Genomic DNA, 105,917 nt, shown 5'->3' on the forward strand with positions numbered 1-105,917 from the left:
TAATTTTACAATTAACCTATAATATTTTATTAAATCCGCTTTTGTAATGTTATCATCAGGCCACAGCTGTTTAGAAAGATTTGTGAGTTTGAGCTTTTCATCTTCTAATAATATTTGAGGCACACTACCACCTACATATCATTATATGATAATTTGATTATACGTTAAAGTATTAGTATTTGAAAAATGCAGTAAACTAAATTTGAATTGAAAAGGAAAAAGCTAAAAAGGTGATTTTTATGGTGAAACCCTTTGTTCCTTTTTTGCCCATGGAACCAATAATATGCCGCGAACCCTTTGATGATGCAAATACCGGCTTTCAAGTTAAATGGGACGGTGTAAGAATATTGGCACATCTAAAAGGCGGCCAGGTCCAGCTCTACAACCGCAAAAAAACGGTAAAGACTGCTCAATACCCTGAAATTGCCCACGCATTAAAATCCCTTATTAATCAGGATATTATTTTAGATGGAGAAATGGTTGCATTAAAAGACGGCAAACCGAATTTCCTCCAAATAATAAGGCGAGATTTTGCCACGGATTCAAGCACAATCAGGTATCTTGCTAAAATAATTCCGGTAACATACGTGGTATTTGACATTGTGTTTTATAAAGACAAAGACCTTACTTCATATACCTTTAAAGCTCGAGATGAACTTTTAAAATCCCTTATTCCTTCAAAAGACCCCATCGCTATAACTGACACCGTTTACGAATCCGGCACTGCATTTTTTTCAGTGGTCAAAGAAGCAGAACTTGAGGGTATTGTCGCAAAAAAGCTGGACAGCCCTTACCGAATCGGTAAAAAAAGCTCAGATTGGCTCAAAATCAAAAACTTTAAGCTTCTGACTGCCGTTATAGGCGGATTTGTCGCCGAAGGTAGAGAAGTCAGGTCTTTATTGTTGGGTGTATTTCAAGACCGTGATTTTGTATATGTGGGAAGAGCTGGCAGTGGTCTAAATTATAAAACGTCCTCTTTGCTGTTTGAAAAACTAAATCAAATAAAAACCAACTTTTGTCCCTTTAGCCGGCCCTTTCCAATCGACAAAAAGCAGCTAATATCGTGGGTAAAGCCAAGTATTGAAGTAGTTGTTGAGTACATGGATTTTACCGATGAAGGCTTAATTCGTCACCCGGTAATAAAGCAAGTCATATCCTAATCACTCGCCTCCGGCAACTTTCTTCTTAGCTTTACCCTTAGACGACCCCTTTGTCTTTTTGGCTTTTTCAGCAAGTTCCAGACTTGCCTTTAAGGCTTGCATTAAATCTACAACTTTTTCTTCTTTAGCTGGCGGTATGCTTATCTCTTCTCCCTCAACTTTTGCCTGTATTATGTCAATTAGAGCTTGCCTGTAGTCATCCGTGTATTTTTCCGGTTGAAACTTTGTAGACAAAGATTCTACAAGCTGTACGGCCATCTTTATTTCATTTTCATGCAGCTTCGCCTCCGGCTGTATTGGCACTTCTTCCACCTTTCTAATTTCATCTGGGTAAAACATAGTTTCCATTACCAGATGTCTCTCGCCATAAGGCCTAATGCACGCGAGGCTCTGTTTTGAGCGTATAACCACCTTGGCAATGGCTATCTTACCCCCTTCCTCCATGGCCTTTCTAAGCAAAATATAAGCCTTCTGTCCGGTTTCTTCCGGCCCTAAAAAATAGGTGTGGTCAAAATATATAGGGTCAATGTCAGTCAAATTCACAAAATCAATTATGTCAATTGTCCTTGTAGTTTCATCGGGTATGCTTTCTAAATCTTTATCCTCTATAATTACATATCGCCCTTTTTCAAACTCATAACCCCTTGCGATCTCATCATCTTCTACCTTCCTATTACAGGTTGGACACACTTTTTGGTAGTGAATAGGTGTCCCGCACTCTCGATGTATTTGGCGAAAACTTATCCTCTTATTTTCAGTCGCCGCATACATTTTTATGGGTACGTTTATCAATCCAAAGCTTATGGAACCACGCCACATTGCACGCATTATTTATTTTCACCTCTTGTTTGATTTATATAAAGCAGTGCTATTTAATATTATTGGTAAAACGTCCATCAAATTATAATCATAACTTTGTTTTTTGTGGGAAATATAGTACTACCTGTTGATAACTAGCGAGGTACTTTACTCTAATGGTATCGATAGTTAGTTATCAACAGGTTTTGCTTTTATTAAAAATTTGTCCTAAATTTGTGATATAATACTTTCATAACTAGTAGTTTCGGGAGGTCAATTCCATATGTCGTATTCAATGGATTTTAAAATCGGAATAATCGGAGGCGGTCAGCTTGGGAAAATGTTGGCACAGGCCGCAAAAAAATTAAATTTTCACGTAAGCGTATTAGACCCTACTCCCCAGTGCCCAGCTTATTCCCTTGTGGATAACCAAATAGTAGCTGGATTTTACGATGATGACAAAATTCGCGAGCTTGTAGAAAACAGCGATATTACAACTTTTGAAATTGAGCATATAAGCACTAAGGTGCTTAAACAGCTTCAGGATATGGGGCATAAAATATATCCTTCCCCTGAAGTTTTAGAAATTATACAGGATAAGGCAAAACAAAAACAGATGTTGGATAAGCACGGCATACCTACCGCCCGCTGGACTTTAGTAGAAGGCAATATAGCCGAAACAGCACGCAAATTTGGCATGCCCACAGTTCAAAAAGCGCGCAAAGGCGGCTATGACGGCCGCGGTGTTTTTGTAATTCGAAGTCCTAAAGACATAGAACATGCCCTTCAATGTGAATCTTTCCTTGAAGAATTGGTCCCTGTAGAAAAGGAACTGGCAGTAATGGTAGCAAGAAGCATTAATGGAGAAATAAAGTGCTATCCCGTGGTGGAAATGACTTTTGACAGCAGGGCAAATATCTGCGATGATACTGTAGCTCCTGCCCGTATTGAAGAAAACATCAAAAAAGAAGCTGAAGATTTGGCCATCAGATGTGTTAAGGCATTAGACGGTGTGGGTATTTTTGGTGTGGAAATGTTTTTGACAAAGGATAAGAGGGTTTTGGTTAACGAAATAGCTCCAAGGCCACACAATTCCGGACACTACACCATTGAAGCCTGTGTTACATCTCAATTTGAACAGCACTTAAGGGCTATCACCGGTTTGCCATTAGGTTCCACAGAACTCATAATGCCTGCAGTTATGGTAAACTTGCTTGGAGCGGAGGGCTATCAAGGTAAACCGTATTTTGAAGGGGTAAATGAAATCCTTAAAATTCCGGGAGTTAGTCTACATATCTATGGGAAAAAGGAAACCAAACCTTTCAGGAAAATGGGTCATGTAACCATCGTAGATAAAAGACTTGAAGATGCTTTGGATAAGGCAAAGATAGTAAAGCAAACAATAAAAGTAATTTCGGAGGGATAAAAATGAAGGATAAGGCTCTGGTAGGAATCATTATGGGAAGCGACTCGGACCTTCCCGTAATGCAGGAAGCCGCAAAGGTTTTAGAAGAATTTGGCGTAAATTATGAAATAACCATAGTATCAGCTCACAGAACTCCTGACAGGATGTTTGATTATGCGAAAAATGCCCAGTCAAGGGGAATTGAAGTAATTATAGCCGGAGCAGGCGGTGCCGCCCATCTTCCGGGCATGGTAGCAGCTATTTCCACCCTTCCTGTCATCGGAGTGCCCGTTAAAACATCGAGCTTAAACGGCCTTGATTCCCTACTTTCCATAGTTCAAATGCCAGCAGGAGTTCCGGTAGCTACAGTAGCAATAAACAACGCAAAAAATGCAGGCCTGCTGGCACTTCAAATCCTTGGAATCAAGTACCCTGAAATTCAGGAAAAAATACAAAAATACAGGGACAATATGAAAGACCAGGTATTACATAAAGCCGATAAACTCGAAAGCGTGGGATACCAAAATTATTCTAAGTAGCGAAAGTTTACATAATTAGAACCCCTCTCCACAACGCCATCGGAGATTCTTTCGGTTCCATGGAACCCTGCGTTACACTTAAGAACTCCACCCGACAGCGAGTCAAATTAATGTCGGGCCGAGAACCTTCTTGTTTTACAATAAAACAGCTGCTGCAAAGGCAAAAATATCGTTGCAGCAGCTGTTTTGGCTTTTAAAAGCATCAAACTATGCCACGGTGCTGTCTACTACCTTCCACTTGTTGCACCTATCCCCCCAACGGGCAATAACTTTGCCTTCCATTTTGATATTTACCACTTCACAATGATTGGGACATCCACTGCACTCAAAGCTGTCAGCTGTAAAGTTTATGTCAGAAATGCCAAAACCTTTAAAGCTGGTATTGGAAACTTTAGCATCTTTAGCCAGCAGTGCCGCACCAAGGGCACCCATTACATTATAATGCTTGGGGATATATATCTCTTGTCCAAGGGCATCTTCAAAGGCAGCCTTCATACCAGCATTAGCCGCAACTCCACCTTGGAAAACTATTCGAGGTCTGATTTCTTTGCCCTTGGCGATATTGTTCAGATAGTTTCTTACCAGAGCTTCACATAAACCGCGGATAATATCTTCAGGTCTGTGGCCTAACTGCTGTTTATGTACCATATCCGATTCCGCAAAAACCGCACAACGGCCTGCTATGCGGACGGGGTTCTTTGATCTTAATGCGTAATTTCCAAATTCTTCGATGGGAATATTTAATCTATTGGCCTGTTGATCCAGAAAGGAACCGGTTCCGGCTGCACACACAGTGTTCATGGCAAAGTCTGTGACCACACCATCTCTTAGAATGATAATCTTAGAATCCTGGCCCCCTATTTCAAGGACCGTCTGCACATCCGGCACTTCACGCAATGAAGCAACGGCATGGGCTGTTATCTCATTCTTAATTACATCAGCACCTACAATAACACCCGCCAGGTTTCGACCGCTGCCTGTAGCGCCCACTCCTTTTACCTCCCAGGCGCCTTTATTCCTTGATGCTAATATCTTCATGCCTTCCTGGACCGCTCTTATGGGATTGCCCTGGGTTCTTATATATATAGATTCTATCACATTTTCGTCTTCATCGATTAACACAAGATTGGTACTTACAGAACCTACATCAACACCTAAATAATGTGCCAATTAAGCCATCTCCTTTGCTATTTGTGGTTTTACCGTAAAAGACTTGGTTTGGTTGCGCTTGGCCATCAGCAAATCCACAAATGCTTCTAAGCGAGTTCTAAGGCCTTCTTTTCCCGTTTGCTCATCAAGACTAATCGTCAAAAAACCTATTCCATGTTCTTTACATACCTTAGGCAAAATGCTTTTTGCCACGATTTCAGGTATACACGTAAAAGGCGAAAGCTGAATTACTCCATCGAAACCTCTTTTGGCAAAAAGTATTGCATTGCCCACGGATTCTCTACCGTGACCGCCGCACATTTCCTTAAAGTAGGGTGCAGCTGTCTTTTTAACATTGCGCTCGCCGGCCATGTGAAATAGGTCCAGCACCGCATTGTATATGGTATACTGGGAGAGAAACATGGACCTTTCTACATAAACTCCCAGTTCTCCCAGCATCTCTTCGATTTCCAAATTTGAAGAAGGCTCAAGCAAAACGTAGATTTCCCCTACTATGCCAATTTTTATTGGGTCAGAATCCCTTTTTTGTATACCATCGTATAAAAGTTCACATTCCCTTTCTATTTCCGGTAAATCCCTGTACTTTTCTGCAGACGCTATAAGCTCCACACACTTTTTGTAAACTCTAGTAGCTTCACCTTTTTTAATTTCCAAAGGCCGTATTTTATGAGATAATCGCTCAACCTTATCAAGGAGCACTAACTGCTTCCAGACAAATCGAGTGATGCTAATATAATCTTTCAAAGTAAGGGGCGCATTTATCAACTTTTTTATGCTTTGGAGCAAATCTTTAAAGTGCCTTCCCGGTGGTTCTAATGTAATCATCTCAAATTCGTATCCCAAATCCTTCAATATCTTTTCCTGTAGAGTAGTGTAGAGGCCAGCCCTGCAAGGCCCCACACCGCCAGATGACACGAGAGTATTTGCCCCTGCTTCAAGACACTGAACATATGTCCCCAGGACAATTTTAAAGGGATAACAGGCAAACTCAGGTGCAAATTTAGTCCCCAGGCTTATAGTTTCTTCAGTTGGCTTTGGAGGAACTACTACTTCGTTTCCAAAGGCCTCAAGCAAATTTTTAAAGGGAATGTAGGACGTTCCCATATAAGGAAATGAAACCTTTCTCATGCCAATGCCGCCTCTTTCTTCGCTTTTTTAATTTTTATCATATCTACAAATGCTTCAAGTCTCGTATTTAGGCCTTCCTGACCTGTATGTTCATCAATGGTAACCGTAAGGAACGGCATCTTATATTTTTTTGCATCAATTTCCATTAACTTGTCTACTATAAAGTCCGGACCACAACCAAAGGCTGTGACGTGTATTATACCGTCAACACTTCCATTTTCAAACAAGCTATAAGCTGTCCTTATGACTTCATTGCTGAAAGTCCAGAATAGGTTCTTTCTGAGCTTGGAAGCCTGTTTTTGTTTTTCTTCTTTTGCAAGCATTTCCGGAGTCACTACATATACTCCCATGCTAATGAGCTTTTTTATAAGATCAAGGCTTAAATAGGGATCATATAATATATATGGATACCCCACCACTGCAAGAGATACATTACTGCTCTTTTTTTGACTTGCAATTCCTAAGGGCGGAATACCGCCTTGCAAGAATTGAGATGCATAATTCTTTAAGCTATTGCAAGCCTTTGAATATGCAATATAAGCCCTGAAGAATCCTTTTTTGAACTGCTTTGCCAACTTGATGCAGAGCTTAAAAAGTTCAAATCTGCTCTTTTTTAAATCGATCCTCACTTCCAGCATATTTTTAAATTTAGGTATGGAACAAATCACCATATCAGGTAAACCTAAAAACTTGGGACAAAATGTAGCTTCCCGATTTACACTTACAAGCCTTGGCACAAAAACATAATCTACGCGATTCATGAGATTTTTTACATGCCCGTGAAAGAGCTTTATAGGAACACAAGCATCGGTAATAGTATCCTGAATGCCCATGTCCATAATTTCCTTTGTGGTTTCATCAGAGACTACCACCTCTAAACCCAAATTTTCGAAAAAAGTCCTGAAAAAAGGGTAATATGCGTAGTATGACAGTGCTCTGGGAATACCAATTTTCATGCTATCTCTCCTCTAGGCTGCAATCGTCACAATATAATTTACTTGAAGGAACTTGATCTTAGCATCAATTTATAAAGGACGGAATATGTGGATACATGTTCCGCCCTTTTAAAGGATATAGTATCATTTATTTGTTCTGCAAATATTCGTGGATAGATTGAGCGGCCTTTTTGCCGGCACCCATAGCCAAAATAACCGTTGCGGCTCCAGTAACTATATCTCCTCCGGCCCAGACTCCTTCTTTTGATGTCTTACCGTTTTCATCCGTTTCTATATAACCGTACTTATTGAGCTTTATGCCTTCTGTTGCCTTGATTAGCAGCGGGTTGGGACCGGTGCCAATTGCAATGATAACCGTATCCATATCAAGGATAAATTCAGAGTCTTTTATGGGAACGGGTCTACGGCGCCCTGATGCATCGGGTTCTCCAAGTTCCATTTGAATACATTCAATACCTTTGACCCAGCCGTTTTCATCTCCAATTATGCGAACAGGATTTGTTAGGAATTTAAAAATGATACCTTCCTCTTTGGCATGCTCAACTTCCTCTTTTCTGGCAGGCATTTCCTCTTCTGAACGGCGATAAATGATGTAAACCTCTTCGGCACCCATTCTAAGGGCCGAACGAGCAGCATCCATTGCCACATTTCCTCCGCCTACTACAGCCACTCTCTTGCCAACTTTAACAGGAGTGTCGGTTTCTGGGAAGTTATATGCTTTCATCAGGTTTATTCTCGTCAAGAATTCGTTAGCTGAGTAAACTCCCAGATAATTTTCACCGGGGATATTTAAAAACTTTGGCAAACCCGCACCGGTACCTATAAACACAGCATCGTAGCCCTCTTTTTCTAAAAGATCATCTACCGTTAGGACCTGGCCCATAACCATATTGGTCTTAACTTCTACTCCCAACTTTTTTATAAATTCTACTTCTTGTTTCACGATAGCTTTAGGCAGCCTAAATTCAGGTATGCCGTAAATCAACACTCCGCCCGGTTCATGAAAGGCCTCAAACACCGTAACCTCATACCCCAGCTTTGCCAAGTCTCCTGCACAAGTAAGACCTGCTGGCCCAGAACCGATAATGGCAACTTTTTTATTCCGCGATGATGTTTTTTCAGGTGTTTTTATGCCCTGGTTTCGCTCCCAGTCCGCTGCAAACCTCTCTAAGCGTCCTATGCCTACCGGTTCGCCTCTTTTGGCAAGTACACATCTTTGTTCACATTGTTCTTCTTGCGGGCAGACTCGACCACATATGGCAGGAAGGCTATTAGTCTCTTTTATAACTTTAATGGCACCTTCAAAGTCCCCTTCTGCTATATGTTTGATAAAGTTTGGAATTTTAACATGAACGGGACAACCTTCCATACAGGACGGCTTTTTACAGTTTAAACAGCGCTGGGCTTCATTTATTGCATCTTCCGTAGTATATCCCAGTGCTACCTCATTGAAGTTCTTCCTTCGTTCTTTGGGATCTTGCGACGGCATTGGCGTCTTAGTTTTGCTGCGGTTTATTGATGGCATTTGCAACTACCTCCTTCATGTCTGGCTAATGCCATTTTTTCTTCCTCTCTGTACGTCTGAAGTCGCTTTATCAGTTCATCAAAATCCACTTTATGGCCATCAAAAGCCGGCCCATCAACGCATGCAAATTTGATCTCTCCTCCCACGGTTACCCGGCAGCATCCGCACATGCCAGTGCCGTCTACCATTATGGGATTGAGGCTCACCATAGTAGGAATGCCATAAGGTTTTGTTATTTCAGCTCCAATTTTCATTAATACGGGCGGTCCTATGATGATAATTTCGTCAAATTTCTCGCCTTGTTCCAGAAGTTCTTTAAGCACTACTGTGACAAAACCATGCCTGCCTTTTGAACCATCATCAGTGCACACAAACATCCTGTCACTTACGGCTCTTACCTCGTCTTCCATTATTAATAAATCAGCATTTCTAGCTCCGATGATGCTAGTAACTTCTATACCTTTTTGTTTAAGGAGTTTCAGTTTAGGGTAAAGTGGCGCAACTCCCAATCCTCCGCCTATTCCTAAGACCTTTTTGTGATTCGGAAAATCTACCGGTTCTCCCAGAGGCCCTACAAAGTCAGCCAAGTAATCCCCAGCCTTAAGGGTGCCCAATTCTTTAGTGGTTTTGCCGACTTCTTGAAATACTATGGTTATAGTGCCTTTCTCTCTATCAAAGTCTGCAATCGTTAGGGGAATTCTTTCACCACCTTCTTTGATGCGGAGAATGACAAATTGCCCAGGCTGCGCTTTTTTAGCTACTAGTGGTGCATCTATTACGAATTGTTTGATAGATGGTGCCAAATCTTTCCTCTCTAATATCTTAAACATGTCTAACCTCCTATACTTTTGAGTCTTTCATTAAAATATATGTTTTTGGCTATAATGTTTACTTTTAGAACATTCAGAGCGGTCATGTGTTCAATTACTTGAGCCACTTTTTCCTGAACCTGTTTTAGTACCGGCGGCAATGATATTCCATATAGCACTGTAAGCTCAAGCTTAAGTACCACACCGCTTTCATAGTTTTCAATATAAACTCTCCCACCGGGACCGATTCCTGGCACCTGGCGAGCGGTATATAATGCAATCTGACTTATGGTAGTATCGTTTATGGTATATTTTCCCATATAGCTATACGTAGGTCTAACGACGGATTTCTCCTCCAACAGCTCTAATGGTTTTCCTTTTATTTCTCGAAATATCCTCATGGGGTCTAAAAAATATCCGGAAAAATCCTTTTTAATTTCAAGTGTAGGAACCGGAATTACGTGTTTACCCTTGCTTTTACGCACCATCTTTGCCGTATTTATTTCATGTGGCGTAGAAACATCTTCTATCCTAATAATAAGTTCGGGGAGAGGTATATCAAGTGCCTTACATATGGCATTTATCATAGAATCCGATGTACCTAAAATTAAGAGGCTATCTACCTTCATCTCAGAAAGCTTGCTTTTAACCTCAGTAGCATGAGCAGGATCATAAAAAATAGCTCGCTTAATCGCGCCTAAGCGGGTTGATTCTCGTTTTGCTGAATAACCTGCCAGCACCCTATTTTCATGTATTAAAAGACCGTCATCAATAATAAATCTTGCACCGTTTTGCCTTGCAACCTGCTGCGCTTTATGGCTTTTGCCCGTACCGCTCTTGCCTACGAGAGCCAGGACCCTCACACCTGCACCTCCGGATGGGTATCTTGTATTTAATTTATTATAGCATTTTTTATAGGTTTTTGTATACTTTTGGTGTCCTATTATATTTAAATTGTTTAATTAGTTCATAAAATCAAAGATTCCTCTCTGGTGCCGGAAATCTTTGTTTCACAAATAAAGAAAAGACCCAAAAAGAATTGGGCCTTTTTATTCATTATTAAGTTTTACAGGACTAAAGTTGTTAAGTAAGGTATCCCAAAAGGAAGGAGTGGAATAGCCCAATCTCCACAGAGCTACGCCTTTTAACCCTTTTTGAATTACCATTTTTGCTTTTCTATCTACCGAATAGTTGCTTTCCATCCATATCTCATGGGTCGCTCCATTTTCATCAGTATACTTTCCGTAAAAGAGGCCTGACTTTTCATCAAGTTGAAGACTAAACCCGTACTGCTTGGCAAGCTCATCTGCAAATTTTAAATAAGTTGCGCCGTTGTTTTCTAAAATAACAGCACTCTTACCTGAAGGCCCCCAGTCATATCCGTAATAGCCAATGCCAAGGACCACCTTTTCTGCCGGAATTCGGGCAATAGCGTAATCGACTACTTCTTCCACCCAATCAATTCCTGACTGGGGCCCTGGTGTACTGGGATTTTTATCATAAGCCATGAGCACTACAAAATCAGAATTTCGGCCTAATGCAGCATAATCATATCCCGGCCACCAATCAATCCTCTCGGTTTTTACAGGCAAAGAAATGCTTAAGCTTTTACCTCTTGCCTTTAGTTCGTTATAAAGGACACTTGTAAAATTATTGTAATTATCCTTATCAGCTGCCTTTAAATATTCAAAATCTAAATTTACGCCATCATAGCCTTCCCTTTCAACAACAGTAAGTATTTGATTTACAAGGCGTCCTCGTGATTCTAAAGTGCCCAATACTTTTGAAAGTTTAACTGAATCACTTTCAAATAAAAGCATTTGAATCTCAATGCCACTTTCTTTGGAAAGGCTAATTACCTCATTATACCCTTCAGGTACGCTTATATAACGCTTATTATCCCTATCCGTCAAATTCCCGTTTTCATCTAAGGTATACCATTTCACTGCAGTAGATGACATTTTGTCAAGATTTGCAATAAAATCCTGATAAGACTGAGAATAGTAATAGCCCAGTATGTATTTAGAAGGGATGCCATTTGTGTTTATCAGCACAGTTCTTGCCGCATTATCCCAAGAAACTGCAGCCCCAAAGGCTTCGCTAAAAAACCTGATAGGCACTAAAGTTCTATCGTTTTTAATTATAGGAGGCGTGTCCAATTTTATAGGTACTTCATTCACATAGGCTGTTTTATCACCTATTTTGAGCAGTACCCTTATATCATTTTTATACGCTGTAACAGTCCGCGTTTCTTGATCCCACTGAATTTCTGCCCCTAGTGCCTCACTAATCTTTCTAAAAGGAGCAAGTGTCCGGTCGTTTTCAATAATTGGCGGTACATCAAAGTCCAAGTATTTGCCGTCAAGTAAAACCCTTACATTAGCCGCAGCAAAACAGGGCTTTGCAGGTATAAAAGCTGTTAATATGAACAAGACAGCAAAAATACTTACAAGTAAATTTTTCCCATTTGACCCAATTCTCATGTTTCTCCCCTTCCCAGTAAGTCTTGTTCCTTTTGCACTTCAAGTTTAATTATAAGTAATTTACAAGTACCCTTTCAACAAAAAGCGGCAAATTTAATACAAATGTAATACTTATGTAACAATCGTAATAATCACGCAAGCAAAATCAGACCTGTCCATACAACTTCTTGCGGTGAAAATACTATTTCAAGCCCAACCTTGTTACAGGTTGACAGCACATCTATTCCCATAGCTTCCATAGATGGCCTTGCCTTTTCTCGATTAACGCATCTTGCGCTAGTATCTTTTTCTGCAGGACATGCGGTACACAATTTGCAGGAACCTCCTATTAAGCCGGCAGCAAAGGGAAAGCCAAGGCCGAAGGCTTCTTTTTCTAATTTGTAAATAATATCATGAAGCTTTAATGCCCATTGATTGGTTTCCGGTTCCCAATTGACCTTGTCATTGACAGTACCCGTGAGCTGTACCAAAAGTGCCATATAATAACGGGCAAGGACCTTTTTAAATTCATCTACGCTAAGGGTATAGGGCGGACACATAAACCGTTTTCCATAATCTCTACATCCAGAATAGCTGCATTGATACCTTACTCTTTCGTCCACTACAATGTCCCTAGTGTGAATCAGCTTTGCTGAAGTTACATGATTATAAGATAGAGCTGAATTCTGAAGCTCTTTCGCCTTTTCAACTTCCACTAAAAAATCCATGGGACTTACTCCTTTCTTAACTTTTCAATTCTTCAGTCTAATTATACCTTCACCATGCGCTCCAGCGCAATGGCACAATTTATTATAACTCTTCATACTATGTATTAGCCTAAAGAAAGGAGTGATTTAATGAGCGATAAGCCGACTACCCAACAAGTTTTTAGAAGGCGCAGATTCAGCTTCCTGTTCATTTTCCGCATATCTCCAGGATTTTTCGTAGGTTTTGTCCCCAGGAGGTTTGCCATGTCTTCCTCCGGCTACGGTCCCGACTTTGATTTCGATAGCGACTACGATTTCGGCTACCAGGATGACGATTTTTGCATTCAGCGCATAAGTGAACAGGAATATATGTTTTTGAGAAGAATTGGCATCCCCGAAATGAACGTGATGATGTAAATATAAAGAGCATCGCAAAATTTTCATATTTTGCGATGCTCTAGTATTTTCAACATTATAAAAATGGTGCGCCTGGAGGGAATCGAACCCCCGCAAAACCCGGCTCCGGAGGCCGGTGCTCTATCCCCTGAGCTACAGGCGCAATAAAAAACTCTATTAAAATGATAACTCAATTTTAGCTCCAAGTCAATGTTTAGCCCTTATCACTCTTATACATATTATGAGTTTTTGCAGGAGCCGCTAATTTATCTCCGCCTGTAGTTTTATACATGTAATATGCAATACCTATCACTAAAGGCGTAAACCACTGAGTCAATGTGACTAAACCTAGACCCCAGCGAGGATTTACGTATTCAATTACAAATAATGGATTTTCTCGCACCGTTTCTTCTATTAATGCGCGGAGCAACTGATGATACCATATAAAAGACCAAAACTGATATCCTGTAGGTACGCCTTTTCTTTGAAGATAGAAGAATCTAATAAGCAGTATGACGCCGATAGATGACCCTATAAGCTGAGCTGGCCATCTACCGAAGGAAAACTGTGTCATCCGACCCAGCACTTCCTGATTGAAAATATTGCCAATGCGTACTATGATATATCCGAAAGACAAGCCCACCACAGCCCAATCAGCAAGAACATTAGGATTTACTCCATTCTTTCTGCAGTACATCCAGCCTGCCCAAAGCCCACCAAGAAGGCCGCCATGCCAGGCCAGGCCGCCTTCCCACACCTTTATTACATTAAATGGTTCTGTAATAAACCACTCCGGATAATTACTCAGCACAAATACAAGCCTAGCTCCCACTATGCCTGCAACAATAACAATCATAGCCAGATTTAATATGAAGTCCTCATCAAGGCCAATATTTTTTCCCATTTTTAACAGGTAGTAGGAACCTACCAAAAAAGCCATAGCCATAAATATACCGTACCAGTGTACGGAAAAAGGCCCCAATTTAAAAGCAATTGGATTTAAGTCAAGAACCATGCAAAAACCTCCACTTCATTCGTTTATGTCAACTTACACTTATTTATCAACTTTGTCCAAAATAGGTTCCGAGACTTTTTGCAACAAGTTTCTCTCCGCTGTAAACCTGACTTTCCGCAATTATAAGTGTTCTGCCTTCTTTTACAACTGCCCCTTTGGCAATCAACTTCTGGTCTATGCTACCCGGTGATAAGTAATTGAGTTTCATTTCAACTGTTACAGGTACTATTCCAAGGGTCATCACGGCAAAACCCATGGCAGAGTCACAAAGGCTAGCAGTAACTCCACCGTGTACGATCCCTAGACCATTTGCTAAATCTGGTTTTGGGTCTAGTTCTAATTCAATACTACCCTTTTTCGCTTTTATAATTTTTATGCCCAGTTTTTTATTAAAAGGAGCCTGAACAGCTCTTTCTAAAATTTCATTGAAAACTGTAGCATCTTCAGTTTTGTTGAATACCATAATTGCCTCCAATGAAAGACTTAAGTTTTTGCAAATAATTTCTTCATTTTTATATGGTATCAGAACAGTATTATAAAAACAAGTGAAAATCGGCATTGATTAAGAAAAAAACCGGCTTTGCCGGTTACTCATTTACAATTACACTGTATGACATATTTTGTTTTGGCTCAGTATTCTATCGATGCGCTCTTTTTCGGAAATTACTCGTTTTTCATTTTCATCGTAGGCATATAATGCTCCATCCACCAAACGTGTAACTAGTTTTCCACAAGCAGCTTCGTTTCCTCTAAGATGCGGTGCATCAAGGATTCCTGTTTTTACAGCTTTTGCGAGGACAGCAGGATCGGTTAGAGGATCATCTACATTGGCACCAAGTGATTTTATAGCATTTAACGTAATTTGTGCTTCCTCGATAAGCTGATTTTTCCTCTCCTGTACTTTTGGATCCTGGGTAATATCTACAGCCCCCAGCATCACATTTCGAATAACACCGCGCACTATCTTGCAGCTTTCTATGACATCTTGAGCGGTTGCTGCATGATGAGCTTCACAATAACCCACCACATGATAGATGTGTGGCTTTATAGCCATGGCTAGTTGACATGATGCCGCAAGCTGACCTTTGGCTTGATTAAGATCTGCAGGCAAACTTGCAATACCAGCTCTCGCCTGACGGTACACTGTGAAGTTTTCGTCCTGCAGACTTTCTATCAGTTCAATTTTGGCCAGCATCTTGGCCAAGTCCATTGCCGGGGATATTGATGGCGGAACATTAAACATATACTGGGCAACGTAATCTTTAACTCCCATTTTCTTAGCATTGTAAGCAGCTAAATATGCCGTAACAACACCTATAGTATCATGAGCGTCCCTTAAGCTCCAATGGTGGGATTCATTGACCTCTACCGGTATATTACGCTCACCATGCCATTTCATGACCTGCTGGTTTTCCCTGATGGCCTCCTCTACAGTACGAGGTCCTCGCCTGTCTAAAACGCTATACCAATACAGAGGAACAGCACACCAGGCGTTGTTAATTGTATCCTTTAGAAGCTGAGCAAAGGGAATAAGATTTTTCGTTCCGCTATAACAGCGAAGAATTGGATAATTACCTCTGCGTGAAGCCTCATAAAGGGCTTCAAAATCTTCCCGACTTCTAAGCGGAACTCCACCTGCCCCGTCCAATCTATGATCCATTTTATCCTGCTCGAAAAAGTGTTCCTGTGCATTTTGGTCAGGAGCCACGGATATTACATCCAGAACTTTAGATTCAGCCACTTCCTCGATGGCAGCTATGGTTTCCTCTATGCTAGGTAAACCTATATGATGGCGCAATACCGGGTAAGGATATTTTGACCATATCCTTGAAATCAAATCCTGCGGATAGTCATCACTTTTTGTAAAAGTCTTCCCTTTCAAAAATCCAATAACCTCATCCGGATCCTCGGTTCCATCAAAGGTAAATGAAAAAATACCGCTTTCTTTGGCTACTTGTGCAGTAGGCTCGGTGCCACCAAAAACCCACTTTATATCATTTAAGCCTAGCATATCAATCTTTTCTTTCAATTCAGCCAAGACTTTTTTAAGAGGCTCCGGTGTAAGTCGATAGCTTACACCAACATAATGGGGTTTTTCTTGCCTTACGGCCTCTAGCAATTTATCTATAGAAATGGCCGCACCTAAAAACTGTACAGCATATCCTTCCTTTTCGGCTAAAGACAAAAAATTCATTATCCCTGCAACGTGAACGCAATTACCTATCGAGGCGGCAATTACTTTTTTCATTATGCCACCACCTCCTCATTCGGTTCCAGTGTGGTAGTGTACTCTCCAGTTTCGGCAAACTCAATAATTTGATTAGCGGACATATCTTTTAGACCCAACTTTTCTACGGTTCTGCCTTCTTCAAAAAAGTTTCTGCCTGTCATTATATTCGCCAGTCGAATTATAGTGTCAATTGACGGAGTTTCGATTCCAAGACTCGAAGCAATGGATGAAATTGGTACTAAGCTGCAAGGAACATCCTCATATATATATCTGGTATCCAAACCTTTAGGAGCTGTAAGTCCTCTATAACCCGGATTGTTTTGAATAGCTTCATAAATGGAATTACCTTTGGCCCCGTAAGAATCTTCCAACCACTGTCTCGCTGAGACAGCTTTTACGCCTAAAGCAGTCGCAACCTTCATCCGTTCAGAGTCCAGCCTTTCTAGCATTTGACCAATAGATGGTGTTATGCCTTCTAGATAATATTCAAAAGTCTCTCCTCGTTCAATATGACCGCTGTTGAGTAAAGTAGGTGCTGGATGGAAAATGGCACCAAAGTTGTTTAGGCTGGTTTCCATTACGTTCATGGCCGGGGTAAATTGAGGATAAGCCCCTGATAAAAGTCGTATGACTTTATGTGTAAAGATGGCCGGAATTGCAGCAAGAGCAACTTCATGCTTTACACTAAATATCTTCGCACTTCTCGGTCCTGTGGCTCTACATGCATAAATAAAGGTTTGGGCTTCTGCAACAACTATATTCTTTTTACATCCACTGCTTCGCAATGTTTCATAAACCTCTAATGCTCCACCGGTGCGGCCGGGGTTTAAAACTATAATCTGACCTTCCTCTAAGTGAGGAGCCATCAATCGAGCTAGCTCATAATGACTAGTGGCAGGAGTAGTAACCATTATGATATCCGTATCGCGTATAGCTTCACCTATGTCGCTTGTGACTTTATTTAACCTACCTGAACCTTCTACGGCGCCAGTCAAGTCAATTGTAGGGTTGTCTATTAGGCTTTGGATTTTGGCCTGGGTTCTGTTATAAAGATTTACTAAAAAACCCTTATAGGCCAGGTAACCTGCCATAGCCAATCCCCCATTGCCTCCACCTATTACCGCAAAACGCACATCCATAGGACTTATCATCACAACACCCCTCCTTTAACGTATTTTGGGACAAAATTAAAGCTATGGAGATCCATAGCTTTGGTGCAAATTTGTACAGCACACATCGCTAATAACCTCCTCTTCTCACGCCTGCGGGGTTAGCTGACGGATTCGGGCCGAAGAGTAGCCCTACCCCTTGATAATAATATTCAAAGGGATTCACCCCAAAATCGGGTCCCCCGCTTCTTTCTTAATAGAAAGAATTAAGCGTTCTCAGGTTTTTTTGCAATTAATTTTAACATATTATCGATACAGCTGTCAATTGCGCAACAGCTTGTCTTGACAGTTTTTTAGCGACTTTTTTTCAGATATTTTTCGTCATTTGTTGACATCGAGGTAGCCCTGATTAGGCACCTTTTTTTAACTCATCAATTTGTTCCTCAATTTCCATAATTCGAACCAAAAGTTTTAATCTGTCACCCTCGTTACGGGTCCACTGATTCAAAAGTCCTTCTCTTTCCAGTTCGAGCATCGCTATCCGATCTCTTGTCATCTCTTCACCCCTCCTGTTACTGATAATGCAATTCAATATCATCGGCAAGTATATTTTATTTCTAAATTATCAAAAAGTCAATACATCATGCTGCATTTTGTTTGTGATGATACTTTTTTTATACTATAATGAATATAAATTAAAAGATAATGTGTTAATACTTCCCTTTTCAGTTTATGCGAATTCGAAAGGATGGTTATAGTGGAAAAAATCAAAGTTGGCGTTATTTTTGGCGGCCAATCAGGTGAACATGAAGTTTCATTAATGTCTTCTGTGTCGGTTATGAAAGTAATGGACAAAACAAAATACGACATTATTCCAATAGGTATAACCAAAGAAGGCAACTGGAAACTTTTTTTGGGAGACATTTCAAAAATTGAAAATGGCAGCTGGGAACAAGAAGCAGTACCTGCTTTAATTTCTCCTGACCCAGCTTCCAAATGTATAATAACACTTAAGGACGGCAAAGAGACTCGTTATTACCTTGATGTGGTTTTTCCCGTTTTACATGGGCCTCGCGGAGAAGACGGCACTGTGCAGAGTATTTTTGAGATGATGAATATTCCTTATGTAAGCTGTGGTGTCGCATCTTCAGCTATTTGTATGGATAAGGTGTTTTCAAAAAAAATTTTGCAGCAAAGCAACCTGCCTGTTGTGGATTATAAGGTATATTATAAAAAAGAATTACAAACTAATCTGACCGAAATCATTTCTGAAGTAGAGGTTTCCTTAGGTTACCCTTGTTTCGTTAAACCTGCCAATCTAGGTTCAAGTGTGGGTATTTCCAAGGCAAAAAGTAGAGAAGAATTAAAAGCTGCGCTTTTGCTAGCTGCAGAATATGATACAAAAATCCTTGTTGAAAAATTTATCGATGCACGAGAAATAGAATGTTCAGTTTTGGGAAATGACGCACCGCGTGCTTCCCTTCCTGGAGAGATCATTCCAAGTCGGGAATTTTATGACTATGCTGCTAAATACCTGGACGGTGACAAATCAAAGCTGTTACTTCCCGCTCCGCTTTCTCAAAAGGACATTGCCACAATTCAACAACTGGCAATTGAGGCCTTCAAAGCTTTAGGCTGCTCCGGTATGGCTAGGGTAGATTTTCTCATGAGCAAAGTCTCTGGCAAAATATATATAAACGAGCTAAATACAATCCCTGGTTTTACAAAAATAAGTATGTATCCTAAAATGTGGGAGATATCAGGTCTTTCATACGGTGCTCTGATCGACGAGCTAATTCAATTAGCCATTGAGCGCCACAAACAAAAAAATGAGTTGAAACTAGCATAGAGATAAGCTGTTTCACATTTGTCCAAAAATTGGCATGTTTTCTTCCGATTTTTGTTGAACATATCACATGCCAATTTTAGACTTTTTTTACTTTATTTATTTATCTTGACAGTTAATAGTAATTATCGTTATAATTAAAATGTAATTGACTTATTTAGGCAATACTCAATCAAAACCTATCGATTTCTACAATTATTATGTTTTATCATATTTATGAATCTTTTGTAAGGGTTTAGTATATTATAATAAAGGAGGTTATCTCTAATGTCAAAATGGCAATGTGGCGTATGTGGCTACATATTTGATGGAGATGAGGCACCCGAAAAATGCCCAAAATGCGGTGCGCCCAAAGAGGAATTTGCAAAGTTAGATGAAGAAACTGCCTCCAAGATTGAGAGATCGAGATTTACCAATAGCCTGCATATTGAATTATTTACCTTGCTTGAAAAAGTAAAGGAAATCAGCGAAAAAGGTATCAAAGACGAGCTTGATCCTCCATGTGTAAAATTATTTGAAGCAGCCAAAGCTTATGCTGTGGATATTCAACAGCGCATAAAAGCTGAACTTAAAGGTCATATGAGCAAAAATAAATGGGGGTAAGGAGGACAAACATGAAAAAATGGGTTTGCACTATATGCGGATACGTTTATGATCCAGAAGTGGGTGATCCAGACAACGGAATCGAACCAGGCACTCCTTTTGAAGATCTTCCTGATGACTGGGTTTGCCCCGAATGTGGTGTAGGTAAAGATATGTTTGAAGAAGAATAGTTCTAAGGCCCGATACATCGGGCCTTATTGTGTCTAATAGAAATATGGAGGATGAACAATGAATCCCATTGTTATTATTGGTAATGGCATTTCTTCGGTTGCTGCTGCTGAAGCCTTCCGCAAGCATGACAAGGATACCCCAATTGTCATATTCGGCGATGAACCCTATTACGCTTATTACCGCATTCGGCTATCAGGTTTAATTGGCGATACCCCTAATTTAGATAAACTATATATTCGAAAACCTGAATGGTACCGGGATCTCAATATAAAAGTGAATCTTAACCAGAAGGTGATTAGCATTGACCCGGCTAATAATGAGATAACTCTCGAAAACGGCAATACATTTTACTTTTCCAAATTGCTAATAGCCAGCGGAAGCAGCCCTTTTGTCCCTCCAATTCAAGGGAAAGAGCTTGCCGGGGTATTTTCAATACGATCTATGGATGATGTAATAACATTTAATGATTTCATCAGCGATAAAACGCAAGGCGCCGTAATCGGCGGAGGTCTTCTTGGCCTAGAAATTGCCTGGTCTTTAGCAAAAAAAGGTAAGAAAGTACATGTAATAGAAGGAGCCCCCCACATACTCTTTAAACAACTGGATGAAACTGCTGCTGAAATTTTAACGGATTTAGGCAAAAAGGCTAATATAAACTTTATTGTACAAGAACAGTTAAACAAAATATCGGGAAAGGAAAAAGTTACAGATATTCAGTTAGGTAATGGAGAAACTATTCCAGTTGAATTTGTGGTATTTGCTACGGGTGTAAGATCAAACATTGATTTTGTTAAAAATACTTCCATACAATCGGCACGGGGTATAGTAGTAGATGAATACATGCAAACCTCAGTCAAAGACATATATGCGGCCGGTGATGTTGCAGAATACAAAGGTCAGGTCTACGGCATCTGGCCTGTTGCTCAAGAACAGGGAAAAACAGCAGGTCTTAATATGGCAGGTCAAAAGATTTCATACAGCGAAGTTGTTCCCTCAAATTATTTAAAAGTATTTGACGTAGAAATATATTCCATTGGTGATTTATGTAAAGACGGCAAACCTCACGATACAATTAAAAGCTATAGCAACAACATCTACAGAGTAGTGTTTTTTAAAGATAATATTCCCGTAGGAGCGATTCTTTTCGGCGATGTAAAACCTGCCATTAAAATCTCAAAAGCTATTAAAGCTAGAACCAAGATTTCAGATAAAATCATAAAAAGTCAAGACTTTGAAGGCTTCCTTAAAGAATGCGATGGCAATTGATGCCGCCATTATATCTTTTTAAATGGATGAAATAAAGTGCTATTGTTGCGAGTTTTAAAGAAAGATGAAGAGTGTATTTATAGAATTATGTGTGGTAATATATGGAGGAGCAGCTAATGAAGACTAGGAAAAGAAAAATTGTGGTTTGGATTGTTTTTGCTATATATTTGGCATTACTGATAAAAGTTATACTTTTAAAATATCCAATGTCTATGATAAAACATATCTTAAATAGTTCTGAAATTTCATCATTAAGTTTTAGGATAGCCCATAGCAACTTTATACCATTTAAAACTATTCTAGAATATCTATCTAAAAGCCAAAACATGAGAATCTCAGTGAAAAATATATTAGGAAACATTGTTGCATTTGCACCATTCGGTTTTCTGTTATCATTACTTATCGGCAGGATTAATAAGTTTAAATCCATAATATTAAGTGCATTTGTTCTAAGTTTAATGTTTGAAATCATTCAACTATTAACCGCGATTGGCACATTTGATGTAGACGATATTCTTTTAAATTTGTTAGGTGCAGTATTGGGCTATTTATTTTATCAAATCTTTATGCGTTTTATTAAAGAAAATAAATATTATTATACCGTATAATTTATATTATATAATCAAAAGCTGTAGAACAAATTAATAAATGAGAGAACATATTATACATTTATAGTATGTTCTCTCATTTGTTTTTCAACTTTTTTAAATTAGGTCTTCATAAAGTTATCCTTAAGCTCTTTCTCTGGTTTAGCAGAAAGGATTTTGTTCTAAAAATTTTAGGGCTTTATCAATTTGCCGTTTAACTTCTTGTGGAGCCGTCCCACCTAAAGAGGTCCTCCTCTTTACGCAGGATAAGTTATCCAGTGGAGGGAGGGTTACTCCCGAAAGTCTTGAGTCCACTTTAGATAGATCGCTTTCCTCTAAATCCTCTAGCTTGATATTGCTCTCCTCACAGTATTTGACCATTTTCCCAACCAGCTCGTGAGCAGTCCTAAAGGGAATGCCGATGGATACCAGGTATTCCGCCAAATCCGTAGCGTTTAAAAATCCCTTTTCCAAATGGCTTGCAATTTTATTGTAGTTAAAACTGGTCTTTTTAATGAGGGCGGTAAAAATCTCGATGCTGCTTTTTACAGTTTTTACAGTGTCAAAGAGGGCTTCCTTGTCTTCCTGCATATCTTTATTGAAGGCCAAAGGTAGACCCTTTAACATGGTCAAGGTAGACATAAGATGGCCAAAAACCCTTCCGGTTTTTCCCCTCATGAGCTCAGGAATATCCGGGTTTTTCTTTTGAGGCATTATGCTGCTGCCTGTGCAAAAATCATCGTCAATGGAAATAAAGCCAAATTCTTGAGAATTCCAAAGTATGAATTCTTCCGCAAAACGGCTCAAATGAGTCATACAGAGGGCAGAAAAACTTATAAATTCTACTATAAAATCTCTGTCGCTGACGGCATCCATGGCATTGTCGCAGATATCGCCAAACCCGAGGAGTTCGGCGGTTTTTTGCCTGTCAATGGGAAGGGTAGTACCCGCCAGAGCACAGGCTCCTAAAGGACAACAGTCCACCCTTTTATAGCAGTCTAAGAGCCTCTCCATGTCCCTTCTTATCTGTTGAAAATAGGCCATGAAGTGAAAACCTATAGTAACAGGTTGGGCATGCTGCAAGTGGGTAAACCCCGGCATAATGTAATCTACGTTTTCCTTCGCTTTTCCCACAATGGCCATTCCAAGTTCCTGCAGCAATCCGTAGATTTGGCGGATTTCATCCTTTAAAAACATCCTAGTATCAACGGCTACTTGATCATTACGACTTCGGGCGGTATGAAGCTTTCGCCCTACGTCGCCGATCCTCTTAATAAGCTCTTTTTCCACTGCCATGTGGATATCTTCGTCTTCGATATTAAACTCTATCTTTCCTTTATCCATATCTTCTTTGATTTCCTCCAGGCCCTGAATAATCTGGCGGCTCTCTTCGTGAGTTACTATTCCCTGCTCAGCCAGCATGGTGACATGGGCAATACTTCCTTTGATGTCATAAGGATAAAGGATATGGTCAAAGGGAATCGAAGCATTGTATTCCTGTAACAGGCGATCCATCCCTTTAGAAAACCTTCCACTCCAAAGATTGCTCATGATAGCTTTCCTCTTTCTATTTCCTAAATATGTGTATTCTTAATTCGATGGCCATAAGCCTTTGAAAGAATTGGTAAAACCACTACCATAGCGGCTATGGCTAAAACCAACGCGATAGGGCTACCGGTAAACCCTGCAACTATATATGCTCCAAAGGAAATTATAGCATTAAGTACAGCATAGGACAACTGGGTCTTAACGTGATCTACGTGGTCACACCCGGCACCGGTAGAAGCCAAAATGGTGGTATCAGAAATGGGTGAACAGTGGTCGCCAAACATTCCTCCGGACAGCACAGCTCCAATACAAGCATGAACGGGAGATCCCAGGGCTACTGCCATGGGGATTATTATTGGCATCAATATGGCATAGGTTCCCCAAGAAGTACCAGTGGCAAAGGACATAATTGCTCCTATTATAAAGATGATGGCAGGGATCGCCCAGGAGGGCACAGTTCCCTTGGTCAATTGTGTAATATAATCGGCAGTGCCCAGTTGACCGCTTACTGAGCTGAGGGACCAGGATAATACCAAAATCACTGCAACGGACATCATGCTGCTCATGCCCTTGACATAAATGCTAAAAGTTTCTTCAAAGGTATTTACTTTATAGTAGAGCATGAGAGCCATTAAAGTAATGGCCGCAAAGAGATATGCAGTGCTTAAAGCAGCTCTAAATGTCCCGCCGGGTACCTGCTTAAGTGGAAAGCCTAGAGGTGCTAGGATGCCAAAAAGGGATACTAAAAGCACCAAAATGGGTAAAAAAATAAGCATAGGGTTACTATTGACATTATTAATTGTTTCTGGCATTCTCATGGGCTTAGAATTTTCCCAAAAGAGCTTACCGGTTTCTTGTACACGCTTTTCGGCTTTGGCCATGGCGCTAAACTCGTATCCTGTATATGCTACTAGAGGCACCATGATCACTGCCAGGATCGAATAAATATTGAAGGGAATTGACTGAATAAAAGCAGTCCAGTCGGATTCAGCTATGCTCAAGGCTTCGTATTCCTTTTGAATTAGGCCCATAATGTAGACCCCCCAGCCGATGAAGGGCACCAATACCGCTACCGGAGATGCTGTACTGTCAATGATCCATGCCAGCTTCTCCCTGGAAACCTTCAACTTATCAAAGAGAGGTTCAAATATAGGGCCTACGATGAGAGGAGTGCCAAGATCTGAAAAAAAGACGATTATGCCACCTATCCAGGCCGCAATCTGGACCTTTACCCTGGTATTTATAATGTGGCTAACCTTTTCGGCAAAGGCCGCTGCTCCACCTGATTTTTCCATCAGTTTTATAAATCCACCAATGAATACCAGCAACACCAATACACCTGCATTATAGCTATCGGTGAGCTGCACAAATAAATAGTCCTGCATCATGGTGGTGACCGCGGCGATAGGATGGCCTCCAATCAAAATCAAAATACCTAGAAGGACACTAGCAAAAAGTGCTAGTATGACGTTTTTGTAGGCTATCGATACCGTCACGGCTACGATTACCGGCAGTACTGATAGAAATCCATAATCCATAAACATACCCCCTAAAAATGAAAACTAATTAACATTATACTCTAAATGAATATTTATTCAATACTTCCGAATAAAAATTCAACAATATAAAAAATTCAGCCTTTCGATATTTGTCCTTCATAAAGAAAGAGCCAAATAAAAAAGACCCCGAAGGGTCTCTTTTAGTCCATAAGTCTTTTTTCGCCTTCTATTTCTTTTATTCTGGTTATATCCTGAGTAACTTCCAGTGTGCCTACAAATTCCCCATTTTCGTCTCTTACGGCAAAATAGCGGATGTAAATCAGCTTACCGCCCATGTTTATCCAAAATTCCTCTACATCTTTCTTGCCGTCTTTGAAATCCTTAACCAGTTTCTCCACTATATGCACGCTGGCAGGTGGATGACAGTTTTGCACACTTCTACCGATGACTGCTTTAGTTCGCGTAAAGATTCTCTCCGGACCTAAAGAAAAGTATTTTACTATGTCATCCTTGTCTACAAAAGTTATGTCTACAGGCAAATGATTAAAGATAAGCTCGATTTGTTTGGGAGTAAGGATGCCTGTGTCAAATTTTATAGAACCTTTAGTATGGGGATCTGCGACAACATCAGTCTTTTCTGTTAAGTTAATATTTTGTGGTTCCCATTTGGCAGCAGGCTCTACCAAGCAAAAACCTATTTCGTCACTCTCTTTGTAAATCTCATACCATTCATCCTGAGTTAGGTTTTGAACTGCCATTGGGAAGAGAATTTTTTCTTCTTTATAGATCATATCCTGTATTCGTTCAAGGTTCTTTTGTATTTTATTTATGATGTTTTGCCTGGCATCTGCATCGTAGTTTTTGAGGTCATTGATGACATCTTTTATTTCCCCTCGAATTTCATCATCCACTCCCCACATAACTTTCGGGGGTGCAGTGATGCCGTACTTTTCCAGATAGGGAAATATGAGGTTCTCCTTGCGGCTGTAGTGTTTATCAATATCCATGAGGAGATTGTACTTTTCCAGAAGTTCTAAGACAACTTTCTTTTGCTCTTGCCGGCTGTCTGCTGACTTTAGTACCTCAATTCTAGGTTTTATTTCGTTTTCAATCAAATCTTCCAGAGCCCGATTTTCCTGGGTGAATGTATGTATAGGATGACCCGGAATCATTTCAGGCTCAGGTTTTTTATCCAAAGTCTCTTTAAAAATTGAGGCGTGAACATCGCACATCTTTTGTATTTCTTCAACCGGCAGCCCCTCTTGAATAAGGGCCTGCTCCATTGCTGCCACTTCTTCATGAGTCACATCTTTCACAGCTTCTCTAAACTTTTCCTTTACTTCTTCTACTGACTTGCCCTGGTGAAGTTCCATAATGATTTGTTTTAGAAGATTTATCCTATACTGTCGATTGTTGATGAGTTCTGTCATTTTTGTATCACCCCGGTATTTTAGTAAAATCAAACTCTTTTACAAGTATACCTGTATTGCCCGGGAAATATGTAAAAATGACATTACACTACTTTATTCGTTAATCTTCCTATGCCTTCTATCTCTACCTCAATCACATCGCCCGGCACAATTTTCCCCTTTCCTGGAGGAGTCCCAGTGCTTATGATATCTCCTGGATTTAATGTCATAATATGTGAAACAAAGGAAATAATTTGCGAAACATTGAATACCATATCTGATGTGTTTCCATCCTGAGTTAGTTTTCCGTTGTGATACATCTTGATATTTAAATTGTCGCCATCAAGCCCATCTACAATGCATGGCCCTATAGGCATAAAGGTATCGTAACATTTGGCTTTAGCCCATGGTTTTCCCTTTATCATAAAGTCCGCTGCAGTAATGTCATTACCGCATGTATATCCAAAAATGTGATTTTTAGCATCTTCTACGCTTACATCCTTTATCTTGTCCTTTATGACAACTACTAACTCAGCTTCATAATTAAGGTCTTTTACACCTTTAGGCGAAATTATAGCATCGTCAGGACCAATAACCGAAGTGTCGGGTTTTAAAAAGATTATTGGTTCTTCCGGCATTGGATCTCCTTTTTTGAGCACGACTTCTTTGTAGTTTATTCCTACCCCTACTACTTTGCTGGGTTCACAAGGTGCTAGTAACTTTACATCTTTTAAATCATATTTTTCATCTGTTTTCTCCCATTTCCCAAAAATTGAGCCTTCAATCAAAACTACTTTATCTCCTTCAAGCAAACCGTAAGCTGTTTTCTGACCATTGTCAAATCTTACAAATTTATTCATTTTATCACCTCTTGTTAAAAGTATTTATCTGTATTTATTTTGATTTTACAAAGACTCTCTATAAATGCTTATTGCATCTTCCAGGGTCATTTCCCGAGGACTTGCTTTAAAATTGTGGATGGAATTTTCGTAAGCATTCCTTGCCAATTTTTCTATATCATTTTCTGTAATTCCAAAAGCGGATATTTTTGTTGGCAGATTAATATTTTTAAGAAAAGTTTCAAGGGCTTCTACAGCCTTTTCGGCAGCTTTAACACTAGACAATCCTCCCGTTTGAACTCCAAGTATTTTCGCAACTTCAGTTAGTTTTTCCGAAGCTTCCGAAATAGAAAATCTCAAAAACGCCAAGGAAACTGCCGCGAGGGTCTCACCGTGAGGAATGTCATAATATGCGCTGATCGGATGGCCCAGCCCATGTATTCCGCAATTGCCGGCAAGGTTTATGGCAATTCCTGCAATGGTGTTGGCCCAAGCCATCCGTTCCCGATACTCAATATTGTTTCCATCTTCATATGCACCCTGAAGATTTTCTACAACCAGGCGCATTCCTTCAAGAGACAATGGCTTGCTTACAGGATGGCTTTTTTTACTGAGATATGATTCCATGGAATGGAAAAATACGTCGATACCTGTAGAGGCAGTAACCTTTTGAGGGACAGTCAGCATAAGTTCAGGGTCTATAATGGAAATTTTGGCATAAGTACTTGGTGAAGAAAGGGCTCTTTTAACATGTGTTTCCGGATTTGTCATAACTGCAAAACTGTTAGCTTCACTGCCTGTTCCGGCAGTGGTAGTAATCAAAACTATGGGAAGGGCTTCTGATGCCGGCTGAGGCCCAAAATAATTGGCAATGGAGCCTTCCCTTTTTACTCCAAAGGCAATGGATTTGGCAGAGTCCATGGCACTTCCTCCGCCTAAGCCAATAACAACGTCAACTTTATTTTCTCGGGCGAAGCTTATTCCCCTATCGATAGTGGTAGTTAAGGGATTTGGCTCTATTTCATCAAATAAAACCCAATCAATCCCTTCCTTTTCCAGGCTTTTTGTTACCAGATCAAGATGACCAGCCCTTTTGGCACTGGACTTACCGGTAACTATTAAAGCTTTGTTACCTAATGATTTGACATACGTACCTGTTTCCTTCGCCTTCCCGCGGCCAAAAATTAATTGTGCGGGCATGAAAAAACTAAAGTCCAATTAAAGCACCTCCACAATTTAAAAGAACTTTTTATTTTAATTTAAGGCTTACCTTTCCAGCCCATCCTTTGCGAAATTTTTTTGGCGCAGTCCACAACACTTTCAGAGATTTCCTTTATTTTTTCTTGTGTCACTGTAACGGTAGGCCCAGATACGCTTATTGCACCAATTACCTTACCGGTATAATCGAATATGGGAGCAGCTACACAGCGAATACCTTCTTCATTTTCTTCATCATCCACTGCAAAACCCAATTCTCGGATCTTTTTTAAATGCTCCATTAATTTTTTTGGTTCAGTTATAGTTTTAGCAGAAAATCTTGTGAGGCCTTTTTCAATCACTTTGTGAATAAAACTTTCTTCTGAAAAAGCCAAAATCACTTTACCGACTGCTGAAGCATGAAGCGGGGCTATACGACCTATTTGCGAATACATGCGAATTGTCTTATTGCTGTCTAATTTATCTATATATATTGCCCTATATCCATCAGGCACTACTAAGTGCACTGTTTCATTAACTTTTTCAGAAAGCTCTTTTAGCAAATCATGGGCCTCCCGGCGAATGTCCATTCGTTCAAGGATAGCTCCACCTAAAAATAAAAGCTTCATTCCAAGCCGGTATTTATCCGATGACGCAGTTTGTTCTACATATCCCTGATTTAGCAAGGTAGTGAGCATGCGATGGACCGTACTTTTGTGTAAATTAATTCTTTTAGCAAGCTCTGTAACGCCCAATCCCTCTTTTTCCGTAGCAAGTTCTTCTAGAATCATCATTGCCCTTCTTACGGATTGGACAGTATTATCTTGAGCCATAATTTCACCTCAATATTTGCCTACTATCAGTAAAAATTGTATCGTTATTTGAAATGCTGTTTCAAGTTTTCTCATTGATATATTCTACATATTATTTAAAATATCCTTTTTTTTGGCTTATATATAAAAGTAACTTCTGCTATAATATATAATGATTTTACTTCATTATTCTGGAGGGCTACATGTGGGCGAAGCTAGAATCGGTAAAAACGCATTAATAATCTTAGTTTCCCTATGTATAGGTTGGACTTTACTTTACGCTGACAGGACTGCACTATATCCGCTCCTCTCTGTGATAGGAGAAGAGTTTAATCTTTCAAGTACTATGATAGGCTCCATAACAAGCAGCTATTTTTTAATATATGTAACTATGCAAATTCCATCAGGGATACTAGCGGACAAGCTCGGAAAAAAACGACTTTTAGTGCTCACTTTCATTATAGCAGGCATTGCTTTACTATGCTTTGGTTTATTTGCAAACACTTACATATTACTGCTATTTTTTACAGCTTTACACGGATTTGGTGCGGGATCATTTTATCCTTGTGCATATGGCATAATGCTAAAAACCGTAGATTCTAAACATTGGGGAATAGGAGCTGCTATAGTCAATTTAGGAATGTCTTTCGGGCTTATCATCGGACTTGCAGTCAGCGGTCCCTTGTACTTGCATTTTAAGAGTTATGCAGGAATATTTATCGCATTGGCACTTATAACCATATTATCCGCACTTGGTTTTTATATCATTCTGCCTAATGTAACAAATGACAGCGGCAAAAACAGCTCCAAAAAAGCTTTTCCTCTTATTAAAATACTTAAAAACAGCAATATATTGTTGATAAATTTAGCTCAGTTTTGTGCTCTTTATGGATACTGGACTGCAGTAACCTGGGGAGCAACCTTTTTCCAGGAAGAACGCGGTATAAGTATGGAACTCGCCGGTCTTTTTGTAGCTATAGTTGGGATTAGCGCTATAATTCCAAGTCTTGTAATGGGCCGAATATCTGATAAGTTGGGTCGAAAAAAGATCGCACTAATGTTATTTCCTCTCGGGGCAATCACTATCTTCCTCATGGCTTACGCCCGTTCAAATTTGGCCATAATACTTTCTCTGATAGCTTACGGTATATTTGGCAAATCATCCTGGGACCCAATTGCAATTGCCTGGACCGGCAGTCATGCAACAGCCATGGATAAAGATGCATTGGGCACGGCTATGGGCGTATTTAACTTTTCAGGTATGATGTCAGCAGTTGTTGCTCCCGTTGTAACTGGATTTATAAGAGATATAACTGGTTCACTTGTAGCGGCTTATTACGTAGCAGCACTGATATCAATACTTGGGGGCGTTTTAATAATGTTTGTTCGCGAAAAACCAATAGAATTTTTGCCCGATACTGCAATTAAAAGCGATGCTTAGGGCTTTAGCTTAATCCGGGGCTAGAGCCCTTTTAAATGATACTTAATTAAAAAATTGTAGGGTTCATTATTCTAAGATCCTAATTTTATTATAGCCTAATATATTTATCGTTTACATTTAGCTGTGGTATAATCTTAATTAACTTTGTAAATTAAGCTCTGGTTTAAGAAGGGGTTGAAATAAAACGTGATAAGTGTTGCAAAGTTTTTTTCGCCAAAGGACATGACTGTGGGAGCACCATGGAAGCGAATTATCGAATTTTCTATTCCCATGTTAATTGGCAACATTGCTCAACAGCTTTATAATACCGTAGACTCTATTGTCATCGGAAGATACGTAGGCGATAATGCCCTGGCAGCTGTTGGTACTTCCTTGCCCGTATTGCACCTTTTACTGGTCCTCTTTGTAGCTGTAGCTACAGGAGCAGGTATTATGGTCTCCCAGTATTTCGGCGCAAAAGACCGAGAAAAACTTTCCCGAGCCATCGGTATATGCATAACTATGACAGCAGTAGCTTCCGCAATAATAATGGTAATATCGCCCTTTGTCGTCCGGCCTATACTTGCTCTTATAAATACGCCGGAAACCATTATAGATTGGGCAGAAGACTATCTTTTGATATTATTATTAGGAAATTGGGGATTTTCATATTTTAATATCCTATCAGGAATATTGCGAGGCCTTGGAGATTCATTGTCCGCACTGGTTTATCTTCTTATTGCTACTTTTCTTAATACGATTTTAGATATATGGTTTGTTGTCGGTTTTAATATGGGTGTACCTGGAGTGGCGCTGGCAACAATAATTGCGCAAATTATTTCAGCAGTATTTTGTGCCATCAAACTAAAAAAAATGGATGATGTATTTGACCTCAACTTAAGCATGATGAAACCTTTAAGAAAATATGTGCTCGACCTCTTAAAATTAGGACTGCCGTCAGGCATGACTCAAGTCATATTTTCATTGGCAATGATTACAGTTCAATCCCTTACAAATACCTTTGGGGAACTGTTCATTGCATGCAATGTAATTGTAATGAGAGTAGACGGATTTGCTATGATGCCTAATTTTTCTTTCGGCATGGCTATGACCACATATGCAGGGCAGAATGTCGGTGCAAAAAGGCTTGACAGAGTAGAACTGGGAACACGTCAAGGTTTGGGAATAGCTGTTGGGATCTCAACATTTATAACAATAATAATTTTGATTTTTGGTAGATACCTAATGAACATTTTTACCGACACAGTAGAACTGGTAGATTTAAGTATGAAAATGATGCGCATCCTGGCAATTGGATACATTGCAATGGCGGTTACGCAAGTTCTCTCAGGTGTCATGCGCGGTGCAGGAGACACCTTAACTCCCATGTGGCTTTCATTGATAACAACATTCTTCTTGAGGGTTCCCATTGCCTACGGCCTAGTCTTTCTCACACGCAGTGCTCAATATCCAAACGGTAGGCCCGAGTCAGTGTTCATTTCCCTTGTAACAGCATGGGTATGCGGTGCTATGATAACTGCATATTTCTACAAAAAAGGCAGTTGGAGAAATAAAGCACTGATAAAAAATGTCGAATAATATCAAAGAGCCCAGGAGGCAAATAACCTCTTGGGCTCTTATTATGTAATAACGAGGTTCCGGGACCCAGGAAAATCGCCAATTGCGTTGTCGGGTGGAGTCTTGTTTTGTCGTACCAAGTTGAAAAAATATATATATTAACGTAAAATATAATGTGGTTATATTTTCCATTTAATAATTAGGGGGTATGGCATGAAGAAACTCGGCAAGAAGAGAGATTTATTGTTTATGCTACTCGTTTTGCAGATGTTTATACTGTGTTCCATGTTTTTTTTGGGCTCAAAGGAAGCAACTGTAAAAACTTACTCAATGTTTTGTATATCCTTTCTTTTGATAATGCTATCTTTTTATGTAAAACCAGCCATTGGTTTATCAGTGGCTTTTTTCGCGGACTTTTTATACTTGGTATTTGTACTTTTTTACTCCAAAGAAAATTTTACCTTACTAGAAAACGGCATATGGATTACCGCTTTTCCGATAATAGCTTTTACATCCGGTCAGCTGGGACAAACTACTCTTGAGCTGGACTTGGTCAATCAGAATATGATAGATAGTCTAACGGGTTTTAAAAATAAGCAAAAGTTCTATGAAGATTTACTTGAAATATCAACTCAGAGCAGCAAAACTGCAGTTGTTATTATAAGCCTTGTACACTATAAAGAAGTATTAGCTTTATTAGGAAGGCAAAAGACCGACAGAGCTATTCTCGTAGCTTCTAATATCTTAAATAACTTATTTCCAACGACAAACAAAAAATATCGCCTAGAAGAAGATACACTAGCAGTGATCTTAAACATTTCCGACAAAAAAGAAATTTTAATAACACAAGCGAAAATCAACAACAGCCTAAATAAGGTATTTCCTGCCTCATTCAATAATCAGATTGCCATAAAATTTGTCGTTAAAATAGATGTTGTTGAACATGACTTGGAAGAATCTAATAGTTCACTATCTAAACCTTCTGCCAGACTATAAAAATTTAAATACATACTAGGAGAAAGTTAAATGAAGAAAAACATCATATTATTTTCAGTGTTTTTGCTTGCTTTTTTTAATACGAGCAAAATCTTAGCAGAGAGCACTAAATATTACGTCGTGCAAGTCGGCTATTATAAAAATACAGTTATAATGGAAATAGACTTTAACTTTTTTGTAAAGCAGGGTCTTCCTGTATACAAAGTTGCTCATGAAGGTGGTTATCGCATTTATTTGGGAAATTATGAAAACAGAGAAGAAGCAGAAAAAGCTGCACAAATTGTAAATGAAATGGGATTTGAAACACTTATTAGGACAATTGAGAAAAAACCTACTCCAAATCCAACGCAGCCAAAAAAAATAGATGGTGGAGCAACTGATAAAGCCGCTGATAAAAAAACTGATATAAAAACTAACGATACAACTGATAAATCAACTATTAACACAGCTCAACATAATTCTGAAAATCAGACTAACAAAAATGTAGAAACAACATCATCTACATATAAAGTCCAATTGCCTCAAAAAAAGGACAACTTTTCAGATACCCACCGCCAATTTAGCCAACCTAATCAGTTAAATGAAAAATCAGATACAACTAATACGAGTCAGAACAAATCGATACATTATATGTTTTATGCAATGTTTATGATTATTCTTTCCAGCGGAACTATTGCTGCCAGCAAAAGAAACCGGGAAAAGTAAAAAAAGCAATTATTTTTATTTGCTCTTTTTTACTTTACCAAATATTTTTCGTACTTTTTCAGCATAGCCTGTTCGATGCTGCCTTTTACTTTTACCCCATTATCCTTATACTCCACCTCATAAACCAACCCATTTTGGTGTATTTCATCCAGTACCTGCCCCTGGCTGTAAGGAATAACAAGCTGGGCAAATTGACGGGTAGATGGCAATACATCACAGATAGTTTTTAAAAGTTTATCCAAATTTAAACCCTTTAATGCAGAGATTTCAATAGTTTTCTCCCTGTCATATCCCCTAATATACACACTCTGGCTGCTGATTTTATCAATCTTATTTATGGCAAGAATTGTGGGTTTTCTATCAGCTTCCAGCTCCTTCAAAACTGAACTTACAGTAGCAATTTCTTCATCCAAAACAGGACTTGATCCATCTGCCACCAAAATGAGTACATCCGCTTCTTTCACTTCTTCCAATGTAGCTTTAAAAGCCTCAACGAGATGATGAGGCAGTTTTCGAATAAAGCCTACGGTATCTGAAACAAGCACTTTTCGGCCATCGGGCAGCATAAGGCCGCGTGTGGTAGTATCCAATGTTTCAAAGAGCCTGTCCCCAGTAACTACTTTAGCATTAGTGAGTGCATTCATAAGAGTAGATTTTCCAGCATTTGTATATCCCACCAAACTGATAACCGGAAAGCGGCGAGATTTAATAATAAGCTGCCGGCTCTTTTGTATCTGTTTAAGTTCCTGCTTTAAGCGATGTATCCTGCGGCGAATATGACGGCGATCAGTTTCCAGCTTTGTTTCGCCTGGCCCCCGGGTACCTATTCCGCCGCCTTCCTGAGAAAGCTCAATTCCTTTACCTGTAAGTCGCGGCATCATGTATTGAAGCTGAGCAAGTTCCACCTGAATTTTACCTTCAGAAGTTTTTGCCCTTTGTGCAAATATATCCAGTATCAGCATAGTCCTATCTATAATTTGAACTTCAGTTAACTTTTCAAGGTTTCTAATTTGCACCGGCGAAAGTTCATCGTCACAAATTATGGCATTGGCATCCAATGTTTTTACTGCCGCAGCTATCTCTTCAGCCTTACCCCTTCCCACATAATATGTTGGATCTATCTTGCTTCTTCTCTGGACTGCTTCCCCCACTATTTCCACTCCTGCTGTCTTTGAAAGAAGTTTTAGTTCTTCAAAAGTCGTGTCATCTTCAAGATTATTTATCACACTTACCAACAGGGCTCTAGTTGTTGCATCATTCTTTGAAATCATTTAACTCCTTTTTCTCCTTCTGTAAATAAAGGGTTTAATTATTATTGTAATTGATTTTGAATTATAAGACAACATAAATCAACGGATACTCGGTACGTTTATGTAACAAACTACTTGGAGAAATACATCAATAGCCAGGGAGTAGTCTTAATTTGCAAAAAAACTTAATCAGTAAAGGCTGCATAGTAAGCAGAAGGAGAAGAAAGGAAATTTTAATTAAAAAGATCTATTATTTAGATAAGGTGGCATTGTTTGCAACTAATCAAGATCCATCTTATCAACAAAGAAGTAATAATATTTGTAAAAATGGAATTTTTATTATAAAATAAAAATTGAAGGTAGATATTGGCTGTGGGTTTATTTTCATAGCATAACAGGAAATGGTTGCATTGCCAGTTATATTCTTCTCAATCACTACCGTTGCTTCCGATGTGGTAGACCTGGCTCGATTAAAAAAATCTGCGCGCTTTTTATCGTTTACTGGGCTTTCTCCACTATAATTTCATCTACTATAGGGCTAACCTGGGCGGCCATAATAAGACCCGGAGCTGATATAAAACTTGCCGAAAAGCAAGCAGAGCTCGGTCAAGTCAATATTCTGGAATCTATATAAATTGGATTCCTGACAATATAGTTGGTGCATTTGCCAATTATAAAATGATCCAGGTAGTTGTTATTGCAATTTTTGTCGGAATAGCGGCCGCTAGTCACAACGGTTATAATGAGAATGATACTGGGCTCCGGTGGTGTTTCGGCTCCTGGCGGAGCCGTCGTTTTGGCAGTCACGCTTTTACAGACCATGGGGCTGCCTCTAACGGTTGTATCATGGATTGCTGGAATATAAAGGCTTATAGATATGCCAAATACCCTGCTAAACGTGGTCGGGGACCCGCTTGGCAGTATGGTAGCTGCAAAATCCCTTGGCGAATTGAACAGAGACGTATTTTACGGGAAAACAAAAAAGCAGACTTAAAAAATAATTTTAAGATCAAATAACTTATAAGAACACCCCTTCCTAACTGACGAAAAAGATTAGTGAGGGGCAGTTTGCTGCTTAAAGGAGGAAACTTTATGATTTCACAGATAAAAAAGATTGCATTTCTTGCAACAGGAGGAACCATTGCATCAGTATCTACTCCTGAAGGTTTTAGGCCAGCCTTTTCTGAAAGAGAAATGCTAGACCTTGTACCTGAGCTTTCGGAAATAGGACAAATAGAAGGCAAGCTCATAATGAACATAGATAGTTCCAATATGCAGCCTGAGGATTGGATAACTATAGCTAGTGCGGTAAAGAATGCGCTTTTTGATTTTGACGGCGTAGTGATTTCTCACGGCACAGATACCATGGCGTACACAGCATCAGCCCTAACATACATGCTTACATATTTAAAGAAACCTGTGGTACTAACCGGTGCGCAAAAATCCATCGGAGAAGAAGAAAGCGATGCCAAAAGGAACCTAATTGATAGCTTCAAAGTGGCCGCTTCGTCTCAGCCCGGTGTTTTCGTAGTATTTGATGGAAAAGTCATTTTTGGCGACAGGGCCAATAAAAAGAAAACAAAAAGTTTTGATGCTTTCTGGAGCGTCAATGCTGCTTATGCCGGAAAAGTCTGTGAAGAAGGCGTAAAATGGGACAAGACAGCTTTGGAGGCTGAGGGGGCGCGAATTAGGCAAGTATGGAATCTAATAGCAGAAAGAGTAAACATAAATCCTGAGGAAAAAGCATCACTTCCTGTCGTCTTATATGATAAGCTTGATCCAAAAGTGCTGCTTGTAAAGCTCTACCCGGGTATCGAGCCCGAAATATTGCTTTTTGCAAAAGAAAAAGGATATCATTCTGCACTTATAGAAGGCTTTGGTGCAGGAGGGGTAACATTCCGTGAGCCAAGAAACCTTGTTCCTGCCATTAGAGAACTGGTTGAGTCTGGAATAAAGGTGGCAGTCACCACTCAGGTTCCCTTTGAAGGCGTAGATCTTACCCGTTACGAAGTTGGGGTTAAAGCACTTGAAGCCGGAGTTGTGTCAATGGGTACTGATACCAGGGAAGCAGCCCTCGCAAAACTCATGTTAAAATGCGTTTAATATGTTGAAAAAACTTAAATTACTTAAATATATCCATTAATAATTTCTTAGATGTTTTAAAGCATTGTCCAGTATGGCTAAAAGTGCTTAGGCTTAAAAATAGATGCTCTATAGGTTTAATGCGTGAAGATTGCCCACTGCATTAAACCTTTTTTTAGTCCTATTTTACAACCATCGGAACCGATGCTTTTTTATTTTTTCAACCCCTTATAGGTAGGCTAAAAACCAGCTTTGGGTTGGCGGCTGAAGCGGCAAATTTCGGTTTCAATCCCTTATAGGTAGGCTAAAAACCTAGAATTTACAAGCAAGCTATTTACTCAGAGAGAATGTTTCAATCCCTTATAGGTAGGCTAAAAACTAACCTCACTGAATCCTCACGGAACACTCACACCTAATAGAAGTTTCAATCCCTTATAGGTAGGCTAAAAACACATCCTGAAAGCTCTTTTTTTATCAACCTTTCGAGGAGTTTCAATCCCTTATAGGTAGGCTAAAAACAACATCTGGATAGTCAATGTTTATGTCACTATCTTGTTTCAATCCCTTATAGGTAGGCTAAAAACCAAGGCTTCAATCAATTGTTTTCTTTTCATTTTCATTATAGTTTCAATCCCTTATAGGTAGGCTAAAAACCTGTCTCCCTAGCCCTGCTAATCAACATATGATTTCTTTTTAGTTTCAATCCCTTATAGGTAGGCTAAAAACTATAATTATAGAAAAAGAAGCAAAATGGCATCAAATGTTTCAATCCCTTATAGGTAGGCTAAAAACTCAGGAAAAGGAGAAATCCTTCATGCCGAATATTCGTTTCAATCCCTTATAGGTAGGCTAAAAACAAGGCTTATATATTCTCTTTCGATATCTCTACCGATGTTTCAATCCCTTATAGGTAGGCTAAAAACTATCTATAGGCTGTTGGTGTCCTTTTGGAGCATATGGGTTTCAATCCCTTATAGGTAGGCTAAAAACTAAATACATAGATGATATATTGCTTGATAAATATTTGTTTCAATCCCTTATAGGTAGGCTAAAAACATAAACAAACTGATGCGATGATGAAGCAAGAACGATTATTTCAATCCCTTATAGGTAGGCTAAAAACACACAATAGAGATTTCCAGCACTCGTTTAGGTAGAATATTTCAATCCCTTATAGGTAGGCTAAAAACTTATCAAACCAAATCATTCTACTGCCACAAGTGGCATCATTTCAATCCCTTATAGGTAGGCTAAAAACGATCATCTTCTCCTCTCCCACAACCTTGATAATTTTGTTTCAATCCCTTATAGGTAGGCTAAAAACGGTCAATTGGCGGTTCTTCAAAAGATTTCTGATATTGGTTTCAATCCCTTATAGGTAGGCTAAAAACCCTGCAAAAACATGCACAGGGTGTATATCAAACGAAGGTTTCAATCCCTTATAGGTAGGCTAAAAACTCTTCACATTCTGCTTGAAGCCGGTTGGAAAGGGCGTTTCAATCCCTTATAGGTAGGCTAAAAACTACATATTGTTTGTGCAAGTGTCGGTGGCACAACAGAGTTTCAATCCCTTATAGGTAGGCTAAAAACTTTCCCATGCCCTTATTTCATATATGCAAGCATCGATGTTTCAATCCCTTATAGGTAGGCTAAAAACAATTTAAAAAAATACAAGACGGAAGGGTTTATATTTGTTTCAATCCCTTATAGGTAGGCTAAAAACTAAAACTGGACTGAAGGAAATACTTCCTATTGATACAAGTTTCAATCCCTTATAGGTAGGCTAAAAACATTTTTGAAGGCACCGGCCCCAGGTATGCCCAAGCATGTTTCAATCCCTTATAGGTAGGCTAAAAACGCATAAAGAAAACATCTTGGAAAAGTTACTTGCATCTCTGTTTCAATCCCTTATAGGTAGGCTAAAAACAAAGTGTATCAAAACTCATACCTAATTGAAGAAAATAGTTTCAATCCCTTATAGGTAGGCTAAAAACTTACACGGGATATGGTCCGGTCCTCCGAAGTAAATTAGTTTCAATCCCTTATAGGTAGGCTAAAAACCTGTCCAATATGCGGTAAAAACCCCGTCCATGGCCGGTTTCAATCCCTTATAGGTAGGCTAAAAACGTTGTTTTTCGTAGTCAAGGGGGCCTGGATTTTCCACGTTTCAATCCCTTATAGGTAGGCTAAAAACCCCACTAACTCCCCCTCATTATATTTAGCGAGATTCGGTTTCAATCCCTTATAGGTAGGCTAAAAACCCATTGAAATGCCTTATAAATAAAGGGTTTATTTTTGCAAAAAGTATTTTTTAAAAAATCAGTCTTTTTATATTATATCATAAATCCTTTGTTGTGCAAGAGTTTTAACCATTGTTCATGTGTACAAAAAAGTCGTCGACCTCCAGGGGTTTTTGCACTACTCCAGGTCGACGACTTTTTACACTGCAACATAAATATATTTATCCAATGCACAAATTTTTCGCAAATATTCAATCTTCGATCACAGCAAACGCTCTTGTAAAACCGCCATCAGCCTTGTAGATCAGCAACGGTGCAGCTGCAAAGAATACTCTGGGTTTATCAATTTCATCAAGGCGATTTAGATTCTCTATAATATGTACGCTGTTTTTCATAAAAATTTTATGCACTGGTGCTGCGTTGTCTTCCACCTTGTCCGGAGATATAAAATCAATGCCAATAGCTTTAATTTTTAAATCTACAAGAGCCTGTGCCATTTCTTCAGACAAATACGGTGAATCTTCCACGTATTTTGCCATGCCCCAATATTTCGAATAACCGGTTCGCAGCAGCACTATATCACCAGGTTTGATTTCATAGTTTTTGAGAACATCAGGTTTTATTTCTTTTTCATCATCAACGTTTACATCTACGATTACCGCATACCCTACAAATTCATCTAGAGGTATCTCGTCCATAGTCTTAGCACCTTTTAGACAATGGGCAGGAGCATCACAATGAGTGCCTACATGTACAATTGAATGAAAATCCGTTATACGATATCCGCCTTCTTCTATTTGCGCGATTTGCTTAATTTCAATAGGGGGTGTTCCAGGAAATACTGTCATATCCATCTTGTAAGGATGAGACAGGTCAATAATTTTCACTACAAAAACCTCCCTCTTTTTTATTTATACTTAGTTTCTATAAAATTCCCTTCTAAAATATAAATCCTAATTAAATACAAGGGCTGCAAATCTTTTAAGCAGCCCACATTTGTCTAAATATCTATAACATCATTTCGCTTCGGCAATGATTCACTGGATACTACCTGGGTGCTGGCAAGCCTATCCCCAAATCTTCTACCGTTACTGTCGGTTAAAACAAGAATGATTTCAACTACAGACATAATAAACCCTAGTATTGCACCTATGATCCAACCGATTATTGGAACTATGCTGCAAACACTACCTATGGCAAGGGGTAAGTTCCTTCTTATAGAAATTTCCCAGTTCATGTCTTTTCCTTCTAAACTCGCAACTTCAAGGCCCATAAGTTTCTTACCTATACTTTTATTTTTAAAATCAGGGTTTTTAGTAATTTCATAGGCTATCACATCTTTTGTCAGCATGTAAACTGTGCTAACTATACCACCTAATATAGGTACATAAATGAGAACACTTGCTATAACCGCATCGATTAAATATGCTATAAAGCGCCTAAAAATATCTGCTTTTGGATAGTTCAAAACAGCCCTCTCCCATCCTTTTGTAATTTACTACATTATATTCAGGAACTTTTTACAGGTCAATAAAGCTCGTCAAATATTTTTTTAGTGTTTATATCTTTACCTTTACAAAATCTCCTGCTTTTATAGAATTTGGGGTTACAAAACAGTCAATAGCAATAATGTTTACTCCGCGCATATAGGCTGTTTCAAGGGCTGTGCTAAAAGCTTTGTCCATTTTTTCATTTGGTGTAAAATACAGTATATCTTTCATTTGAATTATAAAAACAATCCACGCTTCATAACCTTCATCTAAGCTGCTGATGAGCTCATTAATATGTTTTACTCCCCGCTCTGTGGGCGCATCAGGAAATAACGCAACGCCATTTTCCTCCAAAGTAACACCTTTAACCTCTATGAAAATTTTGCTCTTTGCCGTTTCTATATAATAATCGAAGCGGGAGTTTTTGTATTTTGCTTCAGGTTTGACTAAAGTAATATCTTTAAAAAAATTAGATTCTAAAACCCATTGATGAAATACTTTATTTGGCACTTGGCTATCTATATTGACAAGCCGATCGCCCTTGTATACAGCAATTAAATCGTACTTTGTCTTGCGTTTGCTGCTGGCGGATTCCTGTACAAAAACTGTGGCATTTGGCACCAGGAGCTCTTTACAACGACCTGTGTTTTTTACATGACAAACTTCGATTTTCCCATCTATTTCAATATTTGCAATGAATCTATTTGGCCTGTTTATGAATTTGGCTTGCCTTATATTCTCATATAACATTATGCTAAATTTCCCCTCAAGATGCGGATTTGATATTTAATACACTATAACTAGCTTCAATTGCTTTGCTGGATATACTTTACTTGCCAATTGCAGATTTGAATTCTGTCCAAATCTTTGCATGAGCTTCTTCTGCTTCTGCCCCCACTCTTTGAATCATTTCCATGTCACTGCTAAAATCTGTAGGCAATGTAAGAAAATCTTTATATTCCTTGCTGATATACTCCTCGGCAGCTTTGTTGGTACAGTAATAACCTAACCACTCAAAACATTTAGCAGATACTTCAGGCCGCAAAATGTAATCGATAAACTTGTGTGCAGCATCAGGATGTGGTGCATTTGAAGGTATGAAACCCGCCATAATGCCAAAGCCAATTCCCTCAGAAGGGAAGACAATCTTCAAATTGGGGTTGGCGAGTTTTGCCATTGTCACCTGGGAAGTGTACATAACACCTACTGTAATTTCGCCTGTTAAAAGGTCATCCTGTAGGTTGTCATCCTTTATTAGCCGAATATTTGGTGCAAGCTCTAAAAGCTTTTCACCGGCAGCTTGGATTTTTGAAATGTCCTCTGTATTATAACTTTCACCAAGGACTTTTAAAGCAAGGCCGTTTATAACGCGATAGTTGCCGATGATGCCTATACTGTTTTTAAGGGAGCTATCCCAAAGGTCAGCATAACCGGAAATATCTATATTTACTAAATCAGGGTCATACACTATAGTCTGAATTCCTGCTCCATATGGAACCGTATATTCATTCTCAGGATCGTAGAATTGAGATTGATATATGGGATTAATATTTCCATAATTTTCAAGTTTTGATTTGTCAAGTTTTTGTGCAAGTCCTTCGGCAATAACGGTTTCTATAATATAGTCATCGGCAATAACTAGATCATAATCGCCGCCTTTTGCAGTTTGCAATTTTGCCAGCATTGTTTCATTAAAATCAAAGTTGCTGTAGTTAATGGCAATACCTGTTTCTGCAGTAAATTCATCTAAAACCTCTTGTGGGAACATTCCCTCCCAAGTAAATAAGTTTAGTTGTGTATCTTGGGAAGCGGTATTTTCATTATCCTGCACTTTGCTGGAACCTCCGCAGCCAACCAGGAGACTTGCACATAATGCAAATATTAATACCATTACAAAGGTTTTTTTCATTCTAATTTCCCTCCATTTCTAGATATTCTTTATGATGGGAACCTTGCTTGCCTATCCACACAGATAATAGGCAAATTAATAAATTAGCCCCCAACATAAGGGTAGATAGAGCATTGATTTTGGGAGTTACCCCGGTTCTCAGCTGAGTATATATCTTTATTGGCAGCGTATTTGTATTTACGCCGGTAACAAAAATGCTAATTACCACATCATCAAGGCTCATAGCAAAAGAAAGCAGCATGCCTGATAAAATAGCAGGCAATATCAGTGGCAAGGTAATATCGAAAAACACTCTTATTTCGCTGGCCCCAAGGTCTTTAGCAGCCTCCGCAAGGCTCTTGTCTATACCTACAAGTCTTGCTTTTACCAGCATATATACATAGGGTATGCAGAAGGATGTATGGGCTATTACCAAAGTTAGCATACCAAAAGGCAATCTAATCAAAGAAAAGTACGTTAAAAATACCATGCCGAGAATAATTTCCGGAATCATAATGGGTAGCGTAGATAAATATTCAACGACACCTTTTCCAGGGAGATTTACCTTCGGCATACCTACAGCAGCCAGTGTCCCGATTATTGCAGCCAAAATGCTGCTTGTTGAAGCTAAAATAAGGCTGTTTACGACTGCATCAAACATTGATTTGTCACGCAGAAGTTCTTTATACCATTTAAAAGAAAATCCGCCCCAAACAGAACTAATTTTGCTGCTATTAAAGGAATAAACAATAACTATAATAATCGGGAGATACATGAGAGCTAATATGAAACCAAGGTAAATGTTCGCAAGCCTTGTGTTGTTTTTCATACCAGCCCCTCCAATTCCTTTACATTGGATATGCGGCGGTAGATGTAAATCATAACACTGGTAAGAATCATCAGCACCACGGAAAGCGCCGCCGCAAAGGGCCAATTGTGTGCTTTCATTAGCTGCTCCTGAATGAGGTTGCCTACAAGGACTACCTTATTCCCACCTAAAATATCAGCAATAAAAAATAGACCCATAGATGGAATAAATGTCAGTACCACGCCTGATAAAAGGCCAGGCAAGGTTAATTTTAACGAAATGGTAAAAAAGGCTTGCATTGAACTTGCACCTAAATCTCTTGCCGCCTCCACCAGGCTCCAGTCTAGCTTTTCAGCGCTGGAATAAACAGAAAAAATCATAAAAGGCAAGAGTACATATATCATTCCTACGACAACTGCCGGATAGGTGTATAAAAGTTTCAGCGGCTCTTCAGTGATATTAAGTGCCATCAACAATTTGTCTAGTATTCCATTGGCTCTAAAAATTATAATCCAGCCGTAAAGCCTTATTAGAGAACTGGTCCAAAAAGGAATAAATATGAGCAGCATCATGCGCTTTTTCCACTTTGCATCTAATTTGGCCATAAAGTAGCCAAAAGGATATCCGATAATCATAATAAGAATGGTAGTAGTAATTGCAAGTTTAAAGGACTCTATGAAGGTTTTTAGATATACCGGTTCAAAGATATCCATGTAATTTTTAAAAGTAAATTTATTTACTATTCCCCACACTTCCGCCCGCTGTAAAAAGCTAAGTACCAGCATATATATTAAAGGCCCTATTACGAACATAAATGTAAACACAAAAAGGGGCAAAACTGCAAGGAAAGCCACGCAGTTTATGTTAAGTTGGCGAAAACATTCAAATGCTCTCTTTATCATTATGCGCCCTCCAAATCCACCAATATGGCATTTTCCGGCGCCCATGTGACAATCACTTTATCCCCTGGGACAAGAGTAGAATCAATACCGTGACGGCTAGCTACAAGCTCTTTTCCATCAGCTAAAGCTACGATTATCTGTAACAGGCCTCCGGCAAAGCTCTTTTCCTTAACGACTCCAACAAAGCCTTCAGCATTGCTGTCTGAAGCAGCCGGGGTTAACCTGATATGCTCGCTTCGAACCGCTACAGTTACCTTTTGTCCATAAGCTATATTTGCCCGATTTCGCGCAACAATACCTATGCCATCCTCGTTCTTAAAGACAACAGTGTGTTCATTTACATCATATGCTGTGCCGTAAATAATGTTGGCAGAACCAACAAAACGAGCCACATAACTGGTCTTTGGGTAGTCGTAAACTTCTTGAGGCGTGCCTATCTGTTCAAACTTGCCATCCCTCATGACGGCAATTCTGTCGGACATATTAAGTGCTTCTTCCTGGTCATGGGTTATATATACAAAGGTTATACCCAAGTGTTTCTGTAAACGCTTTAGTTCTGTCTGCATCTGGCGCCTAAGTTGTAAATCTAAAGCCCCAAGAGGCTCATCCAACAATAGAACCTTTGGTTCGTTTACAACGGCCCGGGCTATGGCTACTCGCTGTCGCTGACCTCCAGAAAGTTCGCTTGGCATCCGTTTTTCATAACCCTCAAGTTGAACAAGCTCCAACGCTTCAGAAACCGCCTTTTTTATCTTTGCCCTGTCAAGGCGCTTAAGACGCAAGCTGTAGCTTATATTGCCTTCAACGGTCATATGGGGAAAAAGGGCGTAATTTTGAAATACCGTATTCACATTTCGCCTGTTAGGTTCCTCGTTTGTAACGTCCTTTCCTTCCAAATAAACCTTTCCACTGTCGGGCTTTTCAAGGCCGGCAATAATGCGTAATGTAGTGGTTTTGCCACATCCTGAAGGCCCAAGTAGTGTAATGAATTCCCCCTGTTTTACCGAAAGGCTTAGACCATTAAGAACTTTTACACCCCCAAAACTTTTCTCTATACGGTCAAGTTGCAATATAAAATCTTCCATGCCCATCCCCCGTGCCAAATGTTAATCCGCTCAAACACTTTTCTTTATCATAGCACCCTATCTGTAATATTTCAATTACCACCTGCTTATACCACAAAAAAGCAAAGGCGCATAAAATTTCGCCTTTGCTTTTCACCCTACTTTATTTTTCCTTCCAATTCTTCCTGCCAATGGTCAACTATGCTTTTAGGTGCGTAACAAAATACCATTATCATGTCTTCATCTGATGTGTTTTCAAGGAGATGATTTGCTTTTGGAGTTATATACACATAATCTCCTGGTTTTACATCAGCGGTTTCGTCATCTATGTGCATTTTTCCATATCCGCTGAGGATAATATATACTTCTTCCTGTTCATGGGAGTGCAAAGGCACTGACCCACCGGGATATATGGTTACATGGCCTAGTACAAACCCATTGGCTTCCGCAGGAGCTCCAGGCCCTACAAGCACCCTTGTAAGCCTTCCGGCAGGAAACTCGGTGCCTTTTACGTCAAATATATTGTTTACCTTCATTGGCATTTCTCCTCACTAAAATCTATAAGTGCTGAAACCAGCCATTTCAAGCAAGAATGTTGCAGCTAAACCCTGTGTTAAAATCATCATCTTTGCCTAGTTTAATATCTTCAAACCTAGGAGCTTTGCTACATGTGATACTTGTTTTAGATGGTTACCATAAGTTACGATCTGATGACATCCTAAAAGATTTTCAATAAAATCTGTCATGGAATCAAGTCTGATTCGAAGTTGTGTCCTGCAGGTAGGTGTATAAATAGTATCTACTGTAATACCAGTGTTTACGCTAATAGAACTTAAATCATCTCCTACTCGAGTTATGGTAACGGCCAACCCTTCCGGCAAGCTAACCTGGGGACTAACACCTATACCGCTTTCATGATGACTTCTCAGTTTATATGAGCAAGATTTGCCTGCCATAATAAGAGGTGCCGAACAGTGTGATAGTTTTAGAACATTACCTTTTTCAATCATGGGATTTGCCATCCATGAAGGCGTATTGGTAAGAGCTTTCATCATAAGAAGCGTTACCGCCGAATCCAAGTCACCTTCACAAGCCCCTATATAGTTTTCACTGTCGTTTAGCATACTTAGAGCAAGGCAGCTGGTAGTGCCCAATTCCTTTAAAAGGGTAAAACAGGCAATTGCAATACCATCAGCATTATATCTTTGTACAAGCTCCTGTATGGCCACGGCTAACCGGGAAGCTGCTATAACATCATCACTGTCAGGCTCCACTATTTCTTGACAATCCTTAAGCCACTTTTCATATACAGGTTGTGCTTCCTCATTAGACACAGATTCATACATCTTGTATAATTCCTGTAGTTCAATATTTGTACATTCTATACCGGTCTTATCCCGTATCCTGTCAAATGAACGACAGCTGCTGATTACCCAGTCTTCGGTTTTTCCCACTAAAATCATGGAAGTTTTTTTCATGCGCATTACAGCCTGTATAGCTTTATGCAACACGACTATTTCCTCAAGTTCATTTGATAGCACAATCGGCAGACCTTTTCGTTTAATGACACTATAGACATCAGCAACAGCCGGTGCAGCATTAGCTTCCAGCAACCTGTAAGCTGTTTTTTCCTCTAAGAATCCTGGCTCATATGCTGCTAATATACCTATACCGTCGAAATTTTCGGCGGCTTTTATCATCCAAGGCTGGACTGCTCCGCTAATGGGTATAAAAAGGCCAAAACCTTCTGGATGCTGCCCTAAAAATGCTTCCAGCTCATTTTCACTGGAAATAGTTATGTTTTTTACAACAATTTCTGGGTTTTGCTTATATAAATCATCAGTCAGGGTTTTTGCAATTTCGGATACGACTTTTTGTGTTTCTTCTGCATTCGGCCAGTAACGAGGTGATACAAAAACAATCGAATATATTGGTGTTTTTTGTTGCAATGCTCGCAACCTCATCCCCCATTTCTAATTTTTTATGACTAGAATATGTTGCCGTTTTCCCTGTAACTTCTCCAAACATTTTCAAAAAAGTCATCATCTTCTGGAATATCGCGAACCTTACGCCAATTAAACTCACATATACCGTTTTTGTACAAAACTTCCTGCACCATATTGCCTCTTGAGCCATCATCAAGGGTATATCTAAAAATATCTGGTAGACTATCATAAGGCAGTTTGCCGTTTTTATCCGTATAAAGGGCTGACCCGCGGCTCTTGCCACCATTTTCCACATAATCTACCATTGCCATTAGATATACGTATTGGCAAATTAGAATATCATAAAGGCGATATACCTTGTGAAGGTTGTTTACTGAAGAAGTCTTAACTAAACTTGCGAAATTTTCAAGTTCGCCCTTTATTTCTTCAGTTACTTTGCGTATATCTTCAATACTTCGGATTGCCGCACCAAATCGGCTCATTCGCTTTGCGGCATTTTGCCAGATCTCATCTACATTGTCACAATCAGCAAGTGCCGTATCACCCATGGAAATAGAATCGCTTATAGCATTTAATGTAGCATCTTTAAATGTATCTAAGTCAGCAGGATTCCCTTTGCGATTGGCAGCAATGTATTGAGCTGCTCTTGTAGAGCCTACCTGTCCGGAATTTAATGCGGTACCACCTGGGCGATACACACCGTGGCTGCCACTTACTTCTCCTGCCGCAAAAAATCCTTCAATATTTGTTTGCCACCATTTGTCAATTGTAAGGCCTCCATTGTTGTGCTGAGCACAAAGAGCAATTTCTAAGGGTTCTTTATGAAGATCAACGCCTTTGTCTTTGTAAAAGTTTACTGCCGGCGCGTTCATGTGCATAAGTCTTTCAATGGGTGTGCCAAAGGTGGCCCCAGCCCTTTCAAGGTATTCCCGTGCTTCAGGTGCGAGAATGGAAAAGTCTATTTCTTCACCACCTGGATTGTCCCGAAAGTCAAGGAATACTCTGCGCCCCTTAATGCATGTTTCAATATATACTAAAATATCGATAATGGATGAACCGCCATCTATTTTGCGAACATCAAAAGGCCACTGGTAGCCCTTCAAAAATACCTTTGTAAGCATATCTCCTTTATCGGAGAAGAAATCAAACAGAAATTCCCGTTCATCATTTCCATTTTTATCAGTAGAAATGAACTTAGGCAGCACCTGCATGTAGGTGCCGGAAACATTCCACCGCGGGTTTATAGATGATAATCCGTATTGCCATTCAGTAAGGTTTTTGCCCATGACACCTGCTTCAAAGGCAATCCCCGTTGCACCGTAGTGGCCTATGGGATAAACCGAGTCCGCATACATGCCTGCCGGTCCACCTGTTGCATATATTACATTTTTGCAGTTAAATGCAACGTACCTTTTGTCGGCGTTGTGAAGATTTTCTAGGTCAATGCATAACAGTCCAAAAAGCCTGTTATCTTTGGTCAATATTTTTATTACCTGCATCTTGTCAAAAATCTTAACATTCTTTGCCCTTACTGCCTTTTCCAAACATTCCGTCATAAATTTTGAGGTGTATGGGCCTGCAGAAGTGGCTCGACGCCTTGGGTCATGGTCAGTCTTATAGCCGATATATTCACCGTATCTATTGCGGGGAAAAGGAACTCCCAGTTCTACCAGCTTTAGAAAACATTGAGCAGATAGTGCGGCCTCGCAAAGGGCGATGTCTCCGTCCATGCACTGACCGTCAAATAAAGTTTTGGCAAGCTCCCTTATTGAGTCAGGCTCATATCCAGAAAGCGTAAGTTTGTAATATGTTTGCTTGTCGGAACCCGTGTTTCTCGATGTACCAGCATTAATGCCCTCTGTTACGATAGCTATATCTTTTTGGCCATATTCAACGAGCCTATCGGCTGCGTTGAAACCTGCTGCGCCAGTGCCAACTACTACAGTATTGAGCGAATACACCCTGATATTGTAATCTTTTATCTTAATCGTAGATTCAATCATATCCTCATTCCCCCGTTTGCTACATTTCCCGGCAAATAACGGGATTTTAATTACAGTCTTTGTATGTGGAAGCCGCCATCCACATCTATATAGATGCCTGTAGAGTATAGGAATTTATCAGAACACAGTGCTGAAACTACGTTTGCTACATCTTCAGGTTTTCCCCAGCGCTTTATGGGGAATACACCCTGCTCGATTAGCGCATCATATTTTTCTTTAACACCTGCAGTCATTTCGGTTTCGATAACTCCGGGTCTCACCTCATATACGTATATGCCTTCACCGGCAAGTCTATCCGCATAAAGTTTCGTCAGCATGGAAATGCCGGCCTTAGAAACGCAGTATTCGCCCCTGTTGGTTGAAGACACAACAGCCGAGCATGAAGATATGTTTACGATAGTACCCCTCTTAGGCCCTACCATTTCTTGCTTTAACATTTGTCTTGCAACGAGTTGGGTCATAAACATTGTGCCTTTAGTATTGATTCCCACAACTCTGTCAAAGCTCTCTTCAGTCATTTCCAATAGATCAGCTCTTACTTTTGGTGCAACACCTGCATTATTTACCAAGACATCTATCCTTTGAAACTTTTTAATGGCTTCATCAACACATTTTTGTCGATCTTCTGCTTTATCTACGCCACCTTGAACATAGAGATAGTTGATACCTTCTCTTGCAAGCAAATCAAGGTTTTCCCGGTAATTCTCCTCTGGACTTCTTCCCAAAATAACTATATTGTAGCCATCCTTACCTAATTGGTAAGCTATGGCAAAACCTATGCCTCGGCCTCCGCCGGTAACGATTGCTGTTTTTGACATATGCATACTCCCTTTTTGCTATAGTCTTATGGTTGAATTATGACCTTTAATGCACCTGAATGCCTATCAAGACAAGTTTCAAGTGCTTGCTGCAAATGTTCTAATTTAAATGTGTGTGTAATTAGCTTTTCAAGGTCAATTTGTTTTGACATTTCCAGTGCTATGGGGAAATCCCAGCAATAACCCTGTGAGCCCTGAACTTTAATCTCATGGGTAATAAAGCGCGTGGCTGGAATAGTTATGTTTGGATTTTCAAAGATGCCTACAATCGTAGCCAAACCATTTTTTCTAAGTGTCATCATGGCTTGATTAAAAGTTTCCTCAAAGCCCACACATTCAAAAGTCTTATCCATTCCGATTCCATTTGTGATTTGAGAAACAACATCGTATACATCCTGCTTTGATGGATTTATAGCATGTGTTGCTCCAAGGTCCAAAGCTATATCCAGACGTTTTTGAGAAAAATCCACAATTGCAACTTCTGAGGCGCCACTCCTCTTACAAAGGGCTGCAATCAAAATGCCTATTGCGCCCGCTCCTATTACCAAAACCTTTTCGCCAAGCTTTACATCGGCTCTCCTTACTGCATGAACAGCAACTGACAGAGGTTCGATTAACGCACCTGCATTGTATGATAAATGCTCAGGCAATTTGTACACATATGGCTCTTCTACCGTTATATAATCGGCCATTGCACCGTCTCCATTGCGGTAGGTAAAACTGATATTTTCACAATGGGCGTAGTTGCCTGTCCTGCAAGCAATGCATTTTCCACAAACTATGACAGGTTCAACTGTCACCCTATCGCCTATTTTCAATCTGGAAACCTCACTGCCGATAGCTACAACTTCACCAGCAAACTCGTGGCCGATGGTCACCGGTAGTGGCGCAGATGGATGCTTTCCTTTAAAAATATGCAAGTCACTTCCGCAGATAGCGCTAGATATTATTTTTACCACAACTTGGTTGGATTTGGGTTCTTCAACCGTGCGCACTAGAAAATCTACTTTACCTGGCTCTACAACTCTGCCAACTCTATTTTTTAAATTAATCATAGGCGCCTCCAAATACTATTTCTTAGTAGCATTATTTCTTGCTTCATTGTAAAGGGGCAGATAAACTTCGCTGTCCCTTATGACACAGCCTGTGCGACCGTGGTCCCGCATGATTTGAGTGCATTTGCTACACGCAATGCATGACTTTTTCGGATCCATGGCACCTTTTTCAAGCATATCTTTTGGCGCATCAGGATAAGCAAAGGCCTGGCGACCTATTCCAACCAAGGTACAGGAACCATCTGCGATATTTGCCGCGCCCGCATTTGGCAGAAATTGCCTCAGCCAGCTATAACCATTGCCTACTACCGGAATATTACCCGCAGCCTTTTGAATTTGGCGAGTTAATTCAAAGAGGCGTGCAACGCTCTCTAAAGGATGTTCTTCCGGAATCTCACCGCCTATAGTTGGTGTGTCAAAAGGTCTCGTTACTTGTGGAAATCTATAATATGGATTGCCTGCAGAGTTGCTTAGAAGGTTTACGCCATTTTCTACCATCAACTTTACAAGTGCCAAAGGTTCAGTTAAATCCGGTTTCCAGAAATCTTCTTTATCAACGCCAAATCCGTAAGGGTAGGGATGAGCATCAAACACATTAAAACGGCTTGCAATTATAAAATCGTCGCCTACTTCGCTGCGAACTGCCTTGATTGTATCTAAAAGAAAGCGCATGCGATTCTCAAAACTTCCGCCGTATCTGCCTTCTCTCGTATGACTTGCAAGAAGTTCAGATACCAAGTACCTATGGCATGCCTTAATATCTACACCGTCGAAGCCTGCTTCTCGTGCGAGCTTAGCAGACTTTACGTATTTTTCAATTAGGGCATCTAAATATTCATCTGTAACAACCGGGTCATCAGGTGAAATTCCCACTCTCGGATCAAGCATCGGATCGTGCTGTGCTATAATTGGCGCAGGTTTATCATCTGGTCTTGAATACCTGCCTGACTGTGTGAGCTGAAGGACTTTTACAGGCCTGTGGTCACTGCCGTTATGTTTTTTTGCTTCTTCATCTACTTCCTTGAGCAACTTTTCAAAGGCCCCAACATTTTTTTCTGTCAGATACATCTGAAGTGGGTTTGCTCTTCCTTCATGCACCACTGCACAAGCCTCAAACCACAAAAGACCTGCTCCACCTGCAGCAAATCGACGGTAGCGTCTCCTCACAAGTTCCGATGGGCTGCCATCACGTTCACTATCGCAGCCTTCCATAGGCAAAACTGCTATAGAATTAGGACTTACAACGTTTCCGATTTTAACAGGTTTTGCAAGTGGGGAAAGATCATCTGCAAAACTTATATTTACACCTAGCTTTTTTACCTTATCTCTTATCTCATCTATGGTTTTAAAGTTGAATCGCTCAAAAGTCGCCATTATAAAACAACTCCTTTAATTTTCTTATAAGTTAATCCCAAAAGACTGTTGCACCTCGGTGTGCTGAAGTAGTATTCTTCCTGTAAAGTTTCAGCCAACCTGTAGCCGGCTTTTCTACAGGTTTCCAACCTTTCTTCCGTTCTTTAAATTCCTCCTCGGTAATGTCTACCATTAAAATGCGCTTTTCTATGTCAATATGAATAATATCTCCATTTTGAATAAACGCGATGTTTCCGCCTTCATAAGCTTCAGGCGAAACGTGTCCTATAGCTAAACCGCCTGTAGCACCTGAAAATCTTCCGTCTGATACGAGAGCAATTTTAGTTCCAAGCCCTTTACCCAGAACCGCTGCCATAAACGTTTCCATATGAGGCATACCGGGCGACCCTTTTGGCCCTTCATAGCGGATAACCACCACATCTCCCGGGACTATTTCATCTCGCAGTATGGCATTCCATGCTTCATCCTGAGAGTCATATACCTTTGCAGGACCTGTAAATTGCCATGCTGATTTGTCTACGGCTGAAAATTTCACAATAGCGCTGTCTGTAGCAATATTGCCAGAAAGTACTGCAAGGCCTCCCTGTTCATAAATTGGGTTTGATACCGATCGAATTACATCCTGGTTTCGGTTCTGTGACAGGGAAATTTTATCAGCAATTGTACCAAACATGCCTTTGGCATTGGTATGGATCAAACCTGCCTTGGCAAGCTCACCTAACACTGCGCCAAGGCCTCCTGCTTCGGAAAACTCCGCCATTGTATAGGAAGGATGGTTTGGGTAAATGGTACTTATTACCGGAACTTCCCGGCTTATCCTATCAAAAAGCTCAGGTGTTATATCGAATCCTGCTTGCCTGGCAATTGCAGGTATGTGCAAGATAGAATTAGTAGAACCACCTGTCGCCATCATATATCTGACTACATTTTCAAAGTTTTCATATTTGATCACATCGAGAGGGCGAATTTCTTCTTTTACAAGTTCCATAATTTTCTTTGCCGCTTCCACAGCCATTTGCCGCCACTCTGGCGTCTGGCTTTTTACACTTGCATTGCCATGAGGAGACAGACCTAAAATTTCTGCTGTTGCACACATGGTATTTGCCGTCCCCATAAATGGACATGCGCCAGGTGTGGGACATGCATTTTTTACTATGGCTTTATAGTCCTCCCTGCTTATATCTCCGGCTACATATGCCGCATATGCTTGTTTTGTATGTGTAAGGGTTATCATTTTGCCGTTGTAATTGCCCGGAGCCATATATCCACCGGTAAACATCACTGTTGGAATGTTTACCCGAAGTGCACCCATAAGCATTCCCGGCACTACCTTATCACAAGTACCAAGCATTATCATGCCATCTAACATGTTAAGCTCCGCCACCGTTTCCACTTCAGCAGAAACCATATCTCTAGCGGGGAGGGTATATCGGTCACCGGGAGTGTTTGAACATATTCCGTCACACACACCAGACACAGGTAGCTCAAGGGCAAGGCCTCCAGAAGCATAAACCACCTTTTTTATGTCTTCAATAACATCTTTAAAAGGAAAATGGCCTGGATTCATTTCATTCCATGAATTTATAATTCCGATAATGGGACGCTTAGCATCTTCCTCGGATATTCCCATGGCAAAAAGCAGTGCATTTCTATGATCAAGGGATTCCTCATTCCATTTACGAATCATATTTTAACCTCCATATATTAGCCGCCAAGATAGGCTTTTTTCACTTTATCAGAATTCAAAAGCTCGCAACCTGTACCGCTTAAGGTTATTCTGCCATTTTCTAAAACATAAGCTTTGTCGCATATGCTGAGAGCCTTGCGCGCATTTTGTTCAACCAGCAGCACGGTCACACCGCTGTCGCGGATTTGCTCAATTAGGTTAAATACCTGATTTACGATGATAGGTGCAAGTCCAAGGGACGGTTCATCAAGAAGAATAAGTTTCGGTTTTGCCATAAGCCCTCTAGCAATTGCCAACATTTGCTGCTCTCCACCTGAAAGTGTCCCTGCATACTGTGACTTGCGCTCTCTCAATTTTGGAAAGAGGTTATAGTTTTTCTCCAGATTTTCATATAGCTCCTTGCCCTTTAAAAGGTAGCCCCCTACTAATAGATTGTCTTCTACGGTTAAACCCGAAAAAGTCCGACGGCCCTCAGGAACGTGGACTATCCCTGCTTCAACGACTTTATGAGGTTTGTCTGGAATAGGTTTGCCTAAAAATTCTATAGTACCGGATGTCGGCTTTACCTGGCTTGAGATGCACCGAAGGAGGGTTGACTTTCCTGCTCCGTTAGACCCGATAATGCTGACAATCTGCCCCTTTTCAGCTTCAATTGAAACATCTTTCAATGCCTGAATGTGTCCATATGCAGCACTTAAATTTGTGACTTTCAGCATTTAGCTTCCTCCTCTCCCAGGTAAGCTTTTATTACATCCGGATTCTCTTTTATCTCCTCAGGTGTCCCTTCTGCAATTGGTTTGCCGAAATTCAGCACGTGAATTTTATGAGAAATACCCATTACAAGTTCAAGGCGGTGCTCGATTAAAAGAATAGCAAAGCCGATTTCTTCACATAATCTGCTGATTAGTTCAGTAAGCTCCATCACTTCGGTAGGATTTAAACCTGCGGCCGGTTCATCCAGCAAAAGCACTTTTGGCTGACATGTAAGTGCTCGTGCGATTTCAAGCTTCCGCTGTAGACCATACGGAAGATTTTCCGGTCGCTCATTTTTATACTTCAGCATTCCTACAACTTCAAGATAATGCTCACAAATTTCTCTGCCGCGCTTTTCTTCAGCTAAGCGTCTTGGAGTGGGCAAGAGTCCATCTATGATTGAATATCTGGACAATGGGTCAAAAGCGCACATAACATTTTCCAAAACGGTTAAACCCCTAAAAAGACGGATATTCTGAAATGTGCGGCCTATGCCTTCACGAGTAATCATATACTGCTCCATTTTTGTAATATCTTTACCGTCAAGAATGACCGAACCTTTATCTGCCGTATATATCCCTGATATTACGTTAAACAATGTAGTTTTCCCGGCACCGTTAGGACCGATAATGCCGATAATATCACCTTTTTTTGCAGTAAGGGAGACGTCCTGTATTGCCTTGACTCCGCCGAAACTCTTGCTTACATTCCGTACTTCAAGCATTGCTCCTCTCCTCCTTTTTACCGCTTAGCCTTCTCAATAAATTTCCTACCGAAAGCTCATATTCGCCAAACAATCCTGTAGGTTTAAAGTTGATGATAAGAAGCACCAATACCGCATAAAACACCGTGCGATAATCCGCCGCAAATCTCAATACTTCCGGCAAAGCTGTTAAGATAATGGTGCCAAAGATGGAACCTGTTAAGCTGCTTACGCCTCCAAAAAATACCATGATAACCCATTCTGCGCTCTTCTTCCAGCCGAAGATACCGGGATCAACATAGGTTGTAAAAAACGCGTAAAGCACACCAGCATAAGATGTTACTGCTACAGCAATAAGGAAAGCAGTCATCTTGATTCTGGGGACATTTATTCCCATGGCTTTTGCCGCGAGTTCGTCACTCCTTGCAGCAATGCACTGCCTGCCGTATTTCGAATTTTTAAGATAGCTTACCAGGACAATGCAAACGATTGCAGATATTAAAGCTAATGGCAGTGTGGTGATTTTAGGAATACCAGAAAAACCTAAAGCTCCACCGGTTATGGATTGAGTTTGGTTTAGCAGTGCCGTTATGGCCTCACCAAATCCCAGCGTAACCAATGATATATAGTCTCGGCGCAGGCGAACGGTAGGCAATCCAACGATGTAGCCTACTATTACACTGATAACTACTGCTATTATAGCTGCCAGAACAAATGGGACTCCTGCTTTAACTACCAAAAAGCCGGATACATATGCACCGATTGCCATAAAAGCTGCTTGCCCCAGAGAAAACATGCCTGTTAGCCCCGTAAGAACATATATACCTGTTACAGCAATAACTGAAATAAGCGTAAACGTGAGTATTGAAATATAAAACTGCATTATGCTAACCTCCCCTAAGCCTTCTCCTGAACGTTCGAGCCTGCGATACCCTGTGGCCTTATCAGCAGAAAAGCCAACATGATTAAAAATGAAAAAACCGGTGCATACCCAGAACCTACAAAATTAATGAGCAGTGTTTCGGTCAATCCCAGTAAAATAGCACCCACAACTGCACCAAAAATACTACCCAAGCCCCCTATAACTGAAGCAATAAATCCTTTTACAACCAAATTGCCAAGCTGAGGGTACAAAGTGTAGTTGATTCCTAAAAATACACCTGAAAGGCCAGCCAGTGCACCTGATATGAAAAAAGCAAGTTGAATAATGCCAAAAACATTTATTCCCATAAGGCCTGCTGTGTCCCGATCAAATGAAACCGAACGAAGAGCACGACCAAGCCTTGTTTTCTGAATAAATATTACCAACAGTGCAAGGGCCAAGCAGGACGAAATAAACATGATCAAATCCGGTTTAGATATGACAAAACCGCCTATATTAACTACCATGCTTTGAAAAAACCGCGGATAGTTGTAAAAGTTTGGTCCTACCCAAATTGTTACTATTCCTTCATATAATGTGCCAAGGGTAATTGATGACACAAAGTAATAAACAGGAGATGTGCTGCGCAGAGTTATTTTTCTAAAAGCTACAAATTCTCCAATATAGGCAACCAAACCGCCCGCAAGCATCGAAACAATAATTACCGGAATTAAAGAACTACCTGTTTTTACCGCAAAAAAGTAACCAATAAAAGCACTAAGTGTCATAAGTGCACCATGAGAAAAATTTGAAAACTTCAGGATGTTAAAAATTAGCGAGAAACCTGTAGCAATTAAAGCATAAACTGAGCCTACAGCCAATCCATTGATTATGATTTGTATTGACATTATTTACCTCCTAATACTATCAATACCCCCCTGCCAGGCAGGGGGGATATTGATATTTCTGGTTAATGCTACCTTATTGTTCTGCTGAATAACGCTTAAGCATTACAGGTGCCTGATTTTGAATTTCATGCATAACCATTTCGAGGCCTTTTGTCTGATGAGTATTGGGGTCGATAGTTATATTACCAGTTAGGCCTTGGAAACCAGAGAGATTTTCTATAGCATCTCGAATTGCAACTGGGTCATCGCCCACTTCTTCTATTATTTTGGCGAGAATCTTCATAACATCATATCCCAAGAAGAATTTGTTTGTGGCATCATTTCCTGTTTTTTGTTTATAAGCTTCAATTATACCTTGAATCTGAGGTTCTGTTTCCGTAATGTTGTTGATGTAAATTACTCCATCTGCCTCAGGACCGCACAGTGTTGGGAAAGGAGGACATGCGTCCAAACCGCAGATAAGTCTTCCGTCAAATCCGATTGCTCTTGCCTGCTGAACAATCAATATAAGCTCTTGTGTATAGTTTGGAGCATAAATTGCCTCAGCACCTGCGGATACTAATTTGTTGAGCATTGTTTTAAAGTCTTTGTCATTTGGCTGGTATGGAACTTCAGCAACAACTTTAGCACCTAAACTCTCAACTGTATTTTTAAATGGTTCCAGCAGCGATACAGAGTATGCATTTGATTGGTTGTAAATAATACCAAATTTTTTCAACCCTTGTTCCTCTACTGCAAATTTCCCCATTATAGCACCCTGCTGTTTCGCTGAGGGCTGGAATAGGAACATATTCTTATACGGTGTGCCATCATCTTTTATTGTGGCTCTGTCATCGATGGCAAAGTGAAGAACAGGTACATTATACTGCTCGGATATGGGTGCTATTGCTATAGTTATGTTTGCAACAGGAGGACCGATTATAGCTGATACCTTGTCTGTAGTGGTCATGCGGTTATATGCATTAATTGCTTCCTGAACATCAGCTTTTGTATCATATGTGACTAGTTTTACTTTGCGTCCATTTATGCCGCCAGCAGCATTGATTTCATCTGCTGCCCATTGAGCACCTTCCTGCACCATCTTGCCAAGGGTGGATGTTACACCTGTGATATCCTGTAGAACACCTATGACAATATCACCCTCAGGTGCAGTCTCTTCTTGCTGCGGAGTTTCTGAAGGGCTTTCTGCTTCAGGTTGTGAAGAACCACAAGCAGTCATACCGACAATCATCAGCACTGCCAAAAAAATTGCTAAAAACTTTTTCATACTTTTTCCCCCTATAAATTTTTTTATTATTAATCACTTTTTTCGTGATTAATAACCATAAAAAAACACTACAACTTAAATTTTGCAAACGTTTGCAGTTTATTGTAAAAAAAAGTACTATCTAGTAGATCTGCGAATAATTAACTCTGATGACATTATTTCTACTGTGGGTTCTTGCATTGTCTCAGTATTAATCAGAGCAAGTAATTTATTTACCGCTCTCACACCTATATCGTATAAGGGCTGTGACACAGTAGATAAAGGCGGATCAATAAGAGAACTGAATTCAAGATTGTCAAATCCTATAACTGAAATGTCTTCAGGAACTTTATAGCCGTGGTCTTTTATAGCTCTGATGGCACCAATAGCCCTAAGGTCAGTAGTCGCAAAAACTGCATCAAACTTTATATTCTGAGCAAACAGGCTGTATACGGCATTATAACCGTCTAAACTCCACTGAACGCTGTCGGATTCATCACCTGTTATAAGCTCTTCATGGACAGGAAGACCAGCATCAAGTAAAGCTTGTTTATATCCTCTAAACCGTTCTCTGTATAAAGCCAGCTGCTGATTACCTTTGATAATTGCAATCCGCTGGTGACCTGTCTTAATCAGGAAGGAAACGGCATCATAGGCTGCTCTAAAGTTATCAATAATGACTGCATTGGCTAAAAAATCCACATTTCTTACGATGATTACCATTGGAAAGCCTTCTTTTTGCAACTCAACTATATGTTCAGTTTCTTTGGCTGCTGGAGCAATCAGTAGACCATCTACCCATCTTTTTCTTAGTTTTTGAATGTACTCTTTTTCTGCTTTTACATCTTCATCAGTATTGCACAAAACTACGCTATAACCAAACTTTTTTGCAGTATCTTCTACCCCTCTTGCTAAAGCTGGATATATAGGATTTCGTATGTTTGGAATAATCAGACCTATTGTCTTGGTTTTACCTTCTTTTAACCCTTGAGCAAGGAAATTAGGTCTGTAATTTAATAACTTAACAGCTTCTAGTATTTTTTGTTTGGTAGATTCTTTTACAGAAGCATTTCCACTTAGAGCTCTAGAAACGGTGCTTGGAGAAACTCCAGCCTTCTTTGCTACATCTTTTATAGTTACCATTGAATTCTTCCTTCCCACCATGTAGAAGCCAAAATGCAATCGGCATTATTAGGTTTAATAATGCAAACGTTTCTATAATATATATTTCTTATTGTTTATTTTTTTGTTTTGACGCAGATAAAAAATGGCTTAATCCTCGATGCATCAAGGTTTTAATGGGTTTTATATTAAAACCACGACTTGTAAAAACGTTTGTATTTATATTACTTCGACATCAAAGCAAAAAATCCTGCTGAACTTGTGAAAAAAAGTTTTTTTAAAAATAAAAAAACATGCCTTCATGGGTAAAGGCATGTTTTTACGTGCATCTGAATATTACCGCTGTACTCTTCCTGAGGCATCTCCCTTGGCTAGATTTTCGACTTCCTTTACTGTCACATGATTAAAGTCGCCGACTATAGTATGCTTTAGGCAAGAGGCTGCAACAGCAAATTCCAGTGCATCTTTAGGTGAATATCCATTTAATAGTGCGTAAATTAAGCCGCCACCAAAAGAGTCGCCGCCGCCGACTCTGTCTACTATATGCACCTTATACTTCCTGGAGAAGTAAAATTCATTTCCGTCATAGTACATGGCAGACCAGCCGTTATCTGACGCTGAGTAGCTTTCACGAAGGGTTATAGCTACGCCTTTTAATGAGAATTTATCCATGAGCTGCTTGGCAACGTCTTTATAGCCTTCTTCACTTAACTGGCCTTTGGTAACATCAGATTCTGCAGCCTTTATGCCAAATACATCAGCAGCATCTTCTTCATTGGCAATGACAATGTCCACATATTGCACAAGCTCCGTCATAACGGAACGGGCCTTTTCCCTAGACCAAAGTTTTTTGCGGTAATTTAAGTCGCAGCTTACAGTTACCCCTAGTTTCTTGGCAGCTTTTACAGCTTCCAGGCAGCAAGCCGCTACATTATCACCTAAAGCTGGAGTAATTCCGGTAAAATGGAACCATTTAGCTCCTTCTAATATTTTTTCCCAGTTGAAATCTTCTACTTTTGCTTCGGAAATTGAAGAATGGCTGCGGTCGTACACTACCAGTGAAGGCCGCTGTGAAGCACCTATCTCGTTAAAGTAAATGCCCAGGCGTTCACCGCCTTTTACTATATAATTGGTGTTTACGCCATATCTGCGCAGGTGATTGATAGCTGACTGGCCTATTGGATTATCGGGAACCTTTGTCACGAAATAGGCATCTTCACCGTAGTTGGCAAGGGATACTGCCACATTGGCCTCGCCGCCTCCATATGTAACATCAAAAGAATCAGCTTGGACAAACCTTAAGTAATTTGGAGGGGTCAGCCTAAGCATTATTTCGCCAAAAGTAACAACTTTGTTGGCCACATGAAACACCTTCCTTCATTATTAAAATTGACCCAGTGTATAAATTACCTTATGTTTTCTAAACAAAGTTAAGCCTTATTCCTTGCTGCTTTAATAGCCTCTACAAACTTCCTGGCCGTTTCTTCAACCTCTTTGTAATCGCCTTTCTTGGCACCCTTCGTCAACTCGCCGCCAACACCAACTGCCTGGCAACCGGCTTTAATCCATTCAGCAACGTTATCAAGGCTTACTCCACCTGTAGGCACAATAGGCGCATATGGTAGTGGTCCCATTATAGCTTTGATCATAGATGGACCAAATGCGCTGCCCGGGAAGAATTTCACAAATGTTGCTCCTGATTCCATAACCTCTACAACTTCCTTTATGGACATTGCACCGGCCATGCTTACTTTTTGGTATCTGTTGCAGAGTTTTACTACGTCTGGGTTAAAATGGGGGCTTACTATGAACTCAGCACCCGCAAGCATTGCTGCTCTAGCTGTTTCAGGATCCAGAACTGTGCCTCCTCCGATCAAAATCTCACCATTGGGGTATGCCTTAGCAAGTTCCTTGATAACATCAATTGCTCCAGGTACTGTCATGGTAATTTCAATCGATTCTACTCCGCCGGCTTTAACTGCCTCGGCGATCTTCAAGGCTTGCTCTGCCGATTCGGCCCTTACTACTGCTACAATACCGCAATCAATAATGCGTTTCATAACATCAAGTTTTTTCATGAGGAAACCTCCCTGTTTCATATTATGATATTGTGTTTCATTATATATATTAGTTCTACATAATCCTTGAAATTCCTTCTTTATTTTATATAGAAAAAGGGAATCTCATTCATAATTATATGAGATTCCCTTTTTTTCTAATATGCTATTCTTCTTTTATTGCCTCTGATGGGCAGCTTTCTAAAGCTTCTCTTGCATCGTCTTCTGCATCTGCTGGCACTTCATCGACTATTGCGTGTGCCTTTCCATCGTCATTCCAATCGAAAACTGATGGGCAGGTGTCGATGCAAAGGCCACAGCTAATGCAAAGATCCTGATCAACAAACACTTTCAAGGAAAATTACCTCCTCAAATATTTTTCTTTGTATATTTTATCACAAATTCCAAGTAATGCAAATACATTTTATTCAAATCCCACTATAAAATATTGTTGCAAAACTTGCCAGTTTAAATGCCCAACAAAGACACTAATAGTCGAAAAACAATGCAAAGTAGTATTCCAGTTACAGTAGGTATTAAGAATGAAGCTACTGTCCACTTAATGCTTTGGGTTTCTTTATAAATGGTAAGCAAAGTTGTGCCACATGGAAAATGGTTTAAGGAAAAAATCATGGTGCATACTGCTGTAACCCAGGTCCAGCCATTTGCCAATAAAAGCTGTCTTAAAGACGCAAGGGTTTCCAATTCCATCAGAGAATTTGATGCCGTATAGCTCATGATGATGATCGGTATGACAATTTCATTTGCAGGAAGTCCCAAAAAGAACGCCAAGAGAATATATCCATCTAATCCCATAATCCGACCAAAGGGCTCAAAAAATTTTGCACACCAGCCAAGTATGCTTATATTGTCTATATAAGTATTTGTCATCAGCCATATTATTAGGCCTGCCGGAGCTGCAACTAATGCAGCACGAGCCAGCACAAATATGGTCCTATCTAAAAGGGATCTCACCAAGATTCTGCCAAATTGGGGTTTGCGATAAGGCGGCAGTTCCAATGTAAAGGTAGATGGCAAGCCTTTTAGTATTGTTTGAGACAGAATTTTTGATACCATTAGGGTTATTAATACGGCAAATACTATAGCCACCATCACGGCAATGGTCGCTATTACTGTTTGAAAAGCACCGAAAGAGCCAGCGATAAATATGGTGGATAGAGCGATTAAAGTAGGAAATCTGCCGTTACACGGCACAAAATTATTTGTTATCGTTGCAATAAGCCTCTCCCTGGGAGAGTCAATTATTCTACAAGACACAACCCCTGCTGCATTGCAACCAAATCCCATGCACATAGTAAGAGCTTGTTTTCCATGGGTATGCGCCTTCTTGAAAAAATTATCCAAGTTAAATGCCACTCGTGGCAGATATCCCAAATCCTCAAGTAGCGTAAACAAAGGAAAAAAAATCGCCATAGGAGGTAACATGACCGATACTACCCAAGCCACCGTCCTATAAACTCCCAACACCACGGCCCCGTATATCCACTCGGGAACGCCAAAATAAAGGAATAAATCAGTTAAAAAGTCTTCTACATAAAAAAAACTTTCCGCCAGGATTTCAGATAGATAATTTGCCCCTGATATGGTGAGCCAGAAAACAAAGCCTAAAAGTGCCAGCATTATGGGTATTCCAAAAAGTTTTGACGTTAAGATGTCATCAATTTTTCGGTCAAGCTCATTGTAATGTGTGTTTTCAAATCTAACTGTAGCACGACTGATTTCTTCCGCCTTAAGCACTATAGCTGTTGCTATAGCATCTCTAATTTCATCAATACAGGCGTATCTTGTTTCGAGTATGCCTTTTGCCTCTTTTAGGGCTGCCTTTAATAGTTCCTTGCTCAAAAGGTTATCAGCATTATTTACCATATCTATTATTCTTTTATCTTCTTCAATTAATCGAAGTGCTGCCCATCTGCTGTCAAGCTCGCCTTTTAATAAGGGATAAAGGCTTTCCTCAATGACCTTTATTGCCCTTTCAATTGTTTCATCATACTTCACTTTAAGAGGGGATGCCTTAATTTTGCCTAAGCTAATGTTATTAATCTCATCTTTTAAACGATCCAGCCCCTCTTGTTCTCTGGCATTTGTGCCTACAACCGGCACCCCTAATATATGTGATAGTTTTTTAAGGTCAATATGGATTTTTTTCCTTTTCGCTTCATCAATGAGATTTACACATACTACTGCTCTATCGGTTATCTCAAGGACCTGAAGCACGAGATTTAAATTTCTTTCAAGGCATGTGGCATCAGTAACTACTACACAACACTGGGGTTTTGCAAAGCAGATAAAATCCCTGGCAACTTCCTCTTCCACAGAATTGGGCAGTAAGGAATAAGTCCCGGGCAGATCAACCAGAGAAATTTCTTCACCTTTATGTTCATAAAACCCTTCAGCACAGGTTACGGTTTTGCCGGGCCAGTTGCCTGTATGCTGTTTTAGACCCGTTAAGCTATTAAAAACCGTGCTTTTTCCAGTATTTGGGTTGCCCACAAGGGCAACTATTATGCTATCAGTGCCAAACTTTTCAAAAGCAATCTCATTCTTTAAAGCCCCCAGCCACGTTGATTGAGCAGTAAGACCCATTTAACTTACCTCCTTGTTTAGCATACATGGACAAATATGTTGGAAGCTTCTTCAGAGCGCAGCGCTATGACTGTGCCGCGGAATTGATAAGCGGTAGGGTCTCCCGAAGGGCTTTTTCTTAAGGCTTCAACTACTGTATTTTCAACAAGGCCCAGATCCATTAGACGCCGCCGTATATTGCCATTTGCAGTAAGCATTTTGACTCTTCCGGATTTTCCAATTGGCAATTTATATAATGAAACCACTTCTCTTTCCACTTTTCATAAACCCCCTTTATTTTTATGGCATAGTGCATATTTTACGTCCCCTACAAATAAGTTAGATTAGGGAAACTTTGCATTGCTAACAATAATATATGTTTTTAATTAAATTGGTGTTACCTAAAGCTCTGGGGGTTTAGCAATTGAAAAATAAAAGAGAAGACAATATCGAATTTCATACTTACAGAGGATATGAATTGCTCAGACAGGAAAAGTTTCGGCTTTCTCCCAGTATGGAAGATTATCTTGAAATGATCTACAGGACATGTAAAAAACAAGGATATATTAGAATTACAAATCTAGCACAGCAACTAAACGTCCAGGCATCCTCAGCCACAAAGACTGTTCAAAAACTTACAGAAATGGGCCTTTTGGTCTATGAAAAATACGGCATCATTCAGCTCACCGAAGAAGGCAAGAGAATTGGGGATTATTTGTTAAAAAGGCACCAAATTGTTGAAACATTTTTAAAAAACATAGGAGTTAAAGATAATATCCTGCGCCAAACCGAGATGATTGAACACCATCTAACTGTAGATACAGTGAGCAATATCGATTTACTAAATAATTTTTTCGAAAAATATCCTGCTATTCGCAAACAGTTTTTTAAATACAAAAAAGACTGTAGGCTATAATAAAAAAATACCTCCAGTAGATAATATAATTTCGATTAGACCTTCTACTTGGAAGTATCATATACGCTTATATTAAAAAAGTGATAGAATCTCTTCCAAACTGATAAACCCAAAATATTCTTTTACATCTATTTTAGAAAGGACATCTTTGATATCCTCCTGCTTAAATCTTTGCCCCCGAAGTTTTTCCTCCACTTCTGATACATCGCGAATGCTCATAAAATCTCCATAAAATTTTATGTCACTTATGATTCCGTCCTTGACATTCATATGAACTTGAACTTCTCCCCCATTAAAGCGTGCTGAGCGAATTAAATCAAATTCAGGTGAGCTGCCCACATTCCATTCCCAGGTTGAATACTTTTTATTTCTGAGGTCCATAATTTGCTCTATATCTTTAGGTGTAAGATTATACTCCTGCAACTCTTTTCCTTCTACCTCAAACACAAACTTAAGCAGCATTTCTTTAAATTGAGATACTGTAACATTTTTATCTGGTAGATAATCTTTTATATTTGTAACTCTGCTTTTTACGGATTTTATGCCCTTCGACTTGATTTTTTCCGGCTTAACATTTAGTGCCTTTGACAGCACTGACAAATCAGAATCAAAAAGCAACGTGCCATGATGCAGAATACGATTTTTTGTCACATATTGGGCATTGCCGGAAAATTTTTTCCCGTCTATTGTTATGTCATTTCTCCCGGAAAACTCAGCATCTATCCCAAATTTGCCAAGTGCCTTAACTATTGCCTTGGCAAACCTTTCTATGCTGTTAAAATCCTCTTTTCGATAGTCTACAACAAAAGAAAAATTAATGTTACCCATATCGTGATATACGGCTCCGCCGCCTGACATTCTCCTAACTACGATTATATCGTTATTTTTGACATATTCCAGATTTACCTCTTCTATGGCGTTTTGGTTTCTCCCGATAATTACTGAAGGTCTATTCTGATAAAAGTAAAAATAGTCATTAGATGGATTTAGGTGTTTTACTACATACTCATCAAGGGCCATGTTAAAATAAGGGTCATTGGACTCGTTATTTATATACAGCATAAAACCCCCGCCTTCCGAATGATATTGTAAATTATATCATGTATAAGAATTTCTTGACAACTTTGTATATAATTACGACACCGGCAACATACTACAACTAAATAATTAATCTTCAGGACTGGGATAAATATGCTCAAGTGGTTTAAAAAGTTACACAGGCATTTTATTTCATCTAAATTAAAACAAAAGCTAGAGCATAAAACTTCAGAAAAAACTCCAAACCCCTTGTCTTCTAATCTTCAGGAAAACCTCACAAAAATAAAAGAGGTTTTTTCAAATGCAAGTGATATCGTCTTCCGTCAGTTTGAAATAGGCTCTCATACGCGCATAAAAGCCTTTATAGTTTATGTAGACGGTCTTGTTAATGAAGAGTTTGTGCAAATGAATTTAATGAAGTCTCTGATGATTGATATGCATATATCAGAGGTAGACGATGAGTTAAACCAAAAAAATACATTAAATATAATTCATCAGCGAATCCTGACCCTTACCGAAGTAAGCGAAGTAAATGATTTTCAAGAAGTTGTGGAACATGTTTTATCTGGTGATACTGCACTTTTCTTAGAGGGCTTTGCCACAGCCCTTATTGTCAATTTGCGGGGTTGGGAAACACGAAACGTTACCCCGCCTGACACTGAAGTTGTAGTAAGGGGACCCCGAGAGGGTTTTACTGAAACACTGCGGACATCAACATCACTCCTGCGGAGAAAAATTAAAAATCCAAATTTAAAATTTGAAAAAATGAAAATTGGCAAGCAGACACAAACTGATGTAGTAATTGCTTATATAAAAGGCATTGCCGATGAGAAAATCGTTGAAGAAGTTAAAAGAAGGCTCTCTAAAATAGACGCTGACGCCATCCTAGAATCCGGCTACATAGAACAATATATTGAAGATAGTCCCTTGTCCTTTTTGCCAACTGTAGGCAATAGCGAAAAACCCGACATTGTAGCTGCTAAAATGTTGGAAGGTCGAGTTGCTATATTAACTGATGGCACACCTTTTGTATTAACAGTTCCATATCTCTTTATAGAGGCTTTTCAGACCAGCGAAGACTATTATTCCAGGCCTTTTTATGCCTCAATTGTAAGGCTGCTAAGATTTACTGCCTATTTTGTAAGTGTATTTGCACCGGCACTATACGTAGCCCTGACCACATATCATCAAGAAATGTTACCACCAACTATGCTTATCAGCATAGCTGCTGCCAGAGAAGGTACTCCATTTCCTGCTTTTGTTGAAGCCATGGTAATGGGCATCATATACGAAATCTTAAAAGAAGCAGGCATCAGATTGCCAAGACCTGTTGGTCAGGCGGTAAGTATTGTAGGAGCTCTTGTAATAGGTGAATCGGCAGTTTCTGCGGGTCTCATTGGTGCTCCTATGGTCATTGTGGTATCTTTAACTGCCATATCTTCCTATGTAGTTGCTTCCATAAGTGATACAGTGTCTATTATGCGCTTGACCTACGTATTATTAGCAGCGTTTTTGGGTTTGTTTGGCATTATGATTGGTGCTGCGTTCTTTTTAACCCACATGGTATCCCTTCGTTCCTTTGGAGTACCATATCTTGCTCCAATTGCACCTATTGTTTCTGAGGACCTAAAAGATGTGTTTTTACGCCCACACTTATGGAAAATGCACAAAAGGCCGAAACTGTTCACCCAAAATGACTTGGTGCGTCAAGAACCTGATTTAATGCCGAATCCTATGAAAAATAATACAAACAATAAATAATGCTGAGAGGTACGATATGCTGGAAAAAGGAAAGATATCAAATAATCAATTCATACTAATATTTGTTATAAGTCGTCTAATGCTTACAATGGCATATCTACCGTATGTAAACGCTCCACCCTGGAATCAAGATCTATGGATTTCCGCTATTCTAGCATTTCCGATACATATATTGTTAGTACTACCGGTGTATTTTTTGACAAATCGATTTCCAGGGCAATCATTGATTCAATCTGTTGAAACAATTTTAGGTTCTTGGGGGAAAATTATAGGAGCACTGTATGTATGGTTCTTCCTGCATCGAACAGCTGTAATTTTAAGAGAGCTGGGAGAGTTTCTCAAAGCTATACCATATCCTGAAACGCCCATTATAGTTTTTATTACCGCAACCGCTTTATTTGCCGCCTATTCGATTTACAAAGGCTTAGAAACTATTTGCCGAGTTGCAGAAATTGTTGCTCCTCTAGTCCTGGCCTCTGTATTTTTGGTTTTTATAATGATAGCTAAAGACGTAGATATTTATGCTCTCACTCCTGTGTTGGAAGATGGAATAATTCCTGTAATTTATGGTGGCTTTGTTATAGCTGCAAGGTCAACTCTGAGTTTGTTTTTGTGGATGCTTAAGCCATTTATAAATGAACCAGAAAAAATAAGAACTACCGTAGTTTTGATCTCTTTTATCCTCACACTTCATTTAACCCCCACTTCTATTACCACAATAGGGGTTTTTGGACTGGAACAGGCAAAAATATTAAATTTTCCCTTTTTCCATTTAGTTCGCATGATAAATATAGGGAGTTTTTTAGAAAGAATTGACGCACTGTTTATAGGATTTTGGGTGCTAGGCATGTGCATCGATATAGCCATACATAATTATTTAGCAGTCTTAAGTGCGGCTCAATTACTAAAATTAAAAGATTATCGTCCAATAGTGGTGGCTATGGGAACTGTAATAGTCAGTCTATCTATATTACAAGCTGAAAGCGTTGTTGAACTAAATGAATTTCTATCATATAAAGTTTTAACATGGTATAACTTGTTTTTTACTTTCGCACTGCCTTTGTTGCTGCTGATTGTAGCTGTAATTGGCAAGAAAAGGATTGATTATAAATGAGGAAGAATTTAATCCTTATATTAATAATTATTATGGGGACAATTTTAATCGGCTGCTGGAGTCGGCGGGAACTTGATACTATAGCTATAATTTCAGCAATGGGCATTGATAAATCAGAAGAAGAGGGAAAGCTGAGCGTTGCCTTTCAGATCATAAAACCCAGCGAATTGCAAGGAGCCATTCCTTCCGGAGCTGGTTCTGCTAGTTCTAAAGGGGTTTGGGTTTTAACATCTACAGGTTATACAATCATTGATGCTGCTAGAAATGCTACTATGCAATCAGACCGGAAATTATTTTTTCCCCAAAATAAAATCGTAGTCATAGGAGAGGAATTAGCCCGGGAAGGTATAACCCCTCTAATAGACTTTTTAAATAGGGACCCTGAGCCTAGGCGCACTAGCTGGTTGTTAATCGCAAAAGGCAAAGCTCACGATATAATCAGTGCAAAGCATGAACAGGTAAATATACCAGCAGAAGCCATTGAAAATATGATAAAATCAAGCTCTGCTACCTCCATGGCTGTACAAGTAAACATAAATGAGTTTCTTAAAAACCTCGCAAGCCCTACTTCAGATCCAATCGCATGTCGCATAGAAATGATACAGGATCATCAAAATAAAAATCAAAAGATGAGATTAACAGGCGCCTCAGTTTTTAGAAAAGACAAACTGGTGGGTTTTTTAGATGAACATGAAACCCGAGGTCTAAATTGGATTCTAGGGAAAGTAGTGAGCGGGATTATCCTGGTCAAATCCCCTAAAGATGAAAATGAAGACGTTGCATTAGAAATCATAAGGGCAAGCAGTAAGATAATCCCTGAAATATCAGATGACCAGATTAAAATTACAATTGAAATAAAAGAAGAAGGGAATCTTGCCGAACAATTACCAGATATTGATCTTACAAATACAAAAACGTTTAAAGAATTAGAGCAGCGCAAGGCTCAGGTTATAAAAAATGAAGTTCAATCGGTTTTAGAAAAGGCCCAAAAGGAATGGGGGGCGGACATTTTTGGGTTTGGCGATGCGGTTCACAGAAAATACCCAAAGGAGTGGAAAACTCTTCAAACGAAATGGCGGGACGTGTTCCCAACGATAAATGTTGAGATTAAAGTGGATGCAAGGCTCCGGGATACCGGTCTCTCATCTGCTCCTGTAAAAGGCAGGTAACAAATATGATAATATTAGTGATATTAATTTTTATAATTATAGCATTTCTGCAAATACCAGGTTTAATTGAGCAAAAATTGTGGCGGGAACTTACTGCAGTTTCGGTGTTCTTAGTTATCGGCTTTGCACTAAGCCTTCTACAAGTAATTGGTGTAAAAATCCCAAGCCCCAACCAAGGAATTTTGATTTTGGCGGAAATTATATCGGATATTCTAAAATAAAATTAACCCCACCCGACAACGCAATGGGAGATTCTTTCGGGTCTGGAATTTGTTGTTTCACAATAAATAACACAATAAATAAGATGAGGCTAACCACCTCATCTTGAACCTTTTAAGTGACTTGTTATATATCTTCAAGTTTGTTCTTTCTAGCTTGCTGTTTTTGCCATGCGTGAAGCCCTAAAGACACACCTATTACACCGTAGGCCACAAAAGCTCTAAAGTACTCGCCTACCTGAGGTTCCCCAACCAACTTTTGACCTGCCATAGGGGATATGATGAAAAGCAGGTGAAACAGGAAAGTCCCAAGTACTGCCTGGCCTATAGTGGCTTTCGTAACTGATGCTCCACCTATCAGTATTGAAGCTACCGCAAAAAGTCCAACCTGTTCGTGGCTTCCATAAGTTTGCAATATGCCGATGTTCTGCAGATGTATTAACTGTCCCCAAGCCGCAAGCACAGTTGACAGAATAACAGCGATAATCCTCATCTTATCAACATCTATTCCTGAAGTTGCAGCAATATTCATATCTTGACCTACGCATCTTAGTTCCTGGCCCAGTTTTGTCTGCAGCAAAAATCTTATAGCAAGGGCTAGCAATGCTGTTATGATGAAGGTAAAAACTGGGATAGCCAAGGAATCATGACTTATCATTATTACATTATCCAGGGCATATTTTAAGCCTTTCAATGAAACAGTATTTTTAATACCTATGCCAGAAGGAAGCATTATTGTATCATTTTTCATAGGTATTACGCCGCCCAAGATAAATAAAAATAATAACTGATAAAGGCCATTTGCAAAAAAGCCTAGCATCATACTGGTGATCATTTCATTGCCTTTAGCCTTATTTAGAACTTTTCCCGTAAGCCACCCAAACAATATTGATATAGGAACAGATAAAAGAGCTGCAACAGTAAAACCGCCAAGGCCAGTAATATTCCAATGAACTACTGCTATCAAAGCGATTTGAGCAGCCATGGCTCCTAAAACTATTCCAAAATTTAAACCAAGGCCCGTAACAACTGGTATTATTAACGAAAACACAAGAAGCAAATTACGTGCGAGCCTAGTAATTACTGAGCTTAAAAGAAAGAATGGACTTGCTTCAGCTATAATAGCTCCCACTAAACACAACACTGTAAATACAACCGGGACTATATTTGTACTGACAGTCTTTTTGATATTCCATGAAGATTGTTTTCCCATCAAAATTTATTCACCTCCACCTATCCTGGTTAGAGCGTATACTATTATCCCGTTGCTTATTATAATTCTCACTACTTCTGAAAGATTTCCCTCCGGAAGCACTGCATTAGTTACAGGTAATGCTACTACAAGTAGTGCTTGAAACAGAAATGTCCCTATTATAACATGGGCTATAGACGCCTTGTGCACACTCGCTCCACCTATGAGGATAGCAGCTACAGCTGGAAAAGCCATGTAAAGAGGAGCATTATATAGTTGCAAAAATCCGTAGCTCTGAGCATAAACTAAGATCCCCATTGCTCCTAGAACCGTTGACAAAATAGTGCCGATTATACGCATGCCGTCAACATTAATCCCGCAAGACTCTGCGAATCTGGGGTTACTTCCTGCAGTCTGCATGGCAATTCCCGTTTTGCTGCGAGAAAACAGCCATACTGCAAGGCACAAAAGAATAATATAAGCATACAGTCCCCAGGGCACTTCTATCCCATTATACTCTCTCAAGAGGAAATTATTTAATATCTTATCAAAAGTATCTTCAAGAGAAACGGTAACTCTAAGGCCTCTACCTCCATATGGCCATATCATTTTCGGGCTTTTAAAGGGGGCTAAAATCCAGAACATGCACATTCCGGACACTACTGAAAATCCTGCATATGTGCCGATTAGCATCTCTTGGGTTTTAACCCGGTTTAGCAAAAGGCCATATATATATCCAGCAATAATGGCAAATACAATACCTAAGCCATTAGCTATTAAAAACGCCTGCCAACCTGTTAAATTCATAGCAATACTAAGCACGGCACCCAGCACGCCACACAGTATACCAACTGATAGTCCAAAATTTAGGCCTGTTCCTGATTGTATTGAGGGAACCATTGCAAGAGTCAAGATCATATTCATGCCCGCTCTATTTAATATTCCGGAAATAAGGCTATCTGTTTGAAGTTCTAATGCAAAAGCTGCTATAAAAAGCATAATCAGAAATAGTATAATAATTATTCTGGTATAACCAAACTTATCTAAAAACTTTTTTATTTTCTGGCTCATCAGGAAACCTCCTTTGCCATATCAGAGTACCCACCAGCCATCATCAATCCAAAATCTGTATCATCAGCATCAGGCGGTAAAATACCTTCAAGTTTTCCATCATATATAATAGCAATTCTATCACAAATAGAGCGCAACTCGGCCAATTCACTGGATGTGATTACAATTGTCATGCCCATTTCCTGATTTAGTTTTAGCAAAAGGTCCAGAACTATTTTTTTTGCACCTACATCAATTCCTCGAGTGGGCTCAGAAACAAAAAGCAAATCAGGCTCTAGAGTAATAGCTCGAGCTATGCACACTTTTTGCTGATTGCCGCCGCTGAGCCTACGGACTGGCTGCTCGGGTCCGGTACACCTTATATCTAATTCTTTTATGGTTTTGTTTGCATGTTCTCTGATTTTTGTGTTGAGAACAAAATTAATACCTAAGATTTTTGTTAAAAATTTACCTTGGACCTGTATAGCTGTTATAGCAATATTTTTTTCTATGCTTTCGTCGAGAAGCAAACCGACACCCCTTCGGTCTTCAGAAACAAAAGCCATTCCTCTTGAAAGGGCATCATTGGGATTGTTTAACTTTATCTTGCTTCCTTTGAAAACAACCTGCCCCGAAGCAGGATAAAGCCCCATTATTCCGTTGGCAATGCCTATTTTACCGTGACCTGCTAAGCCTCCGATTCCTAAAATTTCACCTTTTTTCACATCAAGATTTACATTTTTGACTACCTCTCCAGGCATGTCCACTTTGAGATTTCTTATTTCCAAGATATTTTCTTGAGACCCATTATTAACTTTTTTTGATTTCTCCACTCTATCAATTTTCCTGCCTACCATTAGCCTGGCCATATCTTCAACAGTAGCCTCTTCTCTTGAGAGTCTCCCTACCACTTCACCGTCTCTTATTACAGTAATATTGTCAGCTACCTGCATAACTTCATTGAGCCTATGTGTAATAAAGAGTATGGCTATACCTTCATTGGAAAGCTTCTTTACAGCTTTTAGAAAAAGGTCCGCTTCTATTTCGGTTAAAACGGCCGTGGGCTCGTCAAAGACCAGCAGCTTCATGTTAGTCTTGTCTATTTCTCGCGCAATTTCTACAAATTGCTTGTGACCTACAGGAAGGCCTTCAACGGGCAGCATCTCATCTATGTCAACACCTAAAGTATCTAAAGCCTTTCTGGCATCCTTTCGCATTGATTCCATATCAAGGCTTTTCATTTTATCGCCCAGAAACTTGCTGATTAAATTGTGCTTTGTAATTTCACGGTTTAGCTTCAGGTTTTCGGTAATAGTAAACCCCGGAAGCAGCATAAATTCCTGGTGAACCATGCCTATTCCCTTTTCCATGGCTACTTTTGGAGAATCAATATTAACCGGTTCACCATCAAAAATAATCTGACCTGAAAATCCTCCTGTGTTATGAATAACGGGCATGCCAAATATGATGTTCATCAAGGTAGATTTTCCCGCACCGTTTTCACCAACTATGGCGTGAACTTCACCGGGTTGAACGGTTAAGTTAACCTTTTTTAAGACTTGATTTCCATAGTAATCCTTGCTAATATCGATTAACTGCAAGATTGGCTTACTCAAAACTCACCCTCCTCCTGATTTCAATATTTAAGGTTGCCTGAAAGGCAACCTTAAATATTGATGTCATCTGCTATTAGAATATCTGTGATTCGCCTACAAAGAGAAGGAAATTGTCAGATTTGTATGTTTGAACTTTTATATCTCCTGCTTCCTGCCTCAAGAACTCAATAAAGCTCTCTATGTCTTGGCGTTCCACATTGCCTTTAGCGTATTCTACAGCAAAGTCTCCACATGCTCTTATCATGGCAATTGCGCCAGGAACCGTCCAAGTAGCCATTCTGCCGCTATTACCCTTTTCCTTAACCTTATTTGTAATCTCGCTTATAATAAAATCAACATCGCCGATTTTATCCTCCGGTATTTCGATACCTAAAGCTCCAGGATATCCGTGATATGGGCTTGGGCAGCACTGTTCAGGGAAAATGGCTCCTTCATCAAGCACTTTTTTGATTAAGGGTTCCTGCATAGCACAGTTTGTGCTGAAGAAAGCTGTATCTTTACCATGCTCTGCAACCTGTCTTGGCACATCTTCCAGGATAAACTGCTGTGAAGCAGGAATTCCACCTTCACCCATTGGGTCGGGGGCTGCTACTTCAATAAATTCTATGCCAAGTTCTTCAGCTTTTTGTTTGAAGATATCTCTTCTCTGAGCTAAAAGTTCAATAGACATATGTCTCGGGAATGAATAATGTATAAACTTCTTAGCACCCATCTGGTGGGCAAGTTCCATTATGGTTTCTCCTCGTTTTAGGTTGTCTGTATCGATTACGATGTCGGAAATTTCACTCATGATAGTGGGATCTTCCTGAGGCAATCCAGCTATTAAGAGAATGTCATCTCTCTGTTCTCTAATGCTCTCAAAGGCTGCTGCAGTTCCGGGAACTGCTTGGCAGAAGATAATGGCCTTTACACTGGGGTCTGAAGCCATATCCAATGCTAAAGTAATTGTAGTCTCCTGTTCTTTTGTAAAGTTATCAGGATATGTTTTGTGAATTACCCTGTCTTCACCGTACTTTTCTACTAATTCGCGGCCAGCTACAAATTCCTCTTCGTTTTGAGAACTTGTACCTGTAATTACACCTATTTTCCAGTCATCACCGGCTGGCACGTCAGCATCAGACTGCTGGCTGCTGCCGCCACCACAGCCTACAACACTAATAAGTAAACATGTTACCACTAACAATGAAAGTATCTTTTTCATAATTTTTCTTTCCCCTCCTAAATAAAATATTTAAAAAATAAATATTGTTTTAAAAAACTTCCCCCCTTTTTAAAGTTAAATCACCAACATCTCTTTTGTGAATTTATTAAGTATTTCTGCTTTCCCTTCATTTACAACAACTATGTCTTCTATGCGTATTCCAAATTCTCCGGGAATGCAGACACTGGGCTCTATGCTAAAAACCATACCGTTTTGCAATATCTGTTTATTGTTAGCAACTATATTAGGATATTCATGAATATTTACACCTATGCCGTGGCCAGTTCTGGTAATAAAGTACTTATCAAGTCCTGCATTCTTTAAGACATCTCTGGCCATTTTATCCACTTCTTCGCAGGTGACACCTTCTCTTATAAAGGCTTCCGCTGCCAAATTTGCCTCAAGGACAGCAGCATAGACGCTCTTTTCTTTTTCACTTGGCTCTCCAATAAAAAAAGTACGGGTTGTATCTGAACAATAACCGTTGTATTTACATCCTAAATCAAGAAGCACTATATCGCGTTTTTCAATAATCCTGCTGTCACCATTATAGTGAGGCATAGAACTGTTGGGTCCTGAAGCAACAATAGGGTCAAAAGACAGACCAGAAGCGCCCTTTTCAAGGCAAAGTTCCTCTATCTTTTTCTTTATATCCCTTTCCCGTATTCCAGGCCTTATAAATTCAAACAAATCTTTTACAACATCATCAATAATTGCAGATGCTTTCCGGAGGTTATCCAATTCTTCAGCATCTTTTATCATTCTAAGTTCACCAAGTAATATATTCCCCTTTACAAAATCTCCATCAATAGTTTTTTGTATATCCAAAAGGTGTACAGCTGAAATACCGTCACTTACTGCTATGCGCAGGCCTTGTAGTTTAAAGTCTTCACTTGCCTGCTTTAATACACCTAAAAAACCTTCCTCATCGTACCATACATAGAGCTTTACATCGTGGCCTATGCACTTTTGAGTTTCTTCAAGATAAAGGGATGGCGTTATGTAGAAAAAACTTCCATCAGATAAAACAAATAACCCCTTAAACCTCTCATCCTGTGAAGGGGTAAGGCCTGTCAAGTATTCTAAGTCCGGTGAGGGGCCAACAAGAACGGCGCCTATGTTTTGCTCTTTAAGAGAATCTGCTAATTTTGAAATCCGTTCAGGTTTCAAAAAAAAAGCCTCCTTAAAGTTTTATAGTATTATTTTTTTATTTTACAGGATAATTAGCTATTTTTCAAGCAATACTAGACAAACATATCATGGTTTTATATGAATTTTCAGGAGAATTCGTCTCGTGAAATGGATTTTTATATAAAGATTTAAATCTTTTGACAGACTTGATATAATAATTAAAGGGGTATAGGGAGGTAAATGAAGTGAATGCTGATCAGCGGCGAGAAAAAATCCTTGATTTCCTAAATAAACATCATGAACCCGTATCAGGTAATGAACTGGCAAAAATATTTGGTGTTACCCGTCAGGTCATAGTGCAAGACATTGCTATTCTCAGAGCTTCCGGAAAAGATATAATTGCCACAGCTCAAGGGTATTTAATAAATAAACCTGTACAACTTTGCACTAAGCAAATTGCCGTATGCCATGACGAACATAGCACCAGAGAAGAACTTTTGACTTTCGTCCAATGCGGCTGTAAAGTAATAGATGTTATAGTAGAACACCCCCTTTACGGTGAGCTTCACGGCTTGCTAATGCTATCAAATTCTCATGATGTGGAAAATTTTCTAAAGTCTGTAAGCAAACATAAGGCAAGCCTGCTTTCCAAACTCACCAACGGCGTTCACATACATACCGTAGAAGCAATTAATTTTGATTGTATAAATAAGGCCGAAAAGTTACTAAAAGAAAAAGGCTTTCTATTGGAATAGCGTTTTTTTTAAAATCGGTTGACTACTCAGGTGTATATACAGTATAATTGTCATTAAAATAATCGATGATTTTACAAAGATACTAATATGTGGGTCATCGTCAGGTAATACAGCTCGCTCAAGTTTGTTTTTTCTATGATTCTAAGGCTCGGTTACTGCGAAAGCTAAAGCTTTTAAGCTCAGTCTAACTTTGAGACATATCAATTATAACTGCATTACTTGCAGTTTGTTTTGTCTTACCTTTTTTGTTACTCCGCGAAAAGCTTTCTAACGGCTTTCTTGTAACCTCGTCAAGAACCATTTACGAAAAAACAAAATTCGCTCACTTGCATTACCTGACGACTATTGGAATAATGCTAATAATATTATAACTATAATAACTATGAAAGGAGTTATAATCCCATGAAACCAAAAGAAATCGTCACAAGTGCATTGCTCACAGCATTATCTCTACTAATACCTATAGTTTTTGGCGGCTATCTTAAAATCTATATTCCGCCTTTTTCTGCCACTTTAGCATCTCACGTTCCATCAATGATATCGATGCTGGTGGGACCTACGGCAGCGGTTATGGTGGGTCTAGGTTCTACTTTAGGTTTTTTATTGATCTTAGGCCCTGTGGTGGCAGCTAGAGCTTTTGTTCATGTATTTTTTGGCCTTGCAGGTGCTTTGCTTATAAAAAAAGGCCTTTCTTTACAGAAAGCCTTAATTTTAGTTGCCCCGATCCATGCCTTGGGCGAGGCCTTGATTGTGCTTCCCCTTGGTTTTGACCTGTATACAGCCTTCGTGGTAGTAGGTATTGGAACTCTGTTGCACCACTTTGCTGACAGCTTTATTTCAGTAGGGCTGGTAAAAGTGCTCTCAACGGGATTGTCCTTATCAGACAAAAACCTGTAATTGTCGCTTTTTTACTGCAATTATTCATTCACTTTGGCGGCTCAATTCTCTTGTGATTATGTCATCAAGGATAATTCCAGCTTCTTTTATTACATTAAGGCACCTAACTTTGTCATTATAGTGTTTTTCTTTTAAGTAAGAGCACCTCAGATCTCCCATTTTTTCGCTGTAGCGATGCAAAAGCTCATTTATAAATACTTTTAAATATGGGCTTGTATGGGCCCTGTCATTTACAAAAAGATGACTAAGCACCATTATACCGCTTGTAAGAGCACCGCATATACTTCTTATATACATTCCACTGCCGAAACCCGCTGCCATTTTAAGAGCATTTCTATCTAATCCCAGCTTATACATGTCATTGGCAGCATAGAGCATTGTCTCAGCGCAGTTTAAGTCATAGTCTTCAGAGTAGTATTCCTCTATTTTATTAATAAGCATATGGTATCTCCTCTCATTGTAATACGGCTACTTCCAATACCAGTATATTATCTTTAATATTATCTTTGTTAATCTAATTACACTTTATATACCATTTAATAACTACAGCAAGCCTCACATCCTTCCATATTTATCAACACATTATAGTATTAATTTAAAAAAAATAAAACACCCTACCTACAAACAAGGTCAGGGTGTTTTTATACTATATTAAGCAAAAGAAATAAATTTGTTATTGATGGATTTTAGTGTATGCTGCCTTGCTTTTATCTCTAGCGAATCGTCTAGTTCCTGAAGGTCTTCGATATTGTACTTGTTTTTTAAGGCTATGCTTATAATCTCATCACATAGTTTTGGGTTTTTAGGCAAAAGGGGACCATGTAAATAGGTGCCAATGACATTTTTATATCTAACTCCCTCAGTTTTATCCTTGCCATTGTTTCCAAAACCGGAAATCACGTGTCCAAGGGGATTTAATCCATTTAAATATGTCCTTCCCATGTGGTTTTCAAATCCTACCAAATAATAGTCACCTGTATCTACTACTATGTTGCCTACAAAATATTTGTCGGCAGCTTCTGTATAAAAGTCAAGGAGTCCCAGGCCATCAACAGTGTCTCTTTTGCCTTTATAATACTTGCCTAAAAGCTGATATCCTCCGCATATAGCAAGCAGGACTCTATCTTGTTCAATTGCAAATTCAAGCTGCGGCTTTATGCTGTTAATATCATTGCATGCTATACCCAGATTGCCATCGGCACCTCCACCTATAAAAAATATATCAACATCTTTAAAATCAGTTTTATCACCGATATTATGATTTATTACATTTACATCTATACCTCTCCACTGGCAGCGCTTTACTAGTGTCAGGACATTGCCTGAATCCCCGTACAGATTTAGCAGTTCAGGATACAGATGGCACAGAGTCAGTTTTAACATCTTCATTTCGCCCCTTTAAGATTTTCTGAGTTTCAAAAAGCAGACTGTAATTTAGCAAAATATAAGCTGCGTCACTTCTGGTGTTTACTACATTATCTATGGCATCTTCGTTGGTTTCCGAAATCGTCAATTTGCTCTCATCTATTCCTGCATATTTTAGGCGAAGGGCCATGTCGTACCTACGGCGGCCGAATACTGTATAGTTTACAATTGTATCATCGATTTCCAGTAATATTTCAAAATTGGTATCCCACAGCCACGAAACGTCTCGGCCGTCCTGAGGAAGGTCGTTGACACCTATAGCCACTACCTTTGAACGCATATCTTGCCTAACTATTTTCATGGATTCGTTAAAACCCACGGGATTTTTAGCAAGGTTTAAGGTAATGGGCTTTCCTATATAAAACCTTTCCATTCTCCCAACTTGAGGTCGATAATTTTCAAGACCTCTTTCTACAATTTCAGCAGTATTTCCGAGTAGCCCTCCAACTGAAATAGCAGCCAGTGTATTATAAATGGAATAGGTTTCGTTTGTGTTAAAAGCTCTCACAACCTTAAAACCATTGCTGCCGATTACTGTAAGCTCCCTTTTGTGCTCAAAGTCCTGTAAAAATGCCTTAAAATCAGGAATGGGTCTATTAAAATGGCATTTTGTACAGGTATAATGTCCCAGCTGACCGTAAAAATAATGGGCATAGTCTAATCTTTCGCCGCAGAGTTTACAAAAGACATTGTCTTTGGCCAAATCCATACTACCCATATCTATTTGGGTTTCAATACCGTAATAATATTTGGTATGGGCTACGCTACAACCTAGACTTACCAATGATGGTTCGTCAGAATTAATTAAAAGCACGGCATCCTGAGCCTTTTCTAGAGATGCTTTTATTTTATCTAAAATGGCATCGATCTCACTGTATCTGTCCAATTGGTCCCGGAACAAATTTGTAAAAACTATTATGTTGGGCTTTAGCTGTGCCATTACTTTGGCAAGTGAGGCTTCGTCCACTTCCAGGGAGGCATAGTCTGCATCAATACGTCCGGTTAAGTTACTGCTGTTGATAAAAGCTGAAATTAACCCCGAATCCAAATTAGCGCCCAGTTTGTTGCAAACACAAGTATGACCCGACTGACGGATAATTGAATATATCATGTTATTTGTGGAAGTTTTTCCATTGGTGCCAGTAACTAGTATTATCTTTTCTTTTACCTGCGAACCAAACCAGGCGAGAATATCGGGACATATTCTAAGTGCAAGCTCTCCTCCAATGTTAGAACCTCCGTGCCCCATAAGTTTTGCAAGTGCTATAACGATTTTTGCAATTACTATAGCTATTATTCTCCTCATGTGTTCTCCTCCCCGAAATACTTCTCCCTAAAAAAAACCAAACTAATTATAACACTTGCAAAGAATGGTGGCAAACTATATATTTGTGGCAACTAGAAATTAAAGTAAATTAATTTCTTCGTTTGTATAAAGCTTCACACCGGCTGACTGCAAAACCTCTACGGCTTTTGCCGAGTCTTCAATCCGGAACAGTATCAGAGCTTTGTCTCCATTTCGCTTTATAAAAGAATAAAGGTATTCGATGCTTATGTTGGCTTCATTTAGCACTTGAAGTGCGAAGTTTAAGCCGCCTGGTTTATCAGATACTTCCACAGCCAAAACTTCGGTTGTACTTACCGGAAATTTGGCAGCTTTTAGTGCCGATACTGCTTCTTTTGGTTTATCTACAATCATCCGCACGATCCCAAATTCACTTGTATCAGCCACTGATATGGCACTAATATCAATGTTGTTTTGCCTTAAAACTTCGGTAACTTGCGCCAGTCTACCTGGCTTGTTTTCCAAAAACACCGATATCTGTGTAACAAACATAATATCCCTCCCATTAAATTTTTCTCTTGTCTATGACTCTTTTAGCCTTGCCTTCGGAACGCTCTATAGTATAAGGCTCTACCAGTTTTACATTGACGTTTATGCCTAAAGTAGAATAAATTTCTGATGCTATCTTTTTACGGACCTCTTCAAGTTTTCTTATTTCATCGGCAAAAAGTGTTTCTGACACTTCGACTAAAACTTCAATAGTATCAAGATTGTTGACGCGGTCTACAATAATCAGGTAATGGGGTTCTACTACACCAGTGGCCATTAGTGCACTTTCAATCTGTGACGGGAATACATTGACACCGCGGATAATCAGCATATCATCAGTTCTGCCTAAGAGTTTGCTGATTCTGGCATGAGTTCTGCCGCAGGCACAGGGTTCATAGGACAGTGAAGCAATATCTCTGGTCCTGTATCGAATCACCGGCAAGCCTTCTTTATCTATGGTCGTAATCACCAGTTCCCCTGCTTGACCTTCAGGCAGAGGTTTTTCCGTAACCGGATCGATTATTTCAGGAATAAAGAAATCCTCAAATATATGAAGGCCTCGCTGCTCTGTACATTCACAGGCGACACCGGGACCTATGACTTCGCTAAGGCCGTAAATGTCCAAAGCTTTTATGCCTAATTTTTCTTCCAGCTCCGCACGCATATTCTCAGACCAGGGTTCAGCTCCAAAAATCCCTGCTTTAAGGTTTAGTTCCTGGCGGTTTAGGCCCATTTGCTCTAAAGTTTCAATAATGCACAAGGCATAGGAGGGAGTGCACGCTAAGATCTCAGTTTTCAAGTCTCTCATCAGCATAACTTGCCTGCGAGTGTTGCCACCTGATATAGGGATTACTAATGCCCCTATCTTTTCTGCTCCATAATGAAAGCCCAGACCTCCGGTAAAAAGGCCGTAGCCGTAAGAAATCTGGACAACTGAATCCCGCTGAGCACCGGCCATTGTAAGGCAGCGGGCCATGAGTTCTGCCCAATTGGCTATATCCCTGCGGGTGTAACCTACCACCGTAGGCTTGCCTGTGGTCCCTGAAGAAGCATGAATTCTGATAATTTCTTCAAGAGGTACAGCAAACATATCGTAAGGATAGTTATCTCTTAAGTCCTGCTTGGTGGTAAAAGGCAATAGTTGCAGGTCTTCCAAGCTGTTAATATCCTCAGGAATAATATTTCTTTCCTGCATCTTCTGCCTGTAGCTTGGCACATTGTGATAAACTCTGTCGACGGTCTCTTTTAGCTTTTCAAGCTGATAAGAACGAAGTTGTTCTCTATTCATACATTCACGTGTTTTATTCCAATGCATTGGCAAACCCCTTTCTAAAACCACTTTACGTTCTTTATATTAATCAGATTATACAAATACAATACTTAAAATGCAACAAATTATATATTAAATAAGTTATATTGACCTTTGTCTAAATATTTTATATAATTAAAGAAAAATATTTCTATTTCTTAAGGTGCCCATTTTTGGAGAATAGGGAAGACCGGTGAAAGTCCGGCGCGGTTCCGCTACTGTAATGGGGAGCTGCTTAAAATATCCACTGGGAAACCGGGAAGGGTTAAGTAGCCATGAACCTGAGCCAGGAGACCTGCCTTAAGAATTTTTGCTCCGGGAACGATGGCAAAGTTCACGGTCTAATCTGTATTAGACTGTGAACTTTTTATTTTCCCTAATTTTTCAAGTTACCTAGACAATTATATTGAAGACTGGAACAAAGACCTTCCCGTAGACATTAAAAAAACCGCCGGACCTGCTACATGTGTATTAGTTACTTGCCGGACGGAATTAAATATCACTATACCACAGCCCATCTTCCAGTTAGTTGCTATTTACTCGAACTGTACAGCTGCACCTACAGTTCCAGGACCTGTATGAGCGCCAATGACCGGCCCCACTTGCGTAAAAATACTGGTTTTTAGCTGAAGGGCATTTTCCAAAGCCTCCTTAAGGTAAATACCGGCTTGATGTGCCGCACCATGAGCTACCGCCAAGCGAACATACTTTCTTCCCCGCGCCAGCTCCTTAAAAGCTTGCACTATACCGTTGAGTGCACGCTCCTGGCTGCGGGCCTTTTTATAAGTATGGTATATACCGTCATCTCCCACTCTAATTACCGGCTTGATATTCAAAAGGGCTCCCACAACACCTTGAACTTTTCCGATTCTGCCGCCTTTTTGCAGATATTCTAATGTGTTTAATGTGAAAAGGGTTTCTATGTTTTTTCTTACTTTTGAAAGTCCCTCCACAATCTGTAAAGCGTTTAAGCCTTCACTAATGTTTCTGGCAGCCTCCGTGACCATGAGCCCTATCCCGAGGCTGATGGTCTTAGAATCAACGATATGAATTTTGCCGTCTAAGCTTTGTTTGGCCAAATGGGCAGCATTCACAGTACCGCTTAATCCAGAAGATATGTGTATGGATATAATTTCATCATAGTCTTTAAGCAGTTTACGATACATGTTTGCAAAATCTTCCGGCGATGGCTGTGAGGTTGCTGGAAGCTCCTCTGCCTTTTCTAGTTTTTTATAAAATTCTTCACTCGTAAGCTCACCGTCAAAATATTCTTTATCTTTAAATCTCACTTTAAGTGGGACTACGTGAATATTGTATTTTTTCTGGATTTCCTCCGTGAGGTCAGCAGTACTATCAGTAACTAAAGCAATCTTTTTCATTTAAATCCTCCGTTTTATCTTTTTATAGGTTATATTCCATTTCGAGAAAAAACTACAAAATCCTTTATTACCTAAAACTTTTTTTACGAATTAATATCGTATTTAATATTTTTGTCAAAAGGCAACATATCATATTCATAAATAATCTCCGATATAGATCAAAATCAATATGTCATAGACAAGATTAGATTCTTATAAAAACTTAAGCAAAACTGCAAAATCTTGACATTTATGCTTTAAAAGTTGTAGTATTTAATACAAGCATCATAATATTGTGAAAGAGGGTTTGAAATGGGTACAACTTTTCCTACAAGGGAACAAGCCTTTGAGCTTTTGAAAAAATACAACAGCGATGAAGCATTGATACGCCATGCCCTTACCGTGGAAGCAGTAATGCGTCATTTTGCGGAAATACTTAATGAACCTGATAAAGAAAAATGGGGAATTATTGGACTTGTTCATGACCTGGATTATGAAAAGTATCCGGACAAGCATTGCCAAAAAGTTCGGGAAATCCTAACTGAAGAAGGTTGGCCTGAAGACTACATACGGGCAATTCAAAGTCACGGCTGGGGTATTTGCTCTGATGTGGAACCCGTAGAGAGAATGGAAAAAGTTCTTTATACCATTGATGAATTGACGGGTCTTATCACCGCAACGGCTTTACTTAGGCCAAGTAAAAGTGTCTTAGACCTTGAAGTCAAATCGGTAAATAAAAAGTGGAAACAAAAGAACTTCGCTGCCGGAGTTAACAGAGAAATCATCGAAAAAGGTATAGAGATGCTCGGCCTCGAACGTGACTACGTAATCCAAGAAACTATAAATGGAATGCGAAAAGTTGCTGATGAGATAGGTTTAAAAGGAAATTTATAGTATAAAATAGAAAAACAGTAGGCAAAGTCAATGGGTCCTACTGTTTTTTTAATTGTTCTTCTAAAAAAATCTTAACCTCGATTAATGAATTAAACTGTTTGTATATAAGGTTTTGAACTTCCTTTGAAGGCATTTTTAAGTCTGGAACACATATGGCACGCATTTTAGCACGCGAGGCTGCTCTTAAGCCGTTTTCGGAGTCTTCCAACACGATACACTCACCAGGCAAGCAATTTAATTCTTTTGCCACTTTTAAAAATATATCAGGTTCGGGCTTTCCTTTGTCTACATCATTCCCACACACTATCAAATCAAACAGATCCTTTACCTTTGCTAAAGATAGGCATTCTTCAGCCCATTTTCTATATGTTGACGTGGCAACAGCCTTCAAGATTGAATTTTCTTTAAGGAAATTCAATAAATCATAAAGACCCTCTTTAACTGGAACTCCGTTTTTCTTAATATGTTCACTAAAATATTCTAATTCCCGCCTTCGAATTTCAAAAAACGGAAAAGAATCGCCAAAGCGTCTTTTAAAATATAATTCTACATTCCTGGCATCTAGGCCTGTCACCTCAACTATCATATCGCAAGTGATCTTATATCCGAAATCCTCTCCTGCCTTTTCCCAAGCCCATATAGCAAGCCTTTCAGTATCAAACATTAAACCATCCATATCAAAAATGACAAGTGATAATCTCTCCAATTTGAACACCTTTCTTTAAACATCAGCAGAAATAAATTTCTTAATCTCACAAGTAAAAATGCAACAACATAGATAATATCATAATTTGCCCATTAGCGGCAATAAAAAACAAGAACCCCAGCCTACAGCACACTACATTCTCTCGGGTCCCGGGAACTTTGTTGTTTCGCAATAAAAAATTAAGCGGTTGCTGCTTTTTGAACAGAACCGCATCTGATCTGCATATTATACTTATCTTTGTGAGAAACTGAGCATCATTCTTATCATTATGTAGACAATGGATATTGCTGTAAAAATGCCAAACATACCTGTAATCATTATGTTTAATGTTTGAAGAAAAACATCCATTTTAGCCCCTCCTTAAATTAAATCTACTTAACTAATGTCAATATCAAACCGCCTGCAATGATAGAACCGATTTGCCCTGCTACATTGGCCCCAACGGCCTGCATCAATATAAAATTGGTGGGATCTTCTCTTTGAGCCATTTTCTGAATCACCCTAGCAGACATGGGAAATGCCGATATTCCGCATGCTCCTACCATGGGGTTGACCTTATCCTTTAGGAAAAGGTTCAATATTTTTGCAAATATTACTCCGCCAGCAGTGTCAAACACAAAAGCCACTAAGCCCATAGCTATTATCAGAAGGGTTGTTGTGTTTAAAAATTGATCAGCTGTCATTGTAGAGCCTATTGTAATTCCAAGAAGCAGTGTTACTAAATTTGCCAGTTCATTTTGGGCGGCATTAGAAAGTCTGTCAAGAACTCCTGATACTCGAATCAGATTTCCGAACATTAAAGCTCCCACAAGAGCTACACTAATTGGCGCTAAAATCCCAGCAATAATGGTTAAAGCTATGGGAAAAATTATCTCTACGGTTTTTGAAATTTTCCTGTCAAAGTCCGGTTTCATTCTAATCCGTCTTTCCTCCGATGTAGTCAAAAGTTTAACCACAGGAGGTTGAATAATGGGCACCAGTGACATGTAAGAATATGCCGCAACGGAAATAGGTGCAAGCAGATGCTTTGCAAACTTTGTAGCCACATATATCGATGTAGGCCCATCGGCTGCCCCAATTATACCTATTGATGCAGCTTCCTTTAAACTAAATCCAAATATAGCTGCCATTGCCATAGTAAAAAAAATGCCGAATTGGGCTGCTGCTCCAAAAAATAGCATAAAAGGTTGCTGAAGCAATGGCTTAAAGTCAATCATTGCTCCAACGGCAATAAATATAAGTATTGGAAAGAGTTCTGTTAAAATTCCAGCATTAAATAAAATACTTAAAAAGCCGTGTTCACCAATGGCAGAAGAAAAAGGAATGTTTGCGAGAATCGCTCCAAATCCAATGGGCAGTAAAAGCATTGGTTCATATTCTTTTTTTATAGCTAAATAAATAAGTGCTCCCCCGATAATAAACATAATTATTTGTTCCAAGCTAAGACCTTTTAATCCATAAAGTAGTTCATCCAATACCTTCTCCTCCTCCAAATTTATATATTTTTGTATACATTATACAGTACAAAATATACAATAACAAGCATGGTATTTTTTACAAATCTTAAATTGTTGTTCAAATTTTCCGCAAAAATCGCGATCCCCTGCCAACATAGTTAGTGCCAAACACTCCTAATATAATCATCAAAGATCCTATTATGTGGTATAAAAACAACTGTTCTTTTAGAATATATACCCCGGCTATGATGGTAACTATAGTTCTAAGGTTCCCAAATACACTCACTTTTGCTGCCTCAATTTTTTTGAGTATATAATTGTTCAAAAGCGACGTTACCAAGGAAGACAAAATCCCCAGATATAAGATTGATATTACAAACTCTAAGTTTTGCAAAGGAGCTAAAAATTGATTTGCAGATCCATTCAGGAAGTGACTTATTATTGCCACCGTATTGAAAAATACAAACCCCAATAATGTCATCACAAAACTAACTTCGGTTATTGAAAACTGCCGAACTGTTATGCGCGTAAGTACGTGATAACCGGCAGAGGCAATAGCTGAAAGCAGTAAAAGTATTATGCCCAACACCTCTGTTAAATCTAAACCGGCTCCTTTCATTATAAAAATATAAACAACACCTGCCACCGACAATAAAATTGAAATCTTTTGATAGTTTGTAGTCTTTTCTTTTAAAAAAACAGCAGCTAATATCATGGTGAAAATAGGGGTCACTGCCTGCAATATTCCTCCTTCTGAAGAAGTAGCATAAACAAGGCCCAAAGTTTGGAAAAAGAAAAATGCTATGGGATATAACAGTGCTAGTGAGCATACTTGAAGGAGGTTCTTTCCAGTTAAGTCAATGTGTATTCTTTTTAATACAATCGGCAGAATCATAGCAATGATAGAAGCAGTAAAGCGAAAAGCTAAAACATCAATGGGACCTGCATATTTCAAAGCAGTCTTCGTAAATAGAAACGACAGGCCCGTAATTAAAGTGTGCAACAGTGCAAAAAAGTAGGCCAGCTTTAAATCAGACAAATCTGTCAGCCCCCTCGAAATTGATTGTAGCGGCACCGCTATTATATAATATTATAAAATATATTTATAAATTGCACGACTTACCCCTGACTCATCGTTGGACAAGGTTATGTAGTCAGCAATCCTTTTCAATTCTTCTTCCGCATTGCCCATGGCAATAGACATGCCTGCCAGCTCAAACATGCTAATATCATTGTAATTGTCCCCAAAAACAACGGTGCGCTCGAGGTCTATGCCAAAATGTTTGGCCAAGATGCTAAGTCCGGCTCCCTTTGATACACCGCTTGCCATTATATCAAAAAGATTCTCTTCGGACTGGACGATGGTCAAGCTGCCGTCTTTATTGACGTCCTCATTTAGCTTTTTAATCAAATTGTCATCGTCAGTTCGTATTAAAATCTTGATTATATCCTCATTTAAAACATCTAATGATTCAGCGCTGTAAAGTGGTGCGCGGAGCTTCTCCTCAACACTGTTGTTGTATTTTATTATCACATTGACGCGTTTTGAATTCTCGCTGTAATAAATGGCTTTCGGTACATAAACTAAAAAGTCTAATTGATTCTGTCTGCAGTATGAAACCACTTTTAAAGCAATATCAGGTTTTATGAGTTTCATATGTAAAATTTGTTCATTTCGAATGTCCATAATTAAGGCACCGTTACAGGCTATAAGAGGGGTATTCAGGTCCAAATCGTAAATATATTTACTGGCAATTAGCGCATGTCTGCCGGTTGCTATAAAAACTTGTTTATCATTTGCTGTTAACATACTAATAGCTTGTCGAACCTCATCAGTTAGCTCTTTAGCAGAATTTAATAAAGTTCCGTCCAGATCAAAGACAACCCATTTATAATCTTTCACCATATTAAACTCCATTCTAAGATTATTTCCTGCTTATTATATCAAATTTAGATAGATTTTGAACAAAATTTAGTTTTGGATTCACTTTAGTATATTTTTATATACTCTTAAAAAGTTTTCGCCATAAATTAGCCGGAGTTCGTCATCGGTATATCCCCTCTTAATCAATTCTTCTGTTAGCTGGTAGATGTTTTTATGGCCTTCTATTACATCATATGCTCTAACTTGTTTTGTGTCTTTACCTGAATGTTGTCGCGCAAATATTTTATCACAAAGATCAAAACCCAGACCTATATGCTCAATTCCCGCCACTTCCCGCAGGTGGTCCACATGATCGGCTAGTGCCTTTATATCAGCATGGTGCTCTGCCACTATTTTGCTTACAGCATTTATTCCAATGACTCCGCCGGTTTTCGCGAGGGCCCTTATTTGATCATCTGTTAAATTTCTCATTATGCCATTTAAAGCCCTGCAGTTAGAGTGAGAAGCGATAACCGGTTGCGTGGTTATTTCCATAACATCCCAAAAGCCTGCATCGTTTATATGGCTCACATCTATAAACATGCCCAGCTTCTGTGCCTCTTTTACTACTTGCATGCCGAATTCAGAAAGTCCATTTTCCTTGCCCTTGACACGGCTAAAGCTGCAGCCGTCAGCAGCAAAATTGCGCCGTGACCAGGTTAGCCCTACTCCCCTTACTCCAAGTTCATAAAATATTCTCAGTAAATTAATGTCGTTTATCAGGGGCTCCACACCTTCAAAGGACAGTAAAATGCCTATTTTATCTTCTTTTATGGCTTTATCTATATCGGTAAGGTTTTTTACAAATATTATTTTATCCGCTGATTCTTCTAGTTCTGAATAAAAGGCACTTATTTGATCTAAGGCTTTTCTCAAGGCAAGTTCCGGCAAGAATTCTCCGTCAATGTATATTGATGAAACTATGATATTAATACCGCCCTCAGTAAATTCCTCAAGATACTCCCTCTCTATGACCTTTTGTTGGCCCATTTTTCTCTTTCTTTCGATATCATATAGCAAATCCAGGTGAGCATCCACTATTGTAAAATTTTTATGTATGCTTTTTACACGGGTTTTCACATACAGCTCCCCTTTTAAATCATAATTTACTTTCGCTTCCCTTAAAATTTTTTGCCAATAATAATATGGAAGTCCGCCGTTACCTCTCGTATTCCCATCTCAATTGCCTTTTCTAATTTCTCCTTTTCAACATTCCAAGTAAGTGGGGTCATGTTCAGAAGATGTCTTAAACTAATTTCATTTAAGGCCACATTGTATGAGCACATTTTATGTTCTATCATATTAAAGTTCTGGGTAAATAGGTGTATTACCTGTTCATTTGAATAAGACTTTTTATCTGTTCTATCATAAAATATATTGCGCAATTGGATAAGATAATCCTTTCCCGGCACAACTTTAATAAGGATACCACTATCTTTTAATATCCTGCTAAACTCAGTATAACTGGCCGGTGAAAGGATATTAAGTACTACGTTAAATTGTTTATCATTAAAAGGCAAATTAGCCAGATCTGCCACACACCAAATAATACCCTCGTAATCTCTGGCTGCAATGCTAATTCCTCCCTTAGAAATATCGATGCCGACACCTTGCAGGCTTATATCCGATTCTGCTTTTAGGGTCGTCAAGATTCTCGAAAGGTGGGAGCCTCCCCCACAACCGGCATCGAGAATAAATTTAGCTTGAGTGTTTTCAAACCCAGCTTTCTTTACGATTAAATCGCATATTTCTTGTAGCATGGGGTCAAAAAAGCCACTTTTTGCGATAATGCTTCTCGATTTCAGCATGTCTCTATCGTATTTAGTCTTATTTGATTTCAGCAGCATGTTTATATAGCCCTGTCTGGCCAGATCGAAGCTGTGTTTGTTGTCACAGGCTAAAGTAGGGGAATCAAGAATACTCATCTTGCTTCCACATACCGGGCATTTAAATAAGTGGCTGTTATTTGAAATAATATTTAGGGCTTTATAGATTTTTTTCAATTTTTCTCCCATAACTCTATCTCAATTCCACCTTCCTAAACACCCTCTCCTATTTTACTTTTCTTTTTTGGATATTCCAAGCACACTATTCTTGGATCTTAAGCATGATTTTGTACTCTCTAACGTATCAAGAGTAACATATTAAAAAATACAAGAGCTTGAGAGTTATCTTGTAATGTTGCCAAAAATTTACGTTTAGGCTTTTGACTTAACTTTATATATAGTATAATCTTTTTTAGAATTATAAGGAATGGAAGTTTTTTAATGGACGCCTTTTTTTCTATTTTTACTTTGCTGTTGAGAGAGGGAAGAATGAAATATTTTGCCCGGCATAAATTCCCGTGCCGGGCAAAGTTTTTGCTAAAACTAGCGCCAATTTACTTCTTCAAATATATGGTAAACTCTTCACCTACTTGTCTGTAATCATCACTCATCTTTCCGCTCTTTTCAGGAAATTTTGCAGCATAGGGTGTAAGGGTGATTGATGTAATCTCATCTGCTAAATCGCCGTAGATATTGGAATACTTAAATACTATGTCTTCACCCGACACACTGGCTAAATAAAATGCCACTTCGTTGCCTTGGCTGTCACTGCCTTTTAAGTAAATATCATATCCTGCCTCAAAGGCACCCTTTACCTTTCCAAAAATCTTTTGGTTGACAGGATTAAACCTGAATTCCTCCAATGTATATATTTGATTATCTATATTAAATGAATAATCTATTGGGATTGATTGAGAAGTGGCCATTAACTCGCTGCCGTTTGCCGTAAATTCAAATTGCCATTTCCCTTTTCTCTTTTCCTCTGAAGTCCCCGTAATTAATCTTACATCTTTTAACACTATTTTTACGTCTATATTCTCGTTTAAATTAATTCCCTTGACGTCAACGGCATATGCCATGAAAAACAAGCTGCCGGAATCGTCAATCTCCCCTGCCCGGCCGCCAGCACCGTAATTTGTCAGTTTCTTTCCGTTTATGAAAATATCGTAGTCAAATCTGACTATGTCAACAGGTTTATTTGTATTGACAATTGCAGAAAAGCTCAACTCATCCTTATCTATGATGACACTATCTAATTTCACTTCTATTCCGTTGTCCTCTACAATCTGATTTACCACATTTGCATAAGGTTCAATATCTCTTTCTATGCCCATGGATTTACCAATAGAATATGATATCTCCGCAACTTTTAACTGCACGGCAGCATACACGCTCTTTCCCAAATTTGTCTGGCTCAAAAGCCCAATTGTCAAAAGAAAAATAGCAGCTATGGCACCGAACTTTTTCAAAATCCTTTGCCTTTTATTTTTTCCAAAGCTCTTCTTTAACCTCTGCTTTTCGAGATCACTTAGCGTTTCTTTATCATAGTCTCCTAGGTCAAATTCCATGTAATTCAACAGTTCATACACATTGTTGCAATCCTTCATTGACCCAATCCTCCTTTTAACTCAAAAACCTTCCGCATTTTTTTCTTCCCCCTGGAAAGTCTATTGTAAAGCACCGGTTTGGCAAGGCCGGTATCGCAGGATATCTCATCCATACTCTTATCTTCGAAGTACAGCTTCATAAAGATTTTCCTGTCTTCTTCAGACAAACACTTAAGCATCCTCTCAGTTTCCTGGCTGATTTCTTTCGATAAAACTGCTTTCAGCGCATTATCCTCCGCAGAAACTGCAATGTCTTCAATGTTTTCCTTTTCTAAATCCCTTAAGTATTTTCGCACATAATTAATTGACTTGTACTTTGCAACTCCTCCCACCCAATTTTTAAAGCTGGACTTTTGGGAATCGTAGTAGCCGATGTTTGTCCATATACTCATCAGGCAGTCGTTCAAACACTCTTCGTAATAATCCGGAAGATAGCGAAGATGCTTTTTAATAACCGTTTTTAGTATCCATCCATAGTTGTCGATAACGTATTCAAGAGCTTTTTCGTTTCCCTTTTTCAGTTCTTCAATAAAATTATCTTCAGTAATTTGCAATGGGCATCACCTTCCTTTCTGATATATTCGCTATGTTTAGGCCTTTTATCCTTCTACTTATTACTTCACGTTGGAAACAGAAAATCTATCAGTTTACAAAAAAATATTACAGTATGAGTTAAAAATTATAAAAAGAAAAAACTGGACAATAAGCAAAATACTTACCATCCAGTTTGACTTCTTACTGCGCATTTTATATCTTTATTCCCTGAGGGGCTTGTTGTATCCTCTATCTTCATAGGGCTGAAGCTTTTCAAGCCACTTTTTCTTCATTTTCTTAAGTTCCCATCGGATGTCTTCTACTTTATCCGCTTCCTTTTGCTCCAAGACTTCGTAGGAGAAGGCCTCCGGTCCAAATGTATTCCAGTCTTTCTGCAATTCTGCGTTGGGATGCCTTCTCATGTCAAGATGCATTTTCAAAGTAAGCCATCTGTTTTTTAAATTTGAGCAGCTGTCTATAAATACTTTTCCATTGACGTTGTTCTTTATTTGATAGATTCCCATATAAGTCTTGAGCTCCTTATACTGCTCAAGAAGCTCCTTTCGCCTTTTCTTATCGATCTTATCCGCCATTTTTTATCTCCTCTATTCTCAGTATCCGGCTTCTTTTAGCAGCCTTGACAATACTCGAAGTCTTTCTCCAATAAGCTCTCCGTCTTCACTTAATGCTTGCTGAAATAATTTTATATCCTCGTCAATCATGGGGTTGTCTGTGCATACCTCCACTGTCATGGCATCACCTTGAAGGCCAATCCTATCAATCCTCGGCTTTTCCGGATCATAGAGTTTAGGATAACGGTATGCTTCCTGGAAGTATAAATAACTTCTGCAGACGAAAATAGCCAAATCTAATACCCGGTGCAGTGGCAATTCTTCAGACTGGCGGGACCATTTTTCTCCTGTGTGGCGCCACACTTTGGCAGAGATATCCACCTTCCCCCTGTCATTCCACTGAGCAAGGCCAAGAGACAGTCCTTTGGCGTCCGATTTGTAAGCATTTCGCCCGTCGATGTTTTCGTAGTTTTCACAGACGATTACAGGTTTATGCTTTAAATTTGTAGGTATCTTCATTTTTACCTCCTGTGTATTTACTAAATTACTAATTTACTAATCTACTAATTTAGTATATCCCATTTTTCCATCCGAGTCAACTCACATCAGACGATAAAAAAAGACCTCCAAGTAGATAATCTGATTTTAATCAATCAGGACTGTCACTCTGGAGGTATCAATCAAAGATGCTGAAGTGAACATTTTCAGATATGGCTTTATATAATATTTAATGACATAACACATTACAGAGGTGACCACCATGCCAGCAGATTTTACATCACAGACCATCGTCCATGAAATTGCACCCGGAGATACATTCTATACATTAGCAAAACATTACAACACAACAGTAGAAGCCATCTCGAAAGCCAACCCCGGACTTGACCCCAACTGTCTTAAAGTAGGACACAAGGTTTATATACCACTCGCAAATCCTGCAGCAATTGCATACATTAGAGGAGGTCCCCTTAGACCACAAATACAGGGTATTGTAACTTTTTACAAAGTTCATGGCGGCACATGGGTATGTGTTGAGGTAAAGGGCTTGCCTCCGTATAAACGGTCTACTGATGGACAAAATCCCATAGGGCCCCATGGTTTTCATATACATGAATTTGGAAGCTGCGAGGTGGGTGATCCGGAAACTCCCTTTCAAGGAGCAGGGGGCCACTGGAACCCTACAAATCAGCCCCACGGTAACCATGCAGGTGATTTGCCCGTGCTGTTTTCAAATGACGGCTATGCCAGGATGTGCTTTTTCACCAATGCCTTCACACCTCATGATGTAATCGGAAAGGCAGTCATAATTCACGAAAATCCGGACGACTACCGCACTCAGCCTGCGGGCAATGCGGGCAGGAGGCTAGCCTGCGGGGTAATTACACACGTCAATCCATTCGAGGTATCCTGAATACTTTTCAAGTTCGGGGATGGTAAGTTCGATGGCACTGTTGCCGTTTCCGCAGGCCGGAAATACTGTTTCAAATCGTTTCAGTGATTCGTCAAGGTAGACAGCTACATCTTCACTTACCCCGAAGGGACAAACTCCCCCAACTTCATAGCCTATCAGTTCCCGCACTTCTTCCGGTGAAAGCATTTTTGCCTTTGCGCCAAATTTTTGCTTATACTTTTTGTTGTCTATCTTTACATCCCCTGCAGTTACGATAAGGACGGGCTTTTCATCCACCTTGAAAGCCAATGTCTTTGCAATCCGCTCCGGCTCACAATTGAGGGCTTTTGCTGCCAGCTTGACCGTTGTGCTGGATACGTCAAATTCCTGTATCCTATCTTCCATATTCCATTTGCTAAAATATTGTCTTACTCTTTCTATTCCCATAAAACTTCCTCCCAAGTAATCTTTTATTTTTTTGCTGTCGCCAGTTCCATGATTTCCTGAACTATTGATGTTTTAGCGTCAGCATAGTGCTGAACGTGCCTCCACTTTTTCTTTGCTAACTCCCGCTTGACTCGTGCATATTTTTCACGATCACTTTCATTTAAGCGCAGCCAATCTCGAAAGCGGAACATTTTTTCTATTTCGGAGGCTCCCTCACTGAATACATGTAGGTTAATGTCAGTGTCAGGTCCTTTAAACATGCGATGTTCAAACCACTCGGGCTCTCGAATTCGCAGCCTATAGCCTGCAGCCTCCAAGGCTGAAACATAGGAAAGCTCATCTGCAGAATCCTTTACAACTAACAAAATATCAATTATGGGTTTTGCGCAAAGCCCAGGCACCGATGTTGAGCCAACATGTTCAATCTGTAGCGCTTTGCTGCCAAGCACCTCACGAATCCGCTTTGCTTCCCGTTCAAACAATTCGGGCCAACTGGGATCATATTCCACAAGAGTAATGGGCCCATTGTGGAGTTTAAGTTCACCAACCGTCTTCTTTTGCAGCTCTTGATCACTTGTTGGTGTGAAGTTTTCAGATGTCATCTTTTTGGTCTCCTTCATCTATCATTGATGGCCATACTACTTTTTCTATGGAATATAAAAAAACATAGCTGTAATAATCTTTAAACCGATCATACATATCGGCTTCAATTTTATCTTGTTCAATGAAGTCCTTAACCTCATCAATTGTCTCATCATTCCGTTCCTGCCTTTAGAGCTTCGCTCATGGAAACTGTATCTATGTTCTTTGCACACATACATTTACTGAGCTGATAAGTCAGCATTATAGCTGCAAAGGATATAATAACATAAATTGGGCTGACAATAGGAGGAAGCACTAGGTTAATCAGATTACCCAGATAACCATACAGTGAACCCATTGATGCCACCGCAACTGGGATACCTATTAAAAATCCTGTCACAACGACAAAGGTGGAGCTGTTTAAAATCAAAGACCTAATTTCCCCACGTCGGTAACCGAACACCTTAAACAGTGATATAGTGTTTCTATTTTCCTCGATAGCCAACGAAGTGACAAGATAGAGTATAATCAAGGCTACAACACTTGAAACAATTGTCATTAATGCTACCATTGAAATCATCTGACCCATAAATTCATCCATAGCCTCAGGCAACTGACTCATAGATTTTGTTCCTGACAGCTTTTCGTCAGGAATATCAAGCTCTTTTGTGCTAAAGAGCCCAATATAGCTATCCTCTGGAAGTTCCATTTTTTTGTTAAACTCATCTATTGGCACATAAATAAACTGCTCAATGTAGGACTCAGCAACAGCATCAATATGAAATGTGTGAGGCTTACCATCCTCTTTATTTATAAAAGTAACAGTGTCCCCAGCCTTAATGCCCAATCGATTTGCCAAAGACTTGGTAATATTAGTTTGATTGTTTGGAATGACGTTCCCCTTATTATCCTTAAGAATCACAAGGGTTGAATCAGGCTCTATGCCGGTAATATAAAACTCAATTTCCTCATTGTTTTCAGGATAAAACTTCCCTGCATTAAAGGTCTCTGCCCCATCCGGTGCTTCACCGTATTGCAAATCCCTGAAGGTGTATTCGTATTCAAACAGGTATACATCTGACGTTTTAAATACATGGTTCATAGAATTTAAAACAGTGAAACCAAAGAGCATTAAGACAGAAGCACTAGTCACTCCCAAGAGCAAGAAAACAAGACGTGAAATGCTTCTAAACTGCTCACGCAGCCGGAATTTTGTGCTAAACTTAAATCTTTCAAGTTTAAAGGCCCTCTCCAGGGCATTAACCTTGGCTTTTTGCTTATCACCCTTCATAAGCTCCGCCGGAGACTTTTTAAGCTCCGAACGTATAACCATATAACTGCTGAGGCCTAAAAATATCATAGGTGTCAGTATTCCGATCATTACATTTAGAAAGCTTAATTCAATGCCAGGAACAGGAACATTATAATAGGAAATCATGGCCATAACCATTGGCTCTATCGATGGGAGTGCAAACAGACTTCCTATCATTCCACCTGCAAAAGCCAGCACCAGTGGAATAGCCATATAGTGCCTCATTAACTCTCGCCGCCGGTAACCTTGGGCATAGAGTGTCCCTATAATCACCGATTCCCGGCGGATTATGCGCCAGAACATGATTCCGATAATTAAGGAAGACAAAAGAAACATAGCGGCTGGTACTGGTACACTCATGGTTTTCATACCTGTAATAGATGCCCAAACTATTCTTGCTCGTTTGTTGTTCATTATGTCAATCCAGTTGGATACTGTAAACCCTTTTACCTGTAAATATTTTCGCAATTCTACCGCCTGCATGTTAAGACTCCGAGTTCTGTCATTAAACTTGACGGAATAGATGCTGGCAGCATTATCTATATCTGAAAATTCCTCACGGTTTATAACACCCACTCCAAATTCCTTAGGCGAATACAGTATATCATTCACATTCTTCAGCGGATAGATATAGTGGGGCAGGGATACAAACCCGACCACAGTGAAGGTTTTATCTTGAGCTTTTATTTGACTCCCTATCGAATAACCGTTAGCCTCGGCAAAGGCTGGATCAAGGAGAATTTCTCCCGGCCTCGAAAGTGTCCTACCTTCTATTATAGCGGGAATATTCACCTTTTTGGTCTCACTTAAGAGCCTTAGTGTAAGAGTATCGGAGAGCTTTGCGTCAAAACTCATGTACTCCTCAATTAGGGCGTCAAATTTATTCTCTAATTCTGCTACATCGGAAATAGGCCTATCTGTTGAAAAGGACAGATCTTCCTGCACATGATCCTCTGTAAAAGTTGTGACAAGCACAGCAAGATTCTGAGAAAGCCCGGCAGCCACAATAAAAGTATAGCTTCCAAGGATAATGAGTACAAGAATGCCAAGATAGCGCAATTTGTTCTCTTTCAAAATCCGCATTAGTCTCTTGTTTAAAACCATTACCACTCAATCCCTTCCGCCGGAATAGGGGCCTGATTTACCCATTCATCTACGATTTCTCCGCTTCTAAGCTTAAATACCCTATTAGCCATAGCTGAAATGGCAGTATTATGGGTAATCATCAAAATGGTTGTTCCGAAATTTCTGTTCACCTGCTGCAAAAGTTTCAGGATACTGCGGGACGTCTGGAAATCCAAAGCTCCAGTTGGCTCATCACAGAGCAATAGCTTTGGATTTTTAACAATGGCTCTGGCAATAGAGACCCTTTGCTGTTCACCGCCGCTCAGTTCCCTGGGAAAACGGTGTTTTTTATCAAGCATCTGCACTTCTGCTAAAACTTCATCGATGTTCAAAGGTGATTTGCTGATATTGGAAACAACCTCAATATTTTCTCTAACTGTCAGATTAGGAACTAAGTTATAGAACTGAAAAACGAATCCCACAGCCTCACGTCTATATTCGGTTAATTGGTCATCATTCAATTTGCTTACTTCAATTCCATCTACAATAACTTTACCGCTATCGCCGCGATCAACACCCCCGATAATATTCATTAGAGTGGATTTCCCTGAACCTGATGGTCCGAGAATGACACCAATTTCACCTTTTCCTAATTTCATTGCTATACCCTTCAAAACTTCATTTTTAATCATTCCACTTGTATAGGTCTTCCTCAAATCAGAAACATCAATAAACATGTTATTATCGTTCCCCCTTTTTATAGAAACACCGTTTCAAAATTTCAAAATACTCGTCCGCTTCATGGAGGATTTCCATACCAACATCTTCTATAGAATCAAGTCTGTTCATGTATTCTTCGGCAAAGCCCAACATGGTCCAGTTAATTATATTAATCACTTTTTCACGATCAAAATCTTCCCGAAATTTTGTCCAATCAATGTTTTGATAACCTCTTTCCAAGCCGCTTTCAACCATGTCTTTTTTAAGTTTATTAATTGCAGGTTTCACTTCTGCTGCATCTTCATGACTTAAGGCTTTAAGAAAATTAAAGGCATACGGAAATTTTTTGTAAACCTTAAATTTAATCAATCCCAGTTGTCTGATTCTTTCAAAGAAATCTGGCTCATTCCAATCCACTTCAGCGTAGATCTGCTCAATAATATTAGCTACATAATCAAGCAGAAATAAATACAGTTCCTTTTTATTGTTAAAATAGTTAAATAGCGAGCCTTTTGATATTTCCGCTTCCTTTACAATTTCGTTTGTAGAAGCCTTGTCGTAACCGTTTCTTGCAAATTCTTTTAAAGCTGCATTAATAATGCGTTCTTGCTTTTCAGTTTCAAGACTATGAAATTTTGAATATATAATTGTCACCCCATTTCTTAAGTATTCGATAAATTTTTGACCACATCGGTCATTTATATTATATATTAAAATGACCGATGTGGTCAATGTGGTTTTTTGTATAATATTATCTTTGCAGCTGTTTACCCCCAAATATTGCGAGGGCATGCGATTTTATTTTTTTTGTCAAATTAATTCTGCAAGGTATATCTTTATTGGATAGATTATTTTTTAACCCGTAAATCTGTTAAGACAATATATGCACAATCCCCTGTCCTCCGTCCACCATAACCTTATCTCCCGTCTTAAGTCTTAAGGTGGCGTTACCGCATCCTACAACTGCTGGAATCCCAAGTTCTCTTGCAACTATAGCAGCATGGGACAAGGGGGCACCTATGTCAGTTATTATTGCTGCAGCTTTAGGAAATAGAGGAGTCCAACCTACATTGGTGGTTGTAGCAACTAAAATTTCCCCGGGTTGCAGCTTTTCACCTTCTTCAGGGGCGTTAAGAATACGCACTATTCCTTCTACTTTTCCCGCTGCCCCTGTAAAGCCCTTTAGCATTTCCGAATCCACTGCATTTATTGGTGCTGTTGAATCATAATAATCCATTCTTCTATTGGGGTCTTTCATCCATTCAAAAGGATTAAAACGTCCTCTAATAACTGACGGGAAGGGCGGCAGCTCTTTATATTTAGCATAGTTTTCTTTTCTTGCGGGAATATACTTTACTTTCTCATCCCTACCAGATAACAGATCCTCTACTTCATCAATATAAAGGAAAAAGACATCTTCTCCTATTCCTGTAAGCTCACCTGCCTTAAGTGCAAAGTTTCGTAGAATCCTAAATACCCTAACAAATTCAGACCGTGCTGCCTCTCTGATGCGAGCACCTTCTGATGCTTTTGTTATCTGCTTCTCAAGCCATTTTACCTTATTAGGAAAGCACTCAACAAATCTGGCCCATGCGTCTTCATATTTAGCACGCTGCTTTTGTAGGAGTTCATCTACGTTCGTATCCAACTCTTCAAATTCTTTAATCTGTCTTTCCAGCCAGTGTGCATCCTCCGAAGGATCAGGGATTGATAACTCAAACTCATGGGGGCTCCGATGACCATATCTGAAAAAATACTCTTCTCGGCTCATCTCTCCTTTTAAAACCTTTGAAATACCTAATATTGGACCAAGACTTGCAAGTTCTGAATCTCCCCTTAAGTTTGATAAGAGGGCATTGGCATCTTCAGTTCCAACAAGCTTTTTGAGTTTTTTACTCAATGTTAAAGCTAGCACAGCCTTGCTAGCACATAAAATAAGCACCCACCATGCCTCTTTGTTATATGGCTCAATACCCTGGCACAAATCCGGATTCAATATCCAAAGCCCTTAGTAAACTCCAAGTAAATGGTGTAACAACATCGGGAACTGCCTCACCTACATTTGTATTTACCCAAAGAGCATCCCTTTCTAAAGTCTCGTTTATTTCATAGGTATCTAAATTTCCAGACGTCAATGTAGTTATTGGTCTTGCCTGAAGAATATAAAGTTTCTTTTTAGCCACAGCCCATTCGATATCTTGAGGTCTTCCTAATTCTTTCTCAAGTCTTACCGCAAATTTATACAGTTTATTGACATATTTTTTTAGTTCTTTATGCCCTTCGTATTTTCCATTAGGCCTTGATAGTTTAAAAATCTGTGCATTTGATTCTCCTGAAACTAGCTGTTCACCCAATCCATATACATAATTGCCCAACATATTTGTAAAGCTCCCTGTTATGGGATCGGCGGTAAACAGTACTCCCGAAATCTCAGAGGGCACCATCAATTGAACAACTACTGCTATCTGCTGAGATTGGTCTATACCTTGAACTGAGCTGTAAACCTTTACTCTCTCTGACTGTCTTGATTTAAAAACAGTATAAATGGCTTCCTGTATTTCTTCATCCGTCTCCACATTGAGAACCGTTTCAAATTCTCCTGCAAAGGACGCCTGGGCTGAGTCCTCATTTAAAGATGAAGACCTAACTGCAAACAGTGTTCCGTAATGATTCTTCCTTAACTTATTCAGATGAGCCTGTATCTCGTTCCAAGCTTCTTCCTTTAGCTTTTCCCCTTGAAAAGCCCACGGCAAAATAACAAAACCCTTTGGTACCGGATATCCGCTTTGTAACATTCTTGCCAACATGCCACCTTTGCCGCCTGCGGCAGCCTGAAGCTCTGGAGTCAATTCGTGAAAATTTTTCACCATATTCATCTCAGTGCTTCCTTTCTTGTTTTTCAATACCAAATCGAATCATTGAAAGAAAACTGTTCCTCTCTTCAAGAAAATCTTGGAGGTACTTTTCGTCCAATTCATCCTTATTAACTACATCGGATAAATATTTCTCATCAAAATAATTTAATGTAATCATGACCAATCTAAAAGCCTGTTCCCTGTCCACGCCTTCTCTGAGAGGTACCTTTTCAAATAAGCGTTTCCATTGTTTCTCATTTTCGACAAGTAACTTTCCATACTTATCTTTAATATCTGGTTTGAGTTCATCAGGTGTGGCATAAAAAGCTTCTCTTATAATTTTCATCAAATCGGGATTTTTTTTATAGTAATGGAATTTGATGATACTGGATTTTTCCTTTGCAGCAAAAAAATCATGGTTTTCAAATAGGGCATCAAAACCCATTTCGATTCTTCCTTTTTCAAAACATCTGTCCAAAATGCTAAGATACAATTCTTTCTTGCTCTTAAAATGATGAAATATCAGTGCTTTGGATATACCAGCGGCTTCCGCTAACATCGAAGTAGAGGTATTAGCATATCCATGACTAGCAAACACTGTCAGACAAGCATCTAAAATTTTTTCTTTATCATAACGTTGTAAAGGCATGATTTGACCTCCACAGCTATACTGAAATCCTCCAAATTGCTCTTTCATCTTCTTCATGAACAGTCACTTTCGGGGTATATCCTTTGTCAATTAATCCCAGCCAGACATGACAAGCGCATATGCCAATATCGACGTTTGGGTGTTCCCATTTAAAATGGCGATATCCTTCGGGAATGCCATGTTATCCGGCGGGGATTTCATGATTGTATAAAGCGCTCTTGTGGGATTAGCTTTGAAAAATCTTACCTCAACATTGTGATCAAATGGAACACATATAGATTTTGCATAGTCTTTTACCTCATCCATAAGGTCCTCTTTAACATCAATCATTTTATAGCTACGCACCGAGCGGCGCGAATCAATGGTACTTTTAATTGGAAAGGGAATTTTCATCCGGAAAACCTCCAATTTGGTAGAAATCTTTATTACTTAGATCTCTTTTCCATCTTTCGAAATCCAATATATATCAATGCGACGCATATTGCTAATCCTACCATTGCGGGAACAAATACCGCTTTCCCTGATTCGCCTCCGAAAGCTACGCTCCAGCTCATTTTAGCCAATGCTATAAAAACCATTACTGTTACTCCGATCCACAAATTTCGTTTCCAGAAAGCAGTAGCAAGAGCAGAGAGTGACGCAGGTATCAAGAGTGTTATCAGCACCTTTGGCAGTGTCCATTCACCTGTAAGATATTCTTTTTCCATTTCCAGGAATTCAACAATTTGGTTGCTGACCTCAGCAGGCTTTGGAAACCAAAACATACTAGTCAGAACCATAAACATGGTCCCCATAACTCCTGCCCAACTCCTCTTATATGCAAAATAGCAAAAGGGAATTAGAAATAATGGCCGTATATACCAGCTAAGCTGATTCTGATGCCGTTCATAGGCCCAGTGAAAAAAGCTTTTATTTGTCATAGCCAAAAAAATAAATAAAATAATTAGGAGAAGAAATACAAATCCCAGTATCTTATCATATTTTTTACCGACTGGTAACTTCATACCATCAACTCCTGGTATGCTTTATCTATATTATTACTCTGTGAAAACTTTCCTTACTCCTCTAAAAGGTTACCTTAAATATAGAACATTTGATTTTGTGAAGGCCGCCAAAAGTATAAATAAAATTGCGGGTAAAACAAAAAAGTTACAGATGATTTTAATACATCTGCAACTTTTTGCCTTCCAGAGGTTACCCAATTAGTACTTAATAAATTTTTCGCCGGGAACGCCACAAATGCTGCATTTTTCCGGCCGGGCTTTTTCAATGTTTCCGCATACGGGACAGAGATAATAGAATACTTCTTCCGTCTCATCAAGGTTTTCTAGCGCTTCTTTATAGAGCTTGGCGTGAACTTCTTCTGCTTTCATGGCAAAAGTAAAGGCTCTGACGGCAGCTTTGTTGCCTGCAGCTTCGGCCTCTTTTACAAAAGCAGGATACATCTCCTTATATTCATAGGTCTCACCTTCAATGCCGTCTTTGAGGTTATCCGAAGTAGAACCGATTTTAGCTGCAACCTCAAGCAGCTTCATGGCATGTAAAGTTTCTGCATCGGCCGCAGCCCGAAACAGTTTGGCCGCATTGAGCTTTCCTTCTTTTTCGGCCTTTTGGGCATATGCCAAATACTTTCTGTTGGCCTGTGATTCTCCGGCAAAAGCCTCCATCAGATTATGTAGTGTTTTGTTTTCATCCATTAGTTTTTCCTCCCTGTTTCATCAAAAGATTTATGAGTTTTTTGATTTAGGCTTACTATCCATAAAAGTTTCTGCTTTACGCTATGCATGTTCTCCCGCAAGGAATAGTTGCCATATTCTAGTATAACATTTTTAACAAAACTTTATAGCTATTTTTTATATAAAAAGGATGATGCTGCCAATACTATGCCACATATACCTGCTTCTAAAGTACTGATAATGAGAAGTATAAAATTTATAATGTAAACTATTATGAAGATGAAAAAATAATCTCCTCTTGAATAATGATTTTTAATATCTATATAAAAAATATATCCATATAGTGGCGATAGAGCTGTAGCAACTATATTTATAAGTGTAGGGACCAGCAGAAGTTTGTGGCTTATAAAAATTCTTTCATCAAAAATTAAAATCATCGCAATTGGGATGATAGGAGTTAGAGCAAATCCTAGGATATTGCATAAAATATTTATGGTGCGTAGGTTTAAGCTTCCATTGTCAGCAAATACAGTTCCTGCTTCAGAGAGAATAATAATTATTGTGAAGATGATAGCAATCAAAAATGGCTTTTTTCGATTGAGTTTTAAAGAAGTGCTGGAATGCAGCAAACCCATCAAGTAAAAAAGTGCAGTTATGTCTATGGTATATGTTGCAAGATACATTATTCTATACATCCCCTCGGGAACAATTTAATCCTTGCGAGTAAATTATTTTTACCAGTGAAATAAATTGTAGTAATAAGTAAGTATAACATTTTATCTCCACATCAGTCTATAAAAGTATAATAAAAAAGTAATTGTTATTAAACATCTTAAATTGCAATATTAAATGCGACACATTTTTTGGAAACCCGAATGATGTTGGGTTTCTCAATCATGAATTTTGAATTTAGAAGTTAGCCGCTTTATTTCCCGGAAAAAGAGTTCTGCTGGTTGCTGGTAGCCCAGGATTTTTCTGGGCAGGGTAT

General features: G+C 39.4%; 101 protein-coding genes, 1 tRNA gene, 1 pseudogene, 1 CRISPR repeat array and 2 riboswitches. Of the genes and pseudogenes, 23 read left to right on the forward strand and 80 right to left on the reverse strand.

Annotation, left to right across the window (positions count from 1 at the left end; genetic code table 11):
• Positions 1-239 precede the first annotated feature (239 nt).
• Positions 240-1,160, forward strand: a complete 921-nt coding sequence (ligD, locus tag JT739_RS00005; RefSeq protein WP_237659053.1) for a non-homologous end-joining DNA ligase — start codon at positions 240-242, stop codon at positions 1,158-1,160.
• Here ligD and JT739_RS00010 read toward each other — a convergent pair whose 3' ends face one another.
• Entirely contained in the window at positions 1,161-1,988 is an 828-nt protein-coding gene (locus JT739_RS00010) for a Ku protein (protein ID WP_237659054.1), read from the reverse strand.
• Positions 1,989-2,241: 253 nt separating this feature from the next.
• Here JT739_RS00010 and JT739_RS00015 point away from each other — a divergent pair, with 253 nt between their 5' ends.
• Entirely contained in the window at positions 2,242-3,384 is a 1,143-nt protein-coding gene (locus tag JT739_RS00015) for a 5-(carboxyamino)imidazole ribonucleotide synthase (RefSeq protein ID WP_237659055.1), read from the forward strand.
• Positions 3,385-3,386: 2 nt separating this feature from the next.
• A complete protein-coding gene (gene purE, locus JT739_RS00020; RefSeq protein ID WP_237659056.1) occupies positions 3,387-3,902 on the forward strand; it encodes a 5-(carboxyamino)imidazole ribonucleotide mutase in 516 nt (171 codons plus the stop codon).
• Positions 3,903-4,109: 207 nt separating this feature from the next.
• Here the strand turns inward: purE and JT739_RS00025 are convergent, their stop codons facing one another.
• The 8 genes from JT739_RS00025 to JT739_RS00060 all read right to left on the reverse strand — a co-directional run bounded on the left by JT739_RS00025 (position 4,110) and on the right by JT739_RS00060 (position 12,680).
• The gene (locus JT739_RS00025; RefSeq protein WP_237659057.1) at positions 4,110-5,072 is read right to left on the reverse strand and encodes an acyl-CoA dehydratase activase; all 963 of its coding nucleotides are present in this window, start codon (positions 5,070-5,072) and stop codon (positions 4,110-4,112) included.
• On the reverse strand, positions 5,073-6,200 hold the full coding sequence (locus JT739_RS00030; protein ID WP_237659058.1) for a 2-hydroxyacyl-CoA dehydratase: 1,128 nt from the start codon (positions 6,198-6,200) through the stop codon (positions 5,073-5,075).
• Positions 6,197-7,156, reverse strand: coding sequence for an acyl-CoA dehydratase activase-related protein (locus tag JT739_RS00035; RefSeq protein WP_237659059.1), 960 nt, complete (start codon positions 7,154-7,156; stop codon positions 6,197-6,199). The genes JT739_RS00030 and JT739_RS00035 overlap by 4 nt, the downstream gene beginning before the upstream one ends.
• A gap of 127 nt (positions 7,157-7,283) precedes the next feature.
• Positions 7,284-8,681: an NADPH-dependent glutamate synthase gene (gene gltA / locus JT739_RS00040; RefSeq protein ID WP_237659060.1), complete on the reverse strand. Its 1,398-nt coding sequence runs from the start codon at positions 8,679-8,681 to the stop codon at positions 7,284-7,286.
• Positions 8,669-9,511: a sulfide/dihydroorotate dehydrogenase-like FAD/NAD-binding protein gene (locus JT739_RS00045; RefSeq protein ID WP_237659061.1), complete on the reverse strand. Its 843-nt coding sequence runs from the start codon at positions 9,509-9,511 to the stop codon at positions 8,669-8,671. Before JT739_RS00045 ends, gltA begins: the two co-directional genes overlap by 13 nt.
• Before the next feature lie 2 nt (positions 9,512-9,513).
• A complete protein-coding gene (locus JT739_RS00050) occupies positions 9,514-10,353 on the reverse strand; it encodes an Asp23/Gls24 family envelope stress response protein (RefSeq protein ID WP_237659062.1) in 840 nt (279 codons plus the stop codon).
• A 186-nt stretch (positions 10,354-10,539) separates the two neighbouring features.
• Positions 10,540-11,973, reverse strand: a complete 1,434-nt coding sequence (locus tag JT739_RS00055) for a stalk domain-containing protein (protein ID WP_237659063.1) — start codon at positions 11,971-11,973, stop codon at positions 10,540-10,542.
• A 131-nt stretch (positions 11,974-12,104) separates the two neighbouring features.
• Positions 12,105-12,680, reverse strand: coding sequence for a DUF2284 domain-containing protein (locus tag JT739_RS00060; RefSeq protein WP_237659064.1), 576 nt, complete (start codon positions 12,678-12,680; stop codon positions 12,105-12,107).
• 129 nt (positions 12,681-12,809) lie between these two features.
• Here JT739_RS00060 and JT739_RS00065 point away from each other — a divergent pair, with 129 nt between their 5' ends.
• The gene (locus JT739_RS00065) at positions 12,810-13,076 is read left to right on the forward strand and encodes a hypothetical protein (protein ID WP_237659065.1); all 267 of its coding nucleotides are present in this window, start codon (positions 12,810-12,812) and stop codon (positions 13,074-13,076) included.
• Positions 13,077-13,140: 64 nt separating this feature from the next.
• Here JT739_RS00065 and JT739_RS00070 read toward each other — a convergent pair.
• The 6 genes from JT739_RS00070 to JT739_RS00095 all read right to left on the reverse strand — a co-directional run bounded on the left by JT739_RS00070 (position 13,141) and on the right by JT739_RS00095 (position 17,965).
• Positions 13,141-13,218, reverse strand: a tRNA-Arg gene (locus JT739_RS00070).
• A gap of 51 nt (positions 13,219-13,269) precedes the next feature.
• The gene (locus tag JT739_RS00075; RefSeq protein WP_237659066.1) at positions 13,270-14,070 is read right to left on the reverse strand and encodes a prolipoprotein diacylglyceryl transferase; all 801 of its coding nucleotides are present in this window, start codon (positions 14,068-14,070) and stop codon (positions 13,270-13,272) included.
• Between the two features lie 46 nt (positions 14,071-14,116).
• Positions 14,117-14,533, reverse strand: coding sequence for a PaaI family thioesterase (locus JT739_RS00080; protein ID WP_237659067.1), 417 nt, complete (start codon positions 14,531-14,533; stop codon positions 14,117-14,119).
• Between the two features lie 138 nt (positions 14,534-14,671).
• Entirely contained in the window at positions 14,672-16,318 is a 1,647-nt protein-coding gene (locus JT739_RS00085) for a cobalamin B12-binding domain-containing protein (RefSeq protein WP_237659068.1), read from the reverse strand.
• Positions 16,318-17,451: an NAD/NADP octopine/nopaline dehydrogenase family protein gene (locus JT739_RS00090; RefSeq protein WP_237659069.1), complete on the reverse strand. Its 1,134-nt coding sequence runs from the start codon at positions 17,449-17,451 to the stop codon at positions 16,318-16,320. The genes JT739_RS00085 and JT739_RS00090 overlap by 1 nt, the downstream gene beginning before the upstream one ends.
• A gap of 92 nt (positions 17,452-17,543) precedes the next feature.
• A riboswitch (cyclic di-AMP (ydaO/yuaA leader) is annotated at positions 17,544-17,692 on the reverse strand.
• A 126-nt stretch (positions 17,693-17,818) separates the two neighbouring features.
• A complete protein-coding gene (locus tag JT739_RS00095) occupies positions 17,819-17,965 on the reverse strand; it encodes a chromosome segregation protein SMC (RefSeq protein WP_237659070.1) in 147 nt (48 codons plus the stop codon).
• Positions 17,966-18,166: 201 nt separating this feature from the next.
• Between JT739_RS00095 and JT739_RS00100 the strand changes: the two genes are divergently transcribed.
• The 5 genes from JT739_RS00100 to JT739_RS00120 all read left to right on the forward strand — a co-directional run bounded on the left by JT739_RS00100 (position 18,167) and on the right by JT739_RS00120 (position 21,903).
• Positions 18,167-19,258 carry a D-alanine--D-alanine ligase family protein gene (locus JT739_RS00100; RefSeq protein WP_370642526.1) on the forward strand — a complete coding sequence of 364 codons (1,092 nt, stop codon included), beginning with the start codon at positions 18,167-18,169 and terminating at the stop codon, positions 19,256-19,258.
• 264 nt (positions 19,259-19,522) lie between these two features.
• Positions 19,523-19,858 (forward strand): rubredoxin-like domain-containing protein, encoded by a 336-nt coding sequence (locus JT739_RS00105; protein ID WP_237659072.1) that lies wholly within the window; start codon positions 19,523-19,525, stop codon positions 19,856-19,858.
• Positions 19,859-19,869: 11 nt separating this feature from the next.
• The gene (gene rd / locus JT739_RS00110) at positions 19,870-20,028 is read left to right on the forward strand and encodes a rubredoxin (RefSeq protein WP_237659073.1); all 159 of its coding nucleotides are present in this window, start codon (positions 19,870-19,872) and stop codon (positions 20,026-20,028) included.
• A 58-nt stretch (positions 20,029-20,086) separates the two neighbouring features.
• Positions 20,087-21,295: an NAD(P)/FAD-dependent oxidoreductase gene (locus JT739_RS00115; RefSeq protein ID WP_237659074.1), complete on the forward strand. Its 1,209-nt coding sequence runs from the start codon at positions 20,087-20,089 to the stop codon at positions 21,293-21,295.
• 116 nt (positions 21,296-21,411) lie between these two features.
• Entirely contained in the window at positions 21,412-21,903 is a 492-nt protein-coding gene (locus JT739_RS00120) for a VanZ family protein (protein WP_237659075.1), read from the forward strand.
• A gap of 141 nt (positions 21,904-22,044) precedes the next feature.
• Here the strand turns inward: JT739_RS00120 and argH are convergent, their stop codons facing one another.
• The 6 genes from argH to JT739_RS00150 form a co-directional block, all read right to left on the reverse strand.
• Entirely contained in the window at positions 22,045-23,433 is a 1,389-nt protein-coding gene (gene argH, locus JT739_RS00125) for an argininosuccinate lyase (RefSeq protein WP_237659076.1), read from the reverse strand.
• Positions 23,434-23,456: 23 nt separating this feature from the next.
• Positions 23,457-24,968: a Na+/H+ antiporter NhaC family protein gene (locus tag JT739_RS00130; RefSeq protein ID WP_237659077.1), complete on the reverse strand. Its 1,512-nt coding sequence runs from the start codon at positions 24,966-24,968 to the stop codon at positions 23,457-23,459.
• Between the two features lie 161 nt (positions 24,969-25,129).
• On the reverse strand, positions 25,130-26,359 hold the full coding sequence (locus tag JT739_RS00135; protein WP_237659078.1) for a DUF438 domain-containing protein: 1,230 nt from the start codon (positions 26,357-26,359) through the stop codon (positions 25,130-25,132).
• 83 nt (positions 26,360-26,442) lie between these two features.
• Positions 26,443-27,198: a fumarylacetoacetate hydrolase family protein gene (locus JT739_RS00140; RefSeq protein WP_237659079.1), complete on the reverse strand. Its 756-nt coding sequence runs from the start codon at positions 27,196-27,198 to the stop codon at positions 26,443-26,445.
• Positions 27,199-27,243: 45 nt separating this feature from the next.
• On the reverse strand, positions 27,244-28,395 hold the full coding sequence (locus JT739_RS00145; RefSeq protein ID WP_237659080.1) for an iron-containing alcohol dehydrogenase: 1,152 nt from the start codon (positions 28,393-28,395) through the stop codon (positions 27,244-27,246).
• 41 nt (positions 28,396-28,436) lie between these two features.
• Positions 28,437-29,207 (reverse strand): IclR family transcriptional regulator, encoded by a 771-nt coding sequence (locus tag JT739_RS00150; RefSeq protein WP_237659081.1) that lies wholly within the window; start codon positions 29,205-29,207, stop codon positions 28,437-28,439.
• Between the two features lie 184 nt (positions 29,208-29,391).
• Here JT739_RS00150 and JT739_RS00155 point away from each other — a divergent pair, with 184 nt between their 5' ends.
• The 4 genes from JT739_RS00155 (at position 29,392) to JT739_RS00170 (ending at position 33,885) form a co-directional block, all read left to right on the forward strand.
• Positions 29,392-30,627, forward strand: a complete 1,236-nt coding sequence (locus JT739_RS00155; RefSeq protein ID WP_237659082.1) for an MFS transporter — start codon at positions 29,392-29,394, stop codon at positions 30,625-30,627.
• 222 nt (positions 30,628-30,849) lie between these two features.
• Positions 30,850-32,205, forward strand: coding sequence for an MATE family efflux transporter (locus JT739_RS00160; RefSeq protein WP_370642530.1), 1,356 nt, complete (start codon positions 30,850-30,852; stop codon positions 32,203-32,205).
• 192 nt (positions 32,206-32,397) lie between these two features.
• Positions 32,398-33,180, forward strand: a complete 783-nt coding sequence (locus tag JT739_RS00165) for a GGDEF domain-containing protein (protein WP_237659084.1) — start codon at positions 32,398-32,400, stop codon at positions 33,178-33,180.
• A 30-nt stretch (positions 33,181-33,210) separates the two neighbouring features.
• Positions 33,211-33,885 (forward strand): SPOR domain-containing protein, encoded by a 675-nt coding sequence (locus tag JT739_RS00170; RefSeq protein WP_237659085.1) that lies wholly within the window; start codon positions 33,211-33,213, stop codon positions 33,883-33,885.
• A gap of 29 nt (positions 33,886-33,914) precedes the next feature.
• Here the strand turns inward: JT739_RS00170 and hflX are convergent, their stop codons facing one another.
• Positions 33,915-35,156 (reverse strand): GTPase HflX, encoded by a 1,242-nt coding sequence (hflX, locus tag JT739_RS00175; RefSeq protein WP_237659086.1) that lies wholly within the window; start codon positions 35,154-35,156, stop codon positions 33,915-33,917.
• Between the two features lie 1,071 nt (positions 35,157-36,227).
• Between hflX and JT739_RS00185 the strand changes: the two genes are divergently transcribed.
• Entirely contained in the window at positions 36,228-37,238 is a 1,011-nt protein-coding gene (locus JT739_RS00185) for an asparaginase (protein WP_237659088.1), read from the forward strand.
• Positions 37,239-37,434: 196 nt separating this feature from the next.
• Positions 37,435-39,478: direct repeats of the CRISPR family, unit length 30 nt; unit sequence GTTTCAATCCCTTATAGGTAGGCTAAAAAC.
• A 230-nt stretch (positions 39,479-39,708) separates the two neighbouring features.
• On the opposite strand, the gene JT739_RS00190 is transcribed toward JT739_RS00185, so the two are convergent.
• The 25 genes from JT739_RS00190 to JT739_RS00310 form a co-directional block, all read right to left on the reverse strand.
• Positions 39,709-40,344, reverse strand: a complete 636-nt coding sequence (locus JT739_RS00190; RefSeq protein ID WP_237659089.1) for a cyclase family protein — start codon at positions 40,342-40,344, stop codon at positions 39,709-39,711.
• Between the two features lie 113 nt (positions 40,345-40,457).
• On the reverse strand, positions 40,458-40,925 hold the full coding sequence (locus tag JT739_RS00195) for an RDD family protein (RefSeq protein ID WP_237659090.1): 468 nt from the start codon (positions 40,923-40,925) through the stop codon (positions 40,458-40,460).
• 91 nt (positions 40,926-41,016) lie between these two features.
• A complete protein-coding gene (gene sfsA / locus JT739_RS00200) occupies positions 41,017-41,697 on the reverse strand; it encodes a DNA/RNA nuclease SfsA (RefSeq protein WP_237659091.1) in 681 nt (226 codons plus the stop codon).
• Positions 41,698-41,776: 79 nt separating this feature from the next.
• On the reverse strand, positions 41,777-42,856 hold the full coding sequence (locus JT739_RS00205) for a spermidine/putrescine ABC transporter substrate-binding protein (protein ID WP_237659092.1): 1,080 nt from the start codon (positions 42,854-42,856) through the stop codon (positions 41,777-41,779).
• A gap of 1 nt (position 42,857) precedes the next feature.
• Positions 42,858-43,664, reverse strand: a complete 807-nt coding sequence (locus JT739_RS00210; protein WP_237659093.1) for an ABC transporter permease — start codon at positions 43,662-43,664, stop codon at positions 42,858-42,860.
• Positions 43,661-44,545 carry an ABC transporter permease gene (locus JT739_RS00215; RefSeq protein ID WP_237659094.1) on the reverse strand — a complete coding sequence of 295 codons (885 nt, stop codon included), beginning with the start codon at positions 44,543-44,545 and terminating at the stop codon, positions 43,661-43,663. Before JT739_RS00215 ends, JT739_RS00210 begins: the two co-directional genes overlap by 4 nt.
• Entirely contained in the window at positions 44,545-45,630 is a 1,086-nt protein-coding gene (locus JT739_RS00220; protein WP_237659095.1) for an ABC transporter ATP-binding protein, read from the reverse strand. The genes JT739_RS00215 and JT739_RS00220 overlap by 1 nt, the downstream gene beginning before the upstream one ends.
• Before the next feature lie 137 nt (positions 45,631-45,767).
• A complete protein-coding gene (locus JT739_RS00225) occupies positions 45,768-46,145 on the reverse strand; it encodes a dimethylsulfonioproprionate lyase family protein (RefSeq protein ID WP_237659096.1) in 378 nt (125 codons plus the stop codon).
• Between the two features lie 96 nt (positions 46,146-46,241).
• Positions 46,242-47,567 carry a hypothetical protein gene (locus JT739_RS00230; RefSeq protein ID WP_237659097.1) on the reverse strand — a complete coding sequence of 442 codons (1,326 nt, stop codon included), beginning with the start codon at positions 47,565-47,567 and terminating at the stop codon, positions 46,242-46,244.
• 29 nt (positions 47,568-47,596) lie between these two features.
• Positions 47,597-49,558 (reverse strand): FAD-binding protein, encoded by a 1,962-nt coding sequence (locus JT739_RS00235; protein ID WP_237659098.1) that lies wholly within the window; start codon positions 49,556-49,558, stop codon positions 47,597-47,599.
• Positions 49,559-49,608: 50 nt separating this feature from the next.
• Entirely contained in the window at positions 49,609-50,376 is a 768-nt protein-coding gene (locus tag JT739_RS00240; protein ID WP_237659099.1) for a 3-ketoacyl-ACP reductase, read from the reverse strand.
• Between the two features lie 26 nt (positions 50,377-50,402).
• A complete protein-coding gene (locus JT739_RS00245; RefSeq protein WP_237659100.1) occupies positions 50,403-51,431 on the reverse strand; it encodes a zinc-binding dehydrogenase in 1,029 nt (342 codons plus the stop codon).
• Between the two features lie 15 nt (positions 51,432-51,446).
• A complete protein-coding gene (locus JT739_RS00250) occupies positions 51,447-52,805 on the reverse strand; it encodes a hypothetical protein (RefSeq protein ID WP_237659101.1) in 1,359 nt (452 codons plus the stop codon).
• Between the two features lie 31 nt (positions 52,806-52,836).
• Positions 52,837-54,492, reverse strand: coding sequence for a dihydroxy-acid dehydratase (gene ilvD / locus JT739_RS00255; RefSeq protein ID WP_237659102.1), 1,656 nt, complete (start codon positions 54,490-54,492; stop codon positions 52,837-52,839).
• A gap of 17 nt (positions 54,493-54,509) precedes the next feature.
• Positions 54,510-55,208 carry an ABC transporter ATP-binding protein gene (locus JT739_RS00260; RefSeq protein ID WP_237659103.1) on the reverse strand — a complete coding sequence of 233 codons (699 nt, stop codon included), beginning with the start codon at positions 55,206-55,208 and terminating at the stop codon, positions 54,510-54,512.
• A complete protein-coding gene (locus JT739_RS00265; RefSeq protein ID WP_237659104.1) occupies positions 55,202-55,969 on the reverse strand; it encodes an ABC transporter ATP-binding protein in 768 nt (255 codons plus the stop codon). The genes JT739_RS00260 and JT739_RS00265 overlap by 7 nt, the downstream gene beginning before the upstream one ends.
• A complete protein-coding gene (locus JT739_RS00270; RefSeq protein ID WP_237659105.1) occupies positions 55,962-56,831 on the reverse strand; it encodes a branched-chain amino acid ABC transporter permease in 870 nt (289 codons plus the stop codon). The genes JT739_RS00265 and JT739_RS00270 overlap by 8 nt, the downstream gene beginning before the upstream one ends.
• 14 nt (positions 56,832-56,845) lie before the next feature.
• A complete protein-coding gene (locus JT739_RS00275; RefSeq protein ID WP_237659106.1) occupies positions 56,846-57,718 on the reverse strand; it encodes a branched-chain amino acid ABC transporter permease in 873 nt (290 codons plus the stop codon).
• Between the two features lie 73 nt (positions 57,719-57,791).
• Positions 57,792-58,985 carry an ABC transporter substrate-binding protein gene (locus JT739_RS00280; protein ID WP_237659107.1) on the reverse strand — a complete coding sequence of 398 codons (1,194 nt, stop codon included), beginning with the start codon at positions 58,983-58,985 and terminating at the stop codon, positions 57,792-57,794.
• Positions 58,986-59,102: 117 nt separating this feature from the next.
• A complete protein-coding gene (locus JT739_RS00285; protein WP_237659108.1) occupies positions 59,103-60,107 on the reverse strand; it encodes a LacI family DNA-binding transcriptional regulator in 1,005 nt (334 codons plus the stop codon).
• A gap of 315 nt (positions 60,108-60,422) precedes the next feature.
• Entirely contained in the window at positions 60,423-61,448 is a 1,026-nt protein-coding gene (locus JT739_RS00290; RefSeq protein ID WP_237659109.1) for a sugar kinase, read from the reverse strand.
• Between the two features lie 68 nt (positions 61,449-61,516).
• Entirely contained in the window at positions 61,517-62,164 is a 648-nt protein-coding gene (locus JT739_RS00295) for a bifunctional 2-keto-4-hydroxyglutarate aldolase/2-keto-3-deoxy-6-phosphogluconate aldolase (RefSeq protein ID WP_237659110.1), read from the reverse strand.
• 145 nt (positions 62,165-62,309) lie between these two features.
• Positions 62,310-62,498, reverse strand: a complete 189-nt coding sequence (locus JT739_RS00300) for a ferredoxin (RefSeq protein ID WP_255688193.1) — start codon at positions 62,496-62,498, stop codon at positions 62,310-62,312.
• Between the two features lie 113 nt (positions 62,499-62,611).
• Positions 62,612-64,750, reverse strand: a complete 2,139-nt coding sequence (gene feoB / locus JT739_RS00305; protein ID WP_237659111.1) for a ferrous iron transport protein B — start codon at positions 64,748-64,750, stop codon at positions 62,612-62,614.
• A gap of 17 nt (positions 64,751-64,767) precedes the next feature.
• Positions 64,768-65,007, reverse strand: coding sequence for a FeoA family protein (locus JT739_RS00310; RefSeq protein WP_237659112.1), 240 nt, complete (start codon positions 65,005-65,007; stop codon positions 64,768-64,770).
• A gap of 146 nt (positions 65,008-65,153) precedes the next feature.
• Between JT739_RS00310 and JT739_RS00315 the strand changes: the two genes are divergently transcribed.
• Positions 65,154-65,645, forward strand: coding sequence for a metal-dependent transcriptional regulator (locus tag JT739_RS00315; RefSeq protein ID WP_237659113.1), 492 nt, complete (start codon positions 65,154-65,156; stop codon positions 65,643-65,645).
• A 72-nt stretch (positions 65,646-65,717) separates the two neighbouring features.
• Here the strand turns inward: JT739_RS00315 and JT739_RS00320 are convergent, their stop codons facing one another.
• Positions 65,718-66,707: a lipoate--protein ligase gene (locus JT739_RS00320; protein ID WP_237659114.1), complete on the reverse strand. Its 990-nt coding sequence runs from the start codon at positions 66,705-66,707 to the stop codon at positions 65,718-65,720.
• A gap of 129 nt (positions 66,708-66,836) precedes the next feature.
• On the opposite strand from JT739_RS00320, the gene JT739_RS00325 reads away from it, so the two are divergent.
• Genes JT739_RS00325 through JT739_RS00340 form a run of 4 tightly spaced genes read left to right on the forward strand, consistent with a single transcriptional unit; the run spans position 66,837 to position 70,948 of the window.
• On the forward strand, positions 66,837-68,444 hold the full coding sequence (locus tag JT739_RS00325; protein ID WP_237659115.1) for a spore germination protein: 1,608 nt from the start codon (positions 66,837-66,839) through the stop codon (positions 68,442-68,444).
• Between the two features lie 16 nt (positions 68,445-68,460).
• Positions 68,461-69,558 (forward strand): endospore germination permease, encoded by a 1,098-nt coding sequence (locus JT739_RS00330; RefSeq protein WP_237659116.1) that lies wholly within the window; start codon positions 68,461-68,463, stop codon positions 69,556-69,558.
• Entirely contained in the window at positions 69,555-70,727 is a 1,173-nt protein-coding gene (locus JT739_RS00335; RefSeq protein WP_237659117.1) for a Ger(x)C family spore germination protein, read from the forward strand. The genes JT739_RS00330 and JT739_RS00335 overlap by 4 nt, the downstream gene beginning before the upstream one ends.
• A gap of 5 nt (positions 70,728-70,732) precedes the next feature.
• The gene (locus JT739_RS00340) at positions 70,733-70,948 is read left to right on the forward strand and encodes a hypothetical protein (protein ID WP_237659118.1); all 216 of its coding nucleotides are present in this window, start codon (positions 70,733-70,735) and stop codon (positions 70,946-70,948) included.
• Positions 70,949-71,072: 124 nt separating this feature from the next.
• Here the strand turns inward: JT739_RS00340 and JT739_RS00345 are convergent, their stop codons facing one another.
• The 5 genes from JT739_RS00345 to JT739_RS00365 all read right to left on the reverse strand — a co-directional run bounded on the left by JT739_RS00345 (position 71,073) and on the right by JT739_RS00365 (position 77,174).
• Positions 71,073-72,158: a hypothetical protein gene (locus JT739_RS00345; protein ID WP_237659119.1), complete on the reverse strand. Its 1,086-nt coding sequence runs from the start codon at positions 72,156-72,158 to the stop codon at positions 71,073-71,075.
• A 6-nt stretch (positions 72,159-72,164) separates the two neighbouring features.
• Positions 72,165-73,208 (reverse strand): hypothetical protein, encoded by a 1,044-nt coding sequence (locus JT739_RS00350; protein WP_237659120.1) that lies wholly within the window; start codon positions 73,206-73,208, stop codon positions 72,165-72,167.
• Positions 73,208-74,803: a sugar ABC transporter ATP-binding protein gene (locus tag JT739_RS00355; RefSeq protein WP_237659121.1), complete on the reverse strand. Its 1,596-nt coding sequence runs from the start codon at positions 74,801-74,803 to the stop codon at positions 73,208-73,210. The genes JT739_RS00350 and JT739_RS00355 overlap by 1 nt, the downstream gene beginning before the upstream one ends.
• Positions 74,804-74,876: 73 nt before the next feature.
• Entirely contained in the window at positions 74,877-76,004 is a 1,128-nt protein-coding gene (locus tag JT739_RS00360; RefSeq protein WP_237659122.1) for a DUF3798 domain-containing protein, read from the reverse strand.
• Positions 76,005-76,079: 75 nt separating this feature from the next.
• Entirely contained in the window at positions 76,080-77,174 is a 1,095-nt protein-coding gene (locus tag JT739_RS00365) for a Xaa-Pro peptidase family protein (protein ID WP_237659123.1), read from the reverse strand.
• Positions 77,175-77,380: 206 nt separating this feature from the next.
• Between JT739_RS00365 and JT739_RS00370 the strand changes: the two genes are divergently transcribed.
• Both JT739_RS00370 and JT739_RS00375 read left to right on the forward strand, forming a co-directional pair.
• Positions 77,381-77,890, forward strand: a complete 510-nt coding sequence (locus JT739_RS00370) for a transcription repressor NadR (RefSeq protein WP_237659124.1) — start codon at positions 77,381-77,383, stop codon at positions 77,888-77,890.
• A 402-nt stretch (positions 77,891-78,292) separates the two neighbouring features.
• Positions 78,293-78,787 carry an ECF transporter S component gene (locus JT739_RS00375; protein WP_237659125.1) on the forward strand — a complete coding sequence of 165 codons (495 nt, stop codon included), beginning with the start codon at positions 78,293-78,295 and terminating at the stop codon, positions 78,785-78,787.
• A gap of 24 nt (positions 78,788-78,811) precedes the next feature.
• Here JT739_RS00375 and JT739_RS00380 read toward each other — a convergent pair whose 3' ends face one another.
• The 6 genes from JT739_RS00380 to JT739_RS00405 all read right to left on the reverse strand — a co-directional run bounded on the left by JT739_RS00380 (position 78,812) and on the right by JT739_RS00405 (position 84,734).
• A complete protein-coding gene (locus JT739_RS00380; protein WP_237659126.1) occupies positions 78,812-79,228 on the reverse strand; it encodes a C-GCAxxG-C-C family (seleno)protein in 417 nt (138 codons plus the stop codon).
• Between the two features lie 210 nt (positions 79,229-79,438).
• A complete protein-coding gene (locus tag JT739_RS00385; RefSeq protein ID WP_370642527.1) occupies positions 79,439-80,176 on the reverse strand; it encodes a type 1 glutamine amidotransferase in 738 nt (245 codons plus the stop codon).
• Positions 80,136-81,518, reverse strand: a complete 1,383-nt coding sequence (locus tag JT739_RS00390) for a Mur ligase family protein (RefSeq protein WP_237659128.1) — start codon at positions 81,516-81,518, stop codon at positions 80,136-80,138. Before JT739_RS00390 ends, JT739_RS00385 begins: the two co-directional genes overlap by 41 nt.
• Positions 81,519-81,617: 99 nt before the next feature.
• Positions 81,618-82,049 carry an ACT domain-containing protein gene (locus tag JT739_RS00395; RefSeq protein WP_237659129.1) on the reverse strand — a complete coding sequence of 144 codons (432 nt, stop codon included), beginning with the start codon at positions 82,047-82,049 and terminating at the stop codon, positions 81,618-81,620.
• 13 nt (positions 82,050-82,062) lie between these two features.
• Positions 82,063-83,361: a phenylacetate--CoA ligase family protein gene (locus JT739_RS00400; protein ID WP_237659130.1), complete on the reverse strand. Its 1,299-nt coding sequence runs from the start codon at positions 83,359-83,361 to the stop codon at positions 82,063-82,065.
• 138 nt (positions 83,362-83,499) lie between these two features.
• Positions 83,500-83,673, forward strand: a riboswitch (cobalamin riboswitch).
• Between the two features lie 218 nt (positions 83,674-83,891).
• Positions 83,892-84,734 carry a DegV family protein gene (locus tag JT739_RS00405; RefSeq protein WP_237659131.1) on the reverse strand — a complete coding sequence of 281 codons (843 nt, stop codon included), beginning with the start codon at positions 84,732-84,734 and terminating at the stop codon, positions 83,892-83,894.
• 291 nt (positions 84,735-85,025) lie between these two features.
• Here JT739_RS00405 and JT739_RS00410 point away from each other — a divergent pair, with 291 nt between their 5' ends.
• On the forward strand, positions 85,026-85,607 hold the full coding sequence (locus JT739_RS00410) for an HD domain-containing protein (RefSeq protein ID WP_237659132.1): 582 nt from the start codon (positions 85,026-85,028) through the stop codon (positions 85,605-85,607).
• A gap of 37 nt (positions 85,608-85,644) precedes the next feature.
• Here JT739_RS00410 and JT739_RS00415 read toward each other — a convergent pair whose 3' ends face one another.
• From JT739_RS00415 to JT739_RS00460, 10 genes are all read right to left on the reverse strand, one after another.
• Positions 85,645-86,322 carry an HAD family hydrolase gene (locus tag JT739_RS00415; protein ID WP_370642528.1) on the reverse strand — a complete coding sequence of 226 codons (678 nt, stop codon included), beginning with the start codon at positions 86,320-86,322 and terminating at the stop codon, positions 85,645-85,647.
• Between the two features lie 362 nt (positions 86,323-86,684).
• Positions 86,685-87,788 carry a sodium ion-translocating decarboxylase subunit beta gene (locus tag JT739_RS00420; RefSeq protein ID WP_237659134.1) on the reverse strand — a complete coding sequence of 368 codons (1,104 nt, stop codon included), beginning with the start codon at positions 87,786-87,788 and terminating at the stop codon, positions 86,685-86,687.
• Positions 87,789-87,888: 100 nt separating this feature from the next.
• Positions 87,889-88,809 carry a DMT family transporter gene (locus JT739_RS00425; RefSeq protein ID WP_237659135.1) on the reverse strand — a complete coding sequence of 307 codons (921 nt, stop codon included), beginning with the start codon at positions 88,807-88,809 and terminating at the stop codon, positions 87,889-87,891.
• A 51-nt stretch (positions 88,810-88,860) separates the two neighbouring features.
• Entirely contained in the window at positions 88,861-89,676 is an 816-nt protein-coding gene (locus JT739_RS00430) for a Cof-type HAD-IIB family hydrolase (protein WP_237659136.1), read from the reverse strand.
• 78 nt (positions 89,677-89,754) lie between these two features.
• Positions 89,755-90,774, reverse strand: a complete 1,020-nt coding sequence (locus JT739_RS00435; protein ID WP_237659137.1) for a dipeptidase — start codon at positions 90,772-90,774, stop codon at positions 89,755-89,757.
• 41 nt (positions 90,775-90,815) lie between these two features.
• Positions 90,816-91,709: a putative RNA methyltransferase gene (locus tag JT739_RS00440; RefSeq protein ID WP_370642529.1), complete on the reverse strand. Its 894-nt coding sequence runs from the start codon at positions 91,707-91,709 to the stop codon at positions 90,816-90,818.
• A 365-nt stretch (positions 91,710-92,074) separates the two neighbouring features.
• Positions 92,075-93,127: a DUF4179 domain-containing protein gene (locus tag JT739_RS00445; RefSeq protein ID WP_237659139.1), complete on the reverse strand. Its 1,053-nt coding sequence runs from the start codon at positions 93,125-93,127 to the stop codon at positions 92,075-92,077.
• On the reverse strand, positions 93,124-93,681 hold the full coding sequence (locus JT739_RS00450; RefSeq protein WP_237659140.1) for a sigma-70 family RNA polymerase sigma factor: 558 nt from the start codon (positions 93,679-93,681) through the stop codon (positions 93,124-93,126). Before JT739_RS00450 ends, JT739_RS00445 begins: the two co-directional genes overlap by 4 nt.
• 201 nt (positions 93,682-93,882) lie before the next feature.
• Positions 93,883-94,242, reverse strand: a complete 360-nt coding sequence (locus JT739_RS00455) for a GIY-YIG nuclease family protein (RefSeq protein WP_370642532.1) — start codon at positions 94,240-94,242, stop codon at positions 93,883-93,885.
• A gap of 30 nt (positions 94,243-94,272) precedes the next feature.
• Entirely contained in the window at positions 94,273-94,752 is a 480-nt protein-coding gene (locus JT739_RS00460; protein WP_237659142.1) for a DUF6530 family protein, read from the reverse strand.
• Positions 94,753-94,993: 241 nt separating this feature from the next.
• On the opposite strand from JT739_RS00460, the gene JT739_RS00465 reads away from it, so the two are divergent.
• A complete protein-coding gene (locus JT739_RS00465; RefSeq protein WP_237659143.1) occupies positions 94,994-95,644 on the forward strand; it encodes a superoxide dismutase family protein in 651 nt (216 codons plus the stop codon).
• On the opposite strand, the gene JT739_RS00470 is transcribed toward JT739_RS00465, so the two are convergent.
• From JT739_RS00470 to JT739_RS00525, 11 genes and pseudogenes are all read right to left on the reverse strand, one after another.
• Positions 95,597-96,070, reverse strand: coding sequence for a YbaK/EbsC family protein (locus JT739_RS00470; protein WP_237659144.1), 474 nt, complete (start codon positions 96,068-96,070; stop codon positions 95,597-95,599). The genes JT739_RS00465 and JT739_RS00470 overlap by 48 nt on opposite strands.
• Positions 96,071-96,093: 23 nt before the next feature.
• Positions 96,094-96,672, reverse strand: coding sequence for a GrpB family protein (locus tag JT739_RS00475; RefSeq protein ID WP_237659145.1), 579 nt, complete (start codon positions 96,670-96,672; stop codon positions 96,094-96,096).
• Between the two features lie 152 nt (positions 96,673-96,824).
• Entirely contained in the window at positions 96,825-99,068 is a 2,244-nt protein-coding gene (locus tag JT739_RS00480; RefSeq protein WP_370642533.1) for an FtsX-like permease family protein, read from the reverse strand.
• On the reverse strand, positions 99,068-99,766 hold the full coding sequence (locus JT739_RS00485) for an ABC transporter ATP-binding protein (protein WP_237659147.1): 699 nt from the start codon (positions 99,764-99,766) through the stop codon (positions 99,068-99,070). Before JT739_RS00485 ends, JT739_RS00480 begins: the two co-directional genes overlap by 1 nt.
• A gap of 4 nt (positions 99,767-99,770) precedes the next feature.
• Positions 99,771-100,403: a TetR/AcrR family transcriptional regulator gene (locus JT739_RS00490; RefSeq protein ID WP_237659148.1), complete on the reverse strand. Its 633-nt coding sequence runs from the start codon at positions 100,401-100,403 to the stop codon at positions 99,771-99,773.
• Between the two features lie 217 nt (positions 100,404-100,620).
• Positions 100,621-102,625, reverse strand: a pseudogene (locus JT739_RS12810) (PEP/pyruvate-binding domain-containing protein).
• A 1-nt stretch (position 102,626) separates the two neighbouring features.
• Complete coding sequence (locus tag JT739_RS00505) at positions 102,627-103,310, reverse strand: TetR/AcrR family transcriptional regulator (protein ID WP_237659151.1); 684 nt, start codon at positions 103,308-103,310, stop codon at positions 102,627-102,629.
• A gap of 33 nt (positions 103,311-103,343) precedes the next feature.
• Complete coding sequence (locus JT739_RS00510) at positions 103,344-103,646, reverse strand: hypothetical protein (protein WP_237659152.1); 303 nt, start codon at positions 103,644-103,646, stop codon at positions 103,344-103,346.
• A gap of 32 nt (positions 103,647-103,678) precedes the next feature.
• Positions 103,679-104,257 carry a hypothetical protein gene (locus JT739_RS00515; protein ID WP_237659153.1) on the reverse strand — a complete coding sequence of 193 codons (579 nt, stop codon included), beginning with the start codon at positions 104,255-104,257 and terminating at the stop codon, positions 103,679-103,681.
• 198 nt (positions 104,258-104,455) lie between these two features.
• The gene (locus JT739_RS00520) at positions 104,456-104,950 is read right to left on the reverse strand and encodes a rubrerythrin family protein (protein WP_237659154.1); all 495 of its coding nucleotides are present in this window, start codon (positions 104,948-104,950) and stop codon (positions 104,456-104,458) included.
• Positions 104,951-105,099: 149 nt separating this feature from the next.
• Complete coding sequence (locus tag JT739_RS00525) at positions 105,100-105,612, reverse strand: hypothetical protein (protein WP_237659155.1); 513 nt, start codon at positions 105,610-105,612, stop codon at positions 105,100-105,102.
• Positions 105,613-105,917: the final 305 nt, after the last annotated feature.

Source organism: Tepidanaerobacter sp. GT38, from assembly GCF_021991635.1.
In the GTDB taxonomy this organism is placed as follows: Bacteria; Bacillota; Thermosediminibacteria; order Thermosediminibacterales; family Tepidanaerobacteraceae; genus DTU063.

Bases quoted from the DNA above. Each gene is read 5' to 3' on its own strand.
- JT739_RS00465 (WP_237659143.1), top strand. From the start codon at position 94,994: ATGCCAGCAGATTTTACATCACAGACCATCGTCCATGAAATTGCACCC.
- JT739_RS00165 (WP_237659084.1), top strand. From the start codon at position 32,398: ATGAAGAAACTCGGCAAGAAGAGAGATTTATTGTTTATGCTACTCGTT.
- JT739_RS00090 (WP_237659069.1), bottom strand. From the start codon at position 17,451: ATGATAAGTCCTATGGATGTGCGTTTTGCGGTAATAGGTGGAGGCAAT.
- JT739_RS00475 (WP_237659145.1), bottom strand. From the start codon at position 96,672: ATGACATCTGAAAACTTCACACCAACAAGTGATCAAGAGCTGCAAAAG.
- JT739_RS00280 (WP_237659107.1), bottom strand. From the start codon at position 58,985: ATGAAAAAGTTTTTAGCAATTTTTTTGGCAGTGCTGATGATTGTCGGT.
- JT739_RS00405 (WP_237659131.1), bottom strand. From the start codon at position 84,734: ATGAAAAAGATTGCTTTAGTTACTGATAGTACTGCTGACCTCACGGAG.
- JT739_RS00105 (WP_237659072.1), top strand. From the start codon at position 19,523: ATGTCAAAATGGCAATGTGGCGTATGTGGCTACATATTTGATGGAGAT.
- JT739_RS00095 (WP_237659070.1), bottom strand. From the start codon at position 17,965: ATGACAAGAGATCGGATAGCGATGCTCGAACTGGAAAGAGAAGGACTT.
- JT739_RS00275 (WP_237659106.1), bottom strand. From the start codon at position 57,718: ATGTCAATACAAATCATAATCAATGGATTGGCTGTAGGCTCAGTTTAT.
- JT739_RS00235 (WP_237659098.1), bottom strand. From the start codon at position 49,558: ATGATTGAATCTACGATTAAGATAAAAGATTACAATATCAGGGTGTAT.
- rd (WP_237659073.1), top strand. From the start codon at position 19,870: ATGAAAAAATGGGTTTGCACTATATGCGGATACGTTTATGATCCAGAA.
- JT739_RS00080 (WP_237659067.1), bottom strand. From the start codon at position 14,533: ATGGTATTCAACAAAACTGAAGATGCTACAGTTTTCAATGAAATTTTA.
- JT739_RS00075 (WP_237659066.1), bottom strand. From the start codon at position 14,070: ATGGTTCTTGACTTAAATCCAATTGCTTTTAAATTGGGGCCTTTTTCC.
- ilvD (WP_237659102.1), bottom strand. From the start codon at position 54,492: ATGATTCGTAAATGGAATGAGGAATCCCTTGATCATAGAAATGCACTG.
- JT739_RS00520 (WP_237659154.1), bottom strand. From the start codon at position 104,950: ATGGATGAAAACAAAACACTACATAATCTGATGGAGGCTTTTGCCGGA.
- JT739_RS00085 (WP_237659068.1), bottom strand. From the start codon at position 16,318: ATGAAAAAAGTAATTGCCGCCTCGATAGGTAATTGCGTTCACGTTGCA.
- JT739_RS00015 (WP_237659055.1), top strand. From the start codon at position 2,242: ATGTCGTATTCAATGGATTTTAAAATCGGAATAATCGGAGGCGGTCAG.
- JT739_RS00115 (WP_237659074.1), top strand. From the start codon at position 20,087: ATGAATCCCATTGTTATTATTGGTAATGGCATTTCTTCGGTTGCTGCT.
- JT739_RS00350 (WP_237659120.1), bottom strand. From the start codon at position 73,208: ATGAGCCAGAAAATAAAAAAGTTTTTAGATAAGTTTGGTTATACCAGA.
- JT739_RS00460 (WP_237659142.1), bottom strand. From the start codon at position 94,752: ATGAAGATACCTACAAATTTAAAGCATAAACCTGTAATCGTCTGTGAA.
- JT739_RS00285 (WP_237659108.1), bottom strand. From the start codon at position 60,107: ATGGTAACTATAAAAGATGTAGCAAAGAAGGCTGGAGTTTCTCCAAGC.
- JT739_RS00395 (WP_237659129.1), bottom strand. From the start codon at position 82,049: ATGTTTGTTACACAGATATCGGTGTTTTTGGAAAACAAGCCAGGTAGA.
- JT739_RS00245 (WP_237659100.1), bottom strand. From the start codon at position 51,431: ATGATTAATTTAAAAAATAGAGTTGGCAGAGTTGTAGAGCCAGGTAAA.
- JT739_RS00390 (WP_237659128.1), bottom strand. From the start codon at position 81,518: ATGAGGAGAATAATAGCTATAGTAATTGCAAAAATCGTTATAGCACTT.
- JT739_RS00515 (WP_237659153.1), bottom strand. From the start codon at position 104,257: ATGAAGTTACCAGTCGGTAAAAAATATGATAAGATACTGGGATTTGTA.
- JT739_RS00240 (WP_237659099.1), bottom strand. From the start codon at position 50,376: ATGTCAAAAACAGCAATCGTTACCGGCGGAGGCCGAGGCATAGGTTTT.
- JT739_RS00140 (WP_237659079.1), bottom strand. From the start codon at position 27,198: ATGAATAAATTTGTAAGATTTGACAATGGTCAGAAAACAGCTTACGGT.
- JT739_RS00320 (WP_237659114.1), bottom strand. From the start codon at position 66,707: ATGCTGTATATAAATAACGAGTCCAATGACCCTTATTTTAACATGGCC.
- JT739_RS00045 (WP_237659061.1), bottom strand. From the start codon at position 9,511: ATGTTTAAGATATTAGAGAGGAAAGATTTGGCACCATCTATCAAACAA.
- JT739_RS00410 (WP_237659132.1), top strand. From the start codon at position 85,026: ATGGGTACAACTTTTCCTACAAGGGAACAAGCCTTTGAGCTTTTGAAA.
- JT739_RS00470 (WP_237659144.1), bottom strand. From the start codon at position 96,070: ATGGGAATAGAAAGAGTAAGACAATATTTTAGCAAATGGAATATGGAA.
- JT739_RS00035 (WP_237659059.1), bottom strand. From the start codon at position 7,156: ATGAAAATTGGTATTCCCAGAGCACTGTCATACTACGCATATTACCCT.
- JT739_RS00150 (WP_237659081.1), bottom strand. From the start codon at position 29,207: ATGGCTCAAGATAATACTGTCCAATCCGTAAGAAGGGCAATGATGATT.
- JT739_RS00505 (WP_237659151.1), bottom strand. From the start codon at position 103,310: ATGAAGAAGATGAAAGAGCAATTTGGAGGATTTCAGTATAGCTGTGGA.
- JT739_RS00325 (WP_237659115.1), top strand. From the start codon at position 66,837: ATGCTCAAGTGGTTTAAAAAGTTACACAGGCATTTTATTTCATCTAAA.
- JT739_RS00170 (WP_237659085.1), top strand. From the start codon at position 33,211: ATGAAGAAAAACATCATATTATTTTCAGTGTTTTTGCTTGCTTTTTTT.
- JT739_RS00340 (WP_237659118.1), top strand. From the start codon at position 70,733: ATGATAATATTAGTGATATTAATTTTTATAATTATAGCATTTCTGCAA.
- JT739_RS00210 (WP_237659093.1), bottom strand. From the start codon at position 43,664: ATGAAAAACAACACAAGGCTTGCGAACATTTACCTTGGTTTCATATTA.
- JT739_RS00260 (WP_237659103.1), bottom strand. From the start codon at position 55,208: ATGCTGAAAGTCACAAATTTAAGTGCTGCATATGGACACATTCAGGCA.
- feoB (WP_237659111.1), bottom strand. From the start codon at position 64,750: ATGGGTCTTACTGCTCAATCAACGTGGCTGGGGGCTTTAAAGAATGAG.
- gltA (WP_237659060.1), bottom strand. From the start codon at position 8,681: ATGCCATCAATAAACCGCAGCAAAACTAAGACGCCAATGCCGTCGCAA.
- JT739_RS00270 (WP_237659105.1), bottom strand. From the start codon at position 56,831: ATGCAGTTTTATATTTCAATACTCACGTTTACGCTTATTTCAGTTATT.
- JT739_RS00445 (WP_237659139.1), bottom strand. From the start codon at position 93,127: ATGAAGGATTGCAACAATGTGTATGAACTGTTGAATTACATGGAATTT.
- JT739_RS00295 (WP_237659110.1), bottom strand. From the start codon at position 62,164: ATGAAAAAACTTGATGTTATGAAACGCATTATTGATTGCGGTATTGTA.
- JT739_RS00225 (WP_237659096.1), bottom strand. From the start codon at position 46,145: ATGAAGGTAAACAATATATTTGACGTAAAAGGCACCGAGTTTCCTGCC.
- JT739_RS00525 (WP_237659155.1), bottom strand. From the start codon at position 105,612: ATGTATCTTGCAACATATACCATAGACATAACTGCACTTTTTTACTTG.
- JT739_RS00120 (WP_237659075.1), top strand. From the start codon at position 21,412: ATGAAGACTAGGAAAAGAAAAATTGTGGTTTGGATTGTTTTTGCTATA.
- JT739_RS00480 (WP_370642533.1), bottom strand. From the start codon at position 99,068: ATGGTTTTAAACAAGAGACTAATGCGGATTTTGAAAGAGAACAAATTG.
- JT739_RS00065 (WP_237659065.1), top strand. From the start codon at position 12,810: ATGAGCGATAAGCCGACTACCCAACAAGTTTTTAGAAGGCGCAGATTC.
- JT739_RS00060 (WP_237659064.1), bottom strand. From the start codon at position 12,680: ATGGATTTTTTAGTGGAAGTTGAAAAGGCGAAAGAGCTTCAGAATTCA.
- JT739_RS00335 (WP_237659117.1), top strand. From the start codon at position 69,555: ATGAGGAAGAATTTAATCCTTATATTAATAATTATTATGGGGACAATT.
- JT739_RS00250 (WP_237659101.1), bottom strand. From the start codon at position 52,805: ATGGCGACTTTTGAGCGATTCAACTTTAAAACCATAGATGAGATAAGA.
- JT739_RS00345 (WP_237659119.1), bottom strand. From the start codon at position 72,158: ATGGGAAAACAATCTTCATGGAATATCAAAAAGACTGTCAGTACAAAT.
- JT739_RS00010 (WP_237659054.1), bottom strand. From the start codon at position 1,988: ATGCGTGCAATGTGGCGTGGTTCCATAAGCTTTGGATTGATAAACGTA.
- ligD (WP_237659053.1), top strand. From the start codon at position 240: ATGGTGAAACCCTTTGTTCCTTTTTTGCCCATGGAACCAATAATATGC.
- JT739_RS00265 (WP_237659104.1), bottom strand. From the start codon at position 55,969: ATGCTTGAAGTACGGAATGTAAGCAAGAGTTTCGGCGGAGTCAAGGCA.
- JT739_RS00380 (WP_237659126.1), bottom strand. From the start codon at position 79,228: ATGCTTATTAATAAAATAGAGGAATACTACTCTGAAGACTATGACTTA.
- JT739_RS00135 (WP_237659078.1), bottom strand. From the start codon at position 26,359: ATGACAGAACTCATCAACAATCGACAGTATAGGATAAATCTTCTAAAA.
- JT739_RS00215 (WP_237659094.1), bottom strand. From the start codon at position 44,545: ATGATAAAGAGAGCATTTGAATGTTTTCGCCAACTTAACATAAACTGC.
- JT739_RS00385 (WP_370642527.1), bottom strand. From the start codon at position 80,176: ATGAAGATGTTAAAACTGACTCTGTGCCATCTGTATCCTGAACTGCTA.
- JT739_RS00375 (WP_237659125.1), top strand. From the start codon at position 78,293: ATGAAACCAAAAGAAATCGTCACAAGTGCATTGCTCACAGCATTATCT.
- JT739_RS00220 (WP_237659095.1), bottom strand. From the start codon at position 45,630: ATGGAAGATTTTATATTGCAACTTGACCGTATAGAGAAAAGTTTTGGG.
- JT739_RS00205 (WP_237659092.1), bottom strand. From the start codon at position 42,856: ATGAAAAAAACCTTTGTAATGGTATTAATATTTGCATTATGTGCAAGT.
- JT739_RS00430 (WP_237659136.1), bottom strand. From the start codon at position 89,676: ATGGTGAAAGATTATAAATGGGTTGTCTTTGATCTGGACGGAACTTTA.
- JT739_RS00440 (WP_370642529.1), bottom strand. From the start codon at position 91,709: ATGGGAGAAAAATTGAAAAAAATCTATAAAGCCCTAAATATTATTTCA.
- JT739_RS00030 (WP_237659058.1), bottom strand. From the start codon at position 6,200: ATGAGAAAGGTTTCATTTCCTTATATGGGAACGTCCTACATTCCCTTT.
- JT739_RS00130 (WP_237659077.1), bottom strand. From the start codon at position 24,968: ATGGATTATGGATTTCTATCAGTACTGCCGGTAATCGTAGCCGTGACG.
- JT739_RS00160 (WP_370642530.1), top strand. From the start codon at position 30,850: ATGACTGTGGGAGCACCATGGAAGCGAATTATCGAATTTTCTATTCCC.
- JT739_RS00185 (WP_237659088.1), top strand. From the start codon at position 36,228: ATGATTTCACAGATAAAAAAGATTGCATTTCTTGCAACAGGAGGAACC.
- JT739_RS00360 (WP_237659122.1), bottom strand. From the start codon at position 76,004: ATGAAAAAGATACTTTCATTGTTAGTGGTAACATGTTTACTTATTAGT.
- JT739_RS00510 (WP_237659152.1), bottom strand. From the start codon at position 103,646: ATGAAAATTCCCTTTCCAATTAAAAGTACCATTGATTCGCGCCGCTCG.
- JT739_RS00330 (WP_237659116.1), top strand. From the start codon at position 68,461: ATGCTGGAAAAAGGAAAGATATCAAATAATCAATTCATACTAATATTT.
- JT739_RS00485 (WP_237659147.1), bottom strand. From the start codon at position 99,766: ATGTTTATTGATGTTTCTGATTTGAGGAAGACCTATACAAGTGGAATG.
- JT739_RS00055 (WP_237659063.1), bottom strand. From the start codon at position 11,973: ATGAGAATTGGGTCAAATGGGAAAAATTTACTTGTAAGTATTTTTGCT.
- purE (WP_237659056.1), top strand. From the start codon at position 3,387: ATGAAGGATAAGGCTCTGGTAGGAATCATTATGGGAAGCGACTCGGAC.
- hflX (WP_237659086.1), bottom strand. From the start codon at position 35,156: ATGATTTCAAAGAATGATGCAACAACTAGAGCCCTGTTGGTAAGTGTG.
- JT739_RS00400 (WP_237659130.1), bottom strand. From the start codon at position 83,361: ATGCATTGGAATAAAACACGTGAATGTATGAATAGAGAACAACTTCGT.
- argH (WP_237659076.1), bottom strand. From the start codon at position 23,433: ATGAGCAATCTTTGGAGTGGAAGGTTTTCTAAAGGGATGGATCGCCTG.
- sfsA (WP_237659091.1), bottom strand. From the start codon at position 41,697: ATGTTATATGAGAATATAAGGCAAGCCAAATTCATAAACAGGCCAAAT.